The 115,343-nt window shown below is 43.3% G+C and carries 103 protein-coding genes; 34 read left to right on the forward strand and 69 right to left on the reverse strand.

The window, feature by feature from the left end; genetic code table 11:
• Nucleotides 1-361: 361 nt before the first annotated feature.
• Nucleotides 362-1,300 carry a UbiA prenyltransferase family protein gene (locus EMP01_RS00005; RefSeq protein ID WP_129019445.1) on the reverse strand — a complete coding sequence of 313 codons (939 nt, stop codon included), beginning with the start codon at nucleotides 1,298-1,300 and terminating at the stop codon, nucleotides 362-364.
• Nucleotides 1,301-1,441: 141 nt separating this feature from the next.
• On the opposite strand from EMP01_RS00005, the gene rpsT reads away from it, so the two are divergent.
• Together rpsT and EMP01_RS00015 are read left to right on the forward strand one after the other, a co-directional pair.
• A complete protein-coding gene (rpsT, locus tag EMP01_RS00010) occupies nucleotides 1,442-1,693 on the forward strand; it encodes a 30S ribosomal protein S20 (protein WP_129019446.1) in 252 nt (83 codons plus the stop codon).
• A gap of 98 nt (nucleotides 1,694-1,791) precedes the next feature.
• Nucleotides 1,792-3,060: a DUF2851 family protein gene (locus tag EMP01_RS00015; RefSeq protein ID WP_129019447.1), complete on the forward strand. Its 1,269-nt coding sequence runs from the start codon at nucleotides 1,792-1,794 to the stop codon at nucleotides 3,058-3,060.
• 45 nt (nucleotides 3,061-3,105) lie between these two features.
• Here the strand turns inward: EMP01_RS00015 and EMP01_RS00020 are convergent, their stop codons facing one another.
• Nucleotides 3,106-3,648 carry a hypothetical protein gene (locus EMP01_RS00020; protein ID WP_129019448.1) on the reverse strand — a complete coding sequence of 181 codons (543 nt, stop codon included), beginning with the start codon at nucleotides 3,646-3,648 and terminating at the stop codon, nucleotides 3,106-3,108.
• 179 nt (nucleotides 3,649-3,827) lie between these two features.
• Between EMP01_RS00020 and gyrA the strand changes: the two genes are divergently transcribed.
• The 6 genes from gyrA to EMP01_RS00050 all read left to right on the forward strand — a co-directional run bounded on the left by gyrA (nucleotide 3,828) and on the right by EMP01_RS00050 (nucleotide 14,590).
• Nucleotides 3,828-6,554 carry a DNA gyrase subunit A gene (gyrA, locus tag EMP01_RS00025; protein WP_317125579.1) on the forward strand — a complete coding sequence of 909 codons (2,727 nt, stop codon included), beginning with the start codon at nucleotides 3,828-3,830 and terminating at the stop codon, nucleotides 6,552-6,554.
• A gap of 96 nt (nucleotides 6,555-6,650) precedes the next feature.
• On the forward strand, nucleotides 6,651-7,424 hold the full coding sequence (locus EMP01_RS00030; protein WP_129019449.1) for a 3'-5' exonuclease: 774 nt from the start codon (nucleotides 6,651-6,653) through the stop codon (nucleotides 7,422-7,424).
• Nucleotides 7,425-7,435: 11 nt separating this feature from the next.
• On the forward strand, nucleotides 7,436-8,167 hold the full coding sequence (locus EMP01_RS00035) for a polyprenol monophosphomannose synthase (protein ID WP_129019450.1): 732 nt from the start codon (nucleotides 7,436-7,438) through the stop codon (nucleotides 8,165-8,167).
• Nucleotides 8,168-8,988: 821 nt separating this feature from the next.
• Nucleotides 8,989-9,993, forward strand: coding sequence for a fumarylacetoacetate hydrolase family protein (locus tag EMP01_RS00040; protein WP_129019451.1), 1,005 nt, complete (start codon nucleotides 8,989-8,991; stop codon nucleotides 9,991-9,993).
• A gap of 99 nt (nucleotides 9,994-10,092) precedes the next feature.
• Nucleotides 10,093-11,559 carry an oligosaccharide flippase family protein gene (locus tag EMP01_RS00045; RefSeq protein ID WP_129019452.1) on the forward strand — a complete coding sequence of 489 codons (1,467 nt, stop codon included), beginning with the start codon at nucleotides 10,093-10,095 and terminating at the stop codon, nucleotides 11,557-11,559.
• A gap of 103 nt (nucleotides 11,560-11,662) precedes the next feature.
• On the forward strand, nucleotides 11,663-14,590 hold the full coding sequence (locus EMP01_RS00050) for an outer membrane beta-barrel protein (RefSeq protein WP_129019453.1): 2,928 nt from the start codon (nucleotides 11,663-11,665) through the stop codon (nucleotides 14,588-14,590).
• Nucleotides 14,591-14,666: 76 nt separating this feature from the next.
• Here EMP01_RS00050 and EMP01_RS00055 read toward each other — a convergent pair whose 3' ends face one another.
• The 7 genes from EMP01_RS00055 to sppA form a co-directional block, all read right to left on the reverse strand.
• Nucleotides 14,667-16,457 carry a T9SS type A sorting domain-containing protein gene (locus tag EMP01_RS00055; protein WP_129019454.1) on the reverse strand — a complete coding sequence of 597 codons (1,791 nt, stop codon included), beginning with the start codon at nucleotides 16,455-16,457 and terminating at the stop codon, nucleotides 14,667-14,669.
• Between the two features lie 141 nt (nucleotides 16,458-16,598).
• The gene (locus EMP01_RS00060) at nucleotides 16,599-18,410 is read right to left on the reverse strand and encodes a T9SS type A sorting domain-containing protein (RefSeq protein ID WP_129019455.1); all 1,812 of its coding nucleotides are present in this window, start codon (nucleotides 18,408-18,410) and stop codon (nucleotides 16,599-16,601) included.
• A gap of 536 nt (nucleotides 18,411-18,946) precedes the next feature.
• On the reverse strand, nucleotides 18,947-20,740 hold the full coding sequence (locus EMP01_RS00065) for a T9SS type A sorting domain-containing protein (protein ID WP_129019456.1): 1,794 nt from the start codon (nucleotides 20,738-20,740) through the stop codon (nucleotides 18,947-18,949).
• Nucleotides 20,741-20,869: 129 nt separating this feature from the next.
• Entirely contained in the window at nucleotides 20,870-21,130 is a 261-nt protein-coding gene (locus tag EMP01_RS00070) for a hypothetical protein (protein WP_129019457.1), read from the reverse strand.
• Nucleotides 21,131-21,977: 847 nt separating this feature from the next.
• Nucleotides 21,978-22,835 (reverse strand): hypothetical protein, encoded by an 858-nt coding sequence (locus EMP01_RS00075; protein ID WP_129019458.1) that lies wholly within the window; start codon nucleotides 22,833-22,835, stop codon nucleotides 21,978-21,980.
• A 338-nt stretch (nucleotides 22,836-23,173) separates the two neighbouring features.
• The gene (locus EMP01_RS00080; protein ID WP_129019459.1) at nucleotides 23,174-24,772 is read right to left on the reverse strand and encodes a pyruvate dehydrogenase complex dihydrolipoamide acetyltransferase; all 1,599 of its coding nucleotides are present in this window, start codon (nucleotides 24,770-24,772) and stop codon (nucleotides 23,174-23,176) included.
• A gap of 108 nt (nucleotides 24,773-24,880) precedes the next feature.
• Nucleotides 24,881-26,668 carry a signal peptide peptidase SppA gene (gene sppA / locus EMP01_RS00085; RefSeq protein WP_161971174.1) on the reverse strand — a complete coding sequence of 596 codons (1,788 nt, stop codon included), beginning with the start codon at nucleotides 26,666-26,668 and terminating at the stop codon, nucleotides 24,881-24,883.
• A gap of 165 nt (nucleotides 26,669-26,833) precedes the next feature.
• Here sppA and EMP01_RS00090 point away from each other — a divergent pair, with 165 nt between their 5' ends.
• The 3 genes from EMP01_RS00090 (at nucleotide 26,834) to EMP01_RS00100 (ending at nucleotide 29,841) form a co-directional block, all read left to right on the forward strand.
• Nucleotides 26,834-27,322, forward strand: coding sequence for a cytidine deaminase (locus EMP01_RS00090; protein ID WP_129019461.1), 489 nt, complete (start codon nucleotides 26,834-26,836; stop codon nucleotides 27,320-27,322).
• Between the two features lie 287 nt (nucleotides 27,323-27,609).
• On the forward strand, nucleotides 27,610-29,082 hold the full coding sequence (locus EMP01_RS00095) for an FMN-binding glutamate synthase family protein (protein WP_237559431.1): 1,473 nt from the start codon (nucleotides 27,610-27,612) through the stop codon (nucleotides 29,080-29,082).
• A gap of 150 nt (nucleotides 29,083-29,232) precedes the next feature.
• Nucleotides 29,233-29,841: a hypothetical protein gene (locus EMP01_RS00100; RefSeq protein WP_129019463.1), complete on the forward strand. Its 609-nt coding sequence runs from the start codon at nucleotides 29,233-29,235 to the stop codon at nucleotides 29,839-29,841.
• Between the two features lie 85 nt (nucleotides 29,842-29,926).
• On the opposite strand, the gene rplQ is transcribed toward EMP01_RS00100, so the two are convergent.
• The 7 genes from rplQ to infA form a co-directional block, all read right to left on the reverse strand.
• Complete coding sequence (rplQ, locus tag EMP01_RS00105; protein WP_129019464.1) at nucleotides 29,927-30,430, reverse strand: 50S ribosomal protein L17; 504 nt, start codon at nucleotides 30,428-30,430, stop codon at nucleotides 29,927-29,929.
• A 147-nt stretch (nucleotides 30,431-30,577) separates the two neighbouring features.
• On the reverse strand, nucleotides 30,578-31,579 hold the full coding sequence (locus tag EMP01_RS00110; RefSeq protein WP_129019465.1) for a DNA-directed RNA polymerase subunit alpha: 1,002 nt from the start codon (nucleotides 31,577-31,579) through the stop codon (nucleotides 30,578-30,580).
• Between the two features lie 125 nt (nucleotides 31,580-31,704).
• On the reverse strand, nucleotides 31,705-32,310 hold the full coding sequence (rpsD, locus tag EMP01_RS00115) for a 30S ribosomal protein S4 (protein WP_129019466.1): 606 nt from the start codon (nucleotides 32,308-32,310) through the stop codon (nucleotides 31,705-31,707).
• A 162-nt stretch (nucleotides 32,311-32,472) separates the two neighbouring features.
• Complete coding sequence (rpsK, locus tag EMP01_RS00120; RefSeq protein WP_129019467.1) at nucleotides 32,473-32,877, reverse strand: 30S ribosomal protein S11; 405 nt, start codon at nucleotides 32,875-32,877, stop codon at nucleotides 32,473-32,475.
• A 121-nt stretch (nucleotides 32,878-32,998) separates the two neighbouring features.
• Entirely contained in the window at nucleotides 32,999-33,379 is a 381-nt protein-coding gene (rpsM, locus tag EMP01_RS00125; RefSeq protein ID WP_129019468.1) for a 30S ribosomal protein S13, read from the reverse strand.
• Between the two features lie 36 nt (nucleotides 33,380-33,415).
• On the reverse strand, nucleotides 33,416-33,532 hold the full coding sequence (gene ykgO, locus EMP01_RS00130; RefSeq protein WP_086099068.1) for a type B 50S ribosomal protein L36: 117 nt from the start codon (nucleotides 33,530-33,532) through the stop codon (nucleotides 33,416-33,418).
• 58 nt (nucleotides 33,533-33,590) lie between these two features.
• Nucleotides 33,591-33,809 carry a translation initiation factor IF-1 gene (gene infA / locus EMP01_RS00135; RefSeq protein ID WP_129019469.1) on the reverse strand — a complete coding sequence of 73 codons (219 nt, stop codon included), beginning with the start codon at nucleotides 33,807-33,809 and terminating at the stop codon, nucleotides 33,591-33,593.
• Nucleotides 33,810-34,197: 388 nt separating this feature from the next.
• On the opposite strand from infA, the gene EMP01_RS00140 reads away from it, so the two are divergent.
• The 3 genes from EMP01_RS00140 (at nucleotide 34,198) to EMP01_RS00150 (ending at nucleotide 37,126) form a co-directional block, all read left to right on the forward strand.
• Entirely contained in the window at nucleotides 34,198-35,145 is a 948-nt protein-coding gene (locus EMP01_RS00140; protein ID WP_129019470.1) for a ComEA family DNA-binding protein, read from the forward strand.
• Nucleotides 35,146-35,155: 10 nt separating this feature from the next.
• The gene (locus EMP01_RS00145) at nucleotides 35,156-36,298 is read left to right on the forward strand and encodes an acyl-CoA dehydrogenase (RefSeq protein WP_129019471.1); all 1,143 of its coding nucleotides are present in this window, start codon (nucleotides 35,156-35,158) and stop codon (nucleotides 36,296-36,298) included.
• An 81-nt stretch (nucleotides 36,299-36,379) separates the two neighbouring features.
• Nucleotides 36,380-37,126, forward strand: a complete 747-nt coding sequence (locus EMP01_RS00150; RefSeq protein WP_129019472.1) for a TrmH family RNA methyltransferase — start codon at nucleotides 36,380-36,382, stop codon at nucleotides 37,124-37,126.
• A gap of 154 nt (nucleotides 37,127-37,280) precedes the next feature.
• Here the strand turns inward: EMP01_RS00150 and EMP01_RS00155 are convergent, their stop codons facing one another.
• The 5 genes from EMP01_RS00155 to rplK all read right to left on the reverse strand — a co-directional run bounded on the left by EMP01_RS00155 (nucleotide 37,281) and on the right by rplK (nucleotide 41,214).
• Entirely contained in the window at nucleotides 37,281-38,723 is a 1,443-nt protein-coding gene (locus EMP01_RS00155) for a DNA recombination protein RmuC (RefSeq protein ID WP_129019473.1), read from the reverse strand.
• Between the two features lie 200 nt (nucleotides 38,724-38,923).
• Nucleotides 38,924-39,295, reverse strand: a complete 372-nt coding sequence (gene rplL / locus EMP01_RS00160; protein WP_129019474.1) for a 50S ribosomal protein L7/L12 — start codon at nucleotides 39,293-39,295, stop codon at nucleotides 38,924-38,926.
• 98 nt (nucleotides 39,296-39,393) lie between these two features.
• On the reverse strand, nucleotides 39,394-39,969 hold the full coding sequence (rplJ, locus tag EMP01_RS00165; RefSeq protein ID WP_129019475.1) for a 50S ribosomal protein L10: 576 nt from the start codon (nucleotides 39,967-39,969) through the stop codon (nucleotides 39,394-39,396).
• A 67-nt stretch (nucleotides 39,970-40,036) separates the two neighbouring features.
• Nucleotides 40,037-40,729 (reverse strand): 50S ribosomal protein L1, encoded by a 693-nt coding sequence (gene rplA, locus EMP01_RS00170; protein WP_129019476.1) that lies wholly within the window; start codon nucleotides 40,727-40,729, stop codon nucleotides 40,037-40,039.
• Nucleotides 40,730-40,770: 41 nt separating this feature from the next.
• A complete protein-coding gene (gene rplK, locus EMP01_RS00175; protein WP_129019477.1) occupies nucleotides 40,771-41,214 on the reverse strand; it encodes a 50S ribosomal protein L11 in 444 nt (147 codons plus the stop codon).
• Nucleotides 41,215-41,396: 182 nt separating this feature from the next.
• Here rplK and EMP01_RS00180 point away from each other — a divergent pair, with 182 nt between their 5' ends.
• Both EMP01_RS00180 and EMP01_RS00185 read left to right on the forward strand, forming a co-directional pair.
• Nucleotides 41,397-41,969: a 5-formyltetrahydrofolate cyclo-ligase gene (locus tag EMP01_RS00180; protein WP_129019478.1), complete on the forward strand. Its 573-nt coding sequence runs from the start codon at nucleotides 41,397-41,399 to the stop codon at nucleotides 41,967-41,969.
• A gap of 11 nt (nucleotides 41,970-41,980) precedes the next feature.
• Nucleotides 41,981-42,658, forward strand: coding sequence for a hypothetical protein (locus EMP01_RS00185; RefSeq protein ID WP_129019479.1), 678 nt, complete (start codon nucleotides 41,981-41,983; stop codon nucleotides 42,656-42,658).
• 79 nt (nucleotides 42,659-42,737) lie between these two features.
• On the opposite strand, the gene EMP01_RS00190 is transcribed toward EMP01_RS00185, so the two are convergent.
• The 28 genes from EMP01_RS00190 to kbl form a co-directional block, all read right to left on the reverse strand.
• Nucleotides 42,738-43,763, reverse strand: coding sequence for a T9SS type A sorting domain-containing protein (locus tag EMP01_RS00190; RefSeq protein ID WP_129019480.1), 1,026 nt, complete (start codon nucleotides 43,761-43,763; stop codon nucleotides 42,738-42,740).
• Between the two features lie 147 nt (nucleotides 43,764-43,910).
• On the reverse strand, nucleotides 43,911-46,886 hold the full coding sequence (locus EMP01_RS00195) for a M1 family metallopeptidase (protein WP_129019481.1): 2,976 nt from the start codon (nucleotides 46,884-46,886) through the stop codon (nucleotides 43,911-43,913).
• Between the two features lie 112 nt (nucleotides 46,887-46,998).
• Nucleotides 46,999-48,729, reverse strand: a complete 1,731-nt coding sequence (locus EMP01_RS00200; protein WP_129019482.1) for a sensor histidine kinase — start codon at nucleotides 48,727-48,729, stop codon at nucleotides 46,999-47,001.
• Nucleotides 48,730-48,758: 29 nt separating this feature from the next.
• Nucleotides 48,759-49,877: a sensor protein KdpD gene (locus EMP01_RS00205; protein ID WP_129019483.1), complete on the reverse strand. Its 1,119-nt coding sequence runs from the start codon at nucleotides 49,875-49,877 to the stop codon at nucleotides 48,759-48,761.
• Nucleotides 49,878-49,887: 10 nt separating this feature from the next.
• Nucleotides 49,888-51,249 (reverse strand): outer membrane beta-barrel protein, encoded by a 1,362-nt coding sequence (locus tag EMP01_RS00210; RefSeq protein ID WP_129019484.1) that lies wholly within the window; start codon nucleotides 51,247-51,249, stop codon nucleotides 49,888-49,890.
• A 40-nt stretch (nucleotides 51,250-51,289) separates the two neighbouring features.
• Complete coding sequence (locus EMP01_RS00215) at nucleotides 51,290-51,856, reverse strand: K(+)-transporting ATPase subunit C (RefSeq protein WP_129019485.1); 567 nt, start codon at nucleotides 51,854-51,856, stop codon at nucleotides 51,290-51,292.
• Between the two features lie 19 nt (nucleotides 51,857-51,875).
• The gene (gene kdpB / locus EMP01_RS00220) at nucleotides 51,876-53,918 is read right to left on the reverse strand and encodes a potassium-transporting ATPase subunit KdpB (protein WP_129019486.1); all 2,043 of its coding nucleotides are present in this window, start codon (nucleotides 53,916-53,918) and stop codon (nucleotides 51,876-51,878) included.
• Nucleotides 53,919-53,959: 41 nt separating this feature from the next.
• Nucleotides 53,960-55,648, reverse strand: coding sequence for a potassium-transporting ATPase subunit KdpA (kdpA, locus tag EMP01_RS00225; protein WP_129019487.1), 1,689 nt, complete (start codon nucleotides 55,646-55,648; stop codon nucleotides 53,960-53,962).
• Nucleotides 55,649-55,690: 42 nt separating this feature from the next.
• On the reverse strand, nucleotides 55,691-55,789 hold the full coding sequence (locus tag EMP01_RS00230) for a potassium-transporting ATPase subunit F (protein ID WP_202615963.1): 99 nt from the start codon (nucleotides 55,787-55,789) through the stop codon (nucleotides 55,691-55,693).
• Between the two features lie 80 nt (nucleotides 55,790-55,869).
• Entirely contained in the window at nucleotides 55,870-56,016 is a 147-nt protein-coding gene (locus EMP01_RS15470; RefSeq protein WP_161971175.1) for a hypothetical protein, read from the reverse strand.
• Nucleotides 56,017-56,195: 179 nt separating this feature from the next.
• A complete protein-coding gene (locus EMP01_RS00235; protein WP_129019488.1) occupies nucleotides 56,196-57,536 on the reverse strand; it encodes a sigma-54-dependent transcriptional regulator in 1,341 nt (446 codons plus the stop codon).
• A 222-nt stretch (nucleotides 57,537-57,758) separates the two neighbouring features.
• Nucleotides 57,759-58,325, reverse strand: coding sequence for a pentapeptide repeat-containing protein (locus EMP01_RS00240; RefSeq protein ID WP_129019489.1), 567 nt, complete (start codon nucleotides 58,323-58,325; stop codon nucleotides 57,759-57,761).
• A gap of 3 nt (nucleotides 58,326-58,328) precedes the next feature.
• Nucleotides 58,329-60,941 (reverse strand): DNA mismatch repair protein MutS, encoded by a 2,613-nt coding sequence (gene mutS, locus EMP01_RS00245; RefSeq protein WP_129019490.1) that lies wholly within the window; start codon nucleotides 60,939-60,941, stop codon nucleotides 58,329-58,331.
• A gap of 210 nt (nucleotides 60,942-61,151) precedes the next feature.
• Nucleotides 61,152-61,907 (reverse strand): PPK2 family polyphosphate kinase, encoded by a 756-nt coding sequence (locus EMP01_RS00250; RefSeq protein ID WP_129019491.1) that lies wholly within the window; start codon nucleotides 61,905-61,907, stop codon nucleotides 61,152-61,154.
• Between the two features lie 82 nt (nucleotides 61,908-61,989).
• Nucleotides 61,990-64,215: a hypothetical protein gene (locus EMP01_RS00255; protein ID WP_129019492.1), complete on the reverse strand. Its 2,226-nt coding sequence runs from the start codon at nucleotides 64,213-64,215 to the stop codon at nucleotides 61,990-61,992.
• A gap of 344 nt (nucleotides 64,216-64,559) precedes the next feature.
• On the reverse strand, nucleotides 64,560-65,276 hold the full coding sequence (locus EMP01_RS00260) for a peptidase associated/transthyretin-like domain-containing protein (RefSeq protein ID WP_129019493.1): 717 nt from the start codon (nucleotides 65,274-65,276) through the stop codon (nucleotides 64,560-64,562).
• Complete coding sequence (locus EMP01_RS00265; RefSeq protein WP_161971176.1) at nucleotides 65,269-66,012, reverse strand: peptidase associated/transthyretin-like domain-containing protein; 744 nt, start codon at nucleotides 66,010-66,012, stop codon at nucleotides 65,269-65,271. Before EMP01_RS00265 ends, EMP01_RS00260 begins: the two co-directional genes overlap by 8 nt.
• Before the next feature lie 80 nt (nucleotides 66,013-66,092).
• Nucleotides 66,093-66,536 carry a histone gene (locus tag EMP01_RS00270; RefSeq protein ID WP_129019495.1) on the reverse strand — a complete coding sequence of 148 codons (444 nt, stop codon included), beginning with the start codon at nucleotides 66,534-66,536 and terminating at the stop codon, nucleotides 66,093-66,095.
• A 95-nt stretch (nucleotides 66,537-66,631) separates the two neighbouring features.
• On the reverse strand, nucleotides 66,632-66,895 hold the full coding sequence (rpmA, locus tag EMP01_RS00275; protein ID WP_129019496.1) for a 50S ribosomal protein L27: 264 nt from the start codon (nucleotides 66,893-66,895) through the stop codon (nucleotides 66,632-66,634).
• A gap of 50 nt (nucleotides 66,896-66,945) precedes the next feature.
• Nucleotides 66,946-67,287 carry a 50S ribosomal protein L21 gene (gene rplU / locus EMP01_RS00280; protein WP_237559432.1) on the reverse strand — a complete coding sequence of 114 codons (342 nt, stop codon included), beginning with the start codon at nucleotides 67,285-67,287 and terminating at the stop codon, nucleotides 66,946-66,948.
• Nucleotides 67,288-67,320: 33 nt separating this feature from the next.
• The gene (locus EMP01_RS00285) at nucleotides 67,321-68,358 is read right to left on the reverse strand and encodes a glycosyltransferase family 9 protein (RefSeq protein WP_129019497.1); all 1,038 of its coding nucleotides are present in this window, start codon (nucleotides 68,356-68,358) and stop codon (nucleotides 67,321-67,323) included.
• An 82-nt stretch (nucleotides 68,359-68,440) separates the two neighbouring features.
• The gene (locus EMP01_RS00290) at nucleotides 68,441-69,586 is read right to left on the reverse strand and encodes a PepSY-associated TM helix domain-containing protein (RefSeq protein ID WP_129019498.1); all 1,146 of its coding nucleotides are present in this window, start codon (nucleotides 69,584-69,586) and stop codon (nucleotides 68,441-68,443) included.
• A 2-nt stretch (nucleotides 69,587-69,588) separates the two neighbouring features.
• The gene (locus EMP01_RS00295; protein ID WP_202615964.1) at nucleotides 69,589-71,748 is read right to left on the reverse strand and encodes a TonB-dependent siderophore receptor; all 2,160 of its coding nucleotides are present in this window, start codon (nucleotides 71,746-71,748) and stop codon (nucleotides 69,589-69,591) included.
• Nucleotides 71,749-72,081: 333 nt separating this feature from the next.
• A complete protein-coding gene (locus tag EMP01_RS00300; protein WP_129019500.1) occupies nucleotides 72,082-73,284 on the reverse strand; it encodes a thiolase family protein in 1,203 nt (400 codons plus the stop codon).
• A gap of 33 nt (nucleotides 73,285-73,317) precedes the next feature.
• Nucleotides 73,318-73,866 carry a DUF4468 domain-containing protein gene (locus tag EMP01_RS00305; RefSeq protein WP_129019501.1) on the reverse strand — a complete coding sequence of 183 codons (549 nt, stop codon included), beginning with the start codon at nucleotides 73,864-73,866 and terminating at the stop codon, nucleotides 73,318-73,320.
• 28 nt (nucleotides 73,867-73,894) lie between these two features.
• A complete protein-coding gene (locus EMP01_RS00310) occupies nucleotides 73,895-74,446 on the reverse strand; it encodes a DUF4468 domain-containing protein (RefSeq protein WP_129019502.1) in 552 nt (183 codons plus the stop codon).
• Nucleotides 74,447-74,926 (reverse strand): hypothetical protein, encoded by a 480-nt coding sequence (locus EMP01_RS00315; RefSeq protein WP_129019503.1) that lies wholly within the window; start codon nucleotides 74,924-74,926, stop codon nucleotides 74,447-74,449.
• A 4-nt stretch (nucleotides 74,927-74,930) separates the two neighbouring features.
• Nucleotides 74,931-76,121: a glycine C-acetyltransferase gene (gene kbl / locus EMP01_RS00320; protein WP_129019504.1), complete on the reverse strand. Its 1,191-nt coding sequence runs from the start codon at nucleotides 76,119-76,121 to the stop codon at nucleotides 74,931-74,933.
• Nucleotides 76,122-76,350: 229 nt separating this feature from the next.
• Here kbl and EMP01_RS00325 point away from each other — a divergent pair, with 229 nt between their 5' ends.
• On the forward strand, nucleotides 76,351-77,628 hold the full coding sequence (locus tag EMP01_RS00325) for a DUF937 domain-containing protein (protein ID WP_161971177.1): 1,278 nt from the start codon (nucleotides 76,351-76,353) through the stop codon (nucleotides 77,626-77,628).
• A 71-nt stretch (nucleotides 77,629-77,699) separates the two neighbouring features.
• On the opposite strand, the gene EMP01_RS00330 is transcribed toward EMP01_RS00325, so the two are convergent.
• Both EMP01_RS00330 and EMP01_RS00335 read right to left on the reverse strand, forming a co-directional pair.
• Nucleotides 77,700-78,173, reverse strand: coding sequence for an LIC11966 family surface protein (locus EMP01_RS00330; protein ID WP_129019506.1), 474 nt, complete (start codon nucleotides 78,171-78,173; stop codon nucleotides 77,700-77,702).
• Between the two features lie 216 nt (nucleotides 78,174-78,389).
• A complete protein-coding gene (locus EMP01_RS00335) occupies nucleotides 78,390-78,926 on the reverse strand; it encodes an LIC11966 family surface protein (protein WP_129019507.1) in 537 nt (178 codons plus the stop codon).
• A 117-nt stretch (nucleotides 78,927-79,043) separates the two neighbouring features.
• Between EMP01_RS00335 and EMP01_RS00340 the strand changes: the two genes are divergently transcribed.
• A complete protein-coding gene (locus tag EMP01_RS00340) occupies nucleotides 79,044-80,738 on the forward strand; it encodes a M23 family metallopeptidase (RefSeq protein WP_129019508.1) in 1,695 nt (564 codons plus the stop codon).
• Nucleotides 80,739-80,746: 8 nt separating this feature from the next.
• Here the strand turns inward: EMP01_RS00340 and EMP01_RS00345 are convergent, their stop codons facing one another.
• The 5 genes from EMP01_RS00345 to EMP01_RS00365 all read right to left on the reverse strand — a co-directional run bounded on the left by EMP01_RS00345 (nucleotide 80,747) and on the right by EMP01_RS00365 (nucleotide 83,984).
• Nucleotides 80,747-81,292 (reverse strand): hypothetical protein, encoded by a 546-nt coding sequence (locus EMP01_RS00345; protein WP_129019509.1) that lies wholly within the window; start codon nucleotides 81,290-81,292, stop codon nucleotides 80,747-80,749.
• 100 nt (nucleotides 81,293-81,392) lie between these two features.
• Complete coding sequence (locus EMP01_RS00350) at nucleotides 81,393-81,986, reverse strand: hypothetical protein (RefSeq protein WP_129019510.1); 594 nt, start codon at nucleotides 81,984-81,986, stop codon at nucleotides 81,393-81,395.
• 50 nt (nucleotides 81,987-82,036) lie between these two features.
• A complete protein-coding gene (locus EMP01_RS00355; protein WP_202615965.1) occupies nucleotides 82,037-82,645 on the reverse strand; it encodes a DUF4159 domain-containing protein in 609 nt (202 codons plus the stop codon).
• Nucleotides 82,646-82,679: 34 nt separating this feature from the next.
• On the reverse strand, nucleotides 82,680-83,396 hold the full coding sequence (locus EMP01_RS00360; RefSeq protein ID WP_129019512.1) for an RsmE family RNA methyltransferase: 717 nt from the start codon (nucleotides 83,394-83,396) through the stop codon (nucleotides 82,680-82,682).
• A 21-nt stretch (nucleotides 83,397-83,417) separates the two neighbouring features.
• Complete coding sequence (locus tag EMP01_RS00365; RefSeq protein WP_129019513.1) at nucleotides 83,418-83,984, reverse strand: hypothetical protein; 567 nt, start codon at nucleotides 83,982-83,984, stop codon at nucleotides 83,418-83,420.
• Between the two features lie 98 nt (nucleotides 83,985-84,082).
• Here EMP01_RS00365 and EMP01_RS00370 point away from each other — a divergent pair, with 98 nt between their 5' ends.
• Nucleotides 84,083-84,802, forward strand: coding sequence for a DUF4476 domain-containing protein (locus tag EMP01_RS00370; RefSeq protein ID WP_129019514.1), 720 nt, complete (start codon nucleotides 84,083-84,085; stop codon nucleotides 84,800-84,802).
• 4 nt (nucleotides 84,803-84,806) lie between these two features.
• Here the strand turns inward: EMP01_RS00370 and EMP01_RS00375 are convergent, their stop codons facing one another.
• The 7 genes from EMP01_RS00375 to atpB form a co-directional block, all read right to left on the reverse strand.
• Nucleotides 84,807-86,042 (reverse strand): BaiN/RdsA family NAD(P)/FAD-dependent oxidoreductase, encoded by a 1,236-nt coding sequence (locus EMP01_RS00375; RefSeq protein WP_129019515.1) that lies wholly within the window; start codon nucleotides 86,040-86,042, stop codon nucleotides 84,807-84,809.
• 20 nt (nucleotides 86,043-86,062) lie between these two features.
• A complete protein-coding gene (hemL, locus tag EMP01_RS00380; RefSeq protein WP_129019516.1) occupies nucleotides 86,063-87,358 on the reverse strand; it encodes a glutamate-1-semialdehyde 2,1-aminomutase in 1,296 nt (431 codons plus the stop codon).
• A gap of 140 nt (nucleotides 87,359-87,498) precedes the next feature.
• Nucleotides 87,499-89,076, reverse strand: a complete 1,578-nt coding sequence (gene atpA, locus EMP01_RS00385; RefSeq protein ID WP_129019517.1) for a F0F1 ATP synthase subunit alpha — start codon at nucleotides 89,074-89,076, stop codon at nucleotides 87,499-87,501.
• 54 nt (nucleotides 89,077-89,130) lie between these two features.
• Nucleotides 89,131-89,691 (reverse strand): ATP synthase F1 subunit delta, encoded by a 561-nt coding sequence (gene atpH, locus EMP01_RS00390; protein ID WP_129019518.1) that lies wholly within the window; start codon nucleotides 89,689-89,691, stop codon nucleotides 89,131-89,133.
• Nucleotides 89,692-89,717: 26 nt separating this feature from the next.
• Nucleotides 89,718-90,212 (reverse strand): F0F1 ATP synthase subunit B, encoded by a 495-nt coding sequence (gene atpF / locus EMP01_RS00395; protein WP_129019519.1) that lies wholly within the window; start codon nucleotides 90,210-90,212, stop codon nucleotides 89,718-89,720.
• A 128-nt stretch (nucleotides 90,213-90,340) separates the two neighbouring features.
• Nucleotides 90,341-90,586 carry an ATP synthase F0 subunit C gene (gene atpE / locus EMP01_RS00400; protein ID WP_129019520.1) on the reverse strand — a complete coding sequence of 82 codons (246 nt, stop codon included), beginning with the start codon at nucleotides 90,584-90,586 and terminating at the stop codon, nucleotides 90,341-90,343.
• Nucleotides 90,587-90,634: 48 nt separating this feature from the next.
• Nucleotides 90,635-91,828, reverse strand: coding sequence for a F0F1 ATP synthase subunit A (gene atpB, locus EMP01_RS00405; RefSeq protein ID WP_237559433.1), 1,194 nt, complete (start codon nucleotides 91,826-91,828; stop codon nucleotides 90,635-90,637).
• Nucleotides 91,829-92,181: 353 nt separating this feature from the next.
• Between atpB and EMP01_RS00410 the strand changes: the two genes are divergently transcribed.
• Nucleotides 92,182-95,652 carry a BamA/TamA family outer membrane protein gene (locus EMP01_RS00410; RefSeq protein WP_129019521.1) on the forward strand — a complete coding sequence of 1,157 codons (3,471 nt, stop codon included), beginning with the start codon at nucleotides 92,182-92,184 and terminating at the stop codon, nucleotides 95,650-95,652.
• A 77-nt stretch (nucleotides 95,653-95,729) separates the two neighbouring features.
• Here EMP01_RS00410 and EMP01_RS00415 read toward each other — a convergent pair whose 3' ends face one another.
• The 3 genes from EMP01_RS00415 to EMP01_RS00425 all read right to left on the reverse strand — a co-directional run bounded on the left by EMP01_RS00415 (nucleotide 95,730) and on the right by EMP01_RS00425 (nucleotide 97,297).
• Nucleotides 95,730-96,425 carry a YjjG family noncanonical pyrimidine nucleotidase gene (locus tag EMP01_RS00415; RefSeq protein WP_129019522.1) on the reverse strand — a complete coding sequence of 232 codons (696 nt, stop codon included), beginning with the start codon at nucleotides 96,423-96,425 and terminating at the stop codon, nucleotides 95,730-95,732.
• Between the two features lie 13 nt (nucleotides 96,426-96,438).
• A complete protein-coding gene (locus tag EMP01_RS00420) occupies nucleotides 96,439-96,744 on the reverse strand; it encodes a DUF4286 family protein (protein ID WP_129019523.1) in 306 nt (101 codons plus the stop codon).
• Nucleotides 96,745-96,862: 118 nt separating this feature from the next.
• Nucleotides 96,863-97,297, reverse strand: a complete 435-nt coding sequence (locus EMP01_RS00425; protein WP_129019524.1) for an Hsp20/alpha crystallin family protein — start codon at nucleotides 97,295-97,297, stop codon at nucleotides 96,863-96,865.
• Nucleotides 97,298-97,703: 406 nt separating this feature from the next.
• Between EMP01_RS00425 and EMP01_RS00430 the strand changes: the two genes are divergently transcribed.
• Together EMP01_RS00430 and EMP01_RS00435 are read left to right on the forward strand one after the other, a co-directional pair.
• Nucleotides 97,704-99,698: a hypothetical protein gene (locus EMP01_RS00430; protein ID WP_129019525.1), complete on the forward strand. Its 1,995-nt coding sequence runs from the start codon at nucleotides 97,704-97,706 to the stop codon at nucleotides 99,696-99,698.
• Between the two features lie 49 nt (nucleotides 99,699-99,747).
• On the forward strand, nucleotides 99,748-100,374 hold the full coding sequence (locus EMP01_RS00435; RefSeq protein WP_129019526.1) for a carbonic anhydrase: 627 nt from the start codon (nucleotides 99,748-99,750) through the stop codon (nucleotides 100,372-100,374).
• Nucleotides 100,375-100,450: 76 nt separating this feature from the next.
• Here EMP01_RS00435 and EMP01_RS00440 read toward each other — a convergent pair whose 3' ends face one another.
• Together EMP01_RS00440 and EMP01_RS00445 are read right to left on the reverse strand one after the other, a co-directional pair.
• On the reverse strand, nucleotides 100,451-101,548 hold the full coding sequence (locus EMP01_RS00440) for a DUF4476 domain-containing protein (RefSeq protein WP_129019527.1): 1,098 nt from the start codon (nucleotides 101,546-101,548) through the stop codon (nucleotides 100,451-100,453).
• Between the two features lie 9 nt (nucleotides 101,549-101,557).
• Nucleotides 101,558-102,058, reverse strand: a complete 501-nt coding sequence (locus EMP01_RS00445; RefSeq protein WP_129019528.1) for a biotin/lipoyl-containing protein — start codon at nucleotides 102,056-102,058, stop codon at nucleotides 101,558-101,560.
• A gap of 132 nt (nucleotides 102,059-102,190) precedes the next feature.
• Here EMP01_RS00445 and EMP01_RS00450 point away from each other — a divergent pair, with 132 nt between their 5' ends.
• The 11 genes from EMP01_RS00450 to EMP01_RS00495 all read left to right on the forward strand — a co-directional run bounded on the left by EMP01_RS00450 (nucleotide 102,191) and on the right by EMP01_RS00495 (nucleotide 113,831).
• Entirely contained in the window at nucleotides 102,191-103,282 is a 1,092-nt protein-coding gene (locus EMP01_RS00450) for a class I SAM-dependent methyltransferase (protein ID WP_237559434.1), read from the forward strand.
• Nucleotides 103,283-103,320: 38 nt separating this feature from the next.
• Nucleotides 103,321-104,553, forward strand: coding sequence for an NAD(P)/FAD-dependent oxidoreductase (locus EMP01_RS00455; RefSeq protein ID WP_129019529.1), 1,233 nt, complete (start codon nucleotides 103,321-103,323; stop codon nucleotides 104,551-104,553).
• Between the two features lie 6 nt (nucleotides 104,554-104,559).
• Nucleotides 104,560-105,153: a hypothetical protein gene (locus tag EMP01_RS00460; RefSeq protein ID WP_129019530.1), complete on the forward strand. Its 594-nt coding sequence runs from the start codon at nucleotides 104,560-104,562 to the stop codon at nucleotides 105,151-105,153.
• A complete protein-coding gene (locus EMP01_RS00465) occupies nucleotides 105,153-105,488 on the forward strand; it encodes an MGMT family protein (RefSeq protein WP_129019531.1) in 336 nt (111 codons plus the stop codon). The genes EMP01_RS00460 and EMP01_RS00465 overlap by 1 nt, the downstream gene beginning before the upstream one ends.
• A 111-nt stretch (nucleotides 105,489-105,599) precedes the next feature.
• Nucleotides 105,600-105,776, forward strand: coding sequence for a hypothetical protein (locus EMP01_RS15475; protein ID WP_161971178.1), 177 nt, complete (start codon nucleotides 105,600-105,602; stop codon nucleotides 105,774-105,776).
• 83 nt (nucleotides 105,777-105,859) lie between these two features.
• Nucleotides 105,860-107,353, forward strand: a complete 1,494-nt coding sequence (locus tag EMP01_RS00470) for an SIR2 family protein (RefSeq protein WP_129019532.1) — start codon at nucleotides 105,860-105,862, stop codon at nucleotides 107,351-107,353.
• 76 nt (nucleotides 107,354-107,429) lie between these two features.
• Entirely contained in the window at nucleotides 107,430-107,648 is a 219-nt protein-coding gene (locus EMP01_RS00475) for a hypothetical protein (RefSeq protein ID WP_129019533.1), read from the forward strand.
• 149 nt (nucleotides 107,649-107,797) lie between these two features.
• Nucleotides 107,798-109,465, forward strand: a complete 1,668-nt coding sequence (locus EMP01_RS00480) for a glutamine--tRNA ligase/YqeY domain fusion protein (protein WP_129019534.1) — start codon at nucleotides 107,798-107,800, stop codon at nucleotides 109,463-109,465.
• A gap of 70 nt (nucleotides 109,466-109,535) precedes the next feature.
• Nucleotides 109,536-110,264: a 3-oxoacyl-ACP reductase FabG gene (gene fabG / locus EMP01_RS00485; RefSeq protein WP_129019535.1), complete on the forward strand. Its 729-nt coding sequence runs from the start codon at nucleotides 109,536-109,538 to the stop codon at nucleotides 110,262-110,264.
• Between the two features lie 46 nt (nucleotides 110,265-110,310).
• The gene (gene aspS, locus EMP01_RS00490) at nucleotides 110,311-112,080 is read left to right on the forward strand and encodes an aspartate--tRNA ligase (RefSeq protein WP_129019536.1); all 1,770 of its coding nucleotides are present in this window, start codon (nucleotides 110,311-110,313) and stop codon (nucleotides 112,078-112,080) included.
• A gap of 485 nt (nucleotides 112,081-112,565) precedes the next feature.
• The gene (locus EMP01_RS00495) at nucleotides 112,566-113,831 is read left to right on the forward strand and encodes a hypothetical protein (RefSeq protein WP_129019537.1); all 1,266 of its coding nucleotides are present in this window, start codon (nucleotides 112,566-112,568) and stop codon (nucleotides 113,829-113,831) included.
• A gap of 165 nt (nucleotides 113,832-113,996) precedes the next feature.
• On the opposite strand, the gene EMP01_RS00500 is transcribed toward EMP01_RS00495, so the two are convergent.
• Nucleotides 113,997-114,677, reverse strand: coding sequence for a hypothetical protein (locus EMP01_RS00500; RefSeq protein WP_129019538.1), 681 nt, complete (start codon nucleotides 114,675-114,677; stop codon nucleotides 113,997-113,999).
• A gap of 169 nt (nucleotides 114,678-114,846) precedes the next feature.
• Between EMP01_RS00500 and EMP01_RS00505 the strand changes: the two genes are divergently transcribed.
• Entirely contained in the window at nucleotides 114,847-115,032 is a 186-nt protein-coding gene (locus tag EMP01_RS00505) for a hypothetical protein (RefSeq protein ID WP_129019539.1), read from the forward strand.
• Nucleotides 115,033-115,343 lie beyond the last annotated feature (311 nt).

Raw genomic sequence — 115,343 nt, forward strand, 5'->3', positions numbered from 1 at the left:
CTCCTATCGTGCGCCGACCGCCGTTTCGTTGGGAGTGCAAAGGTAAATAACCTTTTTACAAAAACCAAATCTTTTTTGAAGTTTTTTTTTATTCCCTTCGGTCCGTTACCAAACCTCCAAAAATACCTCAAACACAATACCAGCCTCACTTCCCATTCAATCTTAAGAGCAACCCCCGTTTCCGTAAGGGAGTGCAAAGATAGGCACCTTTAATCTCCTGAACAAATCTTTTTACTACTTTACACCTAATACACCTGATTACTTTTCATCATAACACAATACCAGCATACATTACAAGCCACATATATTCTTTAAAATATAGGTAAAAAGGAGGAAAAGGGGTGGAAATAAGCACATTGACCTACATTTTACTGATCAAAATCCCGATCAGGGCCTTTAGCAACATCAGTCCATCTACAATAAACAGGTAAAACAGTAATGGCTGTGGGCTTCTAAGCTTATATATCACCCACCCCAGTGCTGCGAGTGGTATATATCCCAATACAAGCTGTACAGAATTGTATCCTAATGTGGTAGCCAGTATATACCAGCATAACAATGCTACTATATACAATGGCATGATTATATATAGTATGCTACGTTTGAGTCCAAGCCATACAATAAAGGTACGTAACCGGCTACGGGCATCGACGGCATAGTCTTTAATATCAAACAGGATACAAAGCTGTAGTATATATATAGTATTATACAGAAACAACAAAACAAACGAGGCCTGCATCTGCTGATGCTGTCGCTTTACCCACAGGCTTGTCAGCACAGGAAACCAGGAAACCAATGCACTCCATAAGACAGCAATCACCAATGGCTTGAGCAGTCCGTAACGTCGTATATTAAAAGAACCCAGTCCGACATATGCCAAAGCCAGCAGCATTACCAATCCAAGGGAACCGTATTCGGCGCTGGTTATGATATCGGCATTCAGGATAGGCCAATAATAATATATGGTGGCAATGGCGATAATCGTTGCCAGCAAAAACTGCTGCGCTCTTACCAATCGTCCATTACGTATATACCATAACGTTCTTTGCAGATAGAAGGGGTTTTGAAAGACACTTGCCTCGTCTGTCTTATCCAGCGAACGGTAAGCATGGGTATAGAATACAATAACCCCCAGGAAGAGCATGAGCAGATAATGAATATCCACAGCAGTAAGGCCCAGAATACAAAGAGACTCGAGCGATAAGGCCAACGCACAGAACGCATAGAAGTAGTTACCGAAAAATAAAAATTTAAGTAAGTTATGTCTTAATATAAATGCCCGTATCTTTGCTATCGTCATAAAAATCACCGGATTATGCCCGGTCAAGGTATATGTTATCAGGGTCAAAAATAACTATGATAACAAAAAAAATAAAAAAAGTTTGACAGATAAAAATAATTATATACCTTTGCAGTCCAAATTTTATAACAACATTTTACAATGGCAAATCATAAAGCAACCCGTAAAGACGTAAGACAAGCTGCAAAGCGTCGTGAGCGCAACAGATACTATGGCAAAACTACACGTAATGCCATTCGTAACTTGTTAGCTACTGAAACAGAAGCAGCTACAGAGAAATTACCTAAAGTAATTTCCATGATCGATAAATTAGCTAAACGCAACGTTATCCACAAAAACAAAGCAAACAACTTAAAATCTAAACTGACTAGAAAAATTAAAGCAATCGCTTAATTTTTAATCAGTTAAACATATCCAGTGCGGATTCCTTCGGAATCCGCACTTTTTTTATGTAAAAATTCCTACCTTCCCCATAACTAAACACCTCCTTAATGAATGAAAAATTATTCCAGTTTATCTGGGAGTATGCTCTATTTGATATAACTGAGCTCTATCTCCAGGACGGAAGAGCTGTAACAATCCTGCGACCGGGAATAGCCAACCGGGATGCCGGCCCTGACTTCATCGGCGCAAGAATCAGAATAGGAAACACCATATGGGTAGGCAATGTAGAACTACACCTGAAAGAAAGTGACTGGACCCGGCACGGGCATGAGCATAATCGTCAATACCAGAATATTATCCTGCATGTTGTACTGGAGGCAGACAGCCCTTATGTTCAGGGAAACTTTCCTGTACTGAATCTCTCCGGCAAGATCAACCATAGATTACTGGATCATTATAACAAACTCATGAGCCGGCCAACGGGTATATCATGTGCCCCACTTGAACGAAATATATCGGATCTGGTATGGACGCAATGGATAGACCGGCTCTTACATGAACGCTGGGAGCAAAAGACTGGCATACTAAACACCCATTTACAGCAGCAGCACAATGACTGGCACCAACTGTTCTATCTGCAACTGGCCCGGTATTTCGGAGCCGCTGTAAACAACCAGGCATTTCTGCAACTGGCCACTTCTACCCCATTTTCAATCCTGGCAAAGCACCGAGATAATCTTCCGCACCTGGAGGCCATACTCTTCGGCCAGGCGGGCCTATTGCCCGAGCAGGCCCAAGGGCCTTATACCATAGAACTGACCGTACATTATGCATTCTTTCGCCAGAAATACGGACTCACTGGTATGCAAGGTCATGAATGGAAATTCCTGCGCATGAGGCCTGCCCATTTTCCGACAATACGCATTGCACAATTTGCTATGCTGATCCATAAAAGCCGACATCTTTTTGATCAGCTTATCAGCACACCTGTGCTTTCTGCAGTGCAGGTCAGGGCTCTGTTACAGGTCAATGTGAGTGAATACTGGAAACAGCATTATGTGTTTGAAAAAACATCTGTCCGCAAAGAAAAGCTCATAGGCAGACAAATGGCGCAAAACCTGCTGATTAATGCGGTTATACCCATCAGGATACTTTATGACCGGTATATCGGGAATATGGAGCGAACAGAGGCCTTATCTACCCTGCTCCGCACACTGCCACCAGAAGAAAATCACATTACGAACCTGTGGAAACAATGTGGCTTTGGTATCAGCGATGCATATACCGCTCAGGCGCTGATACAACTTTATGAACATTACTGCCTCCCGAAACAATGCCTGCGCTGCGCGATCGGGTTAAGTATTTTAAAACAATAAAGGGAGCCGATGGCTCCCTTTATTGTTTTAAAATACTTGTATTGATTACATACCCTGAAATATCTGGCTGTCATTGCCTTTATTATTCGGCAGCATTTTCATTTTATTTTTATAGCCTGCAGTTTGTACCCAGTATACGATCCAAAGTACAAAACTGGCAAGACTTATTATGAATGCAATTACACTTAACGGACCACCAGTTGTAGGAGCTTGTTCTACGACACCATCCAGCAAGCGCTGTATTTGTTTAATCTGCTCAGGCATACTCTTAATGCTTAACAGAGCAGAAATTACACCTAAAATAGCCATAACAAATCCAACAGTATAGGTTGGCTTTGCAGTTGGTAATGGTTGACCTTTAGCACTATATTCCGCCTCTATTGTTTCACTGATTCTTTTAGCTACTACAAACATCCAGTAAACCTTAAACAATGGAATTAATAACAGCCATACATATCCTGGCTTCATTTTCCTGTTCATTGGATCTGCTGCTTTAATTGTATTTTGCAGATTGAGTAAATATAGAATTGCAATTATCAGTCCTATCAATCCGAAGAAAGCTATCATGCCAAGAATCATTGCCTGCATAGTTTAGTTGTTTTTAAGTTTTTAAAATAAGTTTAGGACGCAAAATACAATTATTTCCCATAAAAGCAAATTGAATCCCCCCACATAAAGTAGTTTTCAACAATGTGGAAAAAGCTTTAATATATGGTATTTCGACCGCTGAAATAGCGTATATTTGCGAGACTTTTTAAGCGAAGATAATGAGCGACAACACAAACGATATGCTTCCTACAGACGGAAGTGAACAAGAAAACAGAATTGTAGCGGTTAATATCGAGGAACAGATGAAGACGGCGTATATCGACTATTCAATGTCGGTAATCGTAGGTCGTGCGCTTCCTGACGTGAGAGATGGTTTAAAGCCAGTACACAGACGTGTACTGTATGCCATGAATGAACTGAGTATGTCGCATAACAAGCCATACAAGAAATCTGCCCGTGTAGTAGGGGAAGTTTTGGGTAAGTATCACCCGCATGGTGACTCTTCTGTGTATGACGCAATGGTGCGTATGGCACAACCATGGAGCATGCGTTATATGATGGTTGATGGTCAGGGTAACTTTGGCTCTCAGGATGGTGATGGTCCGGCAGCTATGCGTTATACAGAGGTACGTATGCAACGCTATGCAGAGAGCATGATCGAGGATATCGAAAAAGAAACGGTTGACTTTGGTCTTAACTTCGATGATAGCCTTGAGGAACCGACTGTGCTCCCTACCCGTGTACCACAATTACTGGTTAACGGTTCCAGTGGTATCGCCGTAGGTATGGCTACAAACATCATGCCGCATAACCTGACCGAAGTAATCAACGGTTGTATTGCTTATATCGAAAATAAAGAAATCACTATAGATGAGCTGATGCATCATGTAAAGGCTCCGGATTTCCCGACCGGTGGTATCATATTTGGTATCGAGGGCATCAAACAAGGCTTCATGACCGGAAGAGGTCGTGTGGTGCTGCGCGGAAAGGTTAGCGTGGAAACCATGAAGAATGGCAAAGAGCAGGTTGTTATTACAGAAGTACCTTACCAGGTAAGCCGTGATGCCCTGGCCGAAAAAATCGGTTATCTTGTAAATAATAAAATCATCGATGGTATCACGCATGTGGCCAACGAATCGAATAAAGACGGTACCCGTGTAGTAGTAGAGCTGCGCAGAGATGCAGTAGCTCAGGTTATCATTAACCAGCTGTATAAATACAGTGAACTGCAAACATCATATGGTATCAATAATGTAGCCCTGGTTAATGGTCGCCCACGAACACTCAACCTGAAAGATATGATTTCAGAGTTTGTTGGTTTCCGCCATGTGGTTGTTACCCGCAGAACACAATTTGAATTAAGAGAAGCGGAGAAGCGTGCACATATCCTGGAAGGTTACATGAAAGTAATCGGTACACAGGATGACCTGGACAGAGCGATCAGAATTATCCGCGAAAGCAAAACTCCGGATGATGCGCGCGAAGGACTGATGACGGCTTTCGGTCTGACAGAAATTCAGGCAAAATCTATACTGGAACTGCGTTTACGTACACTTACCGGTCTTGAAATTGACAAGATCAGAAGTGAATATGAAGAATTACAGAAAACAATCAGCCGTTTGAAAGAAATCCTGGATAATGAGCATATCCGTTTCGATATTATCAAAGGTGAATTACTGGAAGTACAGAAGAAATTCGGTGACGAACGTCGTACTGAAATTCAGTATGCAGCCGGCGAAATGCGTATCGAAGACCTGATCGAAGAAGAAGATGTGGTGATCACCATCTCTCACTTAGGTTATATCAAACGCACGTCTGTAGCAGATTACAGATCACAAAAAAGAGGTGGACGCGGTGCTATGGGTGGCAAAACCCGTGAGGAAGATCACCTGGAACATCTGTTCATTGCCTCTACACACCATACCTTATTATTCTTTACAGAAAAGGGAAGATGTTACTGGCTTAAAGTTTACGAGATTCCGGAAACAGATAAAAATGCCAAAGGTCGTGCGATCCAGAACCTGATACAACTACCTCAGGATGATAAGATCCGCACCATCCTTGATGTTCCGAAACTGGATGATGAAGAATTCGTAGAGAAACATAATATCGTACTGTGTACGAAACAGGGTATCATCAAAAAGACCAAACTGAAAGACTTTAGCCGTCCGCGCCAGACCGGTGTGAATGCGATTACGATCAATGAAGGTGATCAGTTGCTGGATGCTGCACTTACAGATGGTGAAAGCTTTATTATGATGGCGATTAAATCTGGTCGTGCGATCAGCTTTAATGAAGATAAAGTAAGGGCTACCGGCCGCGGTGCCATTGGTGTATCCGGTATCGAACTGGAGGGAGCTAATGATGAGGTAATCGGTATGATATGCTTATCCAAAGATCCTAAAGATCGCGATAAACATGTACTGGTTGTTTCTGAAAATGGTCTGGGTAAACGTACGCCATTCTTTGAATTGATTGGCGAAGATGCCTCTCAGGAAGATCGTGAGAAAGCATTTACACTGAAAAACGAAGATGGTGCAGAAGAGCTGTACCAGTTAAGCTACCGCATTACCAACCGTGGTGGTAAAGGGGTTAAGACGATGAACATCAGTGATAAAACAGGATCTCTGGCCGGCCTACTTTCTGTAAACCAAACCGATGACCTGATGATTACCTGTAAAAGCGGCTTAACCATCCGTATGAAGGTAGAAAATGTACGGGAAGCCGGTAGAGCTACACAGGGTGTGAAGCTGATCAATCTTGATGCTAAAGACCAGATTGCAGCTATCGCCCGCATTTCGGAGCAGAACGAAAATGAAGAGATTGCAGAAGAAGGAGAAGAAGGCCAGATTGTAAACGGTGAAGGTACATCAAGCGGGGAAACACCTGCAAATAATGATGAGACCGGATCTGCAGCTCAACCTGAGCCTACTACAGAGGCATAGGCATAACGGACTCTTACAGTCCTGACAATATAACCAAAACAGTAAACGACTATTGATTTTATGACAATAGTCGTTTTACATAAGATAAACATTTATATGGCACAGTTACAACTAGAGAAACCAATTGCATTTTTTGACCTGGAAACTACCGGTGTAGACCCCGCAAAAGACAGGATTATCGAAATTGCTATTGTGAAACTGAATCCGGATGGCAGTAGAGAATCGTATGTAAAGAGAATCAATCCGGAAAGACCAATACCGGCAGAGACAACTGCAATACACGGAATAAGTGACGAGGATGTAAAAGATGCCCCTACTTTTAAACAGCTGGCCCACGAGATTTTCAATTTTATAAAAAATTGTGATTTAGGTGGTTATAATTCTAATAAATTTGACATCCCATGCCTGGCAGAAGAATTGCTGCGAGCAGGTGTGAATGTAGACTTTAAAAAGAGAAAGCTGGTAGATGTGCAACAGGTATTTTACAAAATGGAGCCGCGTACCTTAAGTGCTGCCTATAATTTCTATTGCCAGAAAGAGCATAAGAATGCACATGCTGCCCTTGCAGATGTGGAGGCAACAATTGAGATACTGGAGGCACAGCTGGATAAATATGAACAGACCGTTCATAATAATGTGGATGAATTGCATAAATTTACCGGCGGAGATGATTTTGTTGACTATGCACGCAGAATAATATTGAAGAATGGTATCCCGGTGTTTAACTTCGGTAAGCATAAAGGTACAGCTGTTACAGAGGTGTTCCGTAAAGAGCCTCAGTATTACGACTGGATGATGCAATCGGACTTTGCGCTGAATACCAAACAATGCATTTCTGAGATCCTGAACACGATGTTACTCAAAAAATAATAGCAGAAGAATTGGCAGCAAATACGCACAACGAGAAAAAACTGGTCGTTATACCTACATATAACGAAAAAGAGAATGCAGCACTGATCATTGCTGCGGTTATGGACTTACCCGGAGACTTCCATGTACTGATCGTGGATGACGGCTCTCCGGATGGTACTGCCACGATTGTAAAAGGACTGATAGCAGAGCAATATACCGGTAGATTATTTATTGAAGAACGCTCCGGCAAACTGGGATTGGGTACGGCTTATATTCACGGATTTAAATGGGCCCTGAGCAAAGGCTACGATTATATTTTTGAAATGGATGCCGATTTCTCTCATAACCCCAAAGACCTTACCCGCTTATTCGAAGCCTGCCATGACGGTGGTGCAGACCTTAGTGTCGGTTCCCGTTATGTAAAGGGCGGCAAGCTGGAGAACTGGCCTGCAGACAGGATATTCCTGTCCAAAGGAGCCTCTCTTTATACCCGCCTGATTACCTGGATGCCGGTAAGAGACAGCACTGCAGGATTTGTATGTTACACCCGCAGAGTACTGGAAACCTTACCGCTTGATAAGATCCGCTTTATTGGCTATGCCTTCCAGATCGAGATGAAATACCGCTCCTGGAAAGCCGGCTTTAAGATCAAAGAAGTTCCGATTACCTTCACTGACCGTGTCCTGGGTGCCTCCAAAATGTCAAAAGGCATTATTAAAGAGGCGGTACTGGGTGTATGGAAAATGAAATTTTTTGTATAAATCAACAGACTGTTACATAAAAGCATAAGGCGTTCATATATGAACGCCTTATGCTTTTATGTAATCTAAAGAAATAGGGAATCAAGCTTACCCTTATCTCAACTAAATATTCACTAACCTATGCTCGCGTTTCTTAGGTATCTGTAGCCCAAATACAGCAATCATTACGACTAGTTCCAAAGCGATATATTTTTTGCTGAAGATGGCCATTGCTCCAATTTGTATGATCAGAAATAGGACAAGCCACCCGAAAGGCAAATATTTTCTTTTGATAGCGAACAGATACATCAGGAAACACAATAGCGCGTGTATTCCAAAAAGAACAGACCGATAAGGTATATACCCCAAGCTATTTTTCGCAAGAAATTCATTGCCGGAAATGATTATAAATGGCACTGACCACATTGCAGCCAGTATCGATATTAATTTGGAAGATTTGTACAGTATACTCGCTAAATTTTCATTCTTTAGGTATTTAAAGAGCATAAAAATCAATACGAACACAATATGGCTAGTAGAAAACACAAGCATATAATTATACCAGATATTATGCATCAAATATTCCGTGGAGTGTAAATATCCATATAACATCGGTAGCATATAAATACAGGCAACAATTATGTTTATACTTCCAAAGCGCCTGCTATAATACGCCATAGAAAAGATTATCAGTAAAAACAGCAAGCCTAATAATCCATATAAACACAGCTCTTCATTCGTCATAAATTATTTTTCTCAAATTAAATATTATTCAGTCGAATGGCAAATTAAAACTTAAATTTGCCGGACATTCTGAATCAAAAACATAACTTATTTATACAATGAAATTTGTATCTCATCTGCAAAACGGAAAAGAACAAAGTGCCGTTCTTTTAAATGGCAAATTATATAATACCAATGCATTGGATGCGGCTTTGCCAAATACCATGATGGGTATGCTGGACCAATGGGAAAGCAACTTTGCAGCTGCTAAAAAAGCAGTTGCTGCTCTGGAAGCCGGTTCTGTATCGGTTGACAGCATTGACTTCGATGCAGCGCATATCCTGGCTCCGGTACCCCGCCCTACCTCCTGCCGTGATGGTTATGCCTTCCGTCAGCACGTAGCTGCGGCACGCCGTAACCGTGGTGTAGAGATGATTGCAGAATTTGATCAATACCCTATTTTCTATTTCACCAATCACAATGCAGTTCAGGGACCTGGTGCGATTGACTGTATGCCGGATCATTTCGACAAACTGGACTTCGAACTGGAAGTGGCGGTAGTTGTGGGTAAAAAAGGCCGTAACATCACTGCTGCAGAAGCGGATGATTATGTTGCCGGATATTGTATCATGAATGATATGAGTGCCCGCACCCTGCAAATGGAGGAAATGTTACTGAACCTGGGACCTGCGAAAGGTAAGGATTTCTCTACCGTAATCGGACCATGGATGATTACTCCTGACGAACTGGAAGCCTTCAAAATACCAGCGAAACCAAACCATACCGGCAACAATTACAACCTGAAAATGACTTGTAAAGTAAACGGTATCCAGGTAAGTGAAGGTAATGTGGGTGATATGGACTGGACCTTTGCGGAGATCCTGGAGCGTTGTGCTTATGGTGCGGACATCCTGCCTGGTGATGTGATCGGTAGTGGTACGGTAGGTACAGGTTGCTTCCTGGAACTGAACGGTACTGCAAAACTGAACAATCCTGATGCGGTGCCACAATGGCTGCAACCTAATGATGAGGTAGTGCTGGAAGTGGAGCAAATGGGTGTACTGACCAATACAATTAAGGCAGTCGATACAGACTTCTCTATCCTGAAATTAAAGAAGAAGTAATTCTTCGCGGTTAAATATCATAAAAGTGTTGCGCAGGCCATAGGCCTGCGCAACACTTTTAAACGGAATTCTTTACCTTGCAATTCAAAACAAAAGACCTTGCGTAAACATTTTGTACAAAATCTGCTGTTCCTCATCCTGGTTAATCTTATAGTAAAACCACTATGGATTATGGGTATCGACCGCACGGTGCAAAATACAGTAGGCAACACCGTATATGGCACTTATTATGCCATCTTCAACTTCACACTCATCTTCCAGGTATTACTGGACTTCGGTTTGCAGAGTTACAACAACCAAACGGTTTCGAAAGCCCCTCAGGCTATGCGTAACCTCTTTCCTAATATTGTTGTAGCCAAGCTGATATTATCGGTCATATACCTGGCTATTGTCTTTATCCTGGGCTTGATCTGGGGCTTTGTCCAGCAGGATTTCATACTGTTATCGATCCTGGCACTGCTACAGATTGCGAGTTCCTTTCTCTTATTTTTCAGAAGTAATATCTCGGCCCTGCAACGCTTCAAAACGGATAGTATATTCTCTGTACTGGATCGTTTTATCGTTATTGCAATCGTATCGCTATTATTGTTCCTGCCGCAGATCAAGGCACATTTTAAAATCGAATACTTTGCCCTGGCCCAACTATTGGCGTTCTCAATAGCATTGATCGCTGCATTTAAAGTATGTACCCGGCTGAATACGATTCACTGGCATCATATACACTTGCGTAAGGTAAGGCTGGTATTGAAGCGTAGTATACCCTATGCCCTGCTGGTATTCCTGATGGGCATTTATATGCGCTCAGATGTGGTCCTGTTAGATAAACTGGCGGAAGAAGGTGTGGCCGGTAAGTATGCCGCAGCTTTTCGCTTACTGGATGTCAGCAATAATATGTCTGGTGTATTACTGGCAGGCTTATTATTACCGCTCTTCGGTAAGATGATTGCACAGAAAGAGGCTTTTCAATCTATACTCAGACTTTCCGTAAACTTGTTGCTCCCTGCATCTTGGGGCCTGGTACTGATTACCCTGTTCTGGGGCGAGCAGATCTTTACCGGTTTATACAAAGAAGTGACCACACAGGACACACCCATATTGCAATGGCTCATGCTGTGCCTGCCCATGTATGCTATTAATTATATCTACAGTACCTTGCTTACTGCAAATGGCAGTATAAAAATCCTGGTACGCATTTCCCTTGTTGCGGTAGTACTTAATGTAGGACTGAATCTTTACGGCATTTATACATCCGGTGCCGATGCCGCTATTTTTACAGCCCGCAATGCATTCATCACCCTGCTCTTTACCAGCATCTGCAATATCTGGTTTGGCCGCAAGATCATGCAACTGCGTTTCGATCCGAAATGGATAGCCAGGCTCCTGGCATTTGCCGGCCTGAGTTTTGCTGCGGCGTATGGAATTACACAAGTGGCAAGTGGCTGGTCTATGTGGTTACAAATCACTGCCACCGCAGGTTTGTCACTAATGATCTATCTGCTTTGCGGCATTATTTCTTTCAAAGAGCTTCAAACTCCGCTGAAAAGATTTAGTTCACCGCATAATTGATTCATAATTAAACCCTTAACAATCTTTTGTTTCTAATTAGGGCATTTATCTTCAAATAAGTGTCAAATTTGCTTTTCTATATACAAAACAAACAATACAGCATATGAGGCTTTTCAGCACATTAATCGCAGTTTTACTGTCCGTTTCCATGTATGCACAGGAGATGCGAAAGATCTCCGGCATCGTAAAGGACAATTTTAACGAAGAAGTATTCGGAGCAGTAGTTCAATTAAAAACTACAGAAAACAAATACGTAAAGAGTACAACTACAGTCGACGACGGTAGCTTTATTATAGAAAATGTTGCAGCCGGAAAGTACATACTTTCTATTACCAGTATGGGTGCGCAACCGATCGACAAAACGGTTGAGGTGGGTGAAAAAGACCTTAATATCGGTATTGTGAAATTCGGATCAGCGGCGACCAATCTTAAAGAGGTGACGGTGACCAGCACGGCCATTACCGGGCAGCAAAACCAGGATACCTCTACCTTCAATGCCAATGCTTACAAAGTTAATCCTGACGCTACAGCTGAGGACCTGGTGAGAAAAATGCCAGGCATAGACCTTAGTGGTGGTGATGTAAAAGCACAGGGTGAGAAGGTGAGTAAAGTACTGGTTGACGGTAAACCATTCTTTGGCGATGATGCCTCCTCTACCCTTAAAAATCTGCCCGCTGAGGTGATCAGCAAAATCCAGGTATATGATGAAAAAAGTGAGCAATCAAGACTCTCTGGTGTGGATGACGGAGAAACAGTAAAAGCGATCAACATCATTACCAAAGCGGAAAAAAGAGAAGGTACCTTCGGTAAGGCCTACGCAGGCGGTGGCCTGGACTTCAATAGTCTCAAAGGCAATAGCAATATTACGGACGATGCCTTTCGCTACAGCGCCGGTGCAAATGTGAACTACTTTAAAGGGGATCGCCGCATCAGCATCATTGGTCAGAGCAATAATATCAATATGCAGAATTTCAGTTCGCAGGATCTGCTGGGTATTGCCAGCTCCAGCGGCGGACGCGGATTTGGCAGAGGCGGCCCTGGCGGCGGCAACAGCAGCAATAACTTTATGGTGAACTCCCAAAACGGTATTGCACAAACCAATGCTGTGGGCCTGAACTACACGGATAAACTGGGTAAAAAAGTAGAACTGACGGCTAGTTACTTCTTCAATAATACCAATACAAATACAACACAGCAAACCGATCGCCAGTATGTACTGAACAATGAATCTGGTCAGACATACACTGAACAGAGCAATGCCACTTCGCATAACTATAATCACCGTATTAATGCACGACTGACGTATACGATTGACAGCTTTAATACACTACTGTGGATTCCGTCGGTATCATTCCAGCAAAATAACAGTACATCGAATATGTTCGGTAGTACCAATACGATTGACAACAGCATTGCGAATACCACCAAGAATGATTACACTTCCAAGCTGAACGGGTACAACTTCAACAACATGCTGATGTATTTCCATCGCTTCCGGAAACAGGGTCGCTCTTTCAATATCCGTGTAAACAATACGGCTAACAGCAATAAGGGTAACAGCAACTTCTATGCAATCAACACTTACTACCCGACTACAAACCTGAACGACACGCTGGATCAGTATGGCGATCAGAACCGTACCGGATGGAGTATGAATACTAATGTTGAATACACTGAACCGATTACTAAAAACAGTGGTCTGCAGATCAGTTACACTAATGGATACCAGAAAACCAATTCTGACAGATTAACTTATAACTACGATTACAATACTTCAGCTTATACTGATCTGGATACTGCGCTGAGCAACCAATATACTACGGTTTATAAAACCAATGCTGCTGGTCTGCGCTATACATTCAACAATAAAAAGATCCGTTTCAATGCGGGTGCTGATGTACAGAAGGCTATCCTGGAGGGCGATCGCATATTCCCTTACGTATCGGATATCAATAAAAACTTTGAAAACATTCTGCCTAGAGCGATGATGCGCGTGAACTTCAGCAAGACCAAAAACCTGGGATTGTTTTACCGTACGTCAACCAATGCGCCAAGCGTAACGCAGTTACAAGACGTGATTGACAACTCTAATCCGCTGCAACTGACTTCCGGTAACACTGACCTGAAACAGGCGTATACGCATAATCTGTTCAGCCGTTACTCCAGCTCCAGCGCTAAGAATAACAGTATGTTCTTCGTGATGTTCAGAGGGTCATTGACCAATGACTATATCGGTAACAGCACATACATTGCGGCAAATGATACTGTTGTGGGTAATAATGTGTCTCTGGCAAAAGGTGGTCAGTATACGACACAACGCAATATGGACGGTTATTACAGCTTTAATGTATTTACCACATACAGCACTCCGATTCCGGCATTGAAATCCAACATTAACATAAACCTGAACGGTGGTATTACCCGTACACCTGGTTATATCAATGACGCAAAGAACTTCTCCAACAACCGTAATGCAGGTGTAGGATTGGTATTCAGCAGTAATATCAGTGAAAAAATAGACTTTACCTTGTCTTCTAATACAAACATGAATTTTGTAAAGAACACATTGAACAGTAACGCAGATAATAACTACCTGAACCAAAGTACCCGTTTATCGGCCAACTATATTTTCTGGAAAGGAATGGTCCTGAATACAGAACTGAACCACCAGTTTTATCAGGGGCTGACCAGCAATACCAACCAGAATTTCCTGCTCTGGAACGCTGGTATCGGCAAGAAATTATTTGCTAAGCAACAGGCTGAGATTCGCTTATCTGTATTTGACTTACTGGGTCAGAACAGAAGCATTGCACAAACCTTCACGGAAACCTATAATCAGACGGTTTCTTCAAATGTACTGCAACGTTATTTCATGCTGACCTTTACCTACAACATCAGAAACTTTAAGAAAGGAAGTTCTGAAAAAGACATGAGCAATGGCAATGAAGGTGATCGCATGATGCCTCCTCCGGGTGCTCCGGGTATGATGCCTCCCCCTCCGGGCGGTGGCGGTGGCCCAATGATGAATTAATCAAAATGAATATAAATATAATGGCGGGATGCAAATTGCATCCCGCCATTATATTTATATATACTCTTTGGTAATCTTATTTTCTAAGCATTATTTTTTTCGAAGCAAATCCTTCTTCTGTAGAGAAGGTTACCATGTACATACCGTTGGATAAACCGGAAAGATCCAGCTTGCGGTTACCATTCTGTACCTTAGCAAAGCCCGTTGTATATCCTTCCTTACCAGACAGGTCATATACTTTTACGTTGATATCCTGACTGGATGTAAAGTTGTATTGAACCACCAGGTTACCATCAGTTACCGGGTTAGGATAAACAGAAATATTATCTGACAGGTCTTTTGCAGCTGTTCTGATACCTGTTGTTGTGATCACCGAACAGTTCGATTTCACTGCATCAACAGTAGTCGCACCAGTATTAGCTGGATCAAGCCATGGCTTCAGTTTGCGGTTATCTGCGGTACCATTTACACTATAATCCCATACGTAAGAGAACTTACTGTAGGCTACATAATCACCGATATTAGTTGCCTGACCGGCAGCATTATTGATGCAGGAAGCCGGTACACTTTGATTGCCTCCAATAGACAACTGGCCAATCAGGTAACCATCTCCATTGAACAATCCGCTACCCGATGAACCGGTAGATCCATAACTGTTCTCCAGAAACATTGCCCAGTGCGTATTAGCCGCTCCTAAGTTGGATGACTGGATCTGGTGGGTGTACGATAATTTTTTATTATCACCATCTGGGTGATGGAAGCCGATGAATTTTTTAGGCTCGCTGACACTGGTAGCAATACTACCACTGTTGTTCCAACCAGACAATACTGCATCGTAGCTGCTTGGGATAGCTTGTTTCATCTGCAGCAGCATAAAGTCACCTTTGATGTTATTTGTACTTACATTGGAATTGTAATCAGCACGTGCTACAAAGTTCAGGCCAACCATGGTATTGGAAGTCGGCTCCGCACCTGTTCCGGCACAGTTTTTATATTCAAAATTGAAACGGGTCAGTGCCTGGTTGAAAGTTGTGCTGGACACAGAGCCTGTTCCCTCACAGTGTGTAGCCGTCAGCAGATAAGCCTTACAGCTACCTACTGCATTACCCGTATTGTTCACCAGTGTACCGGAGCAAAGGCTATAGCCCTGCCCTGCCGGAATCAATATCTGTACAGTAGCTTTCCTGTTATTGGCATACTGTGTACCCTGCGGACATATTGCATTCACCATACAGGTAGAAGATAAACCGTTCAGCTGATCGTCGACCTGGTCCAGCGGCTGGTTGCCTGCATAGACGCGCAGGTGCTCAATCGCACGGTGAAAAACGGCTGCTTTATCAGCATGCAGTTCAATGGCATTAATATCTACAAAAGGATCAATGTTCAGCTCTACAGTTACCTTATTACCTTGTATAGCATCTGTAGCAAACGTACCGGATGCGTCATTATTCTCTGCATCGAATGCACCTAATACCTGTTTGTGGTTTTCATTGCTCAGGTATAAACGTACGCCTTTAGGCAGATTGAAACGATCATACAGCAGACCAATAGCCGGTGCACCGTCAATACTGATTTGTCCTCTCCATACACGTTGGCCGTTATCCAGTGTTACCATCTGACCCGATTGCGGGAATCCAAAATCAGCGGTAGTGTACAAAGCTGCCAGGAATGGTTTGGTAAAACGTGTATCTTCTTTGTCCTGTGCCAGGTAAGCATCCCAGTCCGGGTTGGCATACCGGGCTACCGGAATATTGCTAAAGTTGACATTTGTCTGGAAAGATAAGGGTAAACCTCCCTGGCTGATCTGGGCATGTGCACCATAAAATGTACCTGCCAGTATTGCGCCGATTAATAAAGACCTTTTCATTATAAATGATTATAAAATTGAGCTTACAATATTAACGAAAAAATAGATGTAAATCTGCTCCCTGGACCTGTACTTCAAAAAAATGACAAAGGAGCGGTACTATATACAGTACCGCTCCTTTGTGTGTGTTATTCATTATGATTACTTCTGAATCATTATTTTTTTAGTGGTGAATCCTGCTTCTGTAGCTACTTTTACCAGGTACATACCATTTGGCAGGTTGCTCAGTTCCAGCTTGCGCACGCCTGATTGTGCTTTTACGACTTCTGCCTGGTACACTGTCTTACCACTTACATCATACACGGTAATATACATATTACCGGCATTAGGTAAGTTGTATTGCAATTGTACATTGTCACTTACAACCGGATTAGGATAGATCGTTACATTATCAGACAGGTCTTTGTTTACCGTATTTATTCCTGTACTGGACACGGTTGAACAATCTGCTGCATTTAAAGATTCTACAGTGGCTGCGCCTGTATTATTTGGATCCAGCCATGGTTTCAGCTTACGATTATTGGCGGTACCATCAATGCTGTAATCCCAGTCAAAAGAAAATCTGCTGTAGGTCACCCAGTTCATAGCATATACATCTGCTACCTGGCCTTTGGCATTGACATGACAGGAAGACGGCGGATTGCCCTCTCCGGCAACGGATGCAATACCGATCAGGTAGCCATCCGGGTTGAATAAACCGCTACCAGAAGATCCTCCGGCAACATAACCTTCCTGCAGCATCATCTCCCAGTGCGTATTACTTACACCAGAACCCAGATCAGTACTGCCTATGGTATAAGTATAAGATGTTTTTTTAGCATCGCCCGCCGGGTGGTGAAATCCTATAAATTTCTTAGGAGCACTGGTGGTGCGGCTGATGTTGGCATTATTGTTCCAGCCGGCTACAATCGCATTGTATGAAGCGGGTACCGTCTGGCGCAGCTGTAACAACAAAAAGTCTCCTTTAATATCTGAAGTAGAGAAGGATTCGTTATAGTTGGCACGGGCAATCACATTAGCACCGGTCATAGACTGTGCCGTAGGCACCTGGCTTGAAGCGGCACAGGCACTTTTTTCGAAATTAAAACGAACCAGTATCTGGTTGAAGGTGGTATTACTTAAAGAACCTGTACCCTCACAGTGAGATGCGGTAAGAATATAAGGTTTACTACAGTTAGCAGTACTATTTGCGGTGGTATTGACCAATGTACCGGAACACAGTGCGGCACCGTTACCTGCCGGCAATAATGTTTGTACGGTTGCTTTTCTATCGCGTGAATAGCCATCTCCCTGCGGGCAGATCGCATTGATCATACATACAGATGAGGTGCCAATAAGTGCGCTGTCAATGGCAGAGGCAATGGTCTGTCCGCCACCAATAGTATACTGCGCCAGGTGCTCAATAGCACGATGAAATACAATTGCTTTATCGATGTGTAACTGAATATCGCTCAGGTTTACAGCAGGGTCGATATTCAACTCTACATTAACCAGTCCACCTTGAACTGCATCTGTAATAAATACGCCTGAAGGATCATTATTAGTAGCATCGAAAGCGCCTAAAACCTGGTTCTGCGTTTCATTACTCAGGTACAATTGCACCCCTTTGGGCAGATGAAATTTATCGTACAGCAGACCTATCGCCGGTGCATCCTGCACCATGATCTGTCCTCTCCATATACGTTGCCCGTTGTCCAGGGTAATCAGTTGACCCGACTCTGGAAAACCAAAATTTGCAGCGGTATACAAACCGGCCAGATATGGCTGATTAAAATCTGCCGAAGCCTGCTCCAGGTAAGCATTCCAGTCCGGATTACTGTAGCTGGACAATGGAATGTTGCTGTAGGATACTTTATTGCGTAAAGACAGTGGCAGGCCACCCTGGCTGATCTGCGCCTGGGCACTATATATTGTGCTTGCCAGGACTGCACCGATTAATAGAGATTTTTTCATTTATTCTTCAAATAAAAATTAAGCTTACAATATTAACGAAATTACGAATATTAATATTGCTGCTAAAAAATATGTTAGTCCAATGACAAAGCACCTGAATACGCACGCTAGCATTCCAACCGCAACATCACATTAACTTAATGCAGTGCTAAAGCCTGTTTATAAGGGCTTGCGGCTTAAACCTTGGATATAAGTTGGCGTCATAGACTGACAACTTATAAAACCAATAATAAAATGAAAACCTTTGTTTTTTATGCCCTGTTTTTATTTTTAGGGGCGATGCTTTTTCAAAGCTGCGTGGTGAGTCCTTATCCACGTCCATATTACCAAAATCATTACAGGCCACATGGTTATTACCGTAGTCCCGGCTATGCCCGTCCACATATGTATCATGCACCCCGCCATTACAATAATCATTACCGCCCAAACCATCCGAGATGGTAGGGGCCTGTTATAATAGTGTGGAGGTGTGATTGTGTTAAACGCAAGAACGGTTCGGATATTCCGAACCGTTCTTATTACCTATATCTCTCAAACTATCGTTGAATCATAATCTTTTTGGTAGCAAAACCATCTTCTGCCGCTACTTTCACCAGGTAGATACCATTTGGCAAACTACTTACATCCAGCTTTTTCATACCGGATTGTGCTTTTAGTACTTCAGTCTGATATACTGCCTTACCAGTTACATCATACAGGGTAACAGACAGATTTGTCGCCGCCTGCAGGTTGTATTGCAGTTGTACATGATCGCCTGTAGCCGGATTAGGGTAAACGGAAATATTATCAGACAGGTCTCTGTTTACGGTATTGATACTTGTTGTATTGGCCGCAGAACAGTCGGATTTCACCGTAGCAACGGTAGTGGCACCGGTATTAGCCGGGTCCAGCCATGGCTTCAGCTTGCGGGTAGTGGCTGTACCATCTACACTATAATCCCAGTCATAGGCAAACTTGCTGTAATAGATGGCATCCATAGCATATACAGTAGCTCCGAAAGCATCTACTTTACAGCTGGCCGGTGGCTGATACTCCCCTGCTACAGAGGCTACACCTACCAGTAGACCATCACCATTAAACAGACCACTACCAGAAGAGCCGGGAGCTACATAACCTTGATTCCAAATAATCTCCCAGTGACTACCACTCGCACCTACATCGGCACTCTGCATAGACTGGGTAGTAGATAGTTTTTTATTATCTCCATAAGGATGGTGAAATCCTATGAACTTCTTAGGGGCAGTATAGCTGTTGGCTATAGACGGACTATTATTCCAGCCGGATAAAGTAGCACCTGCTGCGGTAGGAATATTCTGTAACAGCTCATACAACATAAAGTCGCCTTTGGTTTGATCTGCAGGAGTAGCGGATGAGTAGGCCGAACGGGCAACCTTCCTTACGCCTTGCAGGGTATGACTGGTTGTTGCAGCGGCCCCACCTGTACAGGAGGCGTTTTCAAAATTGAAACGTACCAGGTATTGATTAAAGGGGTTATTGGCATCTTCTGAACCGGATTGATTACAGTGTGATGCGGTAAGGATATATGGCTTACAACTAGCTGTAGTATTGCCGGTATTATTTACCAAAGTTCCGCTACAGGCCGACCCGTCGGAGTGGATGATCTGAACGGTTGCGGTACGGTTATTACCGTAACCGGTGCCCTGCGGACAGATAGCATTTATGTTGCAGACAGATGATCTGCCATTCAGCTGTGCATCGATCTGATCCAGGGGCTGATCTCCGGAAATGGAATACAGCTTCAGGTGCTCGATAGCACGGTGGAAGACCATGGCCTTATCAATATGCAGTTTGATATCGTTCATGTCTACATTTGCATCAATATTCAATTCGACAGTAATGACATCGCCCTGTACTGCATCTGAAGAGAATACCCCATCCTCGATATTGTTACTGTGATCAAATGCACCCATTACCTGCTGCTGATTGGCATTGCTCAGGAACATGCGCACGCCTTTGGGCAGAAAGAAACGATCATAGAGTAAACCGATGGCTGGTGCGCCTGATATCTGTATCTTGCCTCTCCATATTTTCTGACCATTATCTAAGGTGATGAGCTGGCCAGATTGCGGGAAGCCGAAATCCGTACCGGTCAGTAGAGCGACCTGCAAAGGGCGATTGGTACCGGTTTGTTCTTTTTCCTGTTGCAGAAACGCATCCCAGTCCGGATTGGCATAAGTAGCTACCGGCATACTATTGTATATAGTTTTGTCCTGGAACGAAAGCGGCAGACCGCCTTTGCTGAGTTGTGCATAGAGGCTGCCTCCTGACACTATTGCACATACTCCGAATAATAAAAACAATTTTCTCATAAAGAATGCTTCATTTAATTTTCATCAAAAATAAAAGCCGTGATGCAGAGTACCCGGTTAATTAAGGTTAATCAGGCCCTGTTTAACCTTAATTAACCCAGGCAGGGCTTTTATAGCCCTGCTACACGGCTACTGTATCGAATAAAACATATAAGCACCCGCGAGGAGGAACACGACAATGCCTAAACCCAGTTCATAAGCATTCAGTTTGCGGCGATGACAAGCCACCAGGAATAATATGAGTAATAAAGACAGGTATATCAATCCTGCACTGTTTTTAAACGCACGCATATCTTTCGGTAAAAGAGAAAGCGCATACGATAAACAGGCACTGATGCCCAGCAATACCCAGCCGAGAAAATCCTTTTTGTTGAATAATGTTTTAAACATAGGTAGTAAGTGTGTGGTATAAAATTAATGTAACAGAACGAATGGAAACGGTAGCTTACCGGCTAATTTGGCCGTAACAATTTGGCTACTTACTTCGATAATGGCACTATCATCAGACTTCATTTCAATAATAATATCTGGCAATAGCCATAACTATTGCCAGATAATGTTTTACAGTTGAATACTTATCTTTTAGTTTTTAAGTAATACACAATAATTCCAATGATCAAAGCAAATATTCCATAAAGAATAGCATACTTCATACGCTTTGTATTATGTCTATTGTAATACAAAAAAATCGCCAGGAGGATAAAAGTAATAGCTAATGTTACGTCTTTGATTATCTTAAGTGTCTCATTATGATAGGAAGGTATCACAACACCTACGAATGCAATAACTATGGTAGTAAATCCAAGCCATCGTTTATTAAGATCCTGTTGCTTCTTACTTGTATAATATAGATAAATTAACGTGAGGGCAGCCGAAACTCCGAGCACTGCTTTCTTAATGATCATTATTGTTTCACCATGCGAGGGAATGATCATTCAAATAGTAGGAATGCAAATAATTGCCAGCCAACGTTTATTCAGTTGTGTTTCCATACAGGGTTTTTTCAGTTATTGTAATCTCTATGCCCCCATTATAATTGTGACATACTTTGTTGCATATCAATTAGGGTTTACTCCTCTTTCTAAATATGCCAAATATGGATACGAATATTATTGTTGCACATAGGGAGGAAAGCATTGCTTTTCCCAGATTACCCCAAACCAAAAAATAATTAAACAATGATAATATGGCCCAATAGAGCACGGCGCTGATAAGTAGTTTTTTCATAGATTTGAATTTATCCAAAAATAGCATCCATGATAGCCCAGGAAACAGACCCTCCTATAGCACCACCAACAGCTCCGAGTACCCAACCAGGAACAGCTCCAATACCCGGTACAGTTACAGCACCTGCAAATGCACCGCCGATTCCTCCTGTTATGGCACCTCCAATATCTGCTTTTGTAAATTCTTTCCAATACTGGGTAGCAGTACGACCAGCAATGTTTTTGGCAGCTATTGTCTGCCATTTAACATGGTTATCCTCCCAATATTTAAAAGATGAAATACCAATTGAAGCTGCTAAATAGATTGTCTGTTTATCTCTGCTGCTTAATCTATTATCAAGTTTTAAATTATTCATTAAATTAGTTACAGTCTGATTGTATGCATCAGCATTCTGAAAATCCTCAGTCTTGTAAAGTATACTGAAGTATTCATTTTGAACTGCTGTAAGATTACGTTGTATATCACTGTTAATACCATTTGTATAATTAGTTCGTAAATTACTTAAGTCACTGTTAAGTTGAAATTTGCTAATAAGATCTGAAAAAGAATTTGAAAAATTCGCAGAAACTGATCCCATGCCATTCTGGTCAAAATAATCATGAATCCCTGATACTATCCCATTAGTTGTTACTAAATATTGAGATTCATTAGGATTATTAGTCAAACGGTTATAGTAATACTCTAAAGATTGATTATGCATATTTCCAAATGTGATGTAATCATCGAAATTGTCCATATTCAATTCAGTGGAAATAGTTTTAAGTTGACTCTTCTCAAGTTTGTTCTGACTGCTCTCTTCTTTTTGACATGCGGTGAAAGTCATAAATCCAGCAAATGCAACTGCTGTAAATAGAATTAATTTTTTCATTGTGTTTACTAAATTTTGTTATAAAATAATTTTATTTAAATGACCAACTTGAAAATTCTTTCAAATTCCATCTGATTTATTCTTAAAAACTTCTTGGAAGTTATAGTACCTCGGATGTTTTGGGTTAATCATTGTTCTATTACATTCAAAATTTTCATGGATGTAATACAGATCAAAAATGAAGATAATTTTCAACATAAAATGAAATCATATCACATATTTATCAATAGATATATTAAAAATTGATTAATAGAAGAAAATAATCAACATAATGGATATAAAAAATGCGCTGCAAGAATCTTGCAGCGCATTTTTTATATGTAAAACCAGTTGAGGTCTTATACCAGCATCGTTACCGGGTTTTCCAGGTAAGCTTTCAGTGTTTGCAGGAATGAAGCACCCACAGCACCATCTACCACACGGTGGTCGCAGCTCAGGGTCAGTTTCATGATATTACGTACCACGATTTCACCGTTTTCTACAACCGGAGTTGCTTCGATTTTACCTACAGCCAGGATACAGCTATCCGGTGGATTGATGATTGCCGTAAATTCATCGATATCCATCATACCCAGGTTAGATATGGTAAAGGTATTACCAGTAAATTCCTGTGGTTGCAGTTTTTTATCTTTTGCTTTTTTAACCAGTGTTTTCGCTTCTGCAGCAATAGCCGACAGCGGTTTCTGATCTGCAAATTTCACTACCGGAACGATCAGGCCGTCTTCTATAGCTACAGCAGTACCGATATGAATATGGTGGTTTTCTCTTACGAAATCGCCCATCCAGCTGCTGTTTACAGCAGGGTGCTTGCGCAGTGCCATTGCAGATGCTTTGATCACCAGGTCATTAAAGGAAATTTTGGATTCAGATATAGCGTTCATTGCCGTACGGGCATCCATCGCTTTATCCATATTTACAGACATCTTCAGATAGAAGTGAGGGGCAGTAAACATGCTCTCGCTCAGGCGCTGTGCAATTACCTTTCTCATTTGAGATAACTCAATGTCTGTATGAGATTCCTGACCTGCAATTACAGGTGCAGCCGTACCGGAAGCAGTGCTTGCTTTAGCAGCAGGTACATAATTCTCTACGTCTTTCTTTATAATACGGCCACCATCTCCGCTGCCCTTCAGCTCAGAGAGGGTGATACCTTTATCTTTAGCCATTTTTCTCGCCAGTGGAGAGATTTTCACACGACTATCATCGCTTTCTGTCTTTGCCTCCGTTGCAGGTGCTGCAGGAGCAGATGCTGATGCAGCTGGTGCCGGAGCTGAAGTGCTTTCAGCAGCAGCAGGTGCTTTATCTTTTTGTGCATAGTAATCCAGGTATGGCTGTACATCTGTACCCGCTTTACCCACGATAGCCATAACACCATTTACCGGTACGCCTTGTCCCGCAGGAACGGCCTGGTATAATAATACGCCATCCGCGTAAGGCATTACTTCCATTGTCGCTTTATCGGTTTCTACCTCTGCGATAACATCGTCAGATTTAACCGTATCACCCACATTCTTAAGCCATGCCGCGATCTTACCTTCTTTCATGGTATCGCTCAACAATGGCATCTGAATTACACTTGCCAGTGATGTATCAGGAGCAGCAACCGGAGCCGCTGCAGCAGGTGCAGTTGCCGCCGGAGCCGGAGCGGCTTCAGCAGGTGCTGCAGGCGCAGCAGATTCATTCAGGAAAGAAGATATATCCTCACCCTCTTTGCCTATAATAGCTAAAATATCGTTTACCGGAATATTCTTTTTGTCGCTGATGTATAAAATGGTACCGTCGACATAGGGCATTACTTCCATAGTTGCCTTATCTGTTTCCACATCTGCAATTACATCGTCCGCTTTTACCTTATCTCCAACTTTCTTGTGCCAGCCCGCGATAACACCTTCTTTCATGGTATCACTTAATAAGGGCATACGTACTACTTCAGCCATAATATGTTTGTTCGTGTTTGTATTTAATTTTCAACCTCCAAATATACTGCATATCCATGATACAACGAGTATATTCAGCCTAATTTGTTTGTTTAAGGAATCGTAACCTTATTTCGTTTCGGGTAAGAAAGGTAACATCATCCACACCTGGTTACGGTTATTCATCAGCAGCTTAAACTGTTGATATGCATCAAAGCTAAAGCCTAATTCGTTCTGTACCAATTGCTTGGTCAACAATGCACTATTTGCATCTTTACCATTCACCATCTTCAGCAGGCGTTCAATATCCGAAGTTGGTTTTGGAAACGTCACGACCCTGTACTCGCTGATGCCGGCCAGACTCGCTGCTGCTTTTATCGCTCTGTCCATACCACCCAGGCCATCTACCAGGTGCAGATTAAGGGCTGCCTTACCAGTCCATACTCTACCCTGCCCTACGCTGTCTACATAAGCAATATCCAGCTTACGGCCTGCGGCTACACGGCTTTTAAAGGTGCTATATATAGTATCTACTCCATGCTGAATGATCTGGCGCTCCCGCTCGGTAAATGGTCTGTTCATATCACCCATATCTGCCATTGGCGCGGTCTTCTCTACATCAAAAGTGATACCTAGTTTATTATTAAACAGTTTTTCGGTATTCATCATCACCCCAAACACCCCGATACTACCGGTGATGGTATTAGGCATGGCAAATACACTATCTGACTGACAGGCAATATAATAACCACCAGAGGCGGCATAATCACCCATAGAGGTCACGAGCTTCTTCTTGGCTTTTAACAGCTGCAATTCGCGAAGGATGTTTTCAGAGGCCAGCGCCGACCCTCCCGGAGAATTGACCCTCAACACCACCGCTTTTATGGATTCATCGTCTCTTACCCTGCGGATCTCTTTAATAAAATCGTCGGAGGCAATAACAGAACCGGAATTAGCACCGGCTTTGCCATCTATAATAGAACCTTCTGCAATCAGTAAGGCGATGTGATTACTGCTTGGTTTCTGAGATAACCTGCTTTTATAATCAGACAGAGAGGCAAAATTCAGCTCTTTATCCGCATCAATACCAGATTTTGCTTTCAGCAATTGCTCTACCTCATCCTGGTATTTCAGTCCGTCTGCCAGTTTATACTGAATAGCATCTGCACTGGTCTGGATCGCGCCGGCATTTACCAGAGAATCCACCGTGGTACTATCCATACCTGTATGCTGCACGACTACTCCAACCATTTCAGCCCACAGATCATTCTGATAGGCCGAGATCTGGGTACGATTTTCATCTGTCATTTTATAAGCTCTCAGTGGCTCGGTTGCACTCTTGAACTTTCCACAATAGAAGATTTCAGGCTGTACTTCCAATTTATCTAGCAGTCCTTTATAGAACATAATATTAGTACTCAAGCCTTTAAGCTCTACATTACCAACCGGATTGATGAATACGCTATCTGCAACCGAAGCAACATAATATGCCTTCTGGGTAATGCCATCTGCATAGGCATAAATAAATTTGCCACTGCTTTTGAAGCTTTCCAGCGCTTTGCGTAATTGCTGAGAAGTAGCCCAGCCATTGCTGTTACCGCCGGCTTTTAAAAATATACCTTTGATGTGCTCATCTGTTTTAGCCATTTCAATGGCGCTCAATACTTCGAACAACCCAACTTCTGCAGCAGGTGCACCGCCGGTTATGGCCGACAGGATATTGGCTTGCGGAATCTCACTGATGGGTTTGGACAGGTCTATCTCCAGTATACTGTTGGACTTGATCACGGCTACCTGGCTGCTCGTCACCGAACTGGCCAATGCGCCCATAAAGCCAAAGAAAATAAAAATGAGCAGTATCCCCGATACTACTATGGCCAGCAATGAGGCCAGAAAATACTTCCAAAATCCTTTCATACCTGAACTATGATTAACTGTTTCTTGCATATATATTATATCTGCCGCAGCAAATTGTTTTACAGCGCAAATATAATCTATACTTTTTCATTCCGGTTCTAAAATAAGTTTAGCATATGTTATATTATATTTCAGTATATTGCGTATAATCATATAATATATAGTATGCCATCTCTACGGCTAGAGTATGATCTTATTCCTGAGGCTTCGGCCCTGGAACCTTTTTTACAGGAACTGATCCGGGAAGCGCAATATGCGGCTGAGCATCTTGCGTATGCTCCATACTCAGGATTTCAGGTCGGTGCGGCTGTCTTACTGGACAATGGTCAGATAATCAGGGGCAGTAACCAGGAAAATGCGTCTTTCCCTGCCGGTACCTGCGCTGAAAGGGTTGCACTACATACGGCTGCCGTACTACATCCCGGAGTTAGGGTTACCTCTATTGCCATTACCTATACCAAAAAGCAGATCGATCCGTCGATGATGCACGAGGTTTTATCTCCCTGTGGTATCTGCAGACAGGTGATCAATGAAGTATCGCAACACCAGCAGGCAGCGATACATATATTAATGCGCAGTGCCAATGGCACTATCCTGTCTGTTAAAGATGCAAAAGAGCTGCTTCCTTTTTCTTTTGGCAGTAAAATGCTGTAAGCCAGTACTGTACTGGCTTATATCTGTTTAAAAAACCTCCTGAGGCTACAAAGCTTTGTTATTTATTTGATTAAGTAATTTATTCGTTTTAAGTTCGCGGATTATTTTAAAAAAAGTAGATAAAAAGTATTATGCGTAAGGGGTTTATCATTATTTCGACCTTGTTAGTCATACTAACATTGGGCTTATCTGTTTTCTTAAGTAAAAACTGGTATGTATTCTGCGGAATTACGGTCTTGCTCACTGCATTGGGGTATTACGACATGTTCCAAACCAAGCACTCGATCATGCGTATTTATCCCGTGTTTGGCAGACTGCGTTGGTTCATGGAAGACATGCGCCCGAAAATTTATCAGTATTTCGTAGAAAGTGACATTGATGGTCGTCCGATCAACAGAATCGATCGTTCTACAATTTACCAGAGAGCTAAAAAAGAGAACGATACCATGCCTTTCGGTACCCAGCTGGATGTATATGCCGAGGGTTATGAATGGATGTGTCACTCTATCGCTCCAAAAGATTTCAAATCACTGAATCACAATCCGCGTGTACTGGTGGGCAATAAAGATTGTACCAAACCTTATAACCTGAGTATCTATAATATCTCAGCGATGAGTTACGGTTCACTGAGCTCTAACGCGGTTGAATCAATGAATGCCGGTGCACAAATCGGTGGCTTTGCTCATAATACCGGAGAGGGTGGATTGAGTCCTTATCACCTGAAACATGGTGGTGACATCATCTGGCAGATCGGTACCGGTTATTTCGGTTGCCGTGATGCAAACGGAGGTTTCTCTCCTGAGTTGTTTGCTGAGAAAGCGCAACTGGATAATGTAAAAATGATCGAGATCAAAATTTCCCAAGGTGCCAAACCTGGTCATGGTGGTATCCTGCCTGCGGCTAAAAACACTCCGGAAATTGCAGCAATCCGTGCGATCCAGCCGTACACACTGGTGGCATCTCCTCCATTCCACTCTGCCTTCAATACCCCAAAAGAGTTGATCCAGTTCGTACAGAAACTGAGAGAATTAAGTGGTGGTAAACCGGTAGGATTCAAATTATGTATCGGTCACAAATCTGAATTCATCAGTATTTGTAAAGCGATGATGGCACTGGATATTTATCCTGATTTTATTACTGTAGATGGTGGTGAAGGTGGTACCGGTGCAGCGCCGCAAGAGTTTTCTAACTATGTAGGTGCTCCTTTACTGGATGGTCTGGATTTCGTTTCAAATATCCTGAGAGGTTTAGATATCAAAAAACACATTAAAGTACTGGCTTCCGGTAAAATGACCAGCGGTTTCCACCTGGTAAGAGCAATGGCTCTGGGTGCAGACGCTTGTTACTCGGCCCGTGCAATGATGATGGCTGTAGGTTGTATACAGGCGCTGATGTGTAATACCAATAAATGTCCGGTAGGTGTAGCAACACAGGACAAAACCTTATCAGTAGGTCTGGTGGTAGAAGACAAGAAAACGCGTGTAGCACAGTTCCATAAATATACAATTGAAAACTTTGTAGAACTGCTGGGTGCTGCAGGCTTAAGCAGCAAAGAAGAGCTGACCCGCTCTCATATCTACCGTCGTATTTCATTGAACTCAATGCTGACTTACGAAGAGATTTTCCCTTCTTACGAAATAGGTGCTTTCATTAATCCTGAAAATATTCCGCAACGTTACAAAACGGACTTTGCCTTTGCGAGCATGGACCGCTGGGGTATGGCGAATATCGGTAGCTGGAGTAACGACACCAATAAATAACAAGCATAAAGCATATAATAACAAAGGAGGCTGGATTCAGCCTCCTTTGTTATTATATATCCAATAAATCAAAAAATAGTGACAAAACACTTCCTAATCCAATGAGTATTTTTTAACTTGGCGCACATTTTAAACACATATATTGTAATCATGAAAAAAGTATTGCTGCTTTCTGCAACTCTTCTCAGCCTGTTTGTATCCTGTACCAAAAACAATACACAGCCCAACAATAACGGGAATAACAATGGTAATGGAAATAACAATACCAGCACAGGTACTTATACGGCGAGCTTCACCTTCAATGGCAGTACAACTAAGCTTGGCTATAACAAGGACTTTGCCCAGCTGGTATCCAGCGCTGCGAATATGGTTGGTGGTTATGCCACAAACAGTGTCAACGGCATTGTGCCCTACCCTTCATTAGAGGTCACTTTTATCTTTGACCAGGACAATGTAAGCGAGGCCGATTTCATGGCCTTAAAGGGGCAGACAATTCGCCAGAATAATACTAATGGAACTTATGTAAGGGTATCCCATGACCAGGATGCCAATAACAGTTGGTATGCCGATGCTACAGCAGACAATAGTTATGCAATTCAGATCAGTGATATTACCTATTCTCATTCTGTAACCACCATATTTAACGATGTGGATGTATACCGTGTAAAAGGCAGCGGAAAAGCGCTTTTGGAAAAGGATGGTAGCCAGAAAGCAGTAGAAAACATCAGCTTCGACATGCTGATGTCCCGTGTAAAATAAGCAGGTATAAGATATAAAAAGAAGCCATCGCAAATTGCGATGGCTTCTTTTTATATCAGGAATAACCAGTATTCCTAAACTGAAATTAAGCTTCTGTATTTTCAGTTCCTTCTTCAGTTGTAGTAGTTGTTTCTTCTGCTTGAGGAGCAGCTTCAACTTTCTTAGTTGCACCACCACGGCTACGACGAGTTTTCTTAGCAGCTGTAGTATTTGCATCTTTGTTGTAAACAGTATTGAAGTCTACTAACTCGATCATTGCCATTTCAGCAGCATCACCCATACGAGGAGCTAATTTAATGATACGAGTGTAACCACCAGGACGGCCTGCAACTTTTTCGCTGATCACATCAAATAATTCTTTGATAGACTCTTTGTTTTGCAGGTAGCTGAACACTGTACGACGATTGTGCGTAGTATCATTTTTAGATTTAGTGATCAGTGGCTCTACATAAACGCGTAAAGCTTTAGCTTTAGCTTGAGTAGTGATGATTCTTTTGTGCTCGATCAGTTGAGAAGCCAGGTTGCTTAATAAAGCTTTTCTGTGAGCTGAGGTACGACCTAAATTGTTTACTTTGTCTCCGTGACGCATGACTTAAAATGATTTAATGATACTGTACCGTGTCAAGGAATACAGTACTGTTTTATTACCCTGAAGCCGAAGCCTAATAAAACGATGATAAATGTTATGAAATAGAGAACCGTTTGGTTCAGGGGAACCAAACGGTAATATTATTGATTAGTGATTTGACTCACTCAGTTTTACGCGACTAACATCCATACCGAAGCTCAGACCTCTTTCACCTAAAACCTGTTCGATTTCAGTTAAAGATTTCTGACCGAAGTTGCGGAATTTCATTAACTCTTCCTGAGTGTATTGTACCAGCTCAATCAGAGAGTTGATCTTAGCAGCTTTCAGACAGTTGAATGCACGTACAGAAAGTTCTAAATCTTCCAGTGGAGTATTCAGTACTTTACGTAATTGCAACAAGCCCTCATCTACAGTCTCTTCTTTCTCTTCACGTTTAGTGTCCAGAGAAATATTTTCATCTGTGATGATCATCAGGTGTTGGATCAGAATACGGGATGCTTCCTTAACGGCTTCTTCCGGATGGATAGTACCATCAGTAATCACCTCCATAACCAGTTTCTCATAGTCAGTACGTTGCTCAACACGTGTATTCTCGATAGAATACTTAACGTTTTTGATTGGCGTAAAGATAGAGTCGATAGCGATGAAATTGATTGCCGGGTCTTTTGGACGGTTCTCTTCAGCAGGAACATAACCACGACCTTTCCCGATATGAATTTCTATTTCCAGAGTAGCAGAAGTATCCAGGTTACAGATCACCAGATCCGGGGTCATTACCTCAAAGTTAGGAGTTGCTTCGCCAATCATTGCTGCAGTGAATTGCTCTTTACCTTTGATTACCAGGGAAACTTTATCAGAAGAAATGCTCCCTTCTGTAATGGATTTAAAACGAACTTGCTTTAAATTCAGGATAATTTCTGTAACATCTTCAATAACACCCTTAATTGTATCGAATTCGTGGTCTACAGTAGCGATTTTGATACCGGTAATAGCATAACCTTCCAGAGAGTTCAATAAAACTCTACGCAGGGCATTACCGATAGTCACACCGTAACCAGGCTCCAACGGACGGAATTCAAATTGTGCTTCAAAGTCTGTTGCTTTTTGCAATACAATTTTGTCGGGCTTCTGAAAATTCAATATAGCCATATTGAAAGAGTTGTTTTTTTGAAGTTTCAACCGAACGATGTATCCGGTCTATAAATAATTTTTGTTGCAATATAATAAGAAAAATATCAATTACCTCAACCAGGGCTGAGGTAATTGCATTTTTATTATTTAGAGTACAACTCTACGATTAATTGCTCTTTGATATTCTCAGGAACAAACTCACGCTCAGGAGCAGAGATAAAGGTTCCTTTGAATTCTTTCTCGTTCATATCCAGCCAGTTGATGTTTAAACCTTTACCACGAACCAGGCTAATCACAGCAGTGTTAACTTTAGATTTTGGTTTCAGTTCGATTACATCACCAGGTTTCAGAATGTAAGAAGGGATGTTTACTGACTCACCATTCACCAGGATGTGTTTGTGAGATACCAGCTGACGAGCAGCAGGACGTGTAGGCGCTAAACCTAAACGGTAAACAGTATTGTCCAGACGAGATTCTAATAATTTAATCAGGTTCTCACCAGTTGCACCTTTCAGACGAGATGCTTCTTTATAGATGTTACGGAATTGCTTCTCTAACACCATGTAAGTGTATTTCGCCTTTTGCTTTTCTTTCAGCTGAACAGCATACTCAGATGGAGCTTTACGCTTACGGTTACCACCGTGCATACCCGGAGGGTTGCTGTTTTTTGATAAGTTTTTACCTGATCCTAAAATTGGTTCACCGAAAATACGGCAGATCTTGTTCTTTGGTCCTGTGTAACGAGCCATTTTTATATTTAAGTTTTATCGATTTTTGTAACACTCCTTTCAGCTCATCTAAAAATCGTAAAAGCCGATCTGAAAGGTTTTAAAAAAATAAGGAATATTATAAACACTATTAGATTAACCGCATTTTAGGCGATTAATCTAATAGTTATATAAAAAAATAGATTATACTCTACGTTTTTTCGGAGGACGACAACCGTTGTGTGGAATTGGCGTAATATCCTTGATGGTAACGATCTCGATACCGCTGTTAGCAACGGAACGGATAGCACCTTCACGACCAGAACCAGGTCCTTTCACGATTACATCTACTTTTTTCAAACCAGCATCAATTGCAACTTTTGCAGCATCAGCAGCAGCTTGTTGTGCAGCGTATGGTGTGTTCTTTTTAGAACCACGGAAACCCATTTTACCTGCAGAAGACCAGGAGATTACCTGACCTTGTTTATTTGTAAAACTGATAATAATGTTGTTGAAAGTCGAAGTTACGTGCACATCACCATGTGGTTCAACCTTAACGACTCTTTTTTTGGCAGCAGCCTTAGCCGCGTTTACTTTTCCTTTTGCCATTTTAAATAAGGTAATCTTTGAATGTTTAAAAAATAACTAAGCAACTAAGCGCTTAGCTGGGTGAACCCTCCCTCCCGAAGAAGTGAATAGAGATCCGGCATCCACACCAATTTTAATTGGTTTACTTCTTCGCAGCTTTTTTCTTACCTGCAACAGTGCGACGTTTACCTTTACGGGTACGGCTGTTGGTTTTGGTACGCTGACCACGTAATGGTAAGCCTTTACGGTGACGCACGCCACGATAACAAGCGATATCCATTAAGCGTTTGATGTTCATTTGAACTTCAGAACGTAATTGACCTTCTACTTTAAATTCAGAAGCAATAATGTTACGGATAGAAGCTTGTTCATCATCATTCCATTCGTTTACTTTTTTATCGAAATCGATTTCTGATTTCTCTAAAATGTAACGAGCGGTGCTGCGGCCGATTCCAAAAATATAGGTCAAACCTATTTCGCCACGTTTGTTTTTAGGTAAGTCAATACCAGCTATACGAGCCATTTAAGAAATTTTGTTTAAAAATTTAAAAATTTAAAATTAACCCTGACGTTGTTTGAAACGAGGATTCTTTTTGTTGATCACATACAATTTGCCTTTGCGACGCACGATTTTACAATCTGCACTACGCTTTTTAATGGCTGCACGAACTTTCATGTTAGTTAATTATTATAGTTTTACAATTAAACTGATTTGGTCTTTCAGAAGGACAATCTTATTTGTAGCGATAAATAATTCTACCTCTGGTAAGATCGTAAGGACTCATCTCTACCCCAACTTTATCGCCTGGCAGGATACGAATGTAGTGCATCCGCATTTTGCCGGATATCGTTGCCAATATCTCATGTCCGTTCTCCAGTCTTACCCTGAACATTGCATTGGATAAGGCTTCTATAATATTTCCGTCTTGTTTGATAAGGGGCTGTTTTGCCATAATTTCTAAAAGGAATGCAAAGGTAAGTTATTTTTCCTTAATAATGTAAAAAAATTATATTTTACATTACATGCGCAAGAGAATATACCATATTCTCTCCTCTTTTCTGCTAAATTCATATTACTTTCCAGCTCCGAAAGGAATCAGTATCCAGGATAAATAGTACAACAATAGATCTGATCGGCAATAATCTGTAAACATATATAGGCGGCTGTACAAAAAGGAAGATGTTTGCTGCAGATACCTGAAATCGCAAATGAGTGCGCGAAATTATAAATAAGTAATCAATTTACATTCATTCTATTATAAAAATCTTGTTTCTTTTCAGAAACAGGATTTTTTCTTTATACCATATTCATATAATATTGAATATAAATTAAACCTAAATATGAAGAAAAAACAACCACAACCGGCTTTGTCTAAAAGCCAGGTCAAGGGTATTATTGTGCTGGGCACCCTGCTCCTTGGCACTACCCTTTTCTGGCGTCTTAGTTCCGTATTTGACAACCACGAAACCAAACTACCCGTCTCCGATACCAGTAGTTACACTGCTGCAGAGCCAAAATCCTACGATAATAACAAAGAAAACACCTGGAATGAGTCGGCCGATCGCATCAGCGCACCTGCTCCTCACGTGGCTTTGTTCACATTTAACCCCAACACAGCCAGTGAACAGGACTTTATCCGGCTGGGCCTGCCCGAAAAGGTAGCCCGTACTATATGTAAATACCGTAGTAAAGGCGGCCGGTTTTATGATAAAGAAGATTTTGCTAAAATCTATACGCTCAGTGAAGCAGACTACCAGAGATTGTTGCCTTACATCAGTATACCGCAGGAGCCGGGAGATCGGCGTAAGTATGCATATAATAATGACAAGCGTACTTATGCTGATTACAAGCCAGACAGCAGCCGGTCCTACAACCAATATCCGCGCAAGCAGAACAAGCCCATTCTTATTAATACCTGTACTGCCGAAGAACTAATGAGCCTGCGGGGTATCGGCACGGGCTATGCCGGACGCATTATCAATTATCGGGAAACCCTTGGCGGTTTTGTGGCAAAAGAACAATTGAAAGAGGTGTACGGCATGAGTGATAGCTTGTATTCGGCTATAGAACCATATATTATTATAGAGGCAAGTGCGGTCCGTAAGATCAGTCTGAACAATGCCACAGAGGCAGAATGGCTGCGACATCCCTATACCCGCAAAATGACAAAGTATATACTTCTATACCATAAGGATATAGGGAGCTTCAAACAAATAGAAGATTTCAGGAAAGTTCCTTTGATAAATGACGAAAAATATCGTAAAATTGCACCCTATTTATCATTATAATACTTAATTTATGGATTTTAAGTACACCGAGACGCAACAGCAGATTGCGGAAATGGTTAGGGATTTCGCCAATAAGGAAATTCGCCCAAATATGATGGAATGGGATGAGCAACAAATCTTCCCTGTAGATTTGTTCCGTAAGATGGGTGAACTGGGCCTGATGGGCGTATTGGTTCCTCAAAAATACGGTGGTGCAGAGCTTTCCTACTTTGAATATATTACAGTAGTAAGCGAGGTAGCTAAAGTATGTAGCTCTATCGGCTTATCTACAGCAGCACATAACTCTTTATGTACCGGTCACATCCTGTATTTCGGTAATGAAGAGCAAAAACAAAAATACCTGCCTAAGCTGGCCACTGGTGAGTGGATCGGTGCATGGGGTCTGACTGAAGCAAATACCGGCTCTGATGCAGGTAACATGCGTTGTACAGCCACCCGCGATGGTGATGATTGGGTACTGAATGGTACTAAAAACTGGATTACACACGGTATTTCCGGCAATGTAGCGGTAGTACTGGCCCGTACCGGTGAACCAAGAACCCGTAATAATGTAACAGCATTTATCGTAGAAAGAGGTACCCCTGGATTCTCTGCCGGTAAGAAAGAGAACAAACTGGGTATGCGTGCTTCTGAGACCGCTGAGCTGATCTTCGACAACTGCCGTATCTCTGATGCACAGCGTATGGGCGAAGTAGGTGAAGGTTTCAAACAAGCAATGAAAGTACTGGATGGTGGCCGTATCTCTATTGCTGCCTTGTCTTTAGGTATTGCTAAAGGTGCTTACGAAGCTGCTGTTAAGTACGCTAAGGAAAGAGAACAATTTGATCAGCCGATCGCTAACTTCCAGGCTATTGCCTTTAAGCTGGCCGATATGGCCGTAAAAATTGAAGCGGCAGAAATGCTGATTTACCAGGCTGCAGACCTGAAAAACCGTGGTGAGAAAATGACTAAAGAGTCTGCTATGGCTAAGATGTATGCTTCTGAAATCTGTGTTCAGGTAGCAACAGATGCCGTACAGGTATTCGGTGGTTATGGCTACACTAAAGACTTCCCGGCTGAGAAATTCTACCGCGATTCTAAACTGTGTACCATCGGTGAAGGTACAACTGAGATCCAGAAACTGGTTATCTCCCGCGATATCCTGGGGCTGTAATTCCCGGTTACGCGTTAATATATTTCCAACAAAGGCTTTATTCTTTCACAGAGTAAAGCCTTTGTTGTATTTTTGACCGACATGAACATCAGCAAGAATCAGATCAAATATATACGCTCTCTGGGCCAGCAGAAATTCCGCAAGGAGCACAACACATATGTGGTGGAAGGTATTAAGAATGCTGCCGAGTGGCTTATGGCCGGTGTTCCGGTAGAATACCTAGTTGCTACAGAAGACTGGCTGAAGAGCAATCTGAGCCTCTATATCCACCTGGATCGCGATCAGCTGCTGATCGCCACTGAGGCTGATTTTGAAAAGATATCGGGTTTCAAAACCCCAAATGAGGTATTGCTCACCGTTCCGGTACCAGAAGCACCCCGTAATACGGACTTTAGTAATCAATGGGTACTGGTACTTGATCGGGTACAGGATCCGGGCAATATGGGCACTATTATACGCACTGCCGACTGGTTTGGCATCCGTCATATTGTATGCTCTCCGGAATGTGTAGATATCTACAACCCCAAAGTAGTACAGTCGACTATGGGCAGCTTTCTGAGGGTAGCCGTACATACACAGGACCTGTATATGTTCCTGGAAACCCACAAGCATATTCCATCCTATGCAGCCGTATTGGGAGGACAGCCGCTGGCCACACTGGGACAGGCACCAAAGGGATTTATTATCATGGGCAATGAGAGTAAAGGCATATCTGAAGAAGTGCAGCAACTGGCCACGACAGGTATCACCATACCCCGCATCGGCGAGGCTGAATCGCTGAATGTATCCGTAGCAACAGGCATCATCTGCCATGCGCTGATCGGATAGCTATCAAAATACCACAGTAAACATACATCGTAACAATATTAAAAGCGTATGAGGAGCCCTTGGCTCCTCATACGCTTTTAATACTAACCTGGATAGCATATTGATCAACGCTCCCTACCGGCAATCATTTGCGGTTGTACAGAAATGCAGTCTTCTACTCTTCGCTATCTTCATGCCACAAGAGCGCATCCATATCATCTTTTATATCCACCCCATTCTCATTAATTTCGGTTTCAATCTTTTGCTGTGCTGTAGCAGCAGGCAGCTCCTGTACTTTTCTCAGCTGCCGCTCAATAGCCCTGCTGCGCACGCCTGCCTGGTCTATAGTATTGGTCGCCTCCTGTAGTTTTTTACGGGTCTTCTCCAGCACTGTACCAAACTTCACAAATTCGGTCTTCACCACGGCCAGTAAGTCCCAGACTTCGCTGCTGCGCTTTTCTATAGCCAGGGTACGGAAACCCATCTGCAAGCTGCTCAATAAGGCACTCAAGGTCGTAGGACCGGTAATGGTTATTTTATAATCCTTCTGCAATTGTTCAAACAATCCCGGGGTCCTCAGCACCTCTGCATACAGGCTTTCAAAGGGTAAGAACATAATCCCGTATTCGGTAGTATTGGGTGGGTCAATATACTTTTCGCGAATATCCCTTGCACTTTTAAGGATCGCCTGTCTGAACGATTTTTTCAATTCCTCTATCCGTTCTGTATTGCCCTCGTCATAAGCCTCAACCAGCGCCTCATAATCCTCTTTAGGGAATTTAGAGTCTATCGGCAGCCAAAGTGTTTTTTCCAGGTGGTTATTATTGGGCAGTTTAATAGCAAATTCTACAATGGCACCACTACCGGCCTTAGTCTTTACATTCTTCTCATATTGTTCATTAGTCAGCAGGTCTTCGAGAATATTAGCCAGCTGGTATTCACCCAATATACCCCTGGATTTGACATTGCTCATTACCTTCTTGATGTCCCCTACACTGCTGGCCAGTATCTGCATTTCACCCAGCCCTTTATGCACCAGCTCCAACCGCTCACTGATGAGCGTAAAAGAGTCATTAAACCGCTTCTCCAGGGTAGATTGCAGCTTCTCCTCTACCGTATGGCGCATTTCATCGAGCTTCTTGCTATTCTCCTCCTGCAGGTGATACAGTTTACGTTCTACCGTCTCCCGGATCTTTTCCAGTTTCAGCTCAGTATCGCCTTTGATCTGCTCCTGCTTCAGATTCAGATCATTAAACTTTTGTCGTTGCAATTCATTCAATTCGCGGACATTACTACCGAATTGGTCTTCAAATGACTTCAATCCCCTGCCCAGCTCCGATCGGGTATCTTTAGCATAGCCCAGCAACAGTTCATTCAGGTCTTTCAACCCGGCATTAAGTTCCAGGCGCAGTTCCTGTGCCATGCGTTGCATCTCGCTCCGGTTTTGAGCAAGCTCTGTCCTTAATAAGGGATCAATCTGCCCCAATTGCCAGTTACTCTTCTCTACTGCGGCACTTAAGGCATCATGATTCCCCCGTGGTTTGCGGAATAGGATAAGGAGTACAATAGCGATCAGCAGCGATAAGCTGACAAGGAGCAATACTTCGGTCAGTGTCATATAAAAGTTGTTGATAAAGCAGGTATAATAGCACCCTGCTCTACCTGTAAAGATACCCCATCTCCCCGCGATCTGCTGCAGTCCTTAAGGGATAAACTTATGCACAGCCATATATGAGCAGTTGCTTCATATATGGCTGTGTACAAACGACAAAAGGTCTCCCTCATGGGAGACCTTTTGAATAATATGGTTGAGAAGAATTAAGCTAATTCAACTTCAGCACCAGCTTCAGTTAATTTTGCTTTCAGGTCTTCAGCAGTTGCTTTATCAACACCTTCTTTAACAGCTTTAGGAGCGCCGTCAACTAATTCTTTAGCTTCTTTCAGACCTAAACCAGTTAAATCTTTTACGATTTTAACAACGTTCAGTTTAGAAGCACCTGCGCTTTTCAGGATTACATCAAAGCTAGTTTTTTCAGCTGCTGCTGCTGCACCGTCGCCACCTGCTGCTACAACTACTGCTGCTGCTGCTGGTTCGATACCGTATTCAGATTTCAGGAAATCTGCTAATTCTTGAACTTCTTTAACTGTTAAGTTAACTAATGATTCGGCTAATGCTTTAACGTCTGCCATTTTTATAAGATTTTAATCGTTTTTTAAATAATTTATATAAGATACTGGAAGCCTAAATTAGGTCCTATATTAAGCTGCCACAGGCAACTTAAGGATGATTACTCCGCTGCAGGAGTCTCTGGTGCTTCTGGAGCTTCCGGAGCCTCTGGTGCTGGTGCTTCTTCTGTAGCAGCAGCTTCTGCACCGTTTTCGTCTCTGTTTTGTAAAGCAGAGATTACGCGGCTGATTGGAGATTGTAACAAACCGATAACTTCGCCGATAAGCTCGTTTTTGGTTTTGATGTTTTTCAGCTGAGTCAGAGATTCGTCACCTACGAACAGATCTTCACCGATCAGGGCTGCTTTTAACACTGGTCTGTCACCAGGGTTATCTTTACGGAAAGCAGACAGGATTACAGCTGGTTCTTTAGGAGAATCAGAGAACATTAAAGCAGTAACACCGTGCAGGGCATCGTACAGGCCAGCATACTTCTCTTCATTCAGGCTTTCTAATGCCTTTTTGATCAGAGTATTCTTAGCTACGGTCATTTCCACTTCTTTCTCGAAGCAGGCACGACGGATGGTGCTGATTTGTGCTACAGTTAAAGACTCGGTATTTGTAATATAGAAATTACTATACTGAGAGAATTTATTCTTTAAAAGCTCAATTGCTTCTTGTTTTTGAGCAGTTGTCATTGTTTTAAATAATTTAATTCCGTTTGACAGGAAATGTTAATGAATGTGTTTCGCTAAACGCTAAGTATTAAGATACAGATTTTGCATCAACAGTAATACCAGGGCCCATAGAAGGAGCAATGGTAACACCTTTAACGTAAGTACCTTTTGCTGTAGCAGGCTTCATGCGCACCAGAGTATTGATTAACTCCTGAGCATTTTCAGCAATCTTTGCAGGCTCGAAAGATACGCGACCTACAGATGCGTGAATGATACCAGCTTTATCTACTTTGAAAGCGATTTTACCACCTTTTACATCGTTTACAGCAGCAGCTACATCATTAGTAACAGTTCCTGTTTTAGGATTTGGCATCAGGTTACGAGGACCTAACACTTTACCTAAACGACCAATTTTAGGCATAACGGATGGAGTAGCGATGATTACATCGATATCAGTCCAACCACCTTCAATCTTGGTAATGAATTCATCCAGACCAACGAAGTCTGCACCAGCTGCTGTAGCCTCTGCTTCTTTATCAGCAGGACACAGAACTAATACTTTCTTAGTTTTACCGGTACCGTGTGGTAAAGTTACTGTACCACGCAGTGCCTGGTCTGCTTTTTTAGGATCGATACCTAAACGAACGTGAACGTCAACAGAACTATCGAAGTTAGTACAGTTCACTTCTTTCACCAGCTGAGCGGCTTCGCCCAGGGAGTAAGACTTATTTTTATCAACTTTAGCTTCTGCAGCTTTTCTTTTTTTAGTTAAGGTTGCCATTGTAACAACAATTTTTTAATTTAGGAATGAACTAATAGGGTTTAGTCTTGCCAAGGTGCAGCACCTTCTACAGTAAGACCCATGCTACGTGCTGTACCAGCTACCATTTTCATAGCGCTTTCAGTGGTAAAGCAGTTTAAATCGCTCATTTTATCTTTTGCGATTTCTTCAACTTGTGCCCAAGTTACTTTTCCTACTTTGTTACGATTAGGCTCTTTTGAACCGTTTTTGATTTTTGCATGCTCCATTAACTGAACAGCAGCAGGAGGGGTTTTGATAACAAAATCGAATGATTTGTCAGTATACACAGTGATCAGAACAGGTAATACTTTACCAGGTTTGTCCTGAGTACGTGCGTTGAACTGCTTACAGAATTCCATGATGTTTACACCTTTAGAACCCAGAGCAGGACCGATTGGTGGCGCAGGGTTTGCCTGACCGCCTTTACACTGGAGCTTTACATAGCCCGAAATTTCTTTAGCCATTGCTTAAAATTATTGGTATTAACGAGTAATTTTTAACTCTCCCAAACCTACATATATAATATGCAGATTTTTTGAGGATGCAAAGGTAAGATATTATTTTTCATAATCCAAAACTTTTATTTCATCCTCTTTCTGAATTCGTAAAGATACTACATTTATATTATATAGTACCTTTGAAAATTATGATGACCAAAGAACAACTGCGCAAAATCTACCTGGAGCAACGTAAAGCAATTACCGAACAGGAACGGAACAAAATGGATGATCTGCTGCTGATACAATTGCAGCGCATACCACTCATGCAGGTACAAACCCTGTTCAGTTATATTCCTATGGAGCATATGGCAGAACCCAATACATATTTTTTTACCCAATATCTAGAAACGATTATTCCGGAACTGCGTACGGCCTACCCCATCACCGATCTGAAAAATAGCACAATGGAGGCTTACCTGGCTGATGATGAAACCGAATTTGTTAAAAATCGCTTCGGAACGATAGAGCCCGTGAGCACACAAATTGTGCCTCCGGGAAGTATAGACCTCATCTTCACGCCCCTGCTGGTAGCCGATGAGCAGGGCTACAGGGTGGGCTTCGGTAAAGGTATTTATGATAAATACCTGAGTAAATGCAGACCCGACTCCCTAAAAATCGGTTTCTGCTATTTTGAGCCCGTAGCGGAGATTTCTGATATTCATGAAAATGATATACCTTTAGACATCCTTATAACCCCCCACAATACATTTGTGTTTTAAACAGAATGCCCATGAAGTATACAAGTGTTTTAAGTATGTTAGGCATCGCCCTGATCTGCGCAGCAGGAACCTCCTGCAAAAAACCAAAACCAATTGATCCGACCAACGAAGGTATTGCCGACTTCATGCCGACCAATACGCAGAACTGGTGGTTATACGAAGCCAGCGATGGTACAATCTTTAAAAGATATTATACCGGAAGGGATACGGTAGTAGACCAGTTTAACTATAACCTGTTCGAACAGGTAGATACCAATACGGGTACGATCGTAAAAGAATTCTATGCCAAGTTTGAAGGCAACTACTATACCCTGCTTAAAGTAGACAACAGTGGCAGTGCTTATGTAAAATCACAGGTACTGAACGGTGATCCTAAAGTGGGCGATGAGTGGACCTCTAACGGTAGCTTTAATTACGGAGTGAACATCCCTACCAAACTGGAAAGTAAAGTGATGTCTGTAAACGGCACTTTTACCCTGAATAATAACATAGTCCTGGACAGTGTTATAGAAGTAAAAAGTGACCTGTATGGCAAATTGAACTTTGTAACCTGGACCAATTGCGGTACCATTACCATGAAGTTCCGTAAGAACGTAGGGGTCATCAGCGAAAATTATGATATCAATGTGGCCGGTTTCTTCCAGAAACAATATTCCAACCACATCCTGAACTATCACCTGCAGCCATAACAAGAATCTGAATTTAGTTTATATAAAAAAGAAGGATGCTATTCAGCATCCTTCTTTTTTATATATCAGGTACTCCTGACTATTTAATAAACTTACCTACTTGTTTTGCAGTAGCCTTCTCATTGTACACTTCATAGAAGTAAGTACCCTGTGCATAATGGCTCAGATCAATTTGTTTCTGAACACCACTAATTGTTTCCTGGTGCATCACCTGACCTAAAGTATTATAGATTACCAGTGTGTTGCGCTGCGGAGCAGTAACTTTCTGTTCGAAGATCACATAATCTTTAGCAGGGTTTGGATATACCGTAAAGCCCAGGTTCTGACTAGGAATACCTTTCAGGCTGCTGGTACCCGCGCTCCAGAACAGCTCTACTTTATCAATGAACATTGTATTATTCACATAATATCCGGTTGCAGTATCGGATGCACTTGCTGCTGATACAAAACCCACTACCAGTGTATCTGTAGCTGTATTGCTGCTGCTGTTATACATAACCGGTACAATATACTTCTGGTATCCGCCCGCGTTTGGTGGCACCATAGTGAAGCCTTCTCCGATCAGTGCCATAGAATCGGCAGTAATCTTTTTATAAGCCAGTACAAATGCCAGACCGGTATCATGGTTGCTCGCCGGTGCATTGATATATGCCGTTACACTATCAGCTCTCTTACCATACATCGGTGTACCGTTTGTATAAGTAAACAGGTCCATAGGATTTACATTACCACCATTCTGTGCCTGCAGGAACGCTACCAGGTTCAGATTAGGTTTAGCATTGGTAAATAATGCCGGAACAGCTTTTAAGGTATCACCGAAATTCTTGGTCATGATCTTTGCACAATAATCACCCTCATATTTATCGGCAGATTTATAGAGTTGCTTCTGTGGTGTAAAAGGCATACCACTGATAATTAAGAATGGTCCCACCTGATTGTCCAGGACATCATCGGTAGCATACCAGGCTGTAGGGCGCTCCAGCTGGTATAGTCCGCTTGGTGCAACCCAGGCCTCATAAGTACCGTTAGTAATTGTTGGGGTTTGTGCCATACTGGCTGTAGCAGCCAGCATCACAGCGGAAATGGTGAATAGAATTCGTTTCATTTTATTATGTTTAAATAGTTGTACAACAAAACTAAAGCTCAAATATAACTATTAAATACTTTAAGAGAAATACCCCGATAGTTATTATCCTGCAAAAAAGGCTTTACGGATTACCGTAAAGCCTTTCTGGTTAATGTGTTTTGCTGTTTACTGGAAGATATTTATCTCGCGTTGTATCCTTGACCAGTATATTTTATCAATATTGATGTTAAATGTGATCATTTTGCCGAAACCACCTTTTCCCAGGATATTATTTTTATAATCCCTGTATTCAGGGCTCATCAATAATGGAACATTCACATCCAGGTAAGGCGTCAGTTTTACCGTAAGGCCGGCATCATACAGGAAGCGGCTCTGGTTAGGATTCACTTCCTTGGCTTTGGCAAAGGTCATGATATCTGCAAAAAACTGTACCGGAAGCCCGATCGGCAGATCTATTTTAAGATTCAGTGCAGCCATCCAGTCTGTTGTAAAACCAATAGGATTGCTGTACAGCAAGGTCGGCACCTTCATACCTCCATCCCGGATATAGATCTGCTGCGCGGCAAGCCCGCTCTGCATATTACGGCCAAAGAAGGTCTGATCGTACAGGTAATCATTCCAGCCCGAATAGGTAGCGTTAAAACCATAACGGCGTGCATCATTATTATCAGCGCTGTAGGTAAACATTTTACCGGCAAAGGCCCTCAGATATACCGCCTTTTTGCGATAGAAGTAATCGATCTTCAGGTTACCCTCTGCAGAGATCTTCGTAAAATCTTTACCACCCTGTGCTTCCAGCAATAAACTATATGGATTGAAGGTACGTTTCTGTTTCAGTCCAAACTGTATGCGGCCATAGATCTTCGTATCATAACCATCTTTAGAAGGATAATAAATGCTGTCTACCGGGTTCTGATCGAAACGGTATTTACCCTCCTGGATATAATACCCTTTAATAGAAAGGTAGCGCTCCAGAGTGCTTCTCGGATTGGGTTTCTTAAAGATAAAACGCAGCTCCGGAGCTACTTTCAGAAACTGAGCCTCAGGATTATCAATATTGTCCAGCATAGTTCTGCGATAAGAAAAACGCTTGCCTTCAATATTAAAATCAATTTCCTGCAATGCAATTCCCGATGGATACCATGCTTTACTGATCATTCCGGTACCCACTAACGTTTTGGCTCCGGCACTGTACATCGGGGCCAGTATGTATTGAAATGATTTTTCCGGCAGGGTTACATTATGCAGGGTCAGTCCCAGCATAAAACGGTCATATACATTATAGCCGATTGCAGGTAATACCCACATCGTTTGCCTGCCCGCTCTTTCTGCACCGCCAAACCCGCGCAGGGCAAAGCTTTTCCTGTTCTGATTATTAGACAGATTATAGTCCGGCAGCATACTGCCGATACCTACATAAGATGCTTTCTCTGCAAGATTCACCTGTACTTTGCCTTTAAAAGGGCTTACCCATACATAATGATCCAGGCTGTCTACCACCAGCGGCACGGGCAATTGTATACCGCTTTTATTGGTCAATGTTACGATACTACCCTCAGCAGTATGTTTTACTTTGCCCACACCAAAATCTGATCCTTTATTACTATACAGACCATCGGTAAAGAACCAGTTGATATCTTTATTACTGTGTTTCTTCATCACCGCTTCAAAATCTTCGGGCTGCGGATGTTTGAATTTCCACAGATCATAGTATTCTTTCATTGCGGCACTGAACTCCTTCACACCCATATATTCACTGAGCAGGGTCAGGTATGCCGGTGTTTTACCGTATACATCACCTCCATAACCCATATTGGTATACTCATATGCCGGCAGACCCACAGCCTGATCGGTACGGGTAGCCATAGGCATGGTATATCCCAATTTGCTCACTTGCTTTTCGAGCTTTGTCTTTTTATCATTAATCCCTTTTACCGGAATGCTGGTCACCAGTTCTTCATAAAAACTGTTGATGCCCTCATCCATCCAGGGATGCATACGTTCATTAGAACCCAGGATACCATAGAACCAGTTATGGCCCACCTCATGCACAATCACGGTATGATTGGTTTCTTTATCATAGCCCGGTGCAATAACCGTTACCGTCGGGTATTCCATACCGCCACCGGCCCGCAGAGAGCCTTCCACGGCTTTCACCGTCTTATACGGATACTCCCCAACCATCATACTGTAGTATTGCACAGCAGTCTTTACAGACTCGGTAGATTGCTCCCAGCCTTTTACATTTCCGGGTTTGAAAGCGGTGTATATAGTAGTGATCTGCTTTGTACCCGGTACCATAACCGTATCTTTTCTGACGATCCAGCGTTTATCGGCAAACCAGGCAAAATCATGCACGCGGTCTTCCGTATAACGGATGGTCTTCATCGTAGTGGCAGAAGGTACTTTTTTATTGATCGTGGTATCTCCCGGCTTAGGCAGTTCTTTATGCGCCAGTCCGTCCAGCCACTTTTCTTCGGCAGGAGTTTGCAGGTTGCCCGTAGCCATCACCACATAATTCTCCGGCAGGGTAATGCTTACATCATAACTGCCATATTCGCTGTAGAACTCACCCTGGTCCAGGTAAGGAATGGGGTGCCAGCCTTTGTTATCATACACTGCAGGCTTGGGAAACCATTGGGTAATCTGGTAGCTCTGCCCTTCATGCCCCAGTCGGGAAAAGGTTTTAGGAATCTTCACCCGGAAGGGAGTCTGAATGCTCGCCTGCCCACCCGGTACGATCGGCTGCGGCAATAAGATCTTAACAATATCCGGATCATCTGTAGTCACCATTCGGGAAGGAATCTCATCTACCGTAAACTTCAGGCTGTCGATATAGCCCCAGTCTTCTTTTTTGGCAAGATAGTGTGCGGTGCTTTTATTCTCTACGGCCTGCTTTTCAAAGGCGGTACGGTCGCTGCTATAGGCATTGGGGTACAAATGAAAATAAATATAGTGCAGGGTATCCGGCGAATTGTTGGTGTACTGCATTGATACCACACCATTCAGAAAATGGCGTTTATCATCGAGTGTGACCTCAATTTTAGTATCTACTTTTTGCTGAAAATAGTTTTTTTGTTGCGCGCTCAGGGTGGTAAAGCAAGCCTGGATCGCCAGCAGGAACAAGAGTCTTTGCTGCATACAGTTTATAGGGATAATGGTTATCCAGACAAATGTACTGAAATTCAAAAGGTAAATTCAAAAATAATACCGCATCGGTACACGCGACATGCATGTGCCAATTACTTCAGCACTACACCCTCGGCAACCAGATCGAAAAGGTACTGCCTGCTCCAAGATCGCTGACTACTGCTATACCCCCGCCCTGCGCTTCCATCAGTTCTTTGCTGATGGCCAGCCCCAGGCCAGTACCTTCTTTAGAACTGCCGGGTATTTTAAAGTAGCGGTTAAAGATCTTGTCTGTGTACTGTGCATCTATACCACGACCAGTATCTCTTACATTGAAGCGGATAAAACCGGGCTCCTCCAGCAGTTGCAGCTCTATCTGGCTTTCTTCATAAGAATAGCGAATGGCATTGGTCAGCAGATTGGTCAGCACCCAGCTGGTCTTCTCTGCATCTGCACGCATCATGCCTATATTTTCGGGACAATGAATGGCTATGTGAATATTTTTCTGTGCAGCAGGCGTGCGCGTAGCAGCCACTGCGGCTTCCAGCACTTGCGTGGGGTTTATGTTTTGTACAGAGAGTTGCATTTTACCGCTCTCCAGTTGGGTCATGTTCAGTAATTCGCCAGTAATTTTCAGCAGGCGTGCAGTATCCTCTCCTATACTGTCTACCAATTGTTCCTGCTCTCCGTTCAGTATACCGACCTGCTTGTTCTGCAATAGTTGCAGGCTCATTTTGATAGAAGCAATCGGGGTTTTGAACTCATGCGACACTGTAGCCATGAAGTTTGTTTTGGCAAAATCCAGTTCTTTAAACACGGTTACATTGCGCAGCAGGATGACCTGCCCGATAAATTGTACAGCCTGTTCGCCCGTAGGGGTAATATAGATCGGGATGATCTCTTTATCAAAATAACTTTCTTTTCCATTGGCGAAAATGCTGATCTGCTCCGGCTTGCGTACCTCTTGCTCGGGTACAAACAGATCACGGATCAGGTCACGCACCAGGTCATTATGCACAGCTATATCCTGTATTTGTTTACCCAGCATGTCTTCACTGCTCAGCCCCGTAATGCTCAGTGCCTGTTCGTTGGCAAACAGCACAATCTTGTGTTCATCAATCCCTATAACGGGATCATGCATATTATTGATCAGTGCTTCAATCCTGTTCTTAGCCTGTATGATCTTATCCAGACGGCTTTCAGAATATTCCTCCAGCTTCTCTGCCATGGTATTAAAAGAGCGGGCCAGTGCCCCAAACTCACCGCTGCTTTCGAAATGTACCCTCTTTTTATAATTCTGCTGCGCAATCTCCCGTATGCTTTCCGTCAGCTCTTTAATAGGGTTGGCAATATTGCTCGGCAGGTTTACCAATAGTACAAATGCGATCAGAAAACAAAATGTACCAACCACGCTGATCCAGAATATAGCTGCCCTGGCGGTGCTATTGGCCAGGTCATTTTTACGCTCAATGGCGGCCATATTCAGGCGCATCAGTTCCGATATTTCGGAGCGTAGCATCGCCTTGCTCTGGGTATCTCCGGGTGCTGCTTTCAGCAAAGCAATGTGATTGCCGATGCGATCAGTCACTTCCCGCTCGCCCTGTTCTGTAATATTTTGCTGCTGTTTATCCAGGCTGGCCTCCAGTTGCTGTATAGCAGCTGCCGGCTCCACCTGAATGCGGTCTATAGCTAAAAGCATACTACGCCCATATTCCAGGGTATTGTAGTTATCGACCAGGATATTATGCGTATCTCTTTTCAGCGCATTGACATAATACACGCTGGTTGCCGCCAGGACCAGGATCAGGGCAAACAGCAGGCCTACGCCGGAAAGGAGTTTGGTTTTGATGTTCATGGATACTCAATTAGGTACAAAGTTCTTCATTAACTCAATATAATGATGTCAATATCTTCTGCAGCCATTTTTTTCAGCAGGCGGTTAAAGATATTGGTAGACAGGATAATGCGCCAGAGGCTTATATGTGGTTTGCCCAGGCATACCGTGGTGATGCGATGTTCCGAAGCCTGCTCTGCAATAGCTGTCGCAATATTATCGGCAGAGATTTTAATGATCTCCGCACCCATCTCTGTTGCCAGTTTAAAATTATGAATTAAATGCCTTTGTTTATCCAGGGGTATTTTATCGGCCTGTTCTCTCGGGGTCTGCACATAGATTACAAACCATTTACTGTTGTAATAATTGGCCAGCCGTGCCGTTTTACGAATCACGTTACGGGCAATCTTTTCATTGCTGCTGATGCAGGCCATAAAACGCTCATGCCGCATGACCGCACTCTGCGGTACCTCCGCTGCCACCTTACGTTCTACAGCAGAAGCTACCTCTTTCAGGGCCAGCTCCCGCAATTGCAGAATATGCTCCTGTTTGAAGAAATTAGTCAGTGCCCGTGCTACTTTAGAGGCTTCATAGATCTTTCCGTCTTTTAGTCTGGCGATCAATTCATCTGCCGTCAGGTCTATATTTACAACTTCATCGGCCCGGGCTATAATGCTGTCGGGTATACGCTCCGACACTTCTATGCCTGTTATGGTTCTGATCTCTTCATGCAGGCTTTCTATATGCTGGATATTTACGGCACTGATCACATGTATGCCTGCATCCAGCAGGTCCAGTACATCCTGCCAGCGTTTCTGGTTTTTACTGCCTTCAATATTGCTGTGCGCCAGTTCATCTACAATAACGATCTCCGGTTGCAGGTTAATGACGGTCTGCACATCCATCTCTTCCAGCTCTTTGCCTTTGTAAAACAATTTGCGCCGCGGAATGATGGGCAATCCTTCCAGCAGTGCATGGGTCTCTTTACGGCCATGTGTCTCTACATAAGCAATGCGCACATCCACCCCACTCTGCTTTAAAGCATGCGCTTCCTGTAGCATACGAAAAGTTTTGCCTACACCGGCTATCATGCCGATGTAGACTTTAAACTTACCTCTTTTCTGCATCCGTATCAGGTCGAGGAATTCTGACGGGCTTGCTGCATCCATTATGTGTATATTATAATCTGAACAATAATGCCAGGATGAAACGGTTTTCTGATTTTACCAGGTCTGGTCTCCAGCTCGGGTCCAGTGGCGTTGTACTGTAACCGGTTTGTGAGGTTACCCCACCCGGACCAGCAAAATAAGGTACGTTAGAAGCACGGTGTACAAATTCTACACGGAAGGTTAGGCTCTGATTAGGCATAAAATCGAGATTGGTAGAGGCATCCCATCCGCTGAACGCATCGCCGGGATTGGCGGAGAAAGGATAAGCACCTTCTGTTTTAGTAGGATCAGTAGCGCTAGGCAATGGGCTGGCCTGACCGGTAGGATACAATACCAGGTAGCGTCCCGGATTGGTCATCAGACCGCCGCCTACTGTCCATGCCAGTTTATTGTTCATAAACCATATACGGTTATAGAACATAGCACTGGCAAAGTATTGTGCCGGTTTAGTGGGATCGCTGTTGTTAAAGCCATTTACACCACCGCCTTTTTCAAACCCGATATCGCCCGTCAGAGAGAAGGCCATGCGGCTTATGCCTTTTGAGCCTGGTCTGTTGTAATAGCGATGCAGCACACTGTTGTCGGAGTGGAAGCGCTTACGATCTTTGATGCCCGCAGCATCTGTTCCGAAATAGTTATTACTGATCACCTTCAGGTTGCTGCTTTTAGACATATAGCAGAAACTACCTCCAACACCCGGCATACTGTTAAAGCGGCCATAACTCTGCCAGCCGTTGATCAGCCAGGCTTCTACCTTAATCGTTTTTGAAGGATACACTTGTAAGCGTACCCCGTTAAAGAACCAGGGTGTATTGTCAGAGGTAAAGGAGGCCTGGTATTCCCAGTTTTCTGTTTGATAATAAGAGTTCAGTCCTACATAGGACATAAACAAACCGGCATCGACATTAATGCCGTACCATTTGTTGAAATGGTAGCCCACAGAGGCTTCGCTCAGGTAGCGGTATGCATCTGCCAGTTTATACTGTCCCCTGTATGGGCTATAGTCATTACGCGGCACGACCATAGACCGGGTACCGAACTGTGTCATAACGCGGGCACGGGCATTTTTATAATTGAAGTCTCCCCCGAAATGCAGGGCATTTAACTGCACTTCGTTATTGCGCGACAAAGTGGTAGAACCCACGACGGTATTATCATTCGGCCGGTTGAAGGAATGGGTGTAATTGACATCCACCATAAGACTGGGGGTAAAGTATGGTATGTGAAATACCGATGAATCCCTGCGGTCATTACCATTCTGCCAGCTCTGGTCTATGCCTTCAAAAGGTTCTCCTTTTTGTTGTGCGGTAAGGGTGAACGGGAACATGCCTAATAGGGCGGCTACGCTTAATTGTTTAATAGAAGTACTCATGTTAATGGTCTGTATGATATATTAAAGATGGTTATTTTTTTTATGATTTTGAAAGTTTGTCCAGGGCAATGTTCAGTTCCAGTACATTGATGCGTTCTGGTCCGAACAGGCCCCAAAGCGGCTTTTGCGTGTGTTGCTGTATTAATTGCTTCAATTCGCTTTCGGGCATATTTCGTTTTGCTGCGATTCGGGGTACCTGTATCATAGCCGATAGTACCGAAATATCGGGATCTAAGCCACTGCCACTGGAGGTAACCAGGTCTGCCGGAATATCATTTTTGTGTACACCAGGGTTATACTTCAGGAAGGTATCTATTCTGCCCTGCACGATGTCCAGGTATTCAGGATTGGAAGGCCCTTTGTTACTGCCACCCGAGCCTGCGGCATTATAGTTCACCGCAGATGGACGGCCCTGGAAATATTGTACTTCTGTAAAGGACTGACCTATGTTTCGATAATAGTTACGGCCCTGTGCGGTTACCTGTACTCCTTTGCCCTGACCGGGAGCCATTTTACCGAGGAGCCAGATACTTAAAGGATATAATACGGCACATACGATCAGCAGTACAATCGTGAGTCTTAAGGCCGGAAAAAAATATGTTTTCATGATATTAATAATAAAAAAATTACAGGAATAGGGATACGATCATGTCGATCAGTTTGATACCGATAAAGGGAACAATAATCCCGCCCAGTCCGTAGATAAAAAGGTTTCTGCGCAATAAGGCAGATGCCCCGATCGGCTTATAGGCCACGCCTTTCAGCGCCAACGGAATGAGCATAGGTATGATTATAGCATTGAATATTACAGCGGAGAGTATGGCACTCTGCGGACTATGCAGCTGCATAATATTCAGGTGCTGCAATGCAGGAATGGCTGTAATAAACAGTGCCGGGATGATGGCAAAATACTTGGCTACATCATTGGCAATGCTAAATGTGGTTAAGGTACCGCGGGTCATGAGTAATTGCTTACCGATCTCTACCACCTCGATCAGTTTGGTAGGATCATTATCCAGATCTACCATATTACCGGCTTCTTTCGCCGCCTGTGTACCACTGTTCATGGCTACACCTACATCGGCCTGGGCCAGTGCAGGCGCATCATTGGTACCATCGCCCATCATCGCTACCAGTCGGCCAGCAGACTGCTCTTTCTTAATGTAGTTCATCTTATCTTCCGGCTTGGCTTCCGCGATAAAGTCATCTACTCCGGCTTTTTCGGCAATAAATTTTGCCGTCAGCGGATTATCACCCGTAACCATTACAGTCTTAATGCCCATTTTACGCAGGCGCTCAAAACGCTCTTGTATACCGGGTTTGATGATATCCTGCAATTCGATTACACCCATTACCACATTGTTCTCGGCTACGACCAATGGCGTACCGCCATTAGCAGCAATATGATTTACCCGTTCCTGGATCTCAACCGGGAACAGGTTGCCGGCTTGCATACAGATATTGCGAATGGCATCGGTAGCCCCTTTTCTGATCCTGTTGGTACCGAAATTAATTCCGGAGCTGCGGGTCTCTGCCGTGAAGCCGACAAATTCAGGATGCTCAATTCCATATTGCAGAGGATCTTTTCCGGCCAGCTCCAGTATGGATTTCCCTTCTGGTGTTTCATCGGCCATCGAACTCAATACAGCAGCGCGGATCAGGGCTTCTTCCCCAATGCCCGGAGCAGTGTAAAAGTGTGTAGCCTTGCGGTTACCGATGGTAATAGTTCCCGTTTTATCCAGCAGCAGTACATCCACATCTCCGGCTGTTTCTACCGCACGGCCGCTTTTGGTAATCACATTGGCCCGCAAAGCACGGTCCATACCTGCTATACCTATGGCGGAGAGCAAACCGCCGATCGTAGTCGGTATGAGGCAGACAAATAATGCGATAAAAGAGGCAATAGTGATTGGTGCCTGTGCATAGTCCGCAAAGGGTTTCAGGGTTACGGTTACGATGATAAATACCAGAGTAAAACCTGCCAGTAAAATGGTTAACGCAATTTCGTTAGGTGTTTTCTGACGGGATGCCCCTTCTACTAGGGCTATCATTTTATCCAGAAAGCTCTCTCCGGGTGCTGCGGTCACTTTCACCATGATCTTATCTGAAAGTACTTTAGTACCACCGGTTACAGAGCTTTTATCGCCACCCGATTCACGGATCACGGGTGCAGACTCTCCGGTTATGGCACTTTCGTCAATGGTGGCCAGACCTTTAATGATCTCTCCGTCTGCAGGAATAATATCTCCGGCTTCGCAGAGAAATACATCACCTTTTTTGAGTTGAGAAGAGGGAATGATTTTCACCTCGTTGACAAAGATCTCGCCTACGGGCTGCACCCATTTAGCAGGTGTTTCTTCCCTGGTTTTTTTCAGGCTGTCGGCCTGTGCCTTGCCCCTGGCTTCTGCTATCGCTTCTGCAAAATTGGCAAACAGCAGGGTCAGGAATAAAACAAAGAATACAATGGCATTATAAGCCAGACTTCCCTGGGTATTATTGCCGGCAAGTATCCAGATGCAGACCAGCAGCATGACAGCTGTACCGATCTCTACGGTAAACATTACCGGGTTACGCAGGAGTGTTTTAGGATTCAGCTTACGGAAAGCCGCTTTGAAAGCGGGCCCCAGTAAGGCTGCCTGGAATAATCCTTTATGTTGCGCGGTGTTCATGACGCTTGATTTAAATAGTATAATGATGAATAAATACGGTGCTAAGGCATGGAGAAATGCTCTGCCAGCGGGCCTAAAGCCAGTGTAGGAAAGAAGGACAATGCAGTGATGATCACAATAACGGCGAAGACCATCATACCAAATGTGCCGGTATCGGTACGCAGGGTACCATTACCCTCCGGTATATATTTCTTCTCTGCTAGCATACCCGCAATCGCAACCGGGCCTATGATCGGCAGGAATCGACCCAGCAGCAACACCACACCGGTTGCGATATTCCACCAGGGTGTATTATCTCCCAGCCCTTCGAACCCGCTGCCGTTATTGGCGGCAGAGGAGGTAAATTCATACAGGATCTCACTGAATCCGTGGTAGCCGGGATTGGCCACTGTGGCGCGTCCCAGTGCAGGCATAGTAACTGTTAAGGCAGTACCGGCAAGAATCAGCAGCGGATGCAGTAAGGCAATGATCATCGCAATTTTCATTTCACGTGCTTCTATTTTCTTACCTAAAAACTCGGGTGTACGCCCTACCATCAGCCCACTGATAAATACGGCCAGTATGATAAAGATGAAAAAGTTGAGCAGGCCTACACCGCAGCCTCCGTAAAAGGCATTGATCATCATAGCCAGCATTTCATTCATGCCCGAAAGCGGCATGGTACTGTCGTGCATGGCATTGACCGAACCTGTGGAAATTACGGTTGTCACAATACTCCAGAAGCCACTGGCAGCGGCGCCGAAGCGGACTTCTTTGCCTTCCATAGCCCCCATCGTATTGTTTAGTCCTTTGGCCGTCAGAGCTGGATTACCATTCATTTCCTGCATTACATTGGGTATAGCCAGCATCAGGAAACCGATGGTCATCACACCAAAGATCATCCAGGAAAGGCGTCTGCGTTGTATAAAGTAACCAAATGCAAAGATCATCGCGAGTGGTATGATCAATTGTCCTACCATCTCTGCCATATTGGTCCCGTAATTAGGGTTCTCTAAGGGGTGTGCTGAGTTGGCTGCAAAGAAGCCTCCACCATTGGTTCCGACATGTTTAATGCCTACAAAAGCGGCAGCAGGACCGGTAGAAACCGCTACACTATCTCCCTGCAGACCGATCATTTCTTGTTTTCCATCAAAGGTCATGGGTGTACCGTTGAAGAGTACAATTATAGCCAGGATGGAAGATAAGGGTAATAATATGCGCGTACAGGAACGGACAAAATAGGTGTAGAAATTACCGAGCTGTGTGGTACTGCGGGCTTTAAAAGCTTTGAACAGTACTACTACTGCGGCCATGCCGGTAGCGGCACTGACAAACTGCAGGAACATCAGCCACATCTGGCTCAGGTAGCTCACCCCACTCTCTCCGGAGTAGTGTTGCAGGTTACAGTTGACCACAAAAGATATGCTGGTATTAAAGGCCAGATCGGCCGGCATATTGGGGTTATGATCCGGGTTGAGGGGCAGCCATTGCTGGCACATCAGGATAAGCATACTCATCAGTACCCAGATCAGGTTGATGGTGAGCATGACCATCATATGCTGCTTCCAGTTCATTTCCCGTTTGGCATCAATGCCGCTGATGCGGTACAGGAGCCGGTCCAGGGGATTAAAGAGAAAATCCATCTTTGTTTTTTCTCCGGCATATACCCTGGCTATGTATTTGCCCAGGGGCAGGGCGAGTAAGAGTGCGATCAGGAAGGTCGCGAGTATGCCCAGTATTTCAGTGTTCATAATTAAGGGGTTAAAGCAGCGAAGGCTTATATCGTAATAATGTTAGAATCGTTCGGGTTTCAGCAATACATAACAGATGTATGCGAAGACCAGCAGGGATAAGATGAATAATGCGATCATCATGGTATTATATTTTTTCAAAAAAGCTAATGGCCTTAAACAGTAAGGCGAAGCAGAGGAGCAGACTCAGGAATAAAACCGGGCTAAGCATATAATGAATTTCAGGTGGAGAAAATTTGTGTGATCAATCCCAGTACAAATACCAGGCACCAGGCCAGGGCTATAATCCCTGCAAATGCATCTGCTGCGGGACCGGGTTTTAAAGGCCTGCGTTTTACCGCAGGAATAGAGTGTTTGACATGAATCATGTATTGTATTGTGTTTAGTACACTACAGTACATGCCAATACAATGCCAATAGCATTAAATAAAACACAAATAACTGAAAATCAATTTATTATAATTTTTCAGTTGATACAAACAATAAAAGAGCCTATCAAAATGATAGGCTCTTTCTCAGAATGAGATTGTTATACGGTAAAAGAAATTCAGGAGATCTTGTATTCTTCTATTTTACGGTAAAGGGTTGCAATACCGATGCCGAGCAGTCGGGCTGCTTCGGCCTTATTACCTTTGGTATGCTGCAATACTTTACGGATGTGCATTTCTTCTACATGGCACAACGCAAAACCGGATACTGATTTTGTTGCTGCTGTAGTGCTGTGTACAATTTCGTAAGGTAAGGTTGCGGCATCTAATACATCACTATCAGCAAGGATCACACTGCGCTCGATTACATTTTTCAGTTCGCGGATATTTCCTTTCCATTGATGTTGTTCCAGGGCTTGTATATATGCTTCAGACAAACGGATGGTCCGTTTATTGATCTTGGCGGCAAAGGTTTCGGCATAATGCGTTGCGATCTGTCCTATATCCTTCTTGCGTTCCTGTAGTGAGGGTAATGGAATGGCAAATACCGACAGGCGGTAATACAGGTCGGAGCGGAAAGTGCCTTCCTCAGCTGCCTGTTCCAGGTTACGGTTGGTTGCGGCAATAATGCGCACCGATACTTTAGTTGGATTGGTATCTCCGACTTTAATAAAAGTACCAGTCTCCAGTACGCGTAATAGTTTGGCTTGCAGGCCGAGTTCCATTTCTCCTATTTCATCCAGGAAGAGCGTGCCCTGGTCAGCTGCTTCGAATAAGCCTTTCTTGTCTTTGAGTGCGCCGGTAAAGGCTCCGGCTTTATATCCGAACAATTCGCTTTCCAGCAATTCTTTTCCGAATGCGGCACAGTTGATGGCTACAAATGGCTTATCGCGGCGATCACTGTTGTAATGAATGGCCTGTGCAAAGACTTCTTTACCAGTGCCGGTTTCTCCGAGCAGTAAAACGGTAGTATCGGTCTGGGACACTTTTCTGGCCAGGGATATGGCATCGGCAATCTGTTTTGAGGTACCCAATATACTGTCAAAGGAATACTTCTTTCCTACCTGTGCCTCCAGCTGCTGCACACGTTTGGCGAGCGCTACTTTATCCAGGGCTTTATTGACCAATGGTATGATGCGATGCTGATCGTCCCCTTTGGTGATGTAATCGAATGCTCCGTTTTTGATTGCCTGCACCCCATCCGGTATATTGCCATAGGCTGTAAGCAGGATGACTTCAACCAGCGGGTATTGCTGCTTTATTTGTTCGCACAAAGCCACGCCACTGGCATCGGGCAGTTTTACATCGCACAGCACCACATCTATATCGGCATGGGACAGTTTATACAGACCACTCTTCGCATCGCCAGCCTGTAGTACATCCATACCTTCAAGACCCAGTATACGGGCCATTAATTGTCTTACTTTTTCTTCGTCGTCTATAATGAGGAGGCTTGCCATTGCGGGAGATTAACGGCACAAATGTAAGCGGAAATTATATTGCAACATACAAATGCAAAAAGTTAAAAGTCTGAAAAAGATGCTATGTGTTATTGATCTTTAGTGTTTCGAATGCCACTAAGGGAATGGCATACAATTGCCCGTGACAACCTCAGGTAGAATTGAAGAGGCGCGAGTGCTTCTTCGGAACACTAGCGCCTGAAAAATATGTAGACTTTATACTTAGCGGATCTTAATCTTGTATACTGCCAGTAATCCCGGTAGATTATGCATACTGAACACCGCATTTTTCAGCTGGTTCTTATTCGGATCCATGGCTATATTCATAGAGCTGCTCAGGTCTGCTTTCTCCAGGTTGGTCTGTTCAAAATGGGCCATGCGCAGGTCGCAATCCCGGAATACAGAGCCTTTGAAATCGGCCCCGGTAAAGTCTGCCTCTGCCAGTGAGCAGGAGATAAAATTGGTTTGCGGCAATTTCGTTTTGTAGAAGGATGTATGGTCCATAATACATTGCTCAAAAGCGAGTGTCATCCCTATCGGGCTGCAGGATTCGAAATGCAGACCCAGCAATTTACAGGACTCGAACTTTACTTTATGCAATACGGTTTGTACCAGTGTAGCCATGCTCAGGTTGCAGGAGATAAACGTGCAATCGATAAACTTATAACCATTCAGTACCGCATTGCTGAACTCGCAGGAGCGGAAAGTACAACCCTCATACTCGCCCTGCGGCATAACGCGCTGGTCAAATGTTTCCTGCTCGTAAATCTTATTACTGAAATAATCCATTGCTTAATCCTGGTATACTTTTATGACGTTCTTCAATTCGTTCAGTTTCATCAAGGCCTCTACCGGCGTGAGGGTATTGATATCGGTTTCAAACAAGAGCTCTTTGATCCTGTTGAGATCGGTAGACAGGCCATCAAATATATTCAGCTGGAAGGTATCTGTATGAATCTGCTTCATCTTTTTACCCATTCCATTATCTTTATTCTTCTCTTCCAGGATAGCCAGTATTTCATCGGCACGCTTGGTCAGGCCATTAGGCATGCCGGCCATTTTAGCCACCTGTATACCAAAGCTATGACGGCTGCCGCCCGGCGCCAGCTTGCGCAGGAAGATAACCTTATTGCCCGTTTCTTTATGGGTGATGTGGTAGTTCTTTACGCCCTCCAGCTTATGTTCCAGTTCGTTCAGCTCATGATAGTGGGTTGCGAAGATCGTCTTTGCTTTGTTCGGATGCTGCTGTATAAATTCTACAATAGACCAGGCAATGGAAATACCATCGTAGGTGCTGGTACCCCGGCCAATCTCGTCTAAGAGCACCAGGCTGCGGGTGCTGAGGTTGTTGATAATACTGGCGGTCTCATTCATCTCCACCATAAAGGTAGACTCTCCCCCACTCAGGTTATCGGAGGCGCCTACACGGGTAAAGATTTTATCGGTCAGGCCGATAACGGCTTTACCTGCAGGTACAAAACTACCCATATGCGCCATAAGCGTAATCAGGGCGGTCTGGCGCAGTAAGGCCGATTTACCACTCATATTGGGACCGGTAAGGATAATGATTTGTTGTGTCTCTTTATCGAGCAATACATCATTGTGTACATACTCTTCGCCCGGCGGCAAATGCTGCTCTATCACAGGATGACGACCGGCTTTGATGTCCAGTACGGCACTGTCTTCCATTTCGGGACGCACATAATTATGGCGTTTGGCAATAGTAGCCAGTGATTGCAGACAATCAATCTGTGCAATGATTTGCGCATTATGCTGCATGGTCTTTAAAGACAACTGTAATTTATCCAGCAGGAATTCATACAGCTGTGATTCCAGTGCCAGTATTTTCTCTTCGGCACCTAATATCTTTTCTTCGTAAGCTTTCAGTTCGGGTGTAATGTACCGCTCGGCATTGGCCAGCGTTTGCTTACGGATCCATTCTGCAGGCACTTTGTCTTTATGCGTATTGGTCACTTCGAGGTAATACCCGAATACGTTATTGAAGGCAATTTTAAGGGAAGGGATACCGGTTTTTGCGCTTTCTGTTTCCTGTATCTGTGCCAGGTATTCCTTGCCATGAAAGGCAATCTGGCGCAGGTTATCCAGCTCTTCATGCAGGCCATCGCAGATCACATTTCCTTTCTGTATCGATACTGCAGGATCTTCTTTGATATACTCCTTGATGATGTCCTGTACGGATTGTGTTTCCTGTACAGACGACAGCAACTGCTGCACCGCAATGCTCTGCTCTTGCTCTGCCAGTGCTTTAATGGCATCGGTATGATGCAGGCTGCGGGCGAGTTGCACGACTTCGCGCGGATTGATTTTTTTCAGGGGCACTTTGGCTACCAGACGCTCAATATCTCCTATAGATTTGAGGTGCTGGCGAATCTCGTTATTCAGGTCTGTGGCAGTAAATAATGCTTCGACCATATTATGGCGCTGACGAATCTGCTGCAGGTCTACCAAAGGGAATATCAGCCAGCGTTTGAGCATACGTGCACCCATTGGGGTGATGGTCTCATCTATACTACCCAGGAGTGTATACCCGTTCTCAGACGGACTTTGTAATAATTCGAGATTACGTATGGTAAAGCGGTCCATCCATAAAAAGGCAGCAGCATTGATCTGCTGCAGCGTAGTAAGGTGCTGCAGGTGCGGATGTTCCGTATCTTTAAAATAGTGGAATGCGGCTCCGGCGGCAATGATTGCCGGTTGCCAGTCTTCTACTCCAAATCCTTTCAGGGACTGTGTTTCAAAATGTTTGGTCAGCAATTCGTAGGCATAATGGTGCTGAAATATCCAGTCTTCCAGTGCATAGGAATAGTACTTCTGATCCAGTTCTTCTCTGTATATTTTCTGCTTACCTTTCGCGATCAGTACTTCTGAGGGCTGGAAGCTTTGCAGGAGTTTATCCATATACTCCAGGTTGCCCTGGGCTACGAAACACTCACCTGTAGAGATATCTATAAAGGCAATGCCGGACTCTTTATCATCGATATGTACGGCAGCAAGAAAATTATTGGTCTTATTATCCAGCAGGCGGTCATTGGTGGCAACACCCGGTGTAACCAGTTCTGTTACCCCACGTTTTACAATACCCTTTACCGTTTTAGGATCTTCCAGCTGATCGCAGATGGCTACGCGATAACCGGCCTTTACCAATTTATGCAGGTAAGTATCCAGCGCATGATGGGGAAAGCCTGCTAACTCTATAAAAGTTGCAGAACCATTAGCTCTTTTAGTAAGGGTTATACCTAATACTTTTGCAGCCACTACTGCATCGGAACCAAAAGTCTCATAAAAGTCTCCTACACGGAACAATAAAATAGCATCGGGATACCGGCTTTTAATCTCTCCGTGCTGCTTCATCAGCGGGGTTTCGCTTGCTGTTTTCTTTGCCATAATACGGTAACAAAAATACTATTTTGCTTACGGAATACGGGCTTAATTATACACATTTGTGCATATTCCTTTTTGTTTATTAAGGTCTTTTCCAGTGGTAGAAAATCCCTGCCCATCTTGCAATCAGCGATTAGTCACATCAGGACACGATTGCCCTTTGCCACAACATCCTCAGAGGCCTTACAGCGCCGATTATATATAATCGCATTCCTATTTTTTCAATCCCGGATATTGCATTTTCAGGTCCTTCAGGGTCTTATGAATGATGCTGGCTACCGTATGGCTCTTGTACCAGTTCTGATCGGAAGGGATGATATGCCAGGGCACATCATTGCAATGCGCAAATACGTCTTCATAATAATTCATATAGCGCTTCCAGCTTTGCGACTCTACAATATCATTGGCATTGTACTTCCACATCTTGCTGGGTGCACTCATTCTTTCTTTGAGGCGGATCAATTGTTCCTCCGGAGATATATGCAGGTAAAACTTCAGGATTACGGTGTTGTTATGTTCCTGCAACAGGGATTCAAAATGATTGATGGCTTTCATGCGTTTTGTGGCCAGCTCATCATCGCACCAGCCATGTACCCTGGTTACCAGCACATCTTCGTAATGAGAGCGGTTGAATACATGTATCATGCCCCTGCCCGGTACTTTATTATGGATGCGCCAGAGGAAATCGTGCGATAACTCTTCTTCTGTAGGCACTTTAAACGAATGCACTACTACACCACTTGGATTGACATAGTTAAACACATCACGTACCAGACCATCTTTGCCGCTGGCATCCATACCCTGGATAATGATGAGCAGGCTGTGCTGATGCTCGGCATAGAGCAGGTTCTGCAATTCTTCTATCTCTTCCAGTATCTTAAACAGTTCCTTCTTGGTCTGATCTTTACTGAGCCCTTCCGGAGCACGTGTACTGATTTTGGAGAGCCTGATTTTATTGCTTTTAGCCATGGTATATTTTTCTCAGAAAGGTACAAAAAAAGGTTCTGAATGCGAGACTCAGAACCTTTTTGTTTTGTTATTTTAAATGAGATTAACCTTCCTGGCTCAACTCCATCTTGCGGTATGCTTTAATGAAGATTGCACCCAGGTTGCGGTTTGGTGGAATGTAATCACTGAACAGGTCTTTATCGCCTACAGATTTGGCAGAAAATTCAGTACCCAGGTTCTTCCACATCGCCAGCCAGTCTACATTCTCCCCTTTCAGTATGGGCGCATTCAGTTCTCTGATGATCGGCTCATTGATACGATAAGAGCCTACCTGTTTGGTAGAAATAATATTGGCATCCGGTGCCTTATCGAGTACATTGGCCAGGTTATGGAAACCGCCACAGGAGCCCAGCATCACGATTTTCACTTTTGGTGTCAGGTTCTTCAGAGAACCATCCAGGTGATAGCTGTGGCCGCGGTGAATGACAATGGTCGGATAGATCTCGTTGGCATCCAGGTAAGCGTATAATTTGTTTTGTGCTTCTTCATCCTTAGGCTCTTCCAGGGGGCGATTGGCATAGATCACTGTTGGTTTACCCACAAGCGATGTTATTGTAATCCAATCCGGATTAGACTCATCTATTTTCCAGTTTTTATTACGGAAATTGGTCAGGAAGCTGCCGTATGAAATCTTACCGTCTTCATCTCCGTAGAAGAATACCTGCTGTATTACTTTACCGTCTTTATCAACCAGGGAATTATAATCTACAAAATTGATCGGCGGAATCTCGCTTACACTTTCCTGCAGCTGCCCTGCATCGGAAGCATTATTAAAAATTGTACCCAGCAGGCCGTATACAATTACCCCTTTTTCGCGATTATCTGCAGGGATAGATTTGTCTTTGTATACGCGCTCGTAGTTGGACTTTACTTCATCTTTCAGGAAAGTAATCAACTCCGGGTTATTCAGGCTACCGAAGGCATCGGCCACATCTACAGCATCTGCCAGTTCTTTACGGCCACCATTCTCCAGGTTAGCTACGAAAGAGCGCATCAGCGTTGTTTTCTGATCCTCTGTCATGCTGGTCAGGAAGGTAGATAATGTATTATACCCCGCTGCCATACGGATGAAGGTACGGAAGTGAGACATGCGCACTTTCTCCAGCAGTTCATAACTTGAAGTTGTACCCATTTTAGCCATCATACGCTTGAAGATACCCAGGTAAGAGCTGGTATAAATTTCGTTGGTCTGGCCGCCCAGGAGCATAAAGTAGTACTCAGAAGGGTTAAAACCTTCTACAGACTTGAATCGCACTGCATCTGCCTTTTCATGCAATTCATTTACCGTACGCACATATTTAAGTGCGCGATAAGCAATCTCTTCATCTATTGCTACTTCAGACCAGGCTTTGCCCGATGTCTTCAGTTCTACCAGGCTTTTAAAATAAGCATCATCATTTTGCGCGATCTGATCGATCTGTGCAATGGTTTTGCTCCCGTCATTAATCTGGTTCAGGAAGGGCAATACTTTAAACGGCTTCTTGGACTGGTCTACAATCTTTACAATCGTTTGTACCAGTTGATCCTTATTACGGCGAATTACATTGGTATATTTTGAGGTAGGTGCTGCATAGCTCATAATGGTGCTTGGCGCCACTTTTGCTGCTGCTGCAATTACCGGATCGGCATACGATTCACGGGAGAACTCGCTCAGGCGTTTGATCATCATTTCCGGCTGCTCTACTCCTATTTTTTCATACAGGAATGCCTTAGCTTCTGTGCTGTTTTCCAGCAGATCCAGATTTTCCAGTGTGTATATATTCGGATTAGCTTTTACAAACTCCAGTGCCTTACCGCCTACTTCTGCGTTCATCAGCTCTTCGAAGTTTTTCATCAGGCGTTTATAATAGATCACATCCGGATCACCGCCGGTATAGGTACGGAAGCCGTTGAGCCTGTCGGCCAATGCTCTTTCGTAGCGGATTTTATTGGCATGACTTGCCGTAGAATTTTCTATTTTGATCAGCAGTAAAGGAGCATCTACCAGGAATGTCTGGGTCAGTACTTTAGACTTTACCGCGTCTTCCATAAATACAACTTTATCGGTAGCACCGTCTTTCGCATCAATACCTCTTATGGCCTGAGTTACCTTGCCGGCAAACATCTGGCGGTTCATTGGGATTGGTGCTATTAATGTATCAATAACTGCAGGTTCCTCTTTTTTCTTGTCTTTTTTCTTCTTGTCTTTGTCGGCAGCTACGGCAGGATGACTGGCTGCGGCAAACAGCAGGCAAAGGCCGATAGCTGATAAAGATTTTATATTAGGCATATATTCAGGAGTAATGTGAACTGTAAGTTGTAAAAATATCGTAATTCATACGTTTTACATCATAACAAGTTCATATTTTTCACTTTATTAACACCGGTGAGCCTTTCTGCTTCCAATCGGCATAACTGGTTTTGATCCATGAATTCAATTCAATTTTACTCGCAGTCCTTGCAAAAAGATACGGGATCGGATAGGCATTCATAAAAGCTGCAACTTGTTCTGTATCCTTAAGACCGGTCAGTTGCTACACAAGGGTTCTGTTATAAATAAATGTTTTAAACTGCTCTTGCTCCCAGGCATTAAACTGATCCTGGAATTTATATGCTTTAAAACCAGTAGCCTTCTCATTTCCTGCTGTTTTTATAGTCCAGGTAATTGGCTTTTATCCAGCTTTTCAGTTCTGTTTCTTTTGCTGTCCTGGCCATCTGGACAGGTATCGGATATGCATTCATGAAATAAGCACAGCTATCGCCCTTCAAGCCCGTAATACTTGATACCAGCTCAGGAGTGTAGACCGTCTCTACAAACTTCTGTTCTTCCCATTTTGCAAAATTCTTCTGGAATTTCCATTTCTGCCGGGTCTTCGGCACCAGGTATTGCACCCAGGATGAGAAGGGATTGGTAATGAGTATACCTACAGGTGTAATCACGACTTCAGCCTTATCTTTTTCACGGGCCAATGTAGGCCGGTACAGGCTATCGCGGTACAGGGAATCGCGCTGATAAGGGGTGAGTGCAGTTACATCTACCTCTGCCAGTGTACCAATGCTGTATTGCACGATAATTCTCTGGTAAGAACTGAACATCTCTTCAGTTACCGTAAATACAGTTGATTCTATACCCAGGCGATTAATTTTAATGCGGTCTCCGGCTTTGGCCTCCAGGCTGAAAGCACCTTTCGCACCGGCCTGCGTAGCTATGTCTGTACGCAGGTTGGTAAGGGTTACATAGGGTACCGGTTCGGATCTTTCCAGGTCCATTACTACCCCGCTCAGGGTTTTCTGTGCTTCTGACTGAAGGGCTAGAAACAATAGTATAATCAGGATAAACAATCTATTCATCTTTCAATGCAGGTTGTGGGGTTACAGCCGGTATATGAGGCTTTTTTTTCCATTCGAGATAGTTATACTTGATCCACATCTTCAGTTCCAGTTCTGTGGCTGCACGGGCAAAGTCCGCGGGTATCGGGTAGGCATTCATGAAGTAGGCCAGCGTATCGCCGGTAAGCGGAACCACTGTGGCTACAAACTCTTTACTGTATCGTATATCTATAAATTTCTGGTTTTCCCAACCGGCATAATTCAGCTGAAAGTTGCGGCGCTGTTTGGCTTTGCGCGATACCTTCTGTGCCAGAAAGCTCATCGGGTGAAAAACGGCTGCTCCTCCCGATACCCACTCCCTGGACAAGGCCTGTCCATACAGGTTTCTCCGGGCAATAGAATCTTTCTGGTATGGTGTCAGTCCGCTGACGACCACTTCGGAAAGCATGTTGCTAAAGGGTTCCAGGTATATATTGCGGAAGAAATCTCCTTTTTGTGTTGCAGGTATTTTCAGCCCAACATCCTGGTATCCCAACAGGCGTACGCTTACAGAGTCTCCGGGCCGGACAGAGAGCCGGTACATTCCTTTGGCATCACTGATGCTTACCGAACCGGAATTATTATTCGTGACTACTGCACCTTCAATACCCAGACCTTCGTCATATACAGTACCATACATATGTTGCGCAAACGCGCCGGTGCTGTTACAAATAGCCAGTAGCAACACAAGGGTGTAAATCAGGTATCGGAGGGTCATATAATACATATAACGTACAAAATGCAAAAAAAATGCTATCCTGTTGCAGGATAGCATTTAAAAAAATGTAAAATTTAAAATTATTTCTTTTTCGCTACAGCTTTTTTAGGAGCGACTGCTTTTTTAGGAGCTGCTGCTTTCTTTGCTACGGCTTTTTTGGGAGCTGCTGCCTTCTTAGGTGCTGCTGCTTTTTTTGGTGCTGCTGCTTTCTTAGGAGCGGCGGCTTTTTTAGCTACAGCCTTCTTAGGTGCTGCTGCTTTTTTTGGTGCTACGGCTTTCTTAGGAGCCGCTGCTTTTTTTGGCGCTGCTGCTTTCTTAGGAGCGGCAGCTTTTTTAGCTACAGCCTTCTTAGGTGCTGCTGCTTTTTTAGCTACGGCTTTCTTAGGAGCCGCTGCTTTTTTGGGAGCTGCTGCCTTCTTAGGCGCTGCCGCTTTCTTTGCTACAGCTTTTTTAGGAGCCGCTGCTTTTTTCGGCGCAGCCTTTTTAGGCGCTGCTGCACTTGCAGTTTTTTTAGTAGTTGCCATACTTACAATTTTTGTGGGTTAGAAATAAAAAAAGTTCGACTTTTATATATTAAGTTCAAATATATGGCAATTATATTATTTAAGCAAATTTATGCTTAAGCTTCTGCAACCACTTCGCTAACAGATACCAAAGTTTTAGTTCTGGTTTTTCTGAATTCAACGATACCATCAGTTAAAGCATAGATCGTGAAATCTTTACCCAGACCTACATTGTTACCAGGGTGGTATTGTGTACCACGTTGACGCAGAATGATGTTACCAGAGATGGCTGGTTGACCACCGAAAATTTTAACGCCTAAACGTTTGCTGCGAGAGTCGCGACCATTTTTTACGCTACCTTCACCTTTCTTATGTGCCATTGCTTAAGTTCTTTTAAATGTTAATACAAGTGTAGAAACCGGATCGCAAATTAAGCGATATCCAGGATCTTGATTTTAGTCAGCGATTGACGGTGACCGTTTAATTTTTGATACCCTTTACGACGTTTTTTCTTGAAAATCAAGACTTTATCGCCTTTCTCATGACTAACGATTTCTGCTTTAATTACAGATTTAACCGCGCTACCTACAGTAATATTACCTTCGGTTCCTGTCATTAAGACATCAGAAAATTCTACTTTATCGCCCTCGTTTCCGATAAGACGGTGTACATAAAGTTCATCGTTTTTAGCAACTCTGAACTGCTGTCCTGCTATTGTTACAACTGCAAACATGCTCCAAAAATTTTGCGCAAAATTAAACAAATATTTCATATCAACAAATTATTTTTGCATAAATCTGTTGATTTAATCTTTCCAGAACGACTGCACATCCGATATAAGTTGTGCCACATCTATCTGGTTCATACAATTAAAATGTTTTTTCGGACATTGATGAAATCCGATCTTACTGCAGGGACGGCAGGAAAGCCCGTTTACTTCCGATATGGTAAATAATGGACTTACCGTCGTCTGCAGGTTATTAGCCCCATAATAGGGAAACATTCCCAACCAGGGGGTGGTATTGCCCCACAAAGTTACCATTTTTTTCTGAAAGGCAGCTCCTATATGCATTAAACCTGTATCATTAGTCACGACTACCCTTGCCTTACGCACCAGATCGGCCGATTCTACAAGGTTGAATTTGCCGCAGGCATCATATACTTTTACAGGGTCTACGGTCTTAATCTCCGCAGCCAGCGCTGCATCATCAGGGCCACCCAGCAATATAACGGGGTACGGACAGGCTTCAACAAATGCCCTCCATTTATCTGCAGGAAATTGTTTGGTTTCGAAAGATCCTCCGATCACACAGGCAACATAGCCCATCCAGTGCCCCATAGGAATATCTTCTCTCTTAGTCTCCTGTTCCGGCGCTATAAAGAAATCCAGCCCCAGGCCATCATTCACTACATTGAGGGGCTTTACAGCCTCAAAATAGCGCTCTACAATACTATTCGGCGGCAAAGTATTCCATTTAAAATTGGTATACAGCCATTTCTGTACATTCAGTTTCGCGAAGGTATAGGTCCGGCGTACATTCAGGGCTTTCTTGACCCTAAGTGTGCGCAGGTTATGGTGCAGGTCGATCACCACATCAAAATCCAGGGCTTTCAGCTCCGCAATATTCTGCTGCAGATCCTCGGACAATACATGAATGTGGTCGATATACGGATTACCTGCCAGTACATTCTTAAATTGCTTCTTCACCAAATAATGCAGCTCAGCATCGGGATATTTACGCTTTACACTGCGTATAACCGGTGTGGTCAGCACTATATCTCCGATAGAAGAAAAGCGTATGATAAGTATTTTCTGAATGGGTCTGGACCGGGAAGCCTTCATAATCTGTTAAAAAAGAAGACAAAAGAAGCATAAAAAAACAGAATAGCCAAAAGACTATTCTGTTCCTGTTTTTGTTTGTTGTTTATTGACGAGCCTTTGCAGGCATGGTTTTCTTTTGTTTCTTTTTCCGGCCGATGTATATCATGACTCCGGAAACGGGCAATGTAGCGATCAACAGGCTCATAAAAAAGGCGAGCAACTTGCCGGGTACGCCCCAGATACCTCCGGTGTGGATATCATAGTTCATCCGCATTACTTTATCAGCCACCTTAGCATCTTTCTGACGGCCGTAAACATGACCTACAGATAGTTCTGCTCCGCTATACTGATCAAAGAAGCGGTAATCGGTCTTCCAGTAAGTACCCACCTCTGAATTGGTAGCAACTTCCATACTGGTACTGTCGCTGGCTGGCGGATGAAACTCTGCCGTGGCTATACCCGGCTGGTTTAGGAATATTTTTCCATACAACTGATCGATCATTGGTGCATCGCCCGATACCTCTCGGTTCTTTGCCGAAAGCGGCTCTTCATAAACCAGACTTTTCTCCCCTCCCATTAGGGTATAATAGCCATAGGCAAACCAGCGAAAACCCCATACCAGTCCGGTAATTACAAAAATAAGGGCTACAAAAGAGGCATAGAAGCCTACAATATTGTGCAGGTCATAATTCTTGCGGCGCCACTTAGTGCTTTCTTTCCAGCGAAACCATACTCTTTGCTTCCAGGCGGCCCTGTTTTTAGGAAACCATAGAATGATACCGGAAATGACCATCACGAAAAAAATGAGGGTAAATATGGCTACCACCGGCTGACCAATGGTTGGGGGCAACCAGAGATAAAAGTGTCCGTCCAGTATAAAGCGGAAAAAGCCTGCATTGCGATCTACTACCTTCAACACCTCACCGGAATAGGGATTCAGGTATACGGCATAGTAATAAGTAGGCTCGTAATGATAAAAGGTAGCCTCTACAGCACGGTCTTTAGCAAAATACTTCAGCGAGTGCAGGTCCTTGCCTGGCAATTGTGCCTGAGCAATGGGCAGGAGCTCTGTAGGTAATTTATACGCTTTATCTTCCTTCGCCACAAAGCGATATGGCTGCGTCGCATCCTGTATCTCTTCCTGGAAGGCATAAATGCACCCGGTAATGGCTATTATAAAAACTACAAGCCCGGATAATAATCCGAGCCATAAATGTAGTTTACGTATGAGTTTTTTGAATGGGCTCATTATTAGAATTTAAAGCTTACGCCCAGAGATAATGATCTGAGTTTTTGTGGTGTAACGGTAGACCAGCCTGCAAAGTAATGCTCGTTGGTCAGGTTATCCATTTTCAGATTCAGGGTATATCTTGGTGCATTATAAGCTATGGAAGCATTCATCACCACATAGCTTGGTAAGGTAAAGCTTCCTGTTGTAAATCTGTTCAGGGTATTGTACTCGCTTGCATAGTTAAGACCAAAACCTACAGAGAAGTGTTTCAGTTTACCTTCAGGCACTACATAGTTAGCCCAGAAGTTCAGCAGGTTCTGCGGGCCCGCATCTTCAGGACGTAAGCCCAGATAGCCGGCACCTTCTGTTTCTCTGGTTACTTTACTGTCATTGTAACTGTACCCGGCAATGATGTTCATGCCAGCGATCGGGTGCGCCAGTAAGCTGAATTCTACACCTTTACTGTATACCTCACCACCCTGGATGGAGTTATTTACATTATTAGGATCAGACATTACTTTGTTGCTTACACGGATATCGTAATAGCTCGCTGTCAGGGATACTTTCTGATCGAACAGGTTGGTTTTTACACCAAACTCCATCTGGTTAGCCTGCTCCGGGCTGAAGATCTTCATGTGTTTATTAGTACCATCCAGGTTGGCTACCTCAACTGGGTCGACATTTACGAAACCATTCATATAGTTACCAAAGATCGATACTTTGTCCAGTACCGGCTGGTACACTAAACCAAATTTAGGAGACAGTGTGGTCTGGTTTTTAATTTCTTCTGCGCTATAAGCTGTAGGCATACCGTTGAAATTATCTACACGCAGGCTCAGCATGGCCGCTAACTTCGGAGTGAAGTTAATGACATCGGAGAAGTAAGCACTCAGGATGCGGGTATTCACACTGGATACGGCTTCAGCAGATGACAGTAATGCGTTGTCTACTGCTGGTGCAGTCAGGATAGCGCTGTCGATCTGGTTTTTCAGCGATACAGTACCATAGCCTACCCAGCCGGTACTGCTGTTGCGGATCTGCTTCTGCATATAATCCACACCTACTACTAAACGATTGCGTACGCTACCGATCTTGAAATCGCCCATAAAGTTCTGCTGAATGCCGGTAGCATTGGTAGAGCCGTTACGACGGGAAATGTATCGGGTAAACTCATTTCCGTTTGCGGCATCCCACAGGTATTGGTAGTAACCATTGCTCTGGGTATTGCTGCGGGAAACAACGGTCTGCGATTTCCATTGTTTGGAGAATTCATACAACATCTGAGATTGCATACCGAAGGTCGGGTTTTTGATCGTCAGGTCGTTGCTGGTATATGATTTCTTATAGTTCGCTTCGAATATATCCATGCTATTGAAGGACAGCTGGCTGTAGCGGCTCAGGAATACCATTGGTGCATTGGCACTGGCACCGTTTTTAAATTCTGTATTTACCAGGAAGGTCAGTTTATCGCTGGCAACGATCTTAACCGAAGGTGCGATAAAAAATGACTGACTAAAGCCTGCATCCTGGAAAGTATTTTCGTACTGATAAGCGGTGTTCAGACGTACAAATACGTTTTTGCCCACCGGAGCATTTACATCTGCTGTAAAGCGGCTCAGGCCATAACTACCAGTAATATAGGATAATTCTCCCCCCAGTCTTTCGTATGGCTTTTTAGTATTTACATTGATCAGACCACCGTAGGAGATAAGGTTACCGCCGTATAATGTACCTGAAGGTCCTTTTACAACTTCGATATTCTCAACATTGGCAGGATCCAGGCCACCATTGGTAATGCTGGGCATACCATTAACCAGCGAAGGTTGCACGGCAAAGCCTCTCAAACTATAAAATTCAGCACCATCACCACCACGACCCGTAGATTCCCATAAACGCATCACCCCGGTTGCATTTTTCAGTGCATCGTTCATATTGGTGACCAGCTGATCTTTCAGCAGGGCCTTCGGAATGGTATTGTACACTTGCGGGTTTTCGATATCTTTCAGGTCCAGCTTACCTACCGTTCTGCTTTCTGTAACGCGGTAGCGATCCTGCGATACTTCTACCTCGTCCAGTACATGTTGTTTTACGGTATCCTGTGTTTCAGGAGCGGCTTGCTGCTGTGCCTGTACAGCGATGGTGGTCATCGCCATACCCAGTGTTAGTGAAGTTACTTTCATTCTTATGTTATATATAGTTGTTATTCGGCGGCGAAATTATTAAGTACCGGAATATGCTATAGTATAAAATCAGGAATGAAAATTATCAATTCGGGAATATCCTATACTTATTTTACATTAAGATGACAACCCGGAAATATTGCCTGTTGTTTCTTATGCAGATTTATATTAAGGATGGTCAAATTTCCTCATCAGGTCCATGATCAATCAGGCTGGTACAAGTGATCTTAACAGAACACTTGCGCCAGTCAGGCCGATCAATCCAAAATAGTAAAGAGCTGCAGGTAAACCTGCAGCTCTTTACTATTTTGGATTATATTATTTTGTAACAGATTAATCTACTAATTCATACACAATCGCAGAACCCTGTCCTACTCCGATACACATGGTAGCCAGGCCGTATTTTACTTTTCTGCGTTTCATTTCGTGTAATAAAGTAGCTGTAATACGGGCACCACTACAACCTAAAGGATGACCCAGTGCAATAGCACCGCCATTTACATTCACAATCTCAGGATTGATCTTCAGGTCACGAACTACTGCCAGAGACTGTGACGCGAATGCTTCATTCAGCTCAGCCAGGCCAATGTCTTCGATCTTAAGACCCGCGCGTTGCAATGCTTTTTCTGTAGCCGGTACAGGGCCTATACCCATTACTGCCGGATCTACACCTGCTATAGCGCGACCGATGATTTTTGCCAATGGCTTCAAACCATATTTTTTCACTGCGTCTTCAGAAGCCAGCAATAAAGCTGCTGCTCCGTCATTGATCCCGCTGCTGTTACCTGCAGTAACAGAACCGTCTTTAATGAAGGCTGGTTTTAATTCTGCCAGTTTTTCTTTCGGAGACAAGCGTGGATGCTCATCTTTATCGAATACCGCAGTCTTACCCTTTCCTAAATCTATAGTAACCGGAACCAACTCATCGGCAAATTTACCGGCCTCGTGTGCTTTCTGATATTTCTCCTGGCTTTCAAAGGCAAACTGATCCTGCTCTTCACGGCTGATGTTCCATTGTTTGGCAACATTCTCTGCTGTTTCGCCCATAGTATAAGGGTGATACAGTGCAGATAATTTCTTATTGCTAAAACGCCAGCCCATAGTCGTATCAAACATCTGCTGGTTGCGGCCGAATGCACCATCCGCTTTACCGATTACATAAGGAGCACGGCTCATGCTCTCTACCCCACCGGCAATGTATAACTCACCATCACCACACTGAATGGCACGGCTGGCATCCATAATGGATTGCAGGCCAGAAGCACACAGACGGTTTACGGTATTGCCCCCAACGGTAATCGGTAAGCCGGCCAGTAAGGCAGACATACGCGCTACGTTACGATTGTCCTCACCGGATTGGTTAGCCGCTCCGGCAATCACATCTTCAATCGCATTTACATCGATAGAAGGGTTACGGGCAATCAGTGCTTTAATCACATCAGCCAGCAGATCATCGGGGCGAACAGCCGCCAGTGTACCACCATATTTACCAATCGGGGTACGTACTGCATCTACTATATATACGTTCTGAGACATTTCTTTTTATTTTGAATTTATTATTTTTAAAAATTACCAGTTATCGTTGGTTGTCTGCTTGACACCTTTAATATTATTTTCCAAATCGGAAGCCATCTCGGCAAAGATAGAATTGATCTTATCTTTATAATATTGCTTTCCGGTACATAAACAAGGATCACCATATACAATCGGCACCCTGCTGATATTATTAATCGCCCATACAACATTATCAAAATGGAATTTATACTTCCCATCTTTAAACTGGATTACCAATTTAAAACTGATCAGACCACCGTAATAGTCCAGAATTCCTTTTTTTCCGTTTTGAAAAATTACAGTGGGGCTATTAATAATGCTATACTCTTTATCGTCAAACCGGATATTATTATCTCCTGTTTTAAACGTCTCTTGTACCCAGTTTTTTGCTCTTTTAAACATTTCATCTTTAGAAATATTTTCTACATTTACGACTCCTTCGTATACGTATTTACCGGTAACATCTTTTACTAATACTTCTGATACTTCTGATTTGTCCTTTTCTTTTGCATTAGTCATCGGAGCAACCAGAACCAAAGACAATGCGAGTAATATTTTCTTCATTTTAGTTAAATAACTTTACAAATATATTTTACCAGTTATCGCTGGTTTTGCTACTTCCATTTTTAATAGCCGCCTCTAACTGCTGGGCAATGGCAAGTAAATTGGTATTAACTTCTTGTCTTACATACTGAACAGGCTTTCTGTTTGTTTTTAAGTCGCCATAGGCAGCAGTAGCAACAATTCCCATATAAGCAGTCTGTACTACTATGTTATCAAAAACAAACTTATAGCGACCATCTTTAAACTGGACATTCAATTTAAAATTAATAAACCCACTGGTGATCGCCCAGTTAAAACCTCCGGCAGGCTTCAACACCAAAGTGGCTGAATTATTGATAGTTAAAGAATTAGCATCAAAAGCTATGTTATTGTCATTTGTCTTCAGATTCGCAATAATCCATTGCTTTGCGCGGTTAAACATTTCTTCCTTGGTCACTCCTTCAATGTTCACCACACTCTCATAAGTAAATGCTCCACTTTCATTCTTAACGACAACCACTTTGTAGTCTGGTTCTGTTTCCTTTGCCTGTACAGCAGGCGCTGCTGTCAATAAGGCTATCGCCAGTAATATCTTCTTCATTTAGTTATTTAAGTATTGTTTAAAGTGCTGCTGTAGTATCTGATCCAGTTCCTGCATGCGCTGGGTGCCGATCAGCAGTTTTTGTCCGTTTTTTAACTCCAGTTGCAACCCCTGATTACCTTTTACATTATAAGCCTTACCATACTTACTGCCCATGCCTTTTATGCCCCAACCACCGTACTCACTTATCGGACTATACTGACGCACGTAGGCTTTGTCAATATCTGCCCATAAAAATGTTTTGGGTTTAAGCAGCAATGGAAAATAGTATACTGTAATCACTTCATCAGTGATTACAGTACGCATAGACACCAGTAAGAACAGGCTGAAAATAGCGATCGACAGCAACAGCGGCCACCAATCATACCATACCTGTGCTTCTTTTGAAAGTGTAACCACTTCCAGAACCAGTACAGGTACAATTCCGGCATAAAGCCACCATTGTGTAAAGCGCTGCTTTTCGTCAAATAGCGGATTCATAATCTTATTTAATTACACCCAGTTCTCTGCCCACTTTAGTGAAGGCAGCGATGGCTGTATCCAGGTGGTGGCGATCATGCGCAGCCGAAATCTGTACACGGATGCGGGCCAGCCCTTTTGGTACCACCGGGAAGAAGAAGCCGATTACATAAATGCCTTCTTCCAGCAGTTTGGCTGCAAATTGTTGTGCCAGTACGGCATCATATAACATAATCGGAGCAATAGGGTGCGTGCCCGGTTTGATGTCGAAACCGGCAGCAGTCATTTGCTCACGGAAATACATTGTATTACTTTCCAGCTTATCGCGCAGCTCAGTTGTTTCGCTCAGCATATCCAGCACGGCTATAGATGCACCTACTACTGATGGCGCTACTGTATTGGAGAACAGGTATGGACGACTACGCTGACGCAGCATTTCAATTACTTCTTTTTTACCGGAAGTGAAACCACCGGATGCACCACCCAGCGCTTTACCCAGCGTACCGGTAATAATATCTACACGGCCCATAACACCTTTCAGTTCATGCACCCCACGGCCGGTTTTACCCATAAAGCCTGAAGAGTGACTTTCATCAATCATTACGATTGCATCATATTTATCGGCCAGGTCACAGATCTCATCCAAAGGAGCCAGGGTACCATCCATAGAGAATACGGAGTCCGTAACAATAAAGCGGGTACGGGCATCTTTGTGCGCGATCAGTTGTGCTTCCAGCTCAGCCATATCACAGTTTTTATAGCGGGCTCTTTTAGCTTTACACAGGCGCACACCATCAATGATAGAAGCATGGTTCAACTCATCAGAGATGATCACATCTTCTTCGTTCAGTAAAGGTTCAAACACACCGCCATTGGCATCGAAACAGGCTACATACAAGATCGTGTCCTCAGTACCCAGGAAAGTTGCCAGTTTAGCTTCCAGTTCTTTATGAATATCCTGTGTACCGCAGATAAAGCGTACAGAACTCATACCATAACCACGCTCATCGATGGTTTTCTTTGCCGCTTCTACTACCTTAGGGTCAGACGAAAGTCCTAAATAGTTATTGGCACAAAAGTTCAGCACTTTTTTGCCGTTAACCATGATCTCCGCACCTTGTACGGAATCAATTCTTCTTTCATTTTTAAACAAACCGGAAGTCTGGATATCGGACAATTCGTTTTGTAATCTGGAGTAGAATGCGCTGCTCGCCATAATGTATCTGGTATTTATTTGTTTGATTCGATTTAAAAGGCAAATCTAATAAATATCGTGCAACCGGAAGCATTATATATATGCTTTCGATAAAATGCTGCATGACAACAAATTAAATTTAATTAACATATCATTAATCCCAATCATTAGAACTTTTAGCCAAAAAACAGTTGCTTTGTTATATAACAAAATCTCAACCTTATTTCAAAACACTAAAAACCAAACAGAAATGAACATTTTAGACATCGTAAAAAACTACCTTCCCGGCAATCTGGCCGCACAAATTTCCGGCAGCACCGGAGAAAACGAAGCGGGCATTTCCAATGTGATTAAAGCCGCTATACCGACTTTACTGAGTGGCCTGATCAATAAATCGTCCAGTGATTCCGGCGGTGTGCTGGATATGGTCAAAAGCGCTGCGAACAGTGGTATACTGTCCAACCTTGGTGGCCTTGCCGGCCGTAATGAGATGACAACCGGCGGATTTAATATCTGGTCAGCACTGCGTTCTTTATTCGGCGACAAACTGGATGATATTGTAAGCATGCTTGCAGGATTCGGAGGGGTAAAAACTGCTACAGCTGAACATGCCCTGGGTGCCACTTCTGCTGCTGCATTAGGTGCTGTAGGTAAATATGCGGAAGATAAAAACATGGATGCTGCCGGCCTCTCCTCTTTCCTGGCGAGTCAGAAAGGCATCATCAGTTCATTGATTCCGTCCGGATTTGACTTCAGCAAAATCGGTTCCTGGTTGGGCATCGGCAGTCTGGGCACCGCTGCAGCAGCGGCGGTAAGCGAATTTACAGCCCCTCCTGCAGAACCCATTTCATATGCTGCTGCTACACAAAAGAAAGGCGGCAATAACTGGCTCGTTCCACTGGTGATCCTGGCTGCACTTGGCGGACTGATCTGGTGGATGACCAAAGATGGTTGTAACAAATCAACTACGGTAAGTAATACCAGCATGGATACAACGGTGACTACAGTTGCAGCTGATACCAATGCCGGTGCAACAACAACTGTTTCTGCCAAAGAAAGTGTGGTACTGACCCTGCCAAGCGGTGCCACGATCAATGCTTACAAAGGTGGCATTGAAGATCAGTTGATCCAGTTTATACAATCTGATGAATATAAAAATGCTGCTGATGATGAGGCGCTGAAAAACCGATGGTTCAATTTCGATAACCTGAACTTTGAATTCGGCACCACAAAAATTACAGACAGTTCTAAAGTACAGCTGAATAATATTGTGGCCATCCTGAAAGAATTCAAACAGGCCAATATTAAAATCGGTGCTTACACCGATAAGAAAGGCGATGATGCCGCTAACCTGAAGCTATCACAAGGTCGTGCTGATGCTGTAAAAGCAGCATTGGACAAAGCCGGTGCAAGCAGCCAGCTTAAAGGATCAGAAGGTTACGGTGAGAAATTTGCTGCGGTTCCTGAAACAGAAAGTGATGAGGCCCGTGCTATTGACCGTAAAGTTGCGGTAAGACTGGTTAAATAAGATTGCTAACATACAATGAAAAGGCCCGGGTTTTACCCGGGCCTTTTCATTGTATGTATTATTTGTATTATTTAATTAAGCTCTGCGCCGTTCGCTTTGGCAAAGGCCTCTTGTGCGGATAAAAATTGTGCTTCCAGGGCCTTTATCCTGTTCATAATCTCTTCACGCCTGGCATCTGCAAGCGCTATATCTGCCCCTACAGCTTTTTTACTCATCTTCACTGCAATGATTTCTTCGTAGTCTTTTGCAAAAGCCGTTTTACAATATTGAATCATGTTTTTAAAGTGGGCTTTAAACCCTTTATCAACACCATTGACCTTCAGCTTGTCGACATTTGTCAGACAGACATCTGCATAGGCAACCAGCCCAGCTCTCCTGGCCTGCGCCAGGGCACTGTCATTCTTTGTCTTAGTCATCAGCTTCATTTGATCCATAAATCTTTGTTGCTCTCCTACAATGGCATCATTGTATTCCGCTATACTCATCGATCCGGAACAGGAGGCCAGGGTAATCGCACATAGCACAGGTAGAATAGTTTTTTTCATTTTTTTCGGTTTAATGTAGTGTTTGATTTCCCTGTAAAATTACCTGTTTACATTATGTGTTGCACCTTCCCCGGCTACAATTTTATTAGTTCAGCACAACAAACCCATAGAAAGTCATTTATATATTAAATATTGATTTTTAAACATCAGAAAATGGATATAATTACAAAGGGTCCCGGATATATCCGGGACCCTTTGTAATTATGTGTACCTGTTTTAATGTTCAGATTCGCTATTGATCTTGTTGATCTGTTGCTGCAGTTCATTTTCCTGCACCTTCATATCATGCGCTTTGGCAAAGGCCATTTGTGCATCCTGGAATTCCTTGTCCACGGCACTTTCAGCAGTAGAGATCGCGTCTACTTTTTCCTGTACACGCTGTGCATCTGATGCTTTGGCATTTTTATTAAAAGAAATCGCTATGATCTCTGTATAATCTTCCGACATTGTCTTTTTATAGAATTGCAGCAGTTTCTGATAGCTGGCTTTCAACCCTTTATCATCTCCACTATAAGAAAGTGTATGTGCATTTTTGATTGCAGCATCAACTATAGTAACCAGTTCTGCACGTTTTTGCTGTGCGTGCAGGCTATCTGAAGTCTGCATCACATTCACCAGTTCAAAAACGCTTTTAATGATCTTGCTTTGCTCTTCTACAATTTTATTATTGTAGTCTGTGGCTTTTTTCGAATCCAGGAAAGAGCAGGACGCTACTGAAATCGCAGCGATGCATATAAGTGCAATCTTTTTCATTTTGTTATGTTTTAAAGTATTTAGATATATAATAGGGGTTAAATTTAGTGGATTAGGGAATACTTTGCAAATTAAATTACACTTACATTTGCTTTAACCTAAAAAAAATCCGACATAATGAAAAACACGTGCCTGCTCTTCCTGTTGCTGTGGGGAAATATGAAAACCACTGCCCAGGACGCAGTACCTAAAGACTATTTTGCCAATCCATTAAAGATCCCGATGCAACTAGCCGGCAGCTTTGCCGAATGCCGCCCTAACCATTTTCATACCGGCATTGACCTAAAGACCAACAACCAGGAGAACCTTCCTGTACTCGCTGCAGCAGATGGCTTTATCAGCCGCATTTCCGTATCTCATGCAGGTTATGGTTATTGCCTGTACATGCAACACCCGAATGGCTATACCACTGTATACGGTCATCTGAACAAGTATATGCCGGAGGTAATGGCCTATGTAAAACAGCAGCAGTATAAGCAACAGAAGTGGAATGTAGATCTGCAACTGAACAGCAAACAATTTGTATATAAAAAGGGCGCGCAGATCGCATACAGCGGCAATACCGGTGGTTCAACGGCTCCTCACCTGCATTTCGAAATCAGGAATACCCGGACTGAACTGGTTATGGACCCGCTTTTATTCGGATTGCCCATCAAGGACAATATTGCCCCCAAAGCCGGCACACTGGCTTTTTATGATGCAGATAATTATTATGAGGCCTCTCCCCTTTTAGTATCCCTAAAACCTCCGGTAAAAAAGAAGGGTGCAGCACCCATGAGTGATGTCGTCACGGTTCCTTATGCGCAAACGATGATTGGTATTGATGCCAAAGATTATATCAATGGCAGCAGTAACTGGCTGGGCATATCTTTTATGCAGCTATATTTCGATGAACGACCTGTGGCTACTATACACAATACAGAACTGAACTTCGATCATAACCGCGCAGTGAATGCCTATGCCGATTTCCGAACTTATTCCAACAAAGGGATATGGATGCATGGCTTGTACAAACTGCCCAATAACCCACTCGATGTCTATTCAGGTATGGTCAAGAATGGCTTGCTGGACATTGGTGACGGTAAAGTGCATAACATCAAAATTGTGATGCAGGATGCCTTCGGTAATACGACAACGGTAAACAAACAAATTCAATATAAGACCAAAGCGGGAGTAGTAGCCTGCCGCGGGCGGTTCAATGCCGGACAGCGGCATTACTACAAGCATTACACCGGCAACATGTATTGCAACCTGCCTGCAAAAGTATTTTATGATGATGTCTGTTTCACCGTAAAAGAAGTACTGATGCCCGGCCAGTACTCCAGTCAGTTCGACATACTACGCCAGGCAGTACCCGCACATGATTATTTTGAACTGGGCCTGAAACTAATAAAACCGGTGCCGGCAGCACTCAGAGGCAAACTGATCTTTATGCACAAAATTCCTAAATCGAACCTGCCCGGCAGCAACAGCCAGGAAGCCCAGGCTGCGGAATGGAAAGATGGTTTTGCTATGGCTAAGGTAAGGAGCTTCGGTAGCTACAGCGTAGGCATTGATACCACTGCTCCGAAGATAGTACGGCTGAATGCAACGCAGAAGCAGTCTATACAATTCACCGTAACAGAAGAGAAAACTTCAATAGCCGCTGTGAAGGGCTATATCAATAACCAATGGGTTTGTTTTTCCAGGAAGGGCAATACTTATACGTATATACCGGATGAATACTGCCCTGCCGGAAAAAGTACAATCAGGCTTGTTGCTACAGATGAGAATGGTAATGAGTCGGTGTACTCAAGTACCTTTATGAAATAAAGCAGCTATTACCTTTTGGTACGATGTACTTTAGGTTTCACTTTTGAAGGCGCTTTTACTGGTGTATCCGGGATGGCAATCAATCCTTGTATTACCGGTGGCGGCGCAACGGTATCTTTAACTGGTTTTGGACCGAGTGGTTTAGGACAGACGATCTTGCCCATGACCATAGGCTGCAAAGTATCTGCCTGTGCTGTTTCAGGCTTCTGTGGCACTTGCTTGCCTGTTTTTTGTTGTGCATAACCACAGGAAGCAAATACAAATAACAGGGCTACCGTCGCGGCTATCTTTTTCCAATATGGCAATGCAGAACTTGCAATCACTGGTATTACTTCCAGGTGTGTATCTTCCGGCAATGCCGCCATCTGATCTACACGCAAACGACCACAGGTGCTTTTATTTTGTTGTAAATATTGCAGGATATCTGCTGTTTCCCAATTCGTAAAATCTACAACGGTTTTGCAACATTGTACGCAATGGCGACCGGTGAGATCAGGTGTCATGGCATTCCAGTCTTCATGACAAGGCTCGGCTATCTGCATCTGTGTATTCATAATTCTGTTCTTTAACCATATGATGCTGCCGTTTTATTTATTCCATAAAAGTTGGAAAAAATTATTTCAGCCGAAGAAACAAAATACAAACCAGGCACAGTTATTCCGGAAAAGGACCCATTTTTACGGTATCAGTTGAGGGAGGCGGAGGAGCAACAACTGGTTCCGGGGGATCAGGAATCGAAATTCCTCCCTGTACATAAGATTCATTGGGATAAACAACTTCCGCTGGTTTCGGTGGAGTAACCTGTCTGAGGTGCGATTGTTTGGAAGGCTCATCTGGCACGGCTGGCGGCGGTACCGCCATCAGTTCTCCTACAATAGGCACTACAGCAGTATCTGTCTGTGCTGCTGCAGCATTAACCGGTTCAGTTGTTGGATTGTTGCAAGAGGCGAATGCAAACAGCAGCGCGATTACAGCTGCCATTTTCTTTACGTAAGACAGAGGTGATGCGGAGATCAGGGGAACGAGGTCCAGTCCTGACTGTTGTACCGGGACGATCAACTGCTCTTTTCTCAGGCGACCACAGGCATTGGTATGTTGGCGCAGATACTGAAGAATATCTTCTGCTTCCCAACTCGTAAAATCGATTACTGTTTTACAGCAATGATCGCAATGTCTCCCACGTTCATTGGGGATCATTGCATGCCAGTCTTCATGACAAGGCTCGGCAATATGCAACTGCGTACTCATAGAATATGCTTTATTCTATAGAGCTGCGTTTGACATATTTCCACAAAAAATTATTGGGTAAATACGTACTGGAGTATGTTGGTGCCCATTTGCAGTGCCTGCAAACGTTTCTCCGGGCTATCTTTATGTACTTCGGGATCTTCCCATCCATCTCCCAGATCGCAGTCGTAGGAATAGAAACAGACCAGTCTGCCCTTATAGATCAGGCCATAGCCTTTTGGCTGTTTTCCGTCATGCTCATGTATTTTAGGCAGCCCATTGGGAAACTGAAACTTCTGATGGTAAATAGGATGTGTAAACGGCAGTTCTACAAAACTGAGTTCCGGAAATACTTTCTTCATCTCCGGGCGCACATAGGGGTCCAGCCCATAGTTATCATCTATATGCAGGAAGCCTCCGGACTCCAGGTACAGCCTCAGGTTACGGGCTTCTTCATCTGTAAAAAAGATGCGTCCGTGACCGGTTGTATGCAGCATGGCATAGTTAAATATATCGGAGCTACCCACAGCCACCTGTGCTTCGCGGGTATCCAGTTTGGTGCCAAGGTTCTGGTTACAGAATGCAGTAAGATTTTTAATCGCTGTAGGGTTGGCATACCAGTCTCCCCCGCCCCCGTAAACCAGGAGGCCGATACGCAATTGCTGCGCCAGTGCAGGCATACTGCAACATATTGTGAGGCACAAGGCCAGTATTCTAACCATAGTTTACGGCATTAAATATAGTGCAGGCATATAAGCCGGCGGTTTCTGTTCTGAGCCGGTTTTGCCCCAGGCTTACCGGTTCCAGTCCTGCTTCCAGGCACAGGCTGATCTCTACGGGGGTAAAATCCCCTTCGGGTCCGATCAGCATCAGGGTATCTTTACCCGGTTGCAGGTGGGTAATATAAGACTTGCGCTCTTCGGTATCAATACAGTGGGCAATAAAACGCTGGGCTGTTGTAGTACTTTGCTGCAACAGGGCTTTCAGTTTTATCGAATCATGCAGTTGCGGCAAATAACATTGCTGAGACTGCAGCATGGCCGAAATCAGGATGCCTTGCAGGCGCTCCATCTTCAACTTATCCTTTTCTGTACGATCGGTGATGATGGGGTATATTTGTTCAATACCCATCTCCATCGCTTTCTCCAGCAACCATTCATTGCGGCTGTTGTTTTTGGTAAAGGCAATACCCAATGCAAAGGCTACAGGGCGTGCCGGCAACTGTTCTACTTTAGTACAATGCACCATACAATGCTTACGTTCTGCCGCAGTAATCACGGCTTCAATACGCAGCCCTTTTCCATTGGTCAGTAATAGAGGTGCGCCTTCTTTCATACGCAATACCTGTACACAATGCTTGGAGGTCGCTTCATCCAGCGTATAGACACCTTCCTTTGCAGGCAGATTTTCCTGGTAAAAAAACGGTAACATGAATAGGATTAATTTTCCGGCTTATTGAAACTTATACGTAATCACAACTTCTTTAGGATCGGACAGGAATGACTTTTCTGACTCCTGGATCACGATCTTATCTTTTACATAGTACGACAATTTCTGCTCCTTGGCATGAAAGCGGCCATTGTCGGCTGTTTCAATATAAATCATGCTGATTTTACGGGAAACATTATCATAATTAATGGTAAACTTCTGTACAAAGAGATCTGGCTCTTTGGCCGTATAGGTCAGTACAGATGCTTCAAGGGTATTATCATCGAACTGGTTAAAGTCGTATCGCTCGAAGAATTTATTGTCACTGATATCGGCATCACAGAATATTTTGAAAACCGTACTCCAGTCTACCTTATCATAGCCTACCAGGCTTGAGTCTTTTTTGCCATTCACAATGGTTGTTTTCTCAAACATATACGGCTGACCTTTGTACAGCTCGTACTGATCTGCTACAAACTGCTTTACGGAAAAGTAGGACTTATCCGGATCATAAGGCTCTTCTTCCTTCTTACATGCACTAAACGTAAGGCTGGCAAAGGAGCAGAGCAATAAAAGATATTTGTATGACATGGTGCAAATGTATGAAATACTAAAATGAATCAATATAAAATCGAAAACTGTATGTAACTTTTCATGGTTTTTACAGTCAAACACCAAATTTATTGAAAATGAAAAATATCACAGCACTGTTTTTGCTTCTTTTTCAAAGCCTGTTTGCCTTTGCCCAGAATAACAAAGGCAACAGAAGTACTTTAAATATACATTTGAGCGACGGATCTCCGCTGATCGTTACCATCAATGATCGCAATTTCAAAAAGGTCAATACCCTGATTACGATTGCGGACCTGCCCCGTAAGCGCCACAATATACAGGTGTATAAATTCAGGGCTTATGCAGACGGACAAGGCGGTAAGGCCGAACTGATGTACAGCGGCAATTTCAAAATAGAACCGGGATATACTTATGACTGTATTGTGGATGTAAACACGCGTAAGTTGTATATCAAAAAGATGACACCGGGTATGAATAGTTATGTGCCCCCTCCCCCAGCTCCGGCACCAGATTTTCGTAAAGATGTGCCCCTGGGTGCAAGCGGAGGCAAACAACTTGCTCCTGGCCTGTTCGAACTGAATAAGAAAATGGAAGCGGTAAAAGAGGATACTAAAAAATTACAGCTGGCACAGGATTACATCGGTATGCATATGATCAACACTTCAGACTTACGCCAGATCGTTTCCTGGATTATGTTTGATGACAATAAAATGAAATTGCTGAAAACTGCTTACCCATCTGTACAGGATAAGGAATTATATGCCGGGTTGAAGGATATCTTTACGATGCCGGCAACACAAAAAGAATTTGAGGACTACGTCCGTAGCCTGAAATAAAGACTTAAGATGCTGCAATGCTCTGGGCAGCGATAAAACCCGTTGTCCAGGCATTCTGAAAGTTAAACCCTCCGGTTACTCCATCTATATTCAGAATTTCTCCGGCGAAGTATATACCCTTTTGCAGTTTACTCTCCATCGTATTACTATCTACCTCAGATAAGTCTACACCTCCAGCCGTAACGAATTCTTCTTTGAAGGTCGTCTTCCCTTTTACCTCAAATTCCATAGCAGCAACGTTCTTCAAAAACCGGTTAAAGTCCTTTGCCGGAAGATCACCCCAACGCATATCAGCAGCTATACTGCTCTCCTGCATCATATACTCCCATAGCCTTGCGGGTAATCCAAGCCCTTGTGTATTCATCACTTTTTGTTGCGGATGCATCTGACGATACTCCAGCAGGTGCTGGCGCAGGGTTTCTTCATTGAACTGATTCAGCCAGTTGACCTGTATTTTAAACTGGTACTGCTGCTCTGCAAGATACAATGCACTATAGGCACTCAATTTCAGTACTGCAGGACCGCTCAGCCCCCAATGGGTTATCAGCAAAGGTCCGGACTGTTGCAGCTTAGTACCATTGATGCGCACCTGTGCATCCGGAACACTTAGTCCCATAAATTGTGTAATCGGGTGTTTGGGTATATTGAAGGTAAACAGAGAGGGAACCGGCGGATTGATCTGATGTCCTAAAGGTTTGAGCCATTCAAACATATCCAGCTTAGGAAAACCACCGCTGGCAATTACCACAACATCGGCAAAGAGAGCTTCCCTTCCCTGTAGTTGTATGGTATAGCCACCATCCGCAGCAGGACTTACCGACTGTACGGCATGTTGCATGCGCAGATCGACACCTTGCCGCTGCACTTCCTGCATCAGGCAGTCAATGATGGTTTGCGACTCATCTGTAACAGGAAACATCCGGTTATCGGCCTCTGTCTTCAGCACTACGCCACGCTGACGAAACCAGGCAATGGTATCCGGTACAAAAAAATGATGGAAGGTCTTCTTTACAAATTTTCCGCCGCGTGGATACTTTTTTGCCATTGCTGCAATGCTATCAGCATTATGGGTAACGTTGCAACGACCGCCCCCACTGACTTTCACCTTACTCAGCCATTTATTACTTTTCTCCAGCAATATTACTTTCTGTCCCGGGCGATGCGGAATATTAGCCGCACAGAAAAAACCGGCGGCACCGCCGCCGATAATCACAATAGTTTTATGTGTGCTCTTATTCAAGAATAGTCCGGATGTAAATATTAGGCTAATAATTCTGCCAGGCTTTCTTTAGCACAGGCAATTGTTTTGTCCAGATCAGCATAAGTCAATGCGTTGTTCAGGAACCAGCTTTCATATGCAGAAGGTGGAAGATAAACTCCTCTTTTCAGCATGGCATGAAAGAATTTATTGAAGAAGGCAATATCAGATGCTGCTGATGTAGCAAAATCGATTACCGGTTGTTTAGAGAAATGAATGCTGATCATACTGCCCATCTGGTTGATCACATAATCTACCCCACTTGCCTTTAGTACTTCATCCAATCCGTTGCGCAGGTATATCGTTTTTTCTTCCAGTTCAGTATAATATTCCGGGTGAGATTTCAGTTGGTTCAGTAAGGCATAACCGGCAGCCATAGCCAACGGATTGCCACTTAAGGTTCCGGCCTGATACACATTACCCAATGGGGCAATATGCTCCATGATCTCACGCTTACCCCCAAATGCGCCTACCGGCATACCTGCACCGATCACTTTACCATAGGTTACCAGGTCGGCATCAATACCCAGGCGCTCCTGGGCACCACCTGCTCCCATACGGAAACCGGTCATCACCTCATCAAAGATCAGTATAATACCTTCCTGGGTACAGATTTCACGCAGGCCTTTAATAAAGTCTTCCTGCGGAAGGATGCAACCCATATTACCTGCGATCGGTTCGATAATGATCGCTGCAATTTCATTTTTATGTGTTGCTACCAGTTCTTGTACTGCGGCCAGGTCATTGTAGGGTGCCGTAAGGGTATCATTGGCAATACCTGCGGTTACTCCCGGTACATTCTGTATGCCAAATGTCGCCACACCACTACCTGCTTTAACCAGAAACATATCGGCATGTCCGTGGTAGCAGCCTTCAAATTTGATAAACTTATTCTTGCCGGTATAGCCACGGGCGAGGCGTATAGCCGACATACAGGCTTCAGTACCACTATTCACCATACGGATCAGGCCTACATTTTTAGTCATAGATATGATCAGTTCTGCCATCTCGATTTCCAGCAGGGTTGGCGCACCGAAAGAAGTAGAATCACCGGCTTTTTCTTTTATAGCCGAGATCACTGGTTCGTAAGCATGCCCCAGGATCATAGGTCCCCAGGAAGCAATATAATCGATATACGACTGACCATCTTCATCATAGAGGTAAGCACCGCTGGCCTTCCTGATAAACAGTGGTGTGCCACCCACGCTTTTGAATGCTCTTACCGGCGAGTTTACACCACCCGGTATACTATGCTGTGCTCTTTCGAATAATGATTTAGATGAAGTGTATTCGTACATAACTTATTGTTTTGCTTTTTCCGGCTGCGAAATTACGATTTAAAACGAGGATGGTCAAGGAAAATACGGGAATATGCCTGTTCTTAAAAACAAAAGTGCTCTGTCAAAGGACAGAGCACTTTTTATATCATTACAGATGATTATTTGTATTGAGGAATTAAGCCTTTAGCTAATTCAAGCATTTGGTTGATACCATCTTCAGGTAAGTTTCCTTTTTTGAATTCAGCCAGAACGTTAGGCAGTTTGCTTTGCATTTCCAGCATGAACTGGTCTTCAAACGCTCTGATGTTCTTAACTGCAACTTCTCTTAACAGGTTGTTGGTACCTAAGTAGATGATAGCAACTTGCTTCTCTACTGAATACGGACTGAACTGTGCTTGTTTCAGGATTTCCACGTTACGTGCACCTTTATCAATTACGTTTTTAGTAGCCGCATCCAGGTCACCACCGAATTTAGAGAATGCTTCCATCTCACGGTAAAGCGCCTGATCCAGTTTCAGTGTACCGGCAACTTTCTTCATAGATTTGATCTGAGCAGAACCACCTACGCGGCTTACAGAGATACCTACGTTGATCGCCGGACGGATACCAGACAGGAATAAGTTAGTTTCCAGGAAGATCTGACCATCAGTGATCGAAATTACGTTGGTAGGGATGTATGCAGATACGTCACCAGCCTGAGTTTCGATAATTGGTAATGCAGTCAGTGAACCACCACCTTTTACCATATGCTTGATAGACTCTGGTAAGTCGTTCATGTTCTTAACGATGTTGTCATCATTAATTACTTTCGCAGCTCTTTCCAGTAAACGGGAGTGCAAGTAGAATACGTCACCAGGATAAGCCTCACGACCCGGCGGACGACGTAACAGCAGAGATACCTCACGGTAAGCTACCGCTTGTTTTGACAGATCATCATATACAACCAGTGCAGGACGACCAGTATCACGGAAGAACTCCCCGATAGCGGCACCAGCGAATGGAGCATAGAACTGTAATGGAGCAGGATCAGCAGCAGAAGCAGATACGATAGTTGTATAAGCCATTGCACCGTGTGCTTCCAGTGTGTTCATTACTGCAGCTACAGTAGATGCTTTCTGACCGATAGCTACATAAATACAATATACTGGTTGACCAGCTTCGAAAAATTCTTTTTGGTTGATGATGGTATCCAGACAGATAGCAGTTTTACCAGTCTGACGGTCACCGATAACCAGCTCACGCTGACCACGACCGATAGGAATCATCGCATCAACAGATTTCAAACCAGTTTGCAGTGGTTCTTTAACCGGCTCACGGAACAAAACACCTGGCGCTTTACGCTCGATAGGCATTTCATATAATTCGCCTTTCAGAGGACCTTTACCATCGATAGGTTCACCCAGGGTGTTTACCACACGGCCAACCATACCTTCACCTACTTTGATAGATGCGATACGACCAGTACGACGTACAGTAGAACCTTCTTTGATTGAGTCGCTTTCACCCATCAATACCACACCCACGTTATCTTCTTCCAGGTTCAGTGCGATAGCTTTAGTACCGTCTTCGAACTCCACCAATTCCCCTTGGCGCACACCACCAAGACCATAAACGCGTGCAATACCATCACCAATTTGTAATACGGTACCCACTTCTTCTAGGTCAGCAGAGCTGTTAAAGTTGCTCAATTGTTGGCGCAAGATCGCCGATATTTCGTCCGGTTTGATTTCAACCATTGTTATGAATATTTAATAATGATTTAAAGATTTTATGTTGTCTGTTGCTTGAAATTAAATATCAGCAACAAATGCATTTTTGGTAAATTGATTTCTGATATCTGTAAGATCTCTGGAGATACTCATATCGAAAGATTTATCACCCACCTGCAGTTTAAAACCACCAATGATCGCTGGATCAATAATAGTTTTATATACCAGTTTATCATTACCCAGGCTTCTTTTGATCTGAGCAGATAACACTTCCATCGTTACTGTATCCATAGGATAAGCAGTAGTGATATGAACGGTTTGGATATTATTTAATTCCTGATATTGAGCTTCGAAGGCATTAGTCATTTCTGCCAGGTTCGCTTCTCTACCTTTCTTCACCAACAGGTTTATGAAAGCGTTAGTCAGCGTGCTTATTTTGCCGGCAAAAATAGACTCGAGTACAGCCGATTTCTTATCACCTTTTACTAAAGGACTTTGTAAGAGCATCTGTAAATCGCGGGAATGCCCGATAGCATTCTGCAAAGTCTTCATATCACTCAATACCGCTTCCACATTATTTTGTTCTTTTGCAAGATCCAATAATGATTTAGCATATCTTGAAGCGAGACGTGGATTAGGCATTTACGGGTAATTTGAATGATTTAAAATTAGTTCAATTTGATTTCTTCAGCTAACATTCTGATGTAATCTGCCTGAGAGTCAGCAGCATCAAGTTTCTTACGCAGTACTTTTTCTGCAACAGCAACAGCCATGTTACCGATTTCGTTTTTCACATCAGTCAGTGCAGCATTTTTCTTCAGTTCGATCTGAACGCGTGCATCTTCCATGATTTTATTAGCTTCAGCTTTCGCCTGCTCTTTAGCTTCGTTGATGATTTTATCCTTAGCATCTTTAGCTTCTTTCAGCATAATAGAACGCTCTTCACGAGCTTCCTGCAACAGACGTTGATTATCTGCCTGCATTTCAGCCATTTCTAATCTTACTTTTTCAGCAGAAGCAATAGAGTTTGCAATACCGGTTTCACGCTCATTCAGCGTTTTCAGAATTGGCTTCCACGCAAATTTTTTCAGGATGAACAGAACGATTAAGAATGCTACCAATGTCCATACGAAGAGACCTAAAGCTGGTGTGATTAATCCCATTGTTGATTATATTGTAATGATTAGAGATACTTGTTTTTGATATTTTTTTTAATGCTTAAATAAATTACGCCCTCTGCCCTTCGCGTCGGGCGTAATTTAATCTTTTGTGTTAGCCTTGCAGCAATGGATTACATTACTACAGCCAGCAGACCAGCGATTACACCGAACAGGGCAACACCCTCGATGAATGCAGCAGTCAGGATCATGCTAGAACGGATGTCACCAGCAGCTTCAGGTTGGCGAGCGATAGACTCAACCGCACCTTTACCGATTTGACCAATACCGATACCAGCTGCTAAAGCCGCGATACCTGCACCAATAGCACCTAATCCAGCGCTTTCTCCTGCTAACATTACAGTGTTCAATAAAGACATTGTATATATATTTAAGTGATTAAAAAACTTGTTTATGAAAATTTTTGATTACAGTACTAATTCGTTTTCGCTGTGTGCATGATCAATTCCGTGCTCGTGTGCATCATGATGACCTTCTTCTACCGCCTGGCCGATAAATACAGCAGTCAGGTTAGTGAAGATGAATGCCTGAATAGCTGCTACCAGTAATTCCAGACAGAACATGAAGATAGAGAATGCAATTGATACCGGTGCAAAACCCCAACCTGCTGCCTGATTCATAGCTCCGAAGATGAAGATCATAGAGATTACACTCAGGATAATGATGTGACCCGCCAGGATGTTTGCGAAAAGACGTATAGTTAAGGCAATAGGTTTAATGAACAGAGAGATGATCTCGATCACTACCAGTAATATTTTAGCTGGCAATGGAACTCCTGGAGGATTGAATAAGTGACCCCAGAAATGCTTGTTGGCACTGAACAGGATTACGATGAACGACACCAGGGATAAAGCTGCAGTTGCTGCGATATTACCGGTAAAGTTTGCTCCGGAAGGAATCAGACCTAATAAGTTGTTGATCCAGATAAAGAAGAACACAGTCAGCAGTAATGGCATGAAGCGCATGTATTTGTGACCCAGGTTTGGTTTAGCTACCTCGTCTCTTACAAATGTGATCAATGGCTCGATCGCATTCTGTAATCCACTTGGCGCTTTCATTGCACCGTTCTTCTTATATTTATTAGCCACAGTCAGCATGATCACTAATAACAGTGCCACAGACAGTAACATAGAGAATACATTCTTAGTAATAGAGAAATCTTTGATCGCAGCGCCGTCCAGAGAAATGATCTTACCGGTTTTGCTTTCCAGAGCAGCCAGCTCTTCTTCAGTGGCACCAGCTTCTTTACGCTCATGGATAAAGTGCTCGGTAACCAGCTGATATCCTTCGTGTGCCACATGACCATGCTCCAGATTAGAAGACATGAACATATTCAGTCCTTTCTCAGGATGATAGATAATAACAGGCAAAGGCATAGAAACCGGGTGCTCATTTATATCCATTACGTGCCAGTCATATGCATCGCTGATGTGACCGAAAATAATCTCTTTAATATTCAGTTTTCCTTTTTCCTCATGATGAGCTTCTGCCGCAGCAGGGGCTTCCGCATGTTGTGTTGCTTCCTCTTGTGCAAAAGTGGTTCCAAATGCACTAAAAACAAGCATCAAAGTAGCCAGAAACAGTTTAGATTTTTTTAACACGTTTTCGAAATTTTGTGCAAAGATAAGGGTTTTGGTTTCAAAACAAACAGAATAAATAAAAATTATCGCATATAGAATTTAATATCTATTTCAATCTGAGCAACACTATGCTACAAAACAACATTTTCAAATATTATATCTTTTTTCGCATATAACAATCTGCAATACGGCAGTACCCGCATTATATGTTTTTCCAGGCCCGAAATGCCTGTTCCTCAGGACTTAAGACATACCAGATCAGATGATCTGAGCGCGGCGATTTTCCTATAATAATTGCCGCTTACTATTATATTTAACAATATTTGTGTAAATTCGAAGCCAGTTCACCTATTACATTGAACTCAAAGAGCTTTATGAGAAATAGAATCTATGCTTTCTCTGGTTTTATGCTGCTAAACCTGTCTGTCGCTATACAAGGACATACCCAGACCAATATTGAACTATTTGGTCAGAACAGGATTCAGGGGAAAAATTTCAACTGGAAGTATTACGAAACCACCCGTTTCAAAGTATACCATTATGACCGGGCAGGCACCGACCTGGCCAGGTATGTTGCTGAACAGCTGGAACAGGACCTTAGCGCCATTGAAAAGCAAATGGGCAATCTTTTTCCAGGTCAGTTGAATGTAATGGTGTACAATAGCTATGACGATTTTCAGCAAACGAATATCGGGCTTACATCCAACAATAATATACATAATAATACAGCAGGACGGGTAAACCTGGTAGATGACAAGCTTGTTATCTACTTTACCGGCAAGCACAGTGACCTCAAGCATCAGTTGCGCTCCGCACTGTCCGGCATTATATTGGCCAAGACTACTTTTGGTGACAACCTGATCGATGCCTTAAAGAATTCCCTGATCCTGGACCTGCCTAAATGGTTTACGGAAGGATACCTGGATTATGTGGTAGATGGCTGGGACACCCGATCTAATAATGAATGGAAAACACTGGTGAATACAGGTAAACGGGTGAAATTTGAAGAACTGGCCCGTAAATACCCCCAACTCTCCGGCAAAGCCTTCTGGAAATACCTGATTGATAAATATGGCACTAAAGAGGTGCAGGACTTTATCTTCCTTACCCAGAACGATACAAAGATCAATAAGGCGGTTAAAGCGCTGACGGGGATGAAGATCGTACCGAACTTCGACTCACTGGTCGCTTATTACCAGGCTGCATACACTGCCGATCTGCAATTACAGACCGACGTTACAGCAGAGGCGGCTTTGCTGAATATTGAGAACAACGATGATCAGCGCAGAATCTCTAATGTGAAAGTATCGCCACGCGGTTATGATGTGGCCTATGTTTCCTGGAAGAATGGTATGTATGATGTATACCTGGAAAGCACCCGCACGATCGAAGGTGCTAAAACAAAACTGAAATCAAATATTGTCAGCGGCGGATACATCAATCATAACGAAAGCGATGATCCGGACTACCCTATTCTTGCCTGGAGCAATACCGGCTATAAACTGGGGATTGTATATAAAAAATACGGACTCATTTACCTGAAGGTTTATGATGCAGTTAAGGCAAAGATCGACATGTTCCGCATCTCCAGCCAGAAGTTTGACCGCGTACTCAGCTTCACTTTTATGGAAGATGATGATATGATCGTTATGTCTGCGATCAAGAACGGACAAAGTGATCTGTTTGAATACCGCCTGAAAAGAGGCCGTGTCAACCAGTTGACCAATGATGTATATGATGACCTGGAACCGAACTTTGTAAGCGGGGGTTCCCGTAAAGGTGTTGTCTTCCTCTCCAATCGCCCGGAGCCGTTCATTAATATCCAACCCTTACCGAACGAGTTGCCTACCGGCAACCTGAAAGGATATTTTTATAATGCTACGACACAGAGCTATGAGCTGATGCCCCTCACGCCTAACGAACAGGCCGAGGTACGACAGATCATTCCATACGGACAGGATAACTTTGCTTACCTGACCAATGGAAATGGTATCATTAACCGAAACGTTATTTCCTTTACCAGAGATGAGCGTAATCGCGATGTTGCCTATAGCATTCCTGCTACTGATGGTAATTACAATATCCTGTACCAGCAGTACAACCCTGCCAGTAAGAGCATTGCAGATGTAATCAAGACGCCGGATGGTGTCAAGGTATATTTCCGCAGCATAGAACTGCCTTCACCATTCGGCGATCTGCGTCCTGCAAACAGAACCCAGTCAAGCCTGGTAGAGGAACCGTTCCTGAGCAATACCAAGAGTAATGTAATCATTAAAGACAACCGCAGCAGCAATGCGGCCGGCAGTAAGAGAGACCGTCAGTCCAGCCACAACAAAGAAGTTGCAGCAGCCGATGGTCTGAATATACAGGAAGGCAACAACCTGCAAAGCCGTTTCAATAACAGGAGGAGGAGATCGAATACTCAATATCCAAGTGGTGCTGACAGCACTGCGGTAAGCAATCCTGTACGTCCTGAATCCAGCGAATTTGCACAAAAGCTGGCTGGTGGCAGCAGCACGGTCGTAACTGATACGCAAAAGCAGAAGCATATTGTGTATGTAGACAGTACTTATATAAAACTCAAATCCAGACAATACAAGCCAAGTTTTAAAACAGACTTTTACAGCCTGCGACTGGACAATAATATTCTCTTTACCCGTTATCAGAATTTTACAGGAACCCTTACTACCCCATCTCTTGGCGGTATGATTTCGGCTAGTGTATATGACAAGATGGAGAACTACCGCTTTACAGGTGGTATGCGCATTCCTCTGGGCATAAACGGTTCTGCCTATTTTGTGCAGTTCGATAATTTCAAACGAAGAGTAGACTGGGGCTTCACTTATTACCGTGAGGCTAAAAATCAGCAGGTAAACCTGGTGGCAACCACTTCTGCAGGACGGGAGATCTTTACATTGCCGATCAAACCAATGGTCAATATTATCCAGGGCTATGCCAATTATCCGCTGGACAAAACGAAGAGCATACGCCTGAATCTGGGACTGAGACAGGATCGTACCATTTTAAGAACGGTAAACCCGATCAGTACTGTTATTCCGGATGAAGATAAATACTACATCACCTCAAGAGCGGAATATGTGCATGATGACACCAGGGCTATTCTGCCGAATATCTATGATGGTCTGCGCCTGAAATTGTATATGGACTACCTGTATAAATTCCATGACGATAACGTGTATACGACCAGTGAACAACCTCGTCCGAAATCAGGTGGGTTTTATAATTTCGGATTTGATATCCGTTATTACAAACCGGTATATAAAAACATGATCTTCGCGGTACGTACTGCAGGTGCGCACTCCGGCGGAAATGAAAAGATATTGTATATGCTGGGTGGTGTGGACAATGCCCTCAATGCCAAGCTGGACAACTACCCTATTCCATCGAGCCAGTTTGCATTCCAAAGCCTGGCAACTAGTATGAGGGGCTATAACCAGAATGCACGCAATGGCAATACTTATATGGTAGTGAGTGCAGAATTAAGAATGCCGGTATTTGAAACACTGTTCCGCAAGCCGGTACAGGCCAGCATCTGGAAGAACCTGCAAGCTATTGCATTTGTAGATGCCGGTAGTGCATGGCAGTACTTGCTCCCTAGCCGAGATGACCAACGCAGCAGAGCGGCAACTTTTATCTCTCCCAACAATCCTAACTCACCGGGCAATATAACCCTTACGATCAATAATGCAGGTAACAACTCTGTAGGATTAGGTTACGGTTTAGGACTGAGAACTATGGTGTATGGCTACTTTGTACGATTTGACGGTGCCATGAACCTGGATAACAAGTTTACCTACCATCTGGCACTGGGATTTGATTTCTAAAATTTCTAAGTATTAATGATACATAATAAAGGAGCGATATGATATCGCTCCTTTATTCATTTATATACAAAGTATTATTACAAAATTCTTTTCAGTTCGCTGAGGCAGGATATCTCAAAAGTAGGGCGCTCGTTATGCGCCACTTGTTCCGGATTGAAATATACCTGATCCATCCCAAATGACTGCGCACCCAGCACGTCTGCTTCCAGACTGTCTCCGATCATGATCGAGCGCTCTTTATCAGCACCTGCAAGTGATAAGGCATAGTCAAAGATGGGCGCATGCGGCTTCAGGCTATTGCTCGTTTCTGAAGTAATGACATGAGAAAAATAATGACCGATACCAGTAGCATTCAGCTTCTTCCATTGTGTGTCTTCAAACCCATTTGTGATCAGGTTTATATCGTACGACTGCTCCTTACAATAGTCCAGTACCTCTACTGCATGCGGGAAGAGACTTTGCTGGTAAGGCAGCATATCCATATACACCGCGCTTAAGTCTCTGGCAAGCCGCTCATCACCGATCTTAAATTCGATCAGGGTAAGCCACATACGCTTCCACTTCAGATCTTCTCTACCGATAAAGCCATTGCGGTAACGGGCCCAGAGCCGGTCGTTGTGTGCTTTGAACCGCTGATGAAAAGAAGTCAGGGAATCTACTCCGCGATCTGCAAGATGATGTTCATGATAGATATGCTCCAGTGTATTAAAGGAGTTCTGTTCAAAATCCCAGAGGGTATGATCCAGGTCGAAGAATATCGTTTTATATACCATATGGTTAGGTGGTCTAGTGAATGATCTCCATGATGGTTCTGAAAGAGATAAATGCATTGCCGAAACGCTGATGCCCCAACTCTCTCAGGCGATCATCCTGTTCACTCATAAAAGTATCATAGTTCTCCGTAGTGTCACAGTAAAATTGTGTTACGTACATTAAGCCTTCTTCATCATCATTATCTTTCAGTTTGCAGAAACGGTATTCACCAAACAAACCAGTCGCCATCATTTCCTTGATCCACGTTTCTTTCATCCATTGCAGCCATTCCTTTTCAATCCCGTGCATTACCTTAGTTGTAATATTCAGTATCAGCATTCTTTTTTTCGCGCAAAGATAAGCATTAGTTGCCTGATGCTTATGTGATAAAAACCATGCAGCATACAGGTAGTCCTGTATGCTGCATGGGCATATTGTTTCTTTTCTTTTGATCGCCTTATTGGATCGCGATTTCGATCTGTGCTGGTTTTACCGGCTCTTTCTTAGGCAATGCAATGCGCAGGATGCCATTCTCATAACTGGCATTGATTTTCGTTGCATCTACTTTCTCTCCCAGTGTAAAGCTTCTTTTAAAAGAGCGGATACCGAATTCACTTCTCAGTAATTTACCGGTAGTATCTTTAGCAGGCTCATGCTTTTCATAAGAGATGGTCAGCATATTGTCCACAACATTCAACTTGATATCTTCTTTTGATACACCTGCTGCCATTACTTCAATATAGAAGCTGTTGTCCTGTTCAGAAATATTTACCGGAGGTTGCATTGTTGCCTGTCCGTGATCATCTCTGAACACATTATTGAATCTTCCGTCAAACATAGAATCGATTAATTCACCAAAGTTTTTTACCGGGTTTGCATTTACTGTTTTCATAATTATCTTGTTTTTTTAATGTTTTAAATAATGAAGTATACAGGGTTCTAGAACAAGTATAATACCAACAATAAAAATAAGACATTTTGACACCTAAATTAATTTAAAGGAGACAAAATGTCCGAATAAGGGTACAAAATTGCATTTCATCCTGTCAAAACTTAAATAATCGGTTAAAAAAATTGACCATTTCCCCAAAAAACATTTCATAATTCCATTTATTTTTATGAAATTTGCAGTACTTACGATGGGTTAGTAAGTAAAGTTCGAAGGGCTGTTGTTTAATTACAACAGCCTTTTTTTATGCCGAATCCTGGCCCTGAACACTGCTATTATACAGCTGTATAAAGATGCAGCAATTAAAATTCTAGCCCGTATCTTTACCTGATATACGCTTATCAACACTATGACCTGGCTTTACTGGACGATCGCTATACTATTCGGACTGCTGCTTGCAGTGCTGACCTACAGAAAAGATAAACATAAAGACATTCCTGTAAAATGGCTGCCCGCTACCCTGCGTTTTTTCATCGGCAGCATGACCGCTTTATTGTTACTCGCTCCGGCATTTCCCGGGCTGAGCAATAGCGAAGAGCGACCGCATATTATATGGCTACAGGACATATCATCTTCTACACAACAATCATTAGGACAATACGCCGGCAGCTTCAAACAGAAAGAACAGAAAGTTATCGAACAACTCTCTGCAAAGTACACCGTAAATACCTACGGCTTCGGCAGTAAGCTCATCAAGGACAGTATTTATACTTATACAGAAAAGGCAACTGATATTGCAACTGCACTTACCGATATTGCCAACCAGAACCAGGACAAAAATATAGGAGCGATCATCATCGCATCGGACGGAATATACAACCAGGGCGCCAATCCTGCATTTGTGCAATTGCCCAATCCCATACCAGTATATACCATTGCACTTGGCGACAGCACTACGCCTAAAGATGCGCGCATAGAAGCTATACATGCTAATAAAATTGCTACACTAAACAGCACTATAGAAATATTTGCAGATATCATTATTACCGGACTGGATGGCACACAAGCCAATATCACCCTAAGTCAGAATAATAAATCGATTGCTACACAAACAGTAAGCATACATAACAACAGCTACACCGGCAGCATCAGCTTCAGCACTACTGCGCAGCCTGCAGGTGTACAACGATACACCATCAGTATTGCACCTATTGCAGGAGAACGCAACCTGCAGAACAATAGTCTATCTACGATCATTGAAGTAACCGAGAAGAAAGGCCGTATTTTATTACTGGCTGCAGCTCCGCATCCCGACATTGCTACGATACATACTGCACTGAAAAATTCCGGACAATATACCGTAGATCTTTCTACCAACGGCAGTATACCAGGCGACCTGAACAGCTACCAGGCAGCGATCGCATACCAGTACTACCCTGCCTCAGGATTGGGCGATCTTCCGGTATGGTACATACTAGGCACGCAAAACAATGCAGATATTTTAAGAAAGGTCAATGCACTGACCGGCAATCTGAATCCGGCGGCACGTGCCCTGAACCCAGGATTAAATGCAGGATTCAACCTGTATACTTTACCGTCAACCGCAAAACAAAGCATTCCTAAAATGCCTCCGCTTAATGGTGTGGGGCTTACTTTGAAATCAGGCAATAACAGCATCATCAATGATGCCGGCGGCAGCAGTATATGGAGCTATCACCAGGGCAATCCATCTTACAGTATCCTGAACGGAGAGGGCTTATGGAGATGGAATATATATGAATACAAGAACTTCCACAACCAGCAAACCACAACTGAGCTGGTACGCCAGACGATCAACTTTTTGCAGGCAGCCAAAGATGATAAACCTTTCAGACTGATCCTTCCGAAGAACAACCTCACGGACAATGAGCCATTGATTATACTGGCAGAGTTGCGTAATCCTAACGGCACATTGAATAATGTTCCGGAAGCGACACTCAGCCTGAAAAACCTGAGCAATACACTGACCTACAATTTCGAAAAAGCAGGCAACAGCTATCGCATCAATGCAGGACTGCTGGCCGCAGGTACTTATAATATTACTGCCAAAGTAAGCCTGAACGGCAAGACATACGAAGACGCTGCCTTGTGCTACGTTTCCGACATTCCCCTGGAAGCCTTACGCACACAGGCCGACTATCCGCTGATGCACCAACTGGCCCGCCAGCATGGAGGTGCATTCTTTACCCAATACAATTTTGAAAAACTAACCGATAGTCTGCTGGCTAACCAGCAGATACAAACAAAGATCCATAGCAGAATAGAAGACAAACCCCTGGTCGATTACAAATGGCTGTTCTTCCTGATCATTGCCCTTGCCGCTACTGAATGGTTCCTTAGAAAATTTTGGGGCATGACGGCTTAGCAAACCGATTGCGCCTTATCTTTACAATAAACAAAAAAACATAGCGAAAATGAACATTGAGCAACTGTTTAAAAATAACCGAGAGTGGATCGAAAATAAACTCCGCAGCGACTCTCAGTATTTCGAAAAACTGGCTGCAGGCCAGCAACCTAAAATATTATATATCGGCTGCTCCGATAGTCGTGTAACCGTAGAAGAGATCCTGGGACTGGAACCAGGAGAAGCATTTGTACACCGCAATGTAGCCAATCTGGTCAACAATGTGGACCTGAATGTAATGTCGGTAATCAACTACGCACTGGATCACCTTAATGTGGATCACGTAGTGATTTGCGGCCACTACAATTGTGGCGGTGTAAAAGCGGCTATGCAATCGGCAGACCTGGGCATATTAAACCCATGGCTGCGCAATATCCGTGATGTGTACCGTATGCACATGGATGAGCTGAATGCGATCAGCGATGAAGCGAAGCGTTATGACCGCCTGGTAGAACTGAATGTAGAAGAACAATGCGTAAATGTGCTGAAGACAGCAGCAGTACAACGCGGCGTACGCAACCGTGGCGTTACCGTTCATGGCTGGGTGTTTGACCTGCGCAATGGTATGGTAAAAGACCTTCAAATTGACTTCCAGACCAAACTGGAAAAGATCAGAGAGATCTTCCGACTGGACTAATATATCCCGGTTTATACATAAATAATAAAGGTGCTGCATCGCAGCACCTTTATTATTTATGTATATGAACATTTGATTATTGTCCAATCACTTCTTTGGCAAATCGCTGTTTCAGATAATTAGTATTAAACAGTTTCAATAATTGCTCATACTGATCTGCATCGACCACCTTGGGCTTTAATACACGCGCAGCTTCATAACGAGAAGATTGCGAGGAGAATGTTGAAGCCGTTATCCAAACCTGCTGCGTAGTGAAACAGTAGTTCTTACCATACTTCATTATATAAGCCAGGCGCGTTTCCTCGTCCGTACGGTTTTTCAGCTGCTGCATAAAATTATCAAATGCAACCTCTGTCATGGCCTCAGCACAATTAGCCGATCCCGAGCGGTTTGGCTTAGCCGGAACCTCTGCCACTACCGGCACATCAGCATTAGTATTATTATTTTCTCTTTCCTCTTCTCTTCTGTTCCTCCTGCGGTTATTATTTTCATTTTGAGCAGCCTCTTGTTTTTGCTGCATTTCAAAACTCAGAAAGCGTTCATCTTTCTCTTTCGGTGCAGGAGCCTGTTCCTTGACCACGACCGGTGCAGTCTCTTCGGTCTCCGGTTCTGTAACAACCACCTCTTCTTCCTTAACCGGTTTCTCTTTCTTAGGCTTTCCTACCTTAGGCTTTTTCTGCGGTTTCTCTGAAGGAAAGTCAGGCAAAGCATCACCTGTAGTTTGCTCCGGTGCTGTTGTCGGTACAGCCGCAACCGGTGTATTACCTGCTACCAGTTCCTGCAGATCCTTATTCGGATCTGTCATGATATCATCTTCCAGCTTATTGCCGGCAGTAACATAATGCCCGCTGTTCAAGTCATACAAAGCAAACTTTGTATTATCTATCTTTTTCAGCACAAAAGCGCGCTGACTGGACTCAGGAATATTCAGGATAAACTTCTGGGTAGGATATGCATTTTGCTGAAACAAAACATCCAGGTGCAAAGGACCCGGTGCAAGGCCGTTGAGAATAACAAAATTCTTACTGTAACGTGCCTGCATCTCTCCCTCCATCTTAATGTAGATAGGGGTCTGTTTATCTCCCTGTATATATACAAAGGCATCATTCTTATCCTGGGCCAGGAGCAACCCCTGACTCAGTAACATGCTGCCGAACAGTAATATTTTTTTCATTCCGGTATTTTATGCCAGTTCAATCAATACTTCTCCCTTCTCTACAGCCTGGCGTTCTTCAATCCTGATGGCTTTGACTACGGCATCGCCGGGAGCTTTAAATACATTTTCCATTTTCATGGCTTCCAGGATCAGTACAGGTTCTCCTTTCTTAATCGCTTGTCCTTCGGTAACCAGTACTTTCAGGATCAGACCAGGCATAGGTGCCTTGATCGGTTCTACCTTCTGCATTTTAGACACATCCAGACCCATTTTGGCCAGCAACTGATCGATCGGTTCCTGAATCCTGATTTCATACAGGTTATTATTCACCCGTATGCTCATTGTTTTCTTGGTACGGTCTACCGCTTCCACACTCGCCACATAACTTTTGTTATCAGCGATGATGGTAAAACTGCCATTAGCAAGTGCTACGGCATCCCAGTTAACCGGTTGATTATTGATCTTGATTTCGTCCTGCTCTATAGAAACCTCACGTGACGCTGTCTCGGAGAATTGGATGTTGTACATATACGGTCTTGCAAAAATTAAAAACTACACAAAAGTAAGTTATTCTGCCATTCCCGCAAACAACAAGACTTTTTACTTTGCCGTAATAATTTTACTTTTGATGTCTTCATTAAAACCACTATCCAAAAAACTATGGACATTCAAACCCAAAAGAAAGAGCCCATGTTTGCTACTGATAATATTAAAGCCCTGGATGCACTGGACCGTGCACATATGATCGCTTTTGCACCTTATGTATGGGAAGCCTCGAAGCTGCTGATCGAAAAAGGTGTATTGACAGTTGTAGACCAGAGTGGTGCCAATGGAATCACACTGGAAGAGATCGTACCACAAACCGAGTTATCGCATTATGCGGTAAGGGTACTGCTGGAAGCAGGACTGGGCATAGGCCTGGTATATCGTAAAGAAGATCGCTTTATACTAGCCAAAACGGGTTATTTCCTGTTGAAAAACGAAATGACCCGTGTCAACTATGAGTTTATGAGGGATGTATGTGCCGAAGGCGCAAGCGCTCTGGAGGCTTCTTTGCAGAATGAGAAACCAGAAGGCCTTAAAGTATTTGGCGACTGGAGTACTTTATACGAAGGACTGTCTGTGTTCCCGGAACCGGCAAAAAGCAGCTGGCTGGCATTTGACCACTATTATTCCGACAATACATTTGATGTAGCGCTGAACATGGTATTTGCCTCCAATCCTAAAAAGATCCTGGACATCGGTGGCAATACCGGTAAATGGTCGCTGCAAAGCCTGCAACATGATGCACAGGTAGAAATGGGCATTGTAGACCTGCCGGGCCAACTGGCTATGGCGGAAAAGAATATAGATGCAGCCGGATTCAAGGGCCGTGTACAATATTATAACCACAATGTGCTGGACAATAGCCTGAGCCTGCCGGAAGGATATGACATCATCTGGATGAGCCAGTTCCTGGACTGCTTTTCAGATGCAGAGATCATCGGCATCCTGAAGAAATGCCATAAGGCAGCAGGACCGGAAACACGCATTTTCATCAACGAAACCTTCTGGGACAGACAAAAATTCGAGACCTCGGCATTTGCGCTGCAAATGACTTCATTATACTTTACCACTATGGCAAACGGCAACAGCCAGATGTATGATAGTGCAGTATTTTATAAACTGATCGATGAGGCTGGTTTTGAGATCATCGCAACCAATGACAATATTGGTTTGAGCCATACGATACTCGAACTCCGTAAGAAATAATTTTTTCCATTTCTGTAGAACAAAACAAATTATTAGAAATGATACAAACCGACGTACTGGTTATCGGTGCCGGACCTGCAGGTACAGTTGCGGCCTCTATTATAAAGAATGCAGGATACACTGTTGAGATTGTAGAAAAAATGCAGTTTCCTCGTTTTGTCATCGGCGAGAGCTTGCTGCCCCGCTGCCTGGAAGCATTGGAGGAAGCGGGTTTCATGCCGGCACTGAAAGAAAAACAGTTTCAGGAGAAATGGGGTGCCAAATTTGTGAAAGATGGGGCCATATGTGACTTCACCTTTAACGAACAGCATTCAGATGGTTATAAGTATGCCTGGCAGATGCCCCGTGCCGATTTTGACAGCACCCTGGCCGATGAGTGTGAGCGTAAAGGCATACCGGTACATTACCTGAGCGAAGTGATCGATATCAAGATCGACGAACAGGGACACAGCATTACAACGATTCAGAAAGAAGATGGTACTACCTTTCATGTAGCCGCTAAATTTATAGTGGATGGCAGCGGCTACGGTCGCGTGATTCCGCGTATGTTCAATCTGGACAAGCCGGCACAGCTGCCTACCCGCAAAACGATCTTCTGCCATATGGAAGATCCGCGCAGGATGACGGTAGAGGAACCTAACCGCATTGTGATCTATGCGCAGGATACTGATTGCTGGATCTGGACTATTCCTTTCTCAACCGGCGTAACCTCTGTAGGCTTTGTGGCCCTGCCTGAGTATTTTGACCAATACGGCAGCGATGAAGATATCGTAACAAAATTCAAGAAGATGATCGAGGCAGAACCTAATCTGCGCGAGCGTTTCAGAGATGTGGAATGGAAATTTGAACCACGTATCCTGCAAGGCTGGAGTGCGACCTCCACCACATTCTTCGGAAAAGGATTTGTGCTCACGGGCAATGTAACCGAATTCCTGGATCCGATCTTCTCCTCAGGCGTAACCCTGGCTACTGTATCTTCTCAAAAAGCGGCCAACCTGGTGATCAAACACCTGAAAGGCGAAAGCGTAGACTGGGAAAATGAGTATATGAGATACATGGAGAAAGGTGTAGATGTATTCCGTACCTATGTAAAATCATGGTATACCGGCGACCTGTACAAAATCTTCTTCGCTGACAATAAAAATCAGGATGTGAAGGCCCAGATCTGTTCTGTGCTGGCTGGTTATGTGTGGGATGATACAAACCCTTTCGTTAAAAATCATGAGCGCTCGGTAAGTGCATTAGTCAACTTCCTGGAGCATAATAAATAATCATCAATGTTGTATATCCATCATGTCGTTTCGCTAAGTAAAGATGCGCTCATTGCAGACGGGCAGGTATTGCACCAGCTGCAGGGCGATAGCCTTAGTGAAACGATCACAACATTATACCGCAGTCTGGGCATCAGCTATCCTAAATTCTTTAAGATGGACCTCCTGTCCAAAGCTGCCTTTCTTGCTACAGAAGTACTGGTACAAATCCTGGGCGATATTGAAGATAAAGACCGGGTGGCTACTGTATTAACCACCAGCAACGGTTGTATGGATGTGGATGAAAAGTTTGAGGCTTCCCGTACAGAACTGGCTTCCCCTGCCCTGTTTGTCTATACATTACCCAATATTATGCTGGGTGAAATCTGTATCCGCAATCAGTTTAAGGGAGAGCAGATGTGCACCCTTTCCGAGCAGTTAGATATTCCCTTCACTGCATTTTACGTTACCGACTTATTACAGCAGCGCAATACAGCTGCCTGTCTCTGCGGCTTTGCCGAGGCTTATGGAGATCAGCTGGATGTACGCCTGATCTGGGTCTCAGCCGAACCTAAAGGGGAACCGTTTACCCCTGAACAATTAAGCAGTATCTTCAACTGATGGACACTTTAGCACAATACCAGGCTATATATGATATCGTACGGCTTATCCCGTATGGCAGGGTATGCAGTTATGGTGTTATCGCAAAATGTGTCGGTTACGGCTGTACCGCCCGCATTGTAGGCCGTGCCATGTTCAACAGCCATAACCTGCCCGATGTACCCGCACACCGTGTGGTCAACAGTGAGGGAAAACTTACCGGCCGTTTTCATTTTGATACCCCTACAGAGATGGAAGATCGCCTGAAAGCCGAAGGAATTTCTATAAAAAATGATAAAATTGTAGATTTTCGCACCGTTTTCTGGGATCCGGACACCCTTGCGGCAGAGTTTTAAGAAAACGATAGTATTTGCCTCTGTACCTTTATATCAGTTTTCAAAGGTGCGGCAATGGACTACTTTCGGATTGATATGATAACACAGACCTTCGGGCGGATTTACCTCTACGTGAAACATCGTAATCCCGTCAAAAGGCGAAAAATTTTAATTGAAGAATACAACGGATCTTATCACGTTGTAGGCAGGGAGGCCATACTCTGGACCTCTGTTCTGTTCCTCATGATTGTGGTGCTGATAGCGGTTATCATGACGGTCTCGACTACCCTGGAGACGTATGCAGAGTAGCAACCGAAACGATTCTAAATAAATTTCGGGTTACCACTAAACTTGTATCTAAACATTTATTAACTTTAGATAAAGGCAAATAAATGACAATACAAGAATTTATCTCTCAATATAAAAACCATCCTGTACTTTTTGTTGGTACTGGTATAAGTTTGCGTTATTTAAAAAACTCATATACATGGGATGGCCTTTTAAAAAAAATTGCATTCGATTTTACTCAAAACGAAGAGTACTATCTTGATATAAAATCTCAATGTTATATTGATGGAAAATTTAATTATTTAAAAATCGCAGAGATTCTTGAAAATGCTTTCAATCAGCATCTTCAAGAAAATCGGAGTGGCAAATTTGAGGCTATAAACAATATTTTTTATGAAAAAATGGCTAATGGTATATTCATTAGTCGATTTAAGATCTATATAAGTGAACTTTTATCAAAGTTAGAATTTAAGGAAGCACAAGAAGAAGAGCTGAAAAAGTTCAAAAAAATCAGAAAAAATATAGGTTCAGTTATTACGACAAATTATGATCCGTTAATTGAGCATTTATTTGAATTCAACAAATTGATAGGTAATAACATTTTACTTAGTAACCCCTATGGTTCTGTCTATAAAATTCATGGTTGTTGTGAAGATCCCTCAAAAATAATTATTACTAATCAAGATTATGAAGAATTTGATAGTAAATATGAATTAATACGAGCACAATTATTGTCACTATTTATACATAATCCAATAATCTTTCTAGGATATAGTGTAGGAGACGATAATATAAAAAAAATCCTAAAAACAATTTTCACATATGTTGAACCAAATTCGGATTTAGCAACTAAAATAAAGAATAATTTCTTGCTAGTTGAATATGAACGAGATTTCAACAATGAACAAACCTCTGAGCATGATATAGTTCTAGAAAATGGCTTAACGATTAGAATAAATAAAATTAAAACTGATAATTTTTCGATAATTTATGATGCAATCTCCAATCTTCAATTACCTATTACGGCACTGGATGTTAGGAAAGTTCAAACTATTGTAAAAGAGATATATGCAGGTGGCGAAATAAAGGTAAACATTACAGAAGATTTAGATTCTCTGAAAAATAGTGATAAAATATTAGCAATTGGATCTGCCAAAACAATTCAATATCAATATCAAACTGCTCCAGAACTACTCGCAAATTACTTTAATATAATTGATGAATCAAATGATCAAATTTTGTCGCTTATAGATAAATATAAAATACAGCCAAGTCAATACTTTCCTGTATTTGGGTTTGGACAAATTAATCCAAATATAGAGTGCCTTTCAACGTTAAAAGAACAGCAAGAGAAAAATTTAAGAAGTTGCATAAATCAAATTCCTATAGCGTTAAAAAAAGTGCATCAATCTATAGAAGGAATTATTGAGGATGAAAGTATACCCAATTCTTATAAAATGAATTCAATTATATGGAATACCTACGAATCAAACTTAAATCTTGATGAAGTAGAACTGTATTTGCGTGACAACTTTTCAATATCTGATACATTTAGCAGAAAACTATTAAGTGCTTATGACTTGAGAAAATATCAATAACAACTTACTCTTTAAACGTTATAGTTTACCTAAACAATTTTCACGAAAGTAGATTTCTTCCTATCTTTGATGCATTATGTTTCTGAAGATATTAATTTTTTTAATCGTAATCAGCCTTATCGCACGTTTCGTGCTGCGTTTCTTACTGCCTATCATGCAGGTGACCCGTGCTGCCCGACAGCAGATGCAGGATATGCAGCAGCATATGAATGCGATGAACAACCAGCGTGCCGAAAAGCAAAAGCCCAATCAAAGACTGGATGGTGAATTTATTGATTACGAAGAAGTCAAATAGCACTCACCCACCTTTTTTATAGCAGATTTGCCCGGCCCCTGAGCCGGGCATTTTTATATCCTGCATAAATTATCTCCCATTATTTTATCAGCTAGGCTGCATTAGGTATATTTGCAGCGTTATGTAACATTTTATAACAAAACATTACCATGAGCGAAGAACGTTCTCTGAATTTTATAGAAGAAATTATTGAAAAAGACCTGGAAGCCGGAACCCACGAAGGCCGTGTACACACACGCTTTCCGCCCGAGCCTAACGGTTATTTACATATAGGTCATGCCAAATCGATCTGCCTGAACTTTGGCCTGGCTAAAAAATATAACGGCAAGTGCAACCTGCGCTTCGACGATACCAACCCTGTAACCGAAGATACCGAGTATGTAGAGAGCATCATGAATGATGTACGCTGGCTGGGCTTCGACTGGGATGAACTGCATTATACCTCCGACTATTTCGATCAACTGCATGACTTTGCGGTAGACCTGATCAAAAAAGGACTGGCTTATGTAGACGATTCTACCTCGGAAGAGATCGCTGCCACAAAAGGCAACATCGACCGTCCGGGTACGAACAGTCCGTTCCGCGACAGAACGGTTGATGAAAACCTGCAACTGTTTACCGAAATGCGTGAAGGTAAATATGCCGATGGTGAGAAAGTATTGCGTGCCAAAATAGATATGGCGCATCCGAATATGCTGCTGCGCGATCCGATCATTTACCGGATCAAACATGCACATCACCACCGTACCGGCGACAAATGGTGCATCTACCCGATGTATGATTTCGCACACGGACAAAGTGATAGTATTGAAAAGATTACCCACTCGATCTGTACCCTGGAGTTTATCCACCACAGACCATTATATGACTGGTGTATTGATAAGCTGGGTATCTTCCCTTCACATCAATACGAGTTTGCCCGCCTGAACCTGAATTATACGGTGATGAGCAAGCGTAAACTACTGCAACTGGTCAATGAAAAACAAGTGAATGGCTGGGACGATCCGCGTATGCCTACCATCAGTGGTATGCGCCGCAGAGGATATACACCGGAGAGCATCCGCAAGTTTGCAGAAACCATCGGTGTGGCGAAGCGTGAAAACCTGATTGACATAGGCCTGCTGGAATTCTGTGTGCGTGAGCACCTGAATAAAGTGGCCCTGCGTCGTATGGCAGTACTGGATCCGATCAAACTGATCATCACCAATTATCCTGAAGGACAAACTGAGACACTGAGTGCAGAGAATAATCCTGAGGATGAAAACGGCGGCCACCGCCCGATCAGCTTCAGTAATACTTTATGGATCGAGCGTGATGACTTTATGGAGAACCCTCCGGCCAAGTACTTCCGCCTGGGTGTAGGACTGAAATCCCGTCTGAAGCATGCATATATCGTGGAATGTACCGGTTTCAAAAAAGACGAAAACGGCAATGTAACGGAAGTATACTGTACTTATTTCCCGGAAAGCAAGAGCGGTAGCGATACCAGCGGCATTAAGGTAAAAGGTACTATGCACTGGGTAGACGCCAACACTGCAGAGACTGCGGAGATACGCCTGTACGACCGCCTGTTCAAGGTGGAGAACCCGGCTACTGAAGAAGGCGATTTTAAAGATTATATCAATACAGATTCTTTAAGCACAATCTCTAAAGCGTATATCGAACCGGCACTGAAAGACGCTACCCTTGCGGACCGTTTCCAGTTTCTGCGTATCGGTTATTTTGCTTTAGATACAGACAGTACTGCAGACCATATCGTGTTCAACAAAACGGTAGGGCTGAAAGACAGCTGGAGCAAAGAACAAAAGAAAGGATAAACCTGATTAAGAATACATCATTTAAAGGAAGCAACGCTTCCTTTAAATGATAATACATCTACAGACAAATATGAAGTATGCATTAGTTACCGGAGGCTCAAGAGGTATAGGACGCGCAGTTTGCGTGGCCCTGGCGCAACTGGGCTACCCGGTGATCATCAATTACAAAGGGAATGTAACCGCAGCTGAAGAGACTGCGGCTATGGTAAAGGCTGCCGGACAGGAAGCTGTTTTATTACCCTTCGATGTAGCGAAAAAAGAAGACGTAACCGCTGCTTTGGGTGGCTGGATAGAAGCCAATAAAGGCAGTACTATAGAAGTACTGGTCAATAATGCAGGCATCCGTAATGATGTACTCATGGCCTTTATGGAAGATGAGCAATGGCGCTCGGTACTGGATACCAGCCTCGAAGGCATGTACAATGTAACCCGTACCATTATGCAACCTTTGCTGATGAACCGTTTCGGCCGCATCATCAATATTGTATCGCTCAGCGGACTGAAAGGTATGCCGGGACAGGTGAACTATTCTGCGGCTAAAGCAGGCATCATTGGTGCGACCAAGGCTTTGGCACAGGAGATTGCCAAGCGTAACATTACGGTGAATGCAATTGCTCCGGGCTTCGTTGCTTCGGATATGACCAGCGACCTGAATGAAAAAGAACTGTCTGCTATGATCCCGATGAACCGTTTCGGTAAACCGGAGGAAGTGGCGGCACTGGTAAAATTCCTGGCTTCTAAAGATGCAGGATACATTACCGGTCAGGTGATCTCCATCAATGGTGGGTTGTATACCTAAACAGATTTGTCTTTAATACTATAAAATAATTTTACAACATATTATAATGTATCGTTCGCACAATTGCGGGGAACTCCGCGCTACACATATCAATGAGGAAGTAAGCCTGAGCGGCTGGGTACAGACCGTAAAAAAACTGGGGAGTATCACTTTTGTGAACATTCGTGACCGTTATGGCATCACCCAGTTATTTTTCAATGAAGCTATGACCGTACAGCTGAACGAGAACCCACTGGGCCGCGAATACGTGATCCAGGCCAAAGGTAAGGTGATCGAGCGCAGCAGCAAGAATCCTAAAATGCCTACCGGTGATATTGAAATTGAAGTAACGGAATATACCATCCTGAACAAATCGGCCGTACCACCATTTACCATCGAAGAAGAAACCGATGGGGGGGATGAGCTGCGTATGAAATACCGCTACCTGGACCTGCGCCGCCCTACCCTGCGCCGCAACCTGGAGCTGCGTTACAACGTAAACCGTGCTGCCCGTAACTACCTGCATGAGCAGGGATTTATGGATATCGAAACGCCATTCCTGATCAAATCTACCCCGGAAGGTGCCCGCGACTTCATCGTACCATCCCGTATGAATGAAGGTCAGTTTTATGCCCTGCCGCAAAGCCCGCAGACCTTCAAGCAATTGCTGATGGTGAGCGGTTATGATAAATACTACCAGGTGGTAAAATGTTTCCGTGATGAGGATCTGCGTGCAGATCGTCAGCCGGAATTTACCCAGATCGACTGTGAAATGAGCTTCGTAGAACAGGAAGATATTCTGCAAACCTTCGAAGGCATGTTCAAGCATATCTTTAAAGAAATTAAAGGACTGGAGATCAATGATGCCTTTCCGCGCATGACCTGGCACGAATCTATGCGTGACTATGGTAATGACAAGCCGGATATCCGTTTCGGCATGAAGATCCAGAACCTGAAAGTCAGCAATACCGTACATTGTGAAGTACTGAACGGTGTAGACTTCAAGGTGACTAATGAGGCAGAGAGTATCTTAGCCATCTGCGTACCTAACGGTGCTGACTATACGCGTAAGCAAACTGATGAACTGACGGAGTGGGTGAAACGCCCGCAGATCGGTATGACCGGTCTGCTGTTCATCAAATGTAATACCGACGGTACTTATAAGAGTTCCGTTGATAAATTCTTAGATGAAGCCCGTCAGAAAGCGATTGCGGAAGCCTGTGGTGCACAAGCGGGTGATATCATCCTGATGCTGGCCGGTGGCGAAGACCGTACCCGTGCTGCTATGGCTACCCTGCGCCTGGAAATGGGCGAAAGACTGGGCCTGCGCAATCCGGAAGAGTTTGCTCCGCTGTGGGTTTTAGACTTCCCATTGTTTGAGCATAACGAAGAAGATAACCGCTGGTACGCCAAGCACCATCCGTTCACCGCACCAAAACCGGAGCATATCGAACTGATGAACGATCAGAGCCGTTTCGGCGAGATCAATGCCAATGCTTACGACATCGTACTGAACGGTACCGAGATCGGCGGTGGTTCTATCCGTATCTATCAAAGAGAATTGCAGGAGAAAATGTTTGCCGCCCTAGGCATGAGCAAAAAAGAAAGCCAGGAGCAATTTGGCTTCTTATTAGGTGCCTTCGAGTACGGTGCACCTCCACACGGCGGACTGGCATTCGGTTTCGACCGTCTGTGTGCCCTGCTGGGTGGTGAAGAAAGCATCCGCGACTTTATTGCCTTCCCTAAAAACAACTCCGGCCGCGATGTGATGCTGGATGCTCCGGCACATGTAGAACCCAAGCAACTGGATGAACTGAAGTTAAAGGTGAATCTGTAAAGAAACACTTCGAGTGACACGTAGTGAAGTGGAGAAATCTGTCTCTATCGTCATTTCGAGTGACACGTAGTGAAGTCGAGAAATCTCCTATAGTATCTATAATAATAGCGCAGCGCACTGATCTCTGGATCAGTGCGCTGCGCTATTATTATTATGTGTCCTGTTCTGAAATCTCAATATTATACCTGCTATTGATCACCAAGCACTTATCTCTATATAATGGAAACCTGTTTTATTTTGGAGAAAAACAAGGGGAAAAAGGCGGCGATTGAAAAAGTAAAAATCAGGCTATTACTCAAAGAAATCCTACCCTACTTTAATGATATATATCTGAAAAAAGAAAAATATTCAAATTTATATGACAAATAATTTACTATCATAGCGTTATAAATTCAACTTACATTTCTGTGAAAAAATTAATTTGAATTAACTTTTTTTAGATTTCTATAACTTACATTTGTCATGAATATAAAATTTATTTATTTATGAAAAAAACAAAATTTAGCATTATTGCATTGTCGGCTCTTTTATTTTGTGTTGGGCTGTTTACAATCTATTCTTGTAACAAAGATGTTAGCCCTGGTCAATGTGGTACTCCGGGAACACAGTTAGCTGCCAAGATACACAGTCAAGTAACATTCCCTAACAAGGTAACCAGTACTGTAAGTTTTATGGATAAGGATGAGTATAAGAATCGTCCTGATGCTTGTGTTTATGCATGGGCTGAAGAAAGCTATTCACCCAACCAAATGGTACAGCTTTTAAACAGTTTTGGTATTATGCAAATTAACAATCAACAAAATCTGTTAGGTATAATTGCTTACTATGGTAATGATAAAAAAGATTACGTTTTAAATAATGATTTAGTTTATGGCTTCTTAGTTCTGACTAATGATGACAAGGGATATATGTACACTCAAGTATTCCAAAAAAACGGAAACAAATTTGAACACTTACCAAAATTCGATTCTAAAATATGGAAGCTGTTAATGACCGAGCGTAATGATTTAGCCAAAATACTGGCTGGCAGAAATAACGATCTTGGTTATGCTGTAAGAATTGTAAACAGACAAAGTACTTACAAACCAGCAGTAAGAGGAACAAGAGCAAATAACTTTCAACACCAAATTGATGCTGAATTAAAAGGATTAACAACTTTAGAATACAGCACGCATATCATGCGTAAATTTACTGAACCTGAACATGCTGGCAATAAAACATGTTCTTTACAGGAATGTAAAGTTACTGGTAAAGGTCGTTGTGCAGATGCATTTCCATCAGAAACACCTTTTTGTGATGAAGATAAAACAATTGGAGAAACCTGTGGAGGTAAAATTGCATATCAAGTTGCTGAAATGACAAATCTTGATGTAATGAATGCAACTGTAAATTTTCGTGACAATATCCTTAGTCAATCAAGCTATGGTATCCACTTTACAGAAGACCTTGAATATGTAGGATATATTTTTACGCAACACTTATCTATGTCTGATGCACTTGATATAGTTGATGTAATGGATCATGTAATTTATCCATTGGCACAAAAATTAAATAATCCTGATGCCATGAATGATAACACTGCATTTATGACTACTGCACAAGCAACAGCTTTACATAATATCATTACTCAAATTCGTGCATTGTCTACTGATGGTCTTTATAATGAAATCTTAGACGAAATGAGTGCTAACGTTACTTATGTACAAGGAATGACTACTGCACAAGTATACCATGAATTAATTCCAAGTTAATTACATATAATATCACATAATGTTAAATAAAAAAGGGCTCAAATAGAGTCCTTTTTTATTTAACATTATAGTCTAACATACTTGTTCCTTCACTGACGCGCTCCCAGCGCATAACCCCAAATACCCCAGTACAGAAACACAAAAGGAGCCGCACGGCTCCTTTTTCTATTCCTCCATATCCTGTTCCAAACCTCGTTCATGACGGCCACCCAGGTTCTGGATCATGCGTGCAGACCGGTATTCCCGCTCCAGGGCCGTATCAGCAAACAGGTTCATGAGGCTGTCGATCTTATACAGACAAAGCCGCAGGCTGGCAATCAGTTCCGGTATATGCTCCTGGTTATAGGTCCTGCGCTCCACAATCGTGGTACGCGGACGGCTGATCTGTTGCTCAAATGCATTGATCAGCTCATTGAGATTGGTAATATCATTATGCGTAATACAGTAAGCCTGCAATTGCAATTCCAGGGCCTGAAGGCGGGTATAAATATCCTTCAGCTTAGACAGCGTCAGGTTGTCGGGGCGTTGCAGCAAAGCCGTTCTGGATACCCTTAACTGATCATGCAATGCCGGGTTATTGGTATCGAGCGCATAAACGCTGGCCCTTTTGGCCAGATTCACTGCCAGTTGTACGGCCCGCGCCTCCGTGTCCAGTTTATGTTCCGTAACGCCTTCCGATCGCAGTTCTGCACCTTTAGCAGCTGTAGACAGGTCGCGGATCAGCTGCGCAAAGGTATCGGACTGTTGCACGAAGACCGGAACCGGTAGCCAGATAGCTTTGTTAGTGTCCAGCACCTGCTGTACGGAACGGCACATGGACAGAAAATTGACTTCTTTCTGATTCATAGCATTTTTAGTTTTAACGGTTTTAAATAAGCATGACAATGCTCTCTGCTACTCAAATATAAGTATCAAAAATCCCTTATAATGCAGTCCAGTAAACGATTTCATTATTTTTATACAGCATATTGACTATCAACATCTTTCTCTTGATCTATTTTTATCAACCAACTTAATGACTACGATGCTGTTATATACCTGCAGCAAGGATACATACGGTTGCAGAACGAATTATGAGGCTGACAGAGTGACTTATGACGGAGACAGTACAGATTATGGTATGATCATCATGAATTATGAAGAGTACAGAATGTATTATGCTGTTGTCAGTACGAATTATTATATGGACAGTATGAAATAATGTATTTACAGAACAGATAATGCCATGATCAGTACGAATTATGAAGAGTACAGAAGACATTATGCTGTGGTCAGAACGAATTATTATATTGATAGTATGGAATAATCTATTTACAGAACAGATGATACCATGATCAGCGCGAATTATGCTGTGGTCAGTATAAATTATGGAATCAACAGCAGGAAAAACTGAGGAGTATATACGGATTAATTATTCCCTGCTCCTATTTTTCACATCATCACACCCTTTATAAAGGGGTGAAACACCCGGAGCCTCCTCTGTCGGTACCGCTTACCTTTGTACAGCATTAA

Source organism: Edaphocola flava, assembly GCF_004118155.1.
Lineage (GTDB): Bacteria > Bacteroidota > Bacteroidia > Chitinophagales > Chitinophagaceae > Edaphocola > Edaphocola flava.

Excerpts from the sequence above, each read along its gene's own strand:
- EMP01_RS00235 (WP_129019488.1), bottom strand. The coding sequence starts at position 57,536 with ATGGCAAGCCTCCTCATTATAGACGACGAAGAAAAAGTAAGACAATTA.
- EMP01_RS00370 (WP_129019514.1), top strand. The coding sequence starts at position 84,083 with ATGAAAAATATCACAGCACTGTTTTTGCTTCTTTTTCAAAGCCTGTTT.
- EMP01_RS00315 (WP_129019503.1), bottom strand. The coding sequence starts at position 74,926 with ATGAATCCGCTATTTGACGAAAAGCAGCGCTTTACACAATGGTGGCTT.
- EMP01_RS00300 (WP_129019500.1), bottom strand. The coding sequence starts at position 73,284 with ATGTCTCAGAACGTATATATAGTAGATGCAGTACGTACCCCGATTGGT.
- EMP01_RS00435 (WP_129019526.1), top strand. The coding sequence starts at position 99,748 with ATGAACATTGAGCAACTGTTTAAAAATAACCGAGAGTGGATCGAAAAT.
- EMP01_RS00155 (WP_129019473.1), bottom strand. The coding sequence starts at position 38,723 with ATGACACTGACCGAAGTATTGCTCCTTGTCAGCTTATCGCTGCTGATC.
- aspS (WP_129019536.1), top strand. The coding sequence starts at position 110,311 with ATGTATCGTTCGCACAATTGCGGGGAACTCCGCGCTACACATATCAAT.
- EMP01_RS00205 (WP_129019483.1), bottom strand. The coding sequence starts at position 49,877 with ATGGATGCAGCAAGCCCGTCAGAATTCCTCGACCTGATACGGATGCAG.
- rpsM (WP_129019468.1), bottom strand. The coding sequence starts at position 33,379 with ATGGCTCGTATAGCTGGTATTGACTTACCTAAAAACAAACGTGGCGAA.
- EMP01_RS00430 (WP_129019525.1), top strand. The coding sequence starts at position 97,704 with ATGACCTGGCTTTACTGGACGATCGCTATACTATTCGGACTGCTGCTT.
- atpH (WP_129019518.1), bottom strand. The coding sequence starts at position 89,691 with ATGCCTAATCCACGTCTCGCTTCAAGATATGCTAAATCATTATTGGAT.
- EMP01_RS00110 (WP_129019465.1), bottom strand. The coding sequence starts at position 31,579 with ATGGCTATATTGAATTTTCAGAAGCCCGACAAAATTGTATTGCAAAAA.
- EMP01_RS00440 (WP_129019527.1), bottom strand. The coding sequence starts at position 101,548 with ATGAAAAAAATATTACTGTTCGGCAGCATGTTACTGAGTCAGGGGTTG.
- rplA (WP_129019476.1), bottom strand. The coding sequence starts at position 40,729 with ATGGCAACCTTAACTAAAAAAAGAAAAGCTGCAGAAGCTAAAGTTGAT.
- EMP01_RS00195 (WP_129019481.1), bottom strand. The coding sequence starts at position 46,886 with ATGCAGCAAAGACTCTTGTTCCTGCTGGCGATCCAGGCTTGCTTTACC.
- rplU (WP_237559432.1), bottom strand. The coding sequence starts at position 67,287 with ATGAAATATTTGTTTAATTTTGCGCAAAATTTTTGGAGCATGTTTGCA.
- EMP01_RS00330 (WP_129019506.1), bottom strand. The coding sequence starts at position 78,173 with ATGAAAAAAACTATTCTACCTGTGCTATGTGCGATTACCCTGGCCTCC.
- EMP01_RS00500 (WP_129019538.1), bottom strand. The coding sequence starts at position 114,677 with ATGAATCAGAAAGAAGTCAATTTTCTGTCCATGTGCCGTTCCGTACAG.
- gyrA (WP_317125579.1), top strand. The coding sequence starts at position 3,828 with ATGAGCGACAACACAAACGATATGCTTCCTACAGACGGAAGTGAACAA.
- EMP01_RS00290 (WP_129019498.1), bottom strand. The coding sequence starts at position 69,586 with ATGAGCCCATTCAAAAAACTCATACGTAAACTACATTTATGGCTCGGA.
- EMP01_RS00285 (WP_129019497.1), bottom strand. The coding sequence starts at position 68,358 with ATGAAGGCTTCCCGGTCCAGACCCATTCAGAAAATACTTATCATACGC.
- EMP01_RS00070 (WP_129019457.1), bottom strand. The coding sequence starts at position 21,130 with ATGTTTAAAACATTATTCAACAAAAAGGATTTTCTCGGCTGGGTATTG.
- rplJ (WP_129019475.1), bottom strand. The coding sequence starts at position 39,969 with ATGACAACTGCTCAAAAACAAGAAGCAATTGAGCTTTTAAAGAATAAA.
- EMP01_RS00325 (WP_161971177.1), top strand. The coding sequence starts at position 76,351 with ATGAACATTTTAGACATCGTAAAAAACTACCTTCCCGGCAATCTGGCC.
- EMP01_RS00210 (WP_129019484.1), bottom strand. The coding sequence starts at position 51,249 with ATGAGTACTTCTATTAAACAATTAAGCGTAGCCGCCCTATTAGGCATG.
- EMP01_RS00240 (WP_129019489.1), bottom strand. The coding sequence starts at position 58,325 with ATGGATTATTTCAGTAATAAGATTTACGAGCAGGAAACATTTGACCAG.
- rpmA (WP_129019496.1), bottom strand. The coding sequence starts at position 66,895 with ATGGCACATAAGAAAGGTGAAGGTAGCGTAAAAAATGGTCGCGACTCT.
- EMP01_RS00310 (WP_129019502.1), bottom strand. The coding sequence starts at position 74,446 with ATGAAGAAGATATTACTGGCGATAGCCTTATTGACAGCAGCGCCTGCT.
- EMP01_RS00345 (WP_129019509.1), bottom strand. The coding sequence starts at position 81,292 with ATGAATACACAGATGCAGATAGCCGAGCCTTGTCATGAAGACTGGAAT.
- EMP01_RS00145 (WP_129019471.1), top strand. The coding sequence starts at position 35,156 with ATGGATTTTAAGTACACCGAGACGCAACAGCAGATTGCGGAAATGGTT.
- EMP01_RS00475 (WP_129019533.1), top strand. The coding sequence starts at position 107,430 with ATGTTTCTGAAGATATTAATTTTTTTAATCGTAATCAGCCTTATCGCA.
- EMP01_RS00140 (WP_129019470.1), top strand. The coding sequence starts at position 34,198 with ATGAAGAAAAAACAACCACAACCGGCTTTGTCTAAAAGCCAGGTCAAG.
- EMP01_RS00030 (WP_129019449.1), top strand. The coding sequence starts at position 6,651 with ATGGCACAGTTACAACTAGAGAAACCAATTGCATTTTTTGACCTGGAA.
- fabG (WP_129019535.1), top strand. The coding sequence starts at position 109,536 with ATGAAGTATGCATTAGTTACCGGAGGCTCAAGAGGTATAGGACGCGCA.
- EMP01_RS00425 (WP_129019524.1), bottom strand. The coding sequence starts at position 97,297 with ATGAAAACAGTAAATGCAAACCCGGTAAAAAACTTTGGTGAATTAATC.
- EMP01_RS00080 (WP_129019459.1), bottom strand. The coding sequence starts at position 24,772 with ATGGCTGAAGTAGTACGTATGCCCTTATTAAGTGATACCATGAAAGAA.
- EMP01_RS00020 (WP_129019448.1), bottom strand. The coding sequence starts at position 3,648 with ATGCAGGCAATGATTCTTGGCATGATAGCTTTCTTCGGATTGATAGGA.
- EMP01_RS00455 (WP_129019529.1), top strand. The coding sequence starts at position 103,321 with ATGATACAAACCGACGTACTGGTTATCGGTGCCGGACCTGCAGGTACA.
- EMP01_RS00465 (WP_129019531.1), top strand. The coding sequence starts at position 105,153 with ATGGACACTTTAGCACAATACCAGGCTATATATGATATCGTACGGCTT.
- EMP01_RS00350 (WP_129019510.1), bottom strand. The coding sequence starts at position 81,986 with ATGAGTACGCAGTTGCATATTGCCGAGCCTTGTCATGAAGACTGGCAT.
- EMP01_RS00445 (WP_129019528.1), bottom strand. The coding sequence starts at position 102,058 with ATGTACAACATCCAATTCTCCGAGACAGCGTCACGTGAGGTTTCTATA.
- EMP01_RS00415 (WP_129019522.1), bottom strand. The coding sequence starts at position 96,425 with ATGGTATATAAAACGATATTCTTCGACCTGGATCATACCCTCTGGGAT.
- EMP01_RS00060 (WP_129019455.1), bottom strand. The coding sequence starts at position 18,410 with ATGAAAAAATCTCTATTAATCGGTGCAGTCCTGGCAAGCACAATATAT.
- EMP01_RS00215 (WP_129019485.1), bottom strand. The coding sequence starts at position 51,856 with ATGAAAACATATTTTTTTCCGGCCTTAAGACTCACGATTGTACTGCTG.
- EMP01_RS00100 (WP_129019463.1), top strand. The coding sequence starts at position 29,233 with ATGAAAAAAGTATTGCTGCTTTCTGCAACTCTTCTCAGCCTGTTTGTA.
- kdpA (WP_129019487.1), bottom strand. The coding sequence starts at position 55,648 with ATGAACACTGAAATACTGGGCATACTCGCGACCTTCCTGATCGCACTC.
- EMP01_RS00090 (WP_129019461.1), top strand. The coding sequence starts at position 26,834 with ATGCCATCTCTACGGCTAGAGTATGATCTTATTCCTGAGGCTTCGGCC.
- EMP01_RS00040 (WP_129019451.1), top strand. The coding sequence starts at position 8,989 with ATGAAATTTGTATCTCATCTGCAAAACGGAAAAGAACAAAGTGCCGTT.
- EMP01_RS00355 (WP_202615965.1), bottom strand. The coding sequence starts at position 82,645 with ATGCCTGCACTGGCGCAGCAATTGCGTATCGGCCTCCTGGTTTACGGG.
- EMP01_RS00460 (WP_129019530.1), top strand. The coding sequence starts at position 104,560 with ATGTTGTATATCCATCATGTCGTTTCGCTAAGTAAAGATGCGCTCATT.
- EMP01_RS00015 (WP_129019447.1), top strand. The coding sequence starts at position 1,792 with ATGAATGAAAAATTATTCCAGTTTATCTGGGAGTATGCTCTATTTGAT.
- kdpB (WP_129019486.1), bottom strand. The coding sequence starts at position 53,918 with ATGAACACCGCGCAACATAAAGGATTATTCCAGGCAGCCTTACTGGGG.
- EMP01_RS00340 (WP_129019508.1), top strand. The coding sequence starts at position 79,044 with ATGAAAAACACGTGCCTGCTCTTCCTGTTGCTGTGGGGAAATATGAAA.
- EMP01_RS00305 (WP_129019501.1), bottom strand. The coding sequence starts at position 73,866 with ATGAAGAAAATATTACTCGCATTGTCTTTGGTTCTGGTTGCTCCGATG.
- rpsD (WP_129019466.1), bottom strand. The coding sequence starts at position 32,310 with ATGGCTCGTTACACAGGACCAAAGAACAAGATCTGCCGTATTTTCGGT.
- EMP01_RS00495 (WP_129019537.1), top strand. The coding sequence starts at position 112,566 with ATGAAAAAAACAAAATTTAGCATTATTGCATTGTCGGCTCTTTTATTT.
- EMP01_RS00190 (WP_129019480.1), bottom strand. The coding sequence starts at position 43,763 with ATGAAACGAATTCTATTCACCATTTCCGCTGTGATGCTGGCTGCTACA.
- rplL (WP_129019474.1), bottom strand. The coding sequence starts at position 39,295 with ATGGCAGACGTTAAAGCATTAGCCGAATCATTAGTTAACTTAACAGTT.
- EMP01_RS00410 (WP_129019521.1), top strand. The coding sequence starts at position 92,182 with ATGAGAAATAGAATCTATGCTTTCTCTGGTTTTATGCTGCTAAACCTG.
- EMP01_RS00050 (WP_129019453.1), top strand. The coding sequence starts at position 11,663 with ATGAGGCTTTTCAGCACATTAATCGCAGTTTTACTGTCCGTTTCCATG.
- EMP01_RS00200 (WP_129019482.1), bottom strand. The coding sequence starts at position 48,729 with ATGAACATCAAAACCAAACTCCTTTCCGGCGTAGGCCTGCTGTTTGCC.
- EMP01_RS00065 (WP_129019456.1), bottom strand. The coding sequence starts at position 20,740 with ATGAGAAAATTGTTTTTATTATTCGGAGTATGTGCAATAGTGTCAGGA.
- EMP01_RS15470 (WP_161971175.1), bottom strand. The coding sequence starts at position 56,016 with ATGATTCATGTCAAACACTCTATTCCTGCGGTAAAACGCAGGCCTTTA.
- EMP01_RS00265 (WP_161971176.1), bottom strand. The coding sequence starts at position 66,012 with ATGACCCTCCGATACCTGATTTACACCCTTGTGTTGCTACTGGCTATT.
- rpsK (WP_129019467.1), bottom strand. The coding sequence starts at position 32,877 with ATGGCAAAAGGAAAAGTAAACGCGGCTAAGGCTGCTGCCAAAAAAAGA.
- atpF (WP_129019519.1), bottom strand. The coding sequence starts at position 90,212 with ATGGGATTAATCACACCAGCTTTAGGTCTCTTCGTATGGACATTGGTA.
- EMP01_RS00180 (WP_129019478.1), top strand. The coding sequence starts at position 41,397 with ATGATGACCAAAGAACAACTGCGCAAAATCTACCTGGAGCAACGTAAA.
- EMP01_RS00335 (WP_129019507.1), bottom strand. The coding sequence starts at position 78,926 with ATGAAAAAGATTGCACTTATATGCATCGCTGCGATTTCAGTAGCGTCC.
- EMP01_RS00255 (WP_129019492.1), bottom strand. The coding sequence starts at position 64,215 with ATGCCTAATATAAAATCTTTATCAGCTATCGGCCTTTGCCTGCTGTTT.
- EMP01_RS00005 (WP_129019445.1), bottom strand. The coding sequence starts at position 1,300 with ATGACGATAGCAAAGATACGGGCATTTATATTAAGACATAACTTACTT.
- infA (WP_129019469.1), bottom strand. The coding sequence starts at position 33,809 with ATGGCAAAACAGCCCCTTATCAAACAAGACGGAAATATTATAGAAGCC.
- EMP01_RS00450 (WP_237559434.1), top strand. The coding sequence starts at position 102,191 with ATGGACATTCAAACCCAAAAGAAAGAGCCCATGTTTGCTACTGATAAT.
- mutS (WP_129019490.1), bottom strand. The coding sequence starts at position 60,941 with ATGGCAAAGAAAACAGCAAGCGAAACCCCGCTGATGAAGCAGCACGGA.
- EMP01_RS00095 (WP_237559431.1), top strand. The coding sequence starts at position 27,610 with ATGCGTATTTATCCCGTGTTTGGCAGACTGCGTTGGTTCATGGAAGAC.
- EMP01_RS00420 (WP_129019523.1), bottom strand. The coding sequence starts at position 96,744 with ATGCTGATACTGAATATTACAACTAAGGTAATGCACGGGATTGAAAAG.
- sppA (WP_161971174.1), bottom strand. The coding sequence starts at position 26,668 with ATGAAAGGATTTTGGAAGTATTTTCTGGCCTCATTGCTGGCCATAGTA.
- EMP01_RS00365 (WP_129019513.1), bottom strand. The coding sequence starts at position 83,984 with ATGTCATACAAATATCTTTTATTGCTCTGCTCCTTTGCCAGCCTTACG.
- rplK (WP_129019477.1), bottom strand. The coding sequence starts at position 41,214 with ATGGCTAAAGAAATTTCGGGCTATGTAAAGCTCCAGTGTAAAGGCGGT.
- EMP01_RS00075 (WP_129019458.1), bottom strand. The coding sequence starts at position 22,835 with ATGAAAAAATTAATTCTATTTACAGCAGTTGCATTTGCTGGATTTATG.
- EMP01_RS00185 (WP_129019479.1), top strand. The coding sequence starts at position 41,981 with ATGAAGTATACAAGTGTTTTAAGTATGTTAGGCATCGCCCTGATCTGC.
- ykgO (WP_086099068.1), bottom strand. The coding sequence starts at position 33,532 with ATGAAAGTTCGTGCAGCCATTAAAAAGCGTAGTGCAGATTGTAAAATC.
- hemL (WP_129019516.1), bottom strand. The coding sequence starts at position 87,358 with ATGTACGAATACACTTCATCTAAATCATTATTCGAAAGAGCACAGCAT.
- atpE (WP_129019520.1), bottom strand. The coding sequence starts at position 90,586 with ATGTCTTTATTGAACACTGTAATGTTAGCAGGAGAAAGCGCTGGATTA.
- EMP01_RS00150 (WP_129019472.1), top strand. The coding sequence starts at position 36,380 with ATGAACATCAGCAAGAATCAGATCAAATATATACGCTCTCTGGGCCAG.
- EMP01_RS00055 (WP_129019454.1), bottom strand. The coding sequence starts at position 16,457 with ATGAAAAGGTCTTTATTAATCGGCGCAATACTGGCAGGTACATTTTAT.
- EMP01_RS00270 (WP_129019495.1), bottom strand. The coding sequence starts at position 66,536 with ATGGCAACTACTAAAAAAACTGCAAGTGCAGCAGCGCCTAAAAAGGCT.
- atpA (WP_129019517.1), bottom strand. The coding sequence starts at position 89,076 with ATGGTTGAAATCAAACCGGACGAAATATCGGCGATCTTGCGCCAACAA.
- EMP01_RS00360 (WP_129019512.1), bottom strand. The coding sequence starts at position 83,396 with ATGTTACCGTTTTTTTACCAGGAAAATCTGCCTGCAAAGGAAGGTGTC.
- kbl (WP_129019504.1), bottom strand. The coding sequence starts at position 76,121 with ATGGCGAGCAGCGCATTCTACTCCAGATTACAAAACGAATTGTCCGAT.
- EMP01_RS00260 (WP_129019493.1), bottom strand. The coding sequence starts at position 65,276 with ATGAATAGATTGTTTATCCTGATTATACTATTGTTTCTAGCCCTTCAG.
- EMP01_RS00505 (WP_129019539.1), top strand. The coding sequence starts at position 114,847 with ATGACTACGATGCTGTTATATACCTGCAGCAAGGATACATACGGTTGC.
- EMP01_RS00480 (WP_129019534.1), top strand. The coding sequence starts at position 107,798 with ATGAGCGAAGAACGTTCTCTGAATTTTATAGAAGAAATTATTGAAAAA.
- rplQ (WP_129019464.1), bottom strand. The coding sequence starts at position 30,430 with ATGCGTCACGGAGACAAAGTAAACAATTTAGGTCGTACCTCAGCTCAC.
- EMP01_RS00470 (WP_129019532.1), top strand. The coding sequence starts at position 105,860 with ATGACAATACAAGAATTTATCTCTCAATATAAAAACCATCCTGTACTT.
- rpsT (WP_129019446.1), top strand. The coding sequence starts at position 1,442 with ATGGCAAATCATAAAGCAACCCGTAAAGACGTAAGACAAGCTGCAAAG.
- EMP01_RS00295 (WP_202615964.1), bottom strand. The coding sequence starts at position 71,748 with ATGAAAGTAACTTCACTAACACTGGGTATGGCGATGACCACCATCGCT.
- EMP01_RS00250 (WP_129019491.1), bottom strand. The coding sequence starts at position 61,907 with ATGGCTAAAAGCAATAAAATCAGGCTCTCCAAAATCAGTACACGTGCT.